93 protein-coding genes and 2 other annotated features (1 of these 95 running past the window's edge) are annotated in these 115,343 nt (G+C 44.4%); of the genes, 10 read left to right on the forward strand and 83 right to left on the reverse strand.

Annotated features, from left to right (window positions below; translation table 11 throughout):
- Positions 1-384: 384 nt before the first annotated feature.
- The 6 genes from ACFP56_RS18335 to ACFP56_RS18360 form a co-directional block, all read right to left on the reverse strand.
- Positions 385-1,581 (reverse strand): sugar ABC transporter permease, encoded by a 1,197-nt coding sequence (locus ACFP56_RS18335; protein ID WP_379237289.1) that lies wholly within the window; start codon positions 1,579-1,581, stop codon positions 385-387.
- On the reverse strand, positions 1,578-3,080 hold the full coding sequence (locus ACFP56_RS18340; RefSeq protein WP_379237772.1) for a xylose ABC transporter ATP-binding protein: 1,503 nt from the start codon (positions 3,078-3,080) through the stop codon (positions 1,578-1,580). Before ACFP56_RS18340 ends, ACFP56_RS18335 begins: the two co-directional genes overlap by 4 nt.
- Positions 3,081-3,143: 63 nt before the next feature.
- The gene (gene xylF, locus ACFP56_RS18345) at positions 3,144-4,211 is read right to left on the reverse strand and encodes a D-xylose ABC transporter substrate-binding protein (protein ID WP_379237291.1); all 1,068 of its coding nucleotides are present in this window, start codon (positions 4,209-4,211) and stop codon (positions 3,144-3,146) included.
- Between the two features lie 102 nt (positions 4,212-4,313).
- Entirely contained in the window at positions 4,314-5,864 is a 1,551-nt protein-coding gene (locus ACFP56_RS18350; protein ID WP_379237293.1) for a response regulator, read from the reverse strand.
- Positions 5,842-7,317, reverse strand: a complete 1,476-nt coding sequence (locus tag ACFP56_RS18355; protein WP_379237295.1) for a sensor histidine kinase — start codon at positions 7,315-7,317, stop codon at positions 5,842-5,844. Before ACFP56_RS18355 ends, ACFP56_RS18350 begins: the two co-directional genes overlap by 23 nt.
- 1 nt (position 7,318) lies before the next feature.
- A complete protein-coding gene (locus ACFP56_RS18360) occupies positions 7,319-8,308 on the reverse strand; it encodes a substrate-binding domain-containing protein (protein WP_379237297.1) in 990 nt (329 codons plus the stop codon).
- A gap of 243 nt (positions 8,309-8,551) precedes the next feature.
- Between ACFP56_RS18360 and glsA the strand changes: the two genes are divergently transcribed.
- On the forward strand, positions 8,552-9,517 hold the full coding sequence (gene glsA, locus ACFP56_RS18365; protein ID WP_379237299.1) for a glutaminase A: 966 nt from the start codon (positions 8,552-8,554) through the stop codon (positions 9,515-9,517).
- Positions 9,518-9,625: 108 nt separating this feature from the next.
- Here glsA and ACFP56_RS18370 read toward each other — a convergent pair whose 3' ends face one another.
- The 5 genes from ACFP56_RS18370 to ACFP56_RS18390 form a co-directional block, all read right to left on the reverse strand.
- A complete protein-coding gene (locus ACFP56_RS18370; protein ID WP_379237301.1) occupies positions 9,626-10,072 on the reverse strand; it encodes a hypothetical protein in 447 nt (148 codons plus the stop codon).
- 26 nt (positions 10,073-10,098) lie between these two features.
- Positions 10,099-11,964, reverse strand: coding sequence for an ABC transporter ATP-binding protein (locus ACFP56_RS18375; RefSeq protein ID WP_379237774.1), 1,866 nt, complete (start codon positions 11,962-11,964; stop codon positions 10,099-10,101).
- A gap of 23 nt (positions 11,965-11,987) precedes the next feature.
- Complete coding sequence (locus ACFP56_RS18380; RefSeq protein ID WP_379237303.1) at positions 11,988-13,754, reverse strand: ABC transporter ATP-binding protein; 1,767 nt, start codon at positions 13,752-13,754, stop codon at positions 11,988-11,990.
- A gap of 152 nt (positions 13,755-13,906) precedes the next feature.
- Positions 13,907-14,812, reverse strand: coding sequence for an ArsR/SmtB family transcription factor (locus tag ACFP56_RS18385; RefSeq protein WP_379237305.1), 906 nt, complete (start codon positions 14,810-14,812; stop codon positions 13,907-13,909).
- A gap of 91 nt (positions 14,813-14,903) precedes the next feature.
- Positions 14,904-16,277: a M14 family zinc carboxypeptidase gene (locus ACFP56_RS18390; protein WP_379237307.1), complete on the reverse strand. Its 1,374-nt coding sequence runs from the start codon at positions 16,275-16,277 to the stop codon at positions 14,904-14,906.
- 218 nt (positions 16,278-16,495) lie between these two features.
- On the opposite strand from ACFP56_RS18390, the gene ACFP56_RS18395 reads away from it, so the two are divergent.
- Complete coding sequence (locus ACFP56_RS18395; RefSeq protein ID WP_379237309.1) at positions 16,496-19,876, forward strand: choice-of-anchor I family protein; 3,381 nt, start codon at positions 16,496-16,498, stop codon at positions 19,874-19,876.
- A 77-nt stretch (positions 19,877-19,953) separates the two neighbouring features.
- Here the strand turns inward: ACFP56_RS18395 and ACFP56_RS18400 are convergent, their stop codons facing one another.
- From ACFP56_RS18400 to ACFP56_RS18435, 8 genes are all read right to left on the reverse strand, one after another.
- Positions 19,954-20,550, reverse strand: a complete 597-nt coding sequence (locus tag ACFP56_RS18400; protein WP_379237312.1) for a hypothetical protein — start codon at positions 20,548-20,550, stop codon at positions 19,954-19,956.
- Between the two features lie 102 nt (positions 20,551-20,652).
- Positions 20,653-21,510, reverse strand: coding sequence for a glycoside hydrolase family 43 protein (locus ACFP56_RS18405; protein ID WP_379237314.1), 858 nt, complete (start codon positions 21,508-21,510; stop codon positions 20,653-20,655).
- A 28-nt stretch (positions 21,511-21,538) separates the two neighbouring features.
- Positions 21,539-23,191, reverse strand: a complete 1,653-nt coding sequence (locus ACFP56_RS18410) for an MGH1-like glycoside hydrolase domain-containing protein (protein WP_379237316.1) — start codon at positions 23,189-23,191, stop codon at positions 21,539-21,541.
- 92 nt (positions 23,192-23,283) lie between these two features.
- Entirely contained in the window at positions 23,284-24,648 is a 1,365-nt protein-coding gene (locus ACFP56_RS18415; protein ID WP_379237318.1) for an ABC transporter substrate-binding protein, read from the reverse strand.
- Positions 24,649-24,766: 118 nt separating this feature from the next.
- Positions 24,767-25,606, reverse strand: a complete 840-nt coding sequence (locus ACFP56_RS18420) for a carbohydrate ABC transporter permease (RefSeq protein WP_379237320.1) — start codon at positions 25,604-25,606, stop codon at positions 24,767-24,769.
- A gap of 1 nt (position 25,607) precedes the next feature.
- Positions 25,608-26,522, reverse strand: a complete 915-nt coding sequence (locus tag ACFP56_RS18425) for a carbohydrate ABC transporter permease (protein WP_379237776.1) — start codon at positions 26,520-26,522, stop codon at positions 25,608-25,610.
- Positions 26,523-26,621: 99 nt separating this feature from the next.
- Complete coding sequence (locus ACFP56_RS18430) at positions 26,622-28,268, reverse strand: response regulator (RefSeq protein WP_379237323.1); 1,647 nt, start codon at positions 28,266-28,268, stop codon at positions 26,622-26,624.
- Positions 28,261-30,060 (reverse strand): sensor histidine kinase, encoded by a 1,800-nt coding sequence (locus ACFP56_RS18435; RefSeq protein ID WP_379237325.1) that lies wholly within the window; start codon positions 30,058-30,060, stop codon positions 28,261-28,263. The genes ACFP56_RS18430 and ACFP56_RS18435 overlap by 8 nt, the downstream gene beginning before the upstream one ends.
- Positions 30,061-30,250: 190 nt before the next feature.
- Between ACFP56_RS18435 and ACFP56_RS18440 the strand changes: the two genes are divergently transcribed.
- Positions 30,251-31,015 (forward strand): DUF975 family protein, encoded by a 765-nt coding sequence (locus tag ACFP56_RS18440; protein WP_379237327.1) that lies wholly within the window; start codon positions 30,251-30,253, stop codon positions 31,013-31,015.
- A gap of 144 nt (positions 31,016-31,159) precedes the next feature.
- Here ACFP56_RS18440 and ACFP56_RS18445 read toward each other — a convergent pair whose 3' ends face one another.
- Positions 31,160-31,423, reverse strand: coding sequence for a YfhJ family protein (locus ACFP56_RS18445; protein ID WP_379237329.1), 264 nt, complete (start codon positions 31,421-31,423; stop codon positions 31,160-31,162).
- Positions 31,424-31,625: 202 nt separating this feature from the next.
- Here ACFP56_RS18445 and ACFP56_RS18450 point away from each other — a divergent pair, with 202 nt between their 5' ends.
- The gene (locus ACFP56_RS18450) at positions 31,626-33,080 is read left to right on the forward strand and encodes a SpoVR family protein (RefSeq protein WP_379237331.1); all 1,455 of its coding nucleotides are present in this window, start codon (positions 31,626-31,628) and stop codon (positions 33,078-33,080) included.
- A 198-nt stretch (positions 33,081-33,278) separates the two neighbouring features.
- On the opposite strand, the gene ACFP56_RS18455 is transcribed toward ACFP56_RS18450, so the two are convergent.
- The 6 genes from ACFP56_RS18455 to ACFP56_RS18480 form a co-directional block, all read right to left on the reverse strand.
- Positions 33,279-34,322 carry a stalk domain-containing protein gene (locus tag ACFP56_RS18455; RefSeq protein WP_379237333.1) on the reverse strand — a complete coding sequence of 348 codons (1,044 nt, stop codon included), beginning with the start codon at positions 34,320-34,322 and terminating at the stop codon, positions 33,279-33,281.
- An 81-nt stretch (positions 34,323-34,403) separates the two neighbouring features.
- Complete coding sequence (locus tag ACFP56_RS18460) at positions 34,404-35,132, reverse strand: ABC transporter permease (RefSeq protein ID WP_379237778.1); 729 nt, start codon at positions 35,130-35,132, stop codon at positions 34,404-34,406.
- Complete coding sequence (locus tag ACFP56_RS18465) at positions 35,132-35,863, reverse strand: ABC transporter ATP-binding protein (protein ID WP_379237335.1); 732 nt, start codon at positions 35,861-35,863, stop codon at positions 35,132-35,134. Before ACFP56_RS18465 ends, ACFP56_RS18460 begins: the two co-directional genes overlap by 1 nt.
- A gap of 14 nt (positions 35,864-35,877) precedes the next feature.
- Positions 35,878-36,318, reverse strand: coding sequence for a helix-turn-helix domain-containing protein (locus tag ACFP56_RS18470; RefSeq protein ID WP_379237337.1), 441 nt, complete (start codon positions 36,316-36,318; stop codon positions 35,878-35,880).
- A gap of 270 nt (positions 36,319-36,588) precedes the next feature.
- Positions 36,589-37,452, reverse strand: coding sequence for an SDR family oxidoreductase (locus ACFP56_RS18475; RefSeq protein ID WP_379237339.1), 864 nt, complete (start codon positions 37,450-37,452; stop codon positions 36,589-36,591).
- Positions 37,453-37,543: 91 nt separating this feature from the next.
- Positions 37,544-37,960 carry an Rrf2 family transcriptional regulator gene (locus tag ACFP56_RS18480; protein ID WP_379237341.1) on the reverse strand — a complete coding sequence of 139 codons (417 nt, stop codon included), beginning with the start codon at positions 37,958-37,960 and terminating at the stop codon, positions 37,544-37,546.
- Between the two features lie 356 nt (positions 37,961-38,316).
- Between ACFP56_RS18480 and ACFP56_RS18485 the strand changes: the two genes are divergently transcribed.
- Entirely contained in the window at positions 38,317-39,108 is a 792-nt protein-coding gene (locus ACFP56_RS18485; RefSeq protein ID WP_379237343.1) for an IclR family transcriptional regulator, read from the forward strand.
- Positions 39,109-39,218: 110 nt separating this feature from the next.
- On the opposite strand, the gene ACFP56_RS18490 is transcribed toward ACFP56_RS18485, so the two are convergent.
- The 22 genes from ACFP56_RS18490 to ACFP56_RS18595 all read right to left on the reverse strand — a co-directional run bounded on the left by ACFP56_RS18490 (position 39,219) and on the right by ACFP56_RS18595 (position 66,396).
- Positions 39,219-40,451 carry a Zn-dependent hydrolase gene (locus ACFP56_RS18490; protein ID WP_379237780.1) on the reverse strand — a complete coding sequence of 411 codons (1,233 nt, stop codon included), beginning with the start codon at positions 40,449-40,451 and terminating at the stop codon, positions 39,219-39,221.
- A complete protein-coding gene (locus ACFP56_RS18495; protein WP_379237345.1) occupies positions 40,441-41,010 on the reverse strand; it encodes an L-2-amino-thiazoline-4-carboxylic acid hydrolase in 570 nt (189 codons plus the stop codon). Before ACFP56_RS18495 ends, ACFP56_RS18490 begins: the two co-directional genes overlap by 11 nt.
- A gap of 63 nt (positions 41,011-41,073) precedes the next feature.
- Complete coding sequence (locus ACFP56_RS18500; protein ID WP_379237347.1) at positions 41,074-41,802, reverse strand: ABC transporter ATP-binding protein; 729 nt, start codon at positions 41,800-41,802, stop codon at positions 41,074-41,076.
- Positions 41,803-41,804: 2 nt separating this feature from the next.
- On the reverse strand, positions 41,805-42,575 hold the full coding sequence (locus ACFP56_RS18505; protein ID WP_379237782.1) for an ABC transporter ATP-binding protein: 771 nt from the start codon (positions 42,573-42,575) through the stop codon (positions 41,805-41,807).
- Positions 42,575-43,534: a branched-chain amino acid ABC transporter permease gene (locus tag ACFP56_RS18510; RefSeq protein ID WP_379237349.1), complete on the reverse strand. Its 960-nt coding sequence runs from the start codon at positions 43,532-43,534 to the stop codon at positions 42,575-42,577. Before ACFP56_RS18510 ends, ACFP56_RS18505 begins: the two co-directional genes overlap by 1 nt.
- Positions 43,535-43,544: 10 nt before the next feature.
- Entirely contained in the window at positions 43,545-44,417 is an 873-nt protein-coding gene (locus ACFP56_RS18515; RefSeq protein WP_379237351.1) for a branched-chain amino acid ABC transporter permease, read from the reverse strand.
- A gap of 94 nt (positions 44,418-44,511) precedes the next feature.
- Complete coding sequence (locus ACFP56_RS18520; protein WP_379237353.1) at positions 44,512-45,639, reverse strand: ABC transporter substrate-binding protein; 1,128 nt, start codon at positions 45,637-45,639, stop codon at positions 44,512-44,514.
- A 245-nt stretch (positions 45,640-45,884) separates the two neighbouring features.
- On the reverse strand, positions 45,885-46,763 hold the full coding sequence (locus ACFP56_RS18525; RefSeq protein WP_379237355.1) for an ABC transporter permease: 879 nt from the start codon (positions 46,761-46,763) through the stop codon (positions 45,885-45,887).
- The gene (locus ACFP56_RS18530) at positions 46,763-47,683 is read right to left on the reverse strand and encodes an ABC transporter ATP-binding protein (RefSeq protein WP_379237357.1); all 921 of its coding nucleotides are present in this window, start codon (positions 47,681-47,683) and stop codon (positions 46,763-46,765) included. The genes ACFP56_RS18525 and ACFP56_RS18530 overlap by 1 nt, the downstream gene beginning before the upstream one ends.
- Before the next feature lie 6 nt (positions 47,684-47,689).
- Positions 47,690-48,100 (reverse strand): DUF3021 family protein, encoded by a 411-nt coding sequence (locus ACFP56_RS18535; RefSeq protein ID WP_379237359.1) that lies wholly within the window; start codon positions 48,098-48,100, stop codon positions 47,690-47,692.
- A gap of 4 nt (positions 48,101-48,104) precedes the next feature.
- A complete protein-coding gene (locus tag ACFP56_RS18540; RefSeq protein ID WP_379237361.1) occupies positions 48,105-48,560 on the reverse strand; it encodes a LytTR family DNA-binding domain-containing protein in 456 nt (151 codons plus the stop codon).
- A 1,213-nt stretch (positions 48,561-49,773) separates the two neighbouring features.
- Positions 49,774-52,452: an exo-rhamnogalacturonan lyase family protein gene (locus tag ACFP56_RS18545; protein WP_379237363.1), complete on the reverse strand. Its 2,679-nt coding sequence runs from the start codon at positions 52,450-52,452 to the stop codon at positions 49,774-49,776.
- On the reverse strand, positions 52,449-54,668 hold the full coding sequence (locus ACFP56_RS18550; protein ID WP_379237365.1) for a glycoside hydrolase family 88/105 protein: 2,220 nt from the start codon (positions 54,666-54,668) through the stop codon (positions 52,449-52,451). Before ACFP56_RS18550 ends, ACFP56_RS18545 begins: the two co-directional genes overlap by 4 nt.
- The gene (locus ACFP56_RS18555; RefSeq protein ID WP_379237367.1) at positions 54,669-55,940 is read right to left on the reverse strand and encodes a hypothetical protein; all 1,272 of its coding nucleotides are present in this window, start codon (positions 55,938-55,940) and stop codon (positions 54,669-54,671) included.
- A 124-nt stretch (positions 55,941-56,064) separates the two neighbouring features.
- The gene (locus tag ACFP56_RS18560) at positions 56,065-57,627 is read right to left on the reverse strand and encodes an extracellular solute-binding protein (protein WP_379237369.1); all 1,563 of its coding nucleotides are present in this window, start codon (positions 57,625-57,627) and stop codon (positions 56,065-56,067) included.
- 107 nt (positions 57,628-57,734) lie between these two features.
- The gene (locus ACFP56_RS18565; protein WP_379237371.1) at positions 57,735-58,619 is read right to left on the reverse strand and encodes a carbohydrate ABC transporter permease; all 885 of its coding nucleotides are present in this window, start codon (positions 58,617-58,619) and stop codon (positions 57,735-57,737) included.
- Between the two features lie 15 nt (positions 58,620-58,634).
- Positions 58,635-59,543, reverse strand: a complete 909-nt coding sequence (locus ACFP56_RS18570; RefSeq protein ID WP_379237373.1) for an ABC transporter permease — start codon at positions 59,541-59,543, stop codon at positions 58,635-58,637.
- 130 nt (positions 59,544-59,673) lie between these two features.
- The gene (locus ACFP56_RS18575) at positions 59,674-62,031 is read right to left on the reverse strand and encodes a helix-turn-helix domain-containing protein (protein WP_379237375.1); all 2,358 of its coding nucleotides are present in this window, start codon (positions 62,029-62,031) and stop codon (positions 59,674-59,676) included.
- 120 nt (positions 62,032-62,151) lie between these two features.
- The gene (locus ACFP56_RS18580) at positions 62,152-62,679 is read right to left on the reverse strand and encodes a hypothetical protein (protein ID WP_379237377.1); all 528 of its coding nucleotides are present in this window, start codon (positions 62,677-62,679) and stop codon (positions 62,152-62,154) included.
- Positions 62,680-62,876: 197 nt separating this feature from the next.
- The gene (gene leuA / locus ACFP56_RS18585; protein ID WP_379237379.1) at positions 62,877-64,541 is read right to left on the reverse strand and encodes a 2-isopropylmalate synthase; all 1,665 of its coding nucleotides are present in this window, start codon (positions 64,539-64,541) and stop codon (positions 62,877-62,879) included.
- Between the two features lie 66 nt (positions 64,542-64,607).
- Positions 64,608-64,845: a binding site (T-box leader), on the reverse strand.
- A gap of 195 nt (positions 64,846-65,040) precedes the next feature.
- On the reverse strand, positions 65,041-65,346 hold the full coding sequence (locus ACFP56_RS18590) for a hypothetical protein (protein ID WP_379237381.1): 306 nt from the start codon (positions 65,344-65,346) through the stop codon (positions 65,041-65,043).
- A gap of 228 nt (positions 65,347-65,574) precedes the next feature.
- Positions 65,575-66,396, reverse strand: a complete 822-nt coding sequence (locus ACFP56_RS18595) for a polysaccharide deacetylase family protein (protein WP_379237383.1) — start codon at positions 66,394-66,396, stop codon at positions 65,575-65,577.
- 170 nt (positions 66,397-66,566) lie between these two features.
- On the opposite strand from ACFP56_RS18595, the gene ACFP56_RS18600 reads away from it, so the two are divergent.
- Complete coding sequence (locus ACFP56_RS18600) at positions 66,567-67,454, forward strand: AraC family transcriptional regulator (protein WP_379237385.1); 888 nt, start codon at positions 66,567-66,569, stop codon at positions 67,452-67,454.
- A 120-nt stretch (positions 67,455-67,574) separates the two neighbouring features.
- A complete protein-coding gene (locus ACFP56_RS18605; protein ID WP_379237387.1) occupies positions 67,575-68,867 on the forward strand; it encodes a glycoside hydrolase family 27 protein in 1,293 nt (430 codons plus the stop codon).
- 601 nt (positions 68,868-69,468) lie between these two features.
- Here ACFP56_RS18605 and ACFP56_RS18610 read toward each other — a convergent pair.
- From ACFP56_RS18610 to ACFP56_RS18645, 8 genes are all read right to left on the reverse strand, one after another.
- Entirely contained in the window at positions 69,469-71,232 is a 1,764-nt protein-coding gene (locus tag ACFP56_RS18610) for a glycoside hydrolase family 2 protein (RefSeq protein WP_379237389.1), read from the reverse strand.
- Between the two features lie 28 nt (positions 71,233-71,260).
- Positions 71,261-73,714, reverse strand: coding sequence for a family 43 glycosylhydrolase (locus tag ACFP56_RS18615; RefSeq protein WP_379237391.1), 2,454 nt, complete (start codon positions 73,712-73,714; stop codon positions 71,261-71,263).
- A gap of 5 nt (positions 73,715-73,719) precedes the next feature.
- Positions 73,720-74,556 carry a carbohydrate ABC transporter permease gene (locus tag ACFP56_RS18620; protein ID WP_379237393.1) on the reverse strand — a complete coding sequence of 279 codons (837 nt, stop codon included), beginning with the start codon at positions 74,554-74,556 and terminating at the stop codon, positions 73,720-73,722.
- Between the two features lie 11 nt (positions 74,557-74,567).
- A complete protein-coding gene (locus ACFP56_RS18625) occupies positions 74,568-75,461 on the reverse strand; it encodes a carbohydrate ABC transporter permease (RefSeq protein WP_379237395.1) in 894 nt (297 codons plus the stop codon).
- Positions 75,462-75,540: 79 nt separating this feature from the next.
- The gene (locus tag ACFP56_RS18630; RefSeq protein WP_379237397.1) at positions 75,541-76,920 is read right to left on the reverse strand and encodes an ABC transporter substrate-binding protein; all 1,380 of its coding nucleotides are present in this window, start codon (positions 76,918-76,920) and stop codon (positions 75,541-75,543) included.
- Positions 76,921-77,011: 91 nt separating this feature from the next.
- Positions 77,012-78,091 (reverse strand): GntR family transcriptional regulator, encoded by a 1,080-nt coding sequence (locus ACFP56_RS18635; protein ID WP_379237399.1) that lies wholly within the window; start codon positions 78,089-78,091, stop codon positions 77,012-77,014.
- An 87-nt stretch (positions 78,092-78,178) separates the two neighbouring features.
- A complete protein-coding gene (locus tag ACFP56_RS18640; protein ID WP_379237401.1) occupies positions 78,179-79,258 on the reverse strand; it encodes a LacI family DNA-binding transcriptional regulator in 1,080 nt (359 codons plus the stop codon).
- A 141-nt stretch (positions 79,259-79,399) separates the two neighbouring features.
- Positions 79,400-81,295 carry a PrkA family serine protein kinase gene (locus ACFP56_RS18645; RefSeq protein WP_379237403.1) on the reverse strand — a complete coding sequence of 632 codons (1,896 nt, stop codon included), beginning with the start codon at positions 81,293-81,295 and terminating at the stop codon, positions 79,400-79,402.
- A 223-nt stretch (positions 81,296-81,518) separates the two neighbouring features.
- On the opposite strand from ACFP56_RS18645, the gene ACFP56_RS18650 reads away from it, so the two are divergent.
- Positions 81,519-82,223, forward strand: coding sequence for a DUF2161 family putative PD-(D/E)XK-type phosphodiesterase (locus tag ACFP56_RS18650; protein ID WP_379237405.1), 705 nt, complete (start codon positions 81,519-81,521; stop codon positions 82,221-82,223).
- Here ACFP56_RS18650 and ACFP56_RS18655 read toward each other — a convergent pair.
- The 3 genes from ACFP56_RS18655 to trmL form a co-directional block, all read right to left on the reverse strand.
- Positions 82,220-82,873, reverse strand: a complete 654-nt coding sequence (locus ACFP56_RS18655; RefSeq protein ID WP_379237407.1) for a hypothetical protein — start codon at positions 82,871-82,873, stop codon at positions 82,220-82,222. The genes ACFP56_RS18650 and ACFP56_RS18655 overlap by 4 nt on opposite strands.
- 372 nt (positions 82,874-83,245) lie before the next feature.
- Positions 83,246-83,497 (reverse strand): AbrB/MazE/SpoVT family DNA-binding domain-containing protein, encoded by a 252-nt coding sequence (locus ACFP56_RS18660; RefSeq protein WP_379237409.1) that lies wholly within the window; start codon positions 83,495-83,497, stop codon positions 83,246-83,248.
- Positions 83,498-83,614: 117 nt separating this feature from the next.
- Positions 83,615-84,079: a tRNA (uridine(34)/cytosine(34)/5-carboxymethylaminomethyluridine(34)-2'-O)-methyltransferase TrmL gene (gene trmL / locus ACFP56_RS18665; RefSeq protein ID WP_379237411.1), complete on the reverse strand. Its 465-nt coding sequence runs from the start codon at positions 84,077-84,079 to the stop codon at positions 83,615-83,617.
- Between the two features lie 134 nt (positions 84,080-84,213).
- On the opposite strand from trmL, the gene ACFP56_RS18670 reads away from it, so the two are divergent.
- The gene (locus ACFP56_RS18670; RefSeq protein WP_379237413.1) at positions 84,214-84,930 is read left to right on the forward strand and encodes a response regulator; all 717 of its coding nucleotides are present in this window, start codon (positions 84,214-84,216) and stop codon (positions 84,928-84,930) included.
- A gap of 57 nt (positions 84,931-84,987) precedes the next feature.
- Here ACFP56_RS18670 and serC read toward each other — a convergent pair whose 3' ends face one another.
- The 15 genes from serC to ACFP56_RS18745 all read right to left on the reverse strand — a co-directional run bounded on the left by serC (position 84,988) and on the right by ACFP56_RS18745 (position 104,514).
- Positions 84,988-86,079 (reverse strand): 3-phosphoserine/phosphohydroxythreonine transaminase, encoded by a 1,092-nt coding sequence (gene serC / locus ACFP56_RS18675; RefSeq protein WP_379237415.1) that lies wholly within the window; start codon positions 86,077-86,079, stop codon positions 84,988-84,990.
- Between the two features lie 269 nt (positions 86,080-86,348).
- Positions 86,349-87,773: a type I glutamate--ammonia ligase gene (gene glnA, locus ACFP56_RS18680; protein WP_379237417.1), complete on the reverse strand. Its 1,425-nt coding sequence runs from the start codon at positions 87,771-87,773 to the stop codon at positions 86,349-86,351.
- 681 nt (positions 87,774-88,454) lie between these two features.
- Positions 88,455-90,281 (reverse strand): ABC transporter ATP-binding protein, encoded by a 1,827-nt coding sequence (locus ACFP56_RS18685; RefSeq protein ID WP_379237419.1) that lies wholly within the window; start codon positions 90,279-90,281, stop codon positions 88,455-88,457.
- Positions 90,262-92,046: an ABC transporter ATP-binding protein gene (locus tag ACFP56_RS18690; protein WP_379237784.1), complete on the reverse strand. Its 1,785-nt coding sequence runs from the start codon at positions 92,044-92,046 to the stop codon at positions 90,262-90,264. The genes ACFP56_RS18685 and ACFP56_RS18690 overlap by 20 nt, the downstream gene beginning before the upstream one ends.
- A 510-nt stretch (positions 92,047-92,556) precedes the next feature.
- A complete protein-coding gene (locus ACFP56_RS18695; protein WP_379237421.1) occupies positions 92,557-92,898 on the reverse strand; it encodes a zinc ribbon domain-containing protein YjdM in 342 nt (113 codons plus the stop codon).
- 189 nt (positions 92,899-93,087) lie between these two features.
- Positions 93,088-94,065: an ABC transporter ATP-binding protein gene (locus ACFP56_RS18700; RefSeq protein WP_379237423.1), complete on the reverse strand. Its 978-nt coding sequence runs from the start codon at positions 94,063-94,065 to the stop codon at positions 93,088-93,090.
- 34 nt (positions 94,066-94,099) lie between these two features.
- Positions 94,100-94,882 carry an ABC transporter permease gene (locus tag ACFP56_RS18705; protein WP_379237425.1) on the reverse strand — a complete coding sequence of 261 codons (783 nt, stop codon included), beginning with the start codon at positions 94,880-94,882 and terminating at the stop codon, positions 94,100-94,102.
- Positions 94,879-95,688 carry an ABC transporter permease gene (locus ACFP56_RS18710; RefSeq protein ID WP_379237427.1) on the reverse strand — a complete coding sequence of 270 codons (810 nt, stop codon included), beginning with the start codon at positions 95,686-95,688 and terminating at the stop codon, positions 94,879-94,881. The genes ACFP56_RS18705 and ACFP56_RS18710 overlap by 4 nt, the downstream gene beginning before the upstream one ends.
- Positions 95,685-96,869, reverse strand: coding sequence for a serine hydrolase domain-containing protein (locus ACFP56_RS18715; protein WP_379237429.1), 1,185 nt, complete (start codon positions 96,867-96,869; stop codon positions 95,685-95,687). Before ACFP56_RS18715 ends, ACFP56_RS18710 begins: the two co-directional genes overlap by 4 nt.
- A 49-nt stretch (positions 96,870-96,918) precedes the next feature.
- Complete coding sequence (locus tag ACFP56_RS18720; protein ID WP_379237431.1) at positions 96,919-98,073, reverse strand: serine hydrolase domain-containing protein; 1,155 nt, start codon at positions 98,071-98,073, stop codon at positions 96,919-96,921.
- Between the two features lie 190 nt (positions 98,074-98,263).
- On the reverse strand, positions 98,264-99,325 hold the full coding sequence (gene aroF / locus ACFP56_RS18725; RefSeq protein ID WP_379237433.1) for a 3-deoxy-7-phosphoheptulonate synthase: 1,062 nt from the start codon (positions 99,323-99,325) through the stop codon (positions 98,264-98,266).
- Positions 99,326-99,554: 229 nt separating this feature from the next.
- Positions 99,555-100,526 (reverse strand): 4-hydroxy-3-methylbut-2-enyl diphosphate reductase, encoded by a 972-nt coding sequence (locus ACFP56_RS18730; protein WP_379237435.1) that lies wholly within the window; start codon positions 100,524-100,526, stop codon positions 99,555-99,557.
- 64 nt (positions 100,527-100,590) lie between these two features.
- Positions 100,591-102,060, reverse strand: coding sequence for a sensor histidine kinase (locus tag ACFP56_RS18735; protein WP_379237437.1), 1,470 nt, complete (start codon positions 102,058-102,060; stop codon positions 100,591-100,593).
- Between the two features lie 4 nt (positions 102,061-102,064).
- The gene (locus ACFP56_RS18740) at positions 102,065-102,757 is read right to left on the reverse strand and encodes a response regulator transcription factor (protein ID WP_379237439.1); all 693 of its coding nucleotides are present in this window, start codon (positions 102,755-102,757) and stop codon (positions 102,065-102,067) included.
- 74 nt (positions 102,758-102,831) lie between these two features.
- Positions 102,832-104,514, reverse strand: coding sequence for a S1C family serine protease (locus ACFP56_RS18745; protein WP_379237441.1), 1,683 nt, complete (start codon positions 104,512-104,514; stop codon positions 102,832-102,834).
- A gap of 569 nt (positions 104,515-105,083) precedes the next feature.
- On the opposite strand from ACFP56_RS18745, the gene ku reads away from it, so the two are divergent.
- Positions 105,084-105,917: a non-homologous end joining protein Ku gene (gene ku / locus ACFP56_RS18750; protein ID WP_379237443.1), complete on the forward strand. Its 834-nt coding sequence runs from the start codon at positions 105,084-105,086 to the stop codon at positions 105,915-105,917.
- Between the two features lie 98 nt (positions 105,918-106,015).
- On the opposite strand, the gene ACFP56_RS18755 is transcribed toward ku, so the two are convergent.
- The 9 genes from ACFP56_RS18755 to ytxC all read right to left on the reverse strand — a co-directional run.
- Positions 106,016-106,666, reverse strand: a complete 651-nt coding sequence (locus ACFP56_RS18755) for a response regulator (protein WP_379237445.1) — start codon at positions 106,664-106,666, stop codon at positions 106,016-106,018.
- A 1-nt stretch (position 106,667) separates the two neighbouring features.
- Entirely contained in the window at positions 106,668-107,705 is a 1,038-nt protein-coding gene (locus ACFP56_RS18760; protein WP_379237447.1) for a sensor histidine kinase, read from the reverse strand.
- Positions 107,706-107,707: 2 nt separating this feature from the next.
- Positions 107,708-108,490, reverse strand: coding sequence for a cell wall-active antibiotics response protein LiaF (gene liaF, locus ACFP56_RS18765; RefSeq protein WP_379237449.1), 783 nt, complete (start codon positions 108,488-108,490; stop codon positions 107,708-107,710).
- Positions 108,491-108,699: 209 nt separating this feature from the next.
- Positions 108,700-110,088 (reverse strand): methyl-accepting chemotaxis protein, encoded by a 1,389-nt coding sequence (locus ACFP56_RS18770; protein WP_379237451.1) that lies wholly within the window; start codon positions 110,086-110,088, stop codon positions 108,700-108,702.
- A 223-nt stretch (positions 110,089-110,311) separates the two neighbouring features.
- On the reverse strand, positions 110,312-110,482 hold the full coding sequence (locus ACFP56_RS18775; protein ID WP_379237453.1) for a hypothetical protein: 171 nt from the start codon (positions 110,480-110,482) through the stop codon (positions 110,312-110,314).
- 183 nt (positions 110,483-110,665) lie between these two features.
- Complete coding sequence (locus ACFP56_RS18780) at positions 110,666-111,985, reverse strand: uracil/xanthine transporter (RefSeq protein WP_379237455.1); 1,320 nt, start codon at positions 111,983-111,985, stop codon at positions 110,666-110,668.
- A 161-nt stretch (positions 111,986-112,146) separates the two neighbouring features.
- Positions 112,147-112,317, reverse strand: a complete 171-nt coding sequence (locus ACFP56_RS18785; protein WP_379237457.1) for a hypothetical protein — start codon at positions 112,315-112,317, stop codon at positions 112,147-112,149.
- 150 nt (positions 112,318-112,467) lie between these two features.
- Positions 112,468-114,405, reverse strand: coding sequence for a threonine--tRNA ligase (gene thrS / locus ACFP56_RS18790; protein WP_379237459.1), 1,938 nt, complete (start codon positions 114,403-114,405; stop codon positions 112,468-112,470).
- 92 nt (positions 114,406-114,497) lie between these two features.
- Positions 114,498-114,730, reverse strand: a binding site (T-box leader).
- A 108-nt stretch (positions 114,731-114,838) separates the two neighbouring features.
- Positions 114,839-115,343, reverse strand: the 3' portion of a protein-coding gene (gene ytxC, locus ACFP56_RS18795; protein WP_379237461.1) for a sporulation protein YtxC. 437 nt of this gene lie beyond the right edge of the window; 505 of the gene's 942 nt are visible here — the last part of the coding sequence; its start codon lies beyond the right edge, outside the window; the stop codon is at positions 114,839-114,841.

The raw sequence follows: 115,343 nt of genomic DNA on the forward strand, positions 1-115,343 counted from the left end.
CCCAACGGGGTTGAATGATTGATGGCAGTTCTTACTCGTTGTTCAGTTTTCAAGGAACAATGCCGTTCGTATCACTTTGTAACGCGAACGTTTTGTTTCGTGTGTCTCTCGCAATCTCTCGCGGCGACAACGAAATATATCTTATCACATTCATTCGTTCGATGCAAGCTTTTTTTTCAAAGTTTTTTTCGTTGTTATCGATCATAACTTCGATCATTTAGCTTGTCCCGCCAGCCCGTTTTCTCGGCCGGAATTAGATAATAACATAGATAATCACTGTTTGACAACCCCTTTATCAAAAAAAGTTTTCCCACACCACTTAACCTCTTGTTAAAGACCGTATATAGCTTAGCCTTACACACAAAACAAAACAAAGCCGCTTAATCAAGCAGCTTTGTTTTTACGATTTCTCGTATAAATATCAACGTATACGGCAAGTACGAGAATACTTCCTTTAACGATGTATTGCCAGAACGACTCCATATTCATTAAGCTCATTCCGTTATCAAGACTACTCATCACTAATGCGCCTATTAATGCCCCCATTATTGAGCCAGCTCCACCAATTAAGCTGGTGCCGCCTATAACACAAGCAGCAATAGCGTCAAGTTCATAGTTTTGACCTGCTGTCATCGTAGCTGCATTTAGCCTTGCAGTTAATACAAGTGCAGCAATAGCTGCCAGTGTGTTGCAAAGTACAAATACAAGCATGACACGACGCTTTATATTTATTCCAGACAATCTTGCCGCTTCCGGATTACCTCCAATTGCATAAACCTGTCTGCCAAACGTCGTATTTTTTGTGATAAACGTAAATATCAATGCAAGTACAACTACCATAAGAAAAGGCACTGGTATCCCTTTGTAGCTGTTCATTACTGCAACAAAGCCAAGTACAAGCACCCCAATTGTAATAACACGAAGGATGCTAAGCGGCATAGGCTCAACCGCAAATCCATACTGCTTACGAGATGCGCGCTTTCGGAAAACAAGCGCTGCAGCAATGAAAAGACCAATGATTCCTAAAATCCAGCCAATAAGATCAGTCGTGTAGGACTGCCCGATCGACTTTAGACCTGGAGACAACGGTGCGACGGTGACACTCCCAGTTGTACCAAAAAGCAGCCCGCGGAATACGAGCATGCCTCCCAACGTTACAATAAAGGCGGGAACTGCTTTATAAGCAATAATCCAGCCTTGAAGTACACCAATGCCTGCACCAATTGCAATGGCAACAATAATAACAGGCAGTGCAGGCCAATCATACCAAACGTTCAACATTGCAATAACGCCGCCGATGAATCCAACCAGCGAGCCAACCGACAGGTCAATATGACCCGCTACAATAACCAGCACCATACCAATTGCCAAAATAGACGTTACCGACATTTGTAAAAATAAATTCGATAAATTCGTTGGGGACAAAAAGCGCTCATGCAGCAAAGAAAACAATACCCATATCGCAATTAACGCACCAATCATCGTGTAGGCACGCGCATCGAATTTCAGCCAGTTCAGCCAGTTTCCTCTTTGTGGTGTCGGTTGCTCGGTTTCAATTTGTGTTGCTGGATTGCTCCTCATCCCGCTCTCCCTCCAGTCGCAGCGGTCATGATCACTTCCTGTGATGCTTGTTTCGCTTCAAATTCTCCCATATGTCTTCCTTCCGAAATTACCATAATGCGATGGCTCACACCGAGCAGCTCCGGCAGCTCTGACGAAACCATAATAATGGCAACCCCTTGCTGAATTAGCTCATTCATAATCATATAGATTTCGTATTTGGCACCAACATCTATGCCGCGAGTCGGTTCATCTAGAATCAAAAGCTTAGGCTTTGTCATTAGCCACTTGCCAATAACGACCTTCTGCTGATTGCCGCCGCTAAGCGTACCGACAATCGTTTCTACAGAATTGGCCTTAATACGCAACGACCTTATATATTCATTGCCAAAGTGGATCTCTTGATTAGGGTTGATGACACCGCCTGCCGAAATTTCCTTCAAGCTCGACAATGTAATGTTCGTTTTCACATCCATACCGAGCACTAGTCCATATTTTTTTCGATCCTCAGACACAAGCGCAATACCATGCTTGATGGCTTGCTCTGTACTCGTAATTCGAACAGGCTGACCATCCATCTCGATCCTACCTGTCACTGCTCCAGGATAGGAACCAAACAAGCTCATTACGAGCTCTGTCCTGCCAGCTCCCATCAAGCCTGCAATGCCTAGAATTTCACCTTCTCGAACCTCAAAGGAAATGCTGTCAATGACCTTACGATCAAGATCTGGATGTATGACAGTATAATCCGTGGCCCTCAGCACCACTTTTCCAGGCTTTGCTTCAATTCGTGGAAATAACTCCTTTAACTCTCTACCTACCATTAAGGAAATGACCTTTTCTTCAGTAATGTCGCGAATGTCATACGTCCCAATTGTTTTTCCATCACGAAGCACCGTAACCGAATCAGCAATACTGAATACTTCCTTCAGCTTGTGTGAAATATATATACAAGTTACACCTCTTGCCTTGAACTCGCGAAGAATGGAAAGCAGAATGTCTACCTCCTGCTCCGTCAGAGCAGCAGTTGGTTCATCCAAAATAAGAAAGGTAGCATTTTTAGACAGCGCTTTCGCAATTTCGATTTGCTGCTGCTTGCCAATCCCTAATGTTCCAGTTCTTGTTTCGGGGCTCACATCTGTAAGCCCTACTTCATGCAGCCAACGCTCACTTTCCTTAAATACCTTTTCCCAATTAATAATGCCAAAGCGAGCGATTTCCTTGCCTAGAAATAAATTTTCTGCAATGGATAGATCCTTGGCAAGGGCCAATTCCTGATAGATAATCGCTATCCCTGCCAGCTCAGCATCCTTAATCCCAGAAAAGCGTTTGATTTCACCATTTATCACGATATCACCTTCATACGTTCCAGCTGGATAAAGTCCGCTCAGAACCTTCATTAAGGTCGATTTCCCTGCTCCGTTTTCTCCGCAAAGTGCATGAATCTCGCCTTTCTTAACGGTAAAGGTAACATCGTCCAACGCTTTAACGCCGGGAAATTGCTTCGTTATGCCGCGCATCTCCAATGCTGTTGTCAAGTGCCTTCACCTCACATTGTGTATCGTCGGGCCATTATTGAGCAATTATTGAGCATTTTTATAAACTTCTTCCTTGGAATGGAAGCCATCTGCAATAATCGTCTCATCAATGTTATCCTTCGTAACCGCAATAGGATCAAGCAAAATGGAAGGAACATCAATCTTCCCATTGTGTACCGTTTTATCAGCACCTACATCCTCATTTTTAGCCAGCTTAATCGCTAGCTCAGCCGCAGTTTCGGCCAGTGACTTGATTGGTTTGTATACGGTCATCGTTTGAGTACCTTCAATAATACGTTGTGCCGCAGCTAGCTCTGCATCCTGACCTGATACTGGTATTTTCCCAGCCAATCCTTGTGCTGTAAGAGCTTGAATAGCACCGCCAGCCGTTCCATCATTAGCCGCTATAACCGCATCTATTTCATTGTTGTTGGCTGTTAACGCATTTTCCATATTAGAAAGTGCAGCAGCAGGGCTCCAATCCTTCGACCATTGATCATACACGATCTGAATATCTCCGCTGTCAATATAAGGCTGAAGCACATTCATCGCGCCTTTTTTGAACAAATGTGCATTGTTGTCTGCTTCTGAACCGCCGATGTATACGTACTTTCCTTTAGGAGCATGCTCGACAATCGCAGCTGCCTGCATCTCACCGACCCGTTCGTTATCAAAAGATACGTATAAATCAACATCTGAATTTTTTATCAGGCGGTCATAGGCCAGTACCTTGATCCCTGCTTCATGCGCCTTCTCAACAATTGCTGCTGTCGCCTCTGCATTATGAGGCACAACAACCAGCACATCTACCCCTTGAGAGATGAGCGATTCTGCTTGAGCAATTTGCTTCGCATCATCACTGTTAGCCGCTAGAACCTCCACCGTAGCACCCAAATTTTCTGCTGCCGCCTTAAATAAATCTCTATCCTTTTGCCAGCGCTCTTCCTGCAGCGTGTCCAAGGAAAAGCCAATTTTAATGCTGCCTTCTTTATTTGAATTGCCTTTGTTGTCTGACCCTCCGTTTGTTCCGCCCCCATTACTACATGCCGATAAAATAAGAAGTACAGCAAATAACAGTGCAAAACCCTTAATGCCTTGCTTTCTCATCTTCATCTCTCCTCTATAAGGAAATATCATTGAATCTTCTTCAGATTATCATGGAACTATATGGATGAATCGAATGAAAAGCAGTAATCTCTTGCAATGTGCTGTAAATTATTGCTGTACACCGTGCAGCACTTTACGATACTCCTTAGGTGACATGCCACATACCTTTTTGAACACCTTGCTAAAATAATTGGGGTCATTAAAACCAACCTCATAGGCAATTTCTTTTAGGCTATATGTAGGCAGACCAATCAGCTTCTTCGCCTTTTCAATTCGACATTCTGTTAAAAAATCAATATACCCCATGCCGAAATGCTCCTTGAAAAGCTTACTTATATAGAACGGACTGAGTCCGATTTCTTTGGAAATGAGTTCAAGCGACAATTCACGATGAGCATTTTCAATAATAAATGTTTTAATGCTATGCATCAGATCGGGCTGCAGCTTGGCTCGATAACGCTCTGTATCCTGCTTCATTCGCAGCAGCATTCGCTCCGATTCAATACGCAGCTCGTTGTAGGAATGAATTTGAAAAGGATAAAACGGCAGTTCAGTTTCTACGCCAAATTCGCTCAAGCCATAAAACAACCCCCACATTCCTTCCAGCATGTGCTGCTGCGCTTGATGCACGCTCATGCCAGCGGCTTCAAATTGGTCAATCAACGTCATAATTGACCTAATTACATCTTCCCATTTGCCTAATCTAAGCTGATCAAGCATGTTCTTTTCATGCTGCTTGCTCCACAGCTTGACGAGCCCCTTATCCCCCATTGCAACGATATCTTCATAGTAACCTGCCTCCGAGCCAGCTGCCGCTGCAAGCAGTGCTTCCTGATAGGAATGCCGAACCTGCTCCAGGCTGCTTCGAGGATTGCCTACTCCAATACTGAATGATGTGGCATGAGTATGGAGATCAGCAACCGTCATAAGCTCACGAATAATACAGGCTGCTTGAGCGCGAAACGAACGATTATGCTCGAGAAATCCGATGATCGGCAAGCATCCTCCTGACATCGCACCGACCCAGCCATTGCCCATCGCTCTAAATTTCAGCTTTACTGCAGCATACAGCCGATCAGGCAGCTGATGGGCCTGGATTCTTATGACAAGAACGAATACGTCTTGATTCCAGCTGAAGGTTTCTCCCAGCAAGCTGATCATTTCATCCAGATGAACCTCATGGACATGATCGAACAACAGCTGCGTGACAATATCCGCTTCAACGACAGGCATAATTTTATGCCAATTTGAACGTACAGCCTCCTGCCGCTCGCGCTCCTGCTTCTCCTGCTTGATCTGTTCCAGCACTCGTCCAACCGTTGCCTGAATCTCCGCAATTTTGCTAGGCTTTAGAATATAATCCTTCACCCCAAGCTGAATAGCCTGTCTTGCGTATTCGAACGTATCATAAGCAGTCACCATAATATAACGAATATACGGATGCTGTGCCGATATAAGCTCAATTGCTTCCAGCCCATTCATAATCGGCATTTTAATATCCATAATAATCAAGTCAGGCTTGAAAACCGGTACAAGCTCAACCGCCGCTTTACCATGCTTGGCGAGCTCTACCGTTACCTCAGGAAAGCCGCGCTGAATGATCGCACGCATGCCCTCGCGCTCCAATTGCTCATCATCAACGATCAGAATATTCAGCATTCTGTTCTCCTCCTCCTTTATTACTTTTTGGCAGCATAAGCTTCACATTTGTGCCTTGACCTGGCTTGCTCTCGATCTGAATAATATTCTCCTGGCCATAAAATAGACGAAGACGCTTCACTACATTGCCAAAACCAATGCCTGTAGAATGTCCGTCCTGCAAACGCCCCTGCTCATTTCCATCAAGCAGCTGCTCAATTCGAGCTTCGCTCATTCCTATCCCTTCATCCTTAATCTCCACCAATACATATTCATGCTTATCTTGAATAACTAGCGATATCGTTCCGCCATGCTCAAGCGGTTCTACCGCATGTATCACAGCGTTTTCAATAATAGGCTGCAGAGTCAGGCCAGGAAGCTGAACGTACAGGCAAGTGTCATCAATGTCCTCAACGTACCTTAAACGATCCGTAAATCTAGCACGCTGAATCGTCATATATTCGCGCAAAATCTTCACTTCTTCATAAAGCGTTACAGGTCGATCAAGCCGCTTAAGACTGTAACGCAGCAATCTCGCAACACTTGCAATGAGATCGCTCGTCTCCTCCAGCCCTTCCAAATATACCTTTTTGGATAGCGTATCGAGTGTATTGAATAGAAAATGGGGGTGAATTTGACTTTGTAGGCTGAGCAGCTGACTCTCTTGGAGCAGCAGCTTATTCGTTTGCAGCTCTCGCTCCAGCTGCGCCTTGTGCTGCGCTTCTGAGAACAGATTATTAATGTTGATTCGCATGCGATCGAATGTTTTAGCTAGAAAAGAGATTTCGTCGCTTCCTTCAATATCAATAGCCGTATCAAATCTTCCCCGCGACAACTCCCTCGCTGCTTGCGTTAATCGGTAAATAGGTCTCGTTATGCTATGCGAGAACAGATAAGTAAACAAAAGAAGAATGCAAGTAATCATCGCAATCATTGTAATACCGAGCTTATTTAATAGACCTGACTGCTTAATCATGCCGCGATAAAACTGATCGTACGTTTTCAACTCGTTGTCAAAGAGGGTGAGTGTCATTTCAGAGATGTAGGTGGATAAGCGTGCTGCATCTGAAAAATCATTAAGCGCTTCTTCCTTATTATTTTCATTAAGGAAGCGTATGGAGCGATCCGTGGCGTTCATCAGACTGTCAATGAGGTTATAGTAGTTCGTAATAACGAATACATTACCTTCATTCTTCAGGCTTACAATGTTATGCATTGCTTCTTGCAGCAGTCCTCGATCGTATTCAAGTACGGTCATATTGTCAACAGTAGGTGATTGAATATAGTTGTTAAGCGATGTAACTAGTTCACGACTTAAGGTGCTTGCTTCATTCATTTGTAAATAGCGCTGCAAAATATCATTGTATTGATGCTGCATTTTTTGATTGTAGTAGGTTAAGGCGACCCAGATGACAACCATGCTGCATACTACGACCGCTATAAGGGTGTAGATCTTTTTTTGTATCGTATTCATCTTATCGGCCCTCCGCTTTCAACAGACGGATATTCGTGAAATAGCCATTCGTATCTACGGGAAACACTTCCCGCTTCAACCATTGAACCATTTTTTCCACACTGATATAGCCCATCTCTTCAGGGGATTGCCTAATCATGCCGCTTAATTTCCCTTCCTCCAGCAGCATAATGCTTTCAGAACTGTCATCGAAGGAATACAAGTGATAATCTTGAAGTCTTGCTCTTTTCGATATTTCCTGTACCATTGCACTCGTATGATTCGCAGTTATTGATACAAATGCATCAAGCTGAGGCTCGCGGTTCATAATATCGTTCGTGGCTGCAATTACTTCTTCTCGAGTGTTGCCAGCAGTAACAAGTAACGGCTCGATATGAGGCTCCTTGTTAAGCTCGCTAATAATACCTGCAAGTCTTTTCTTCTGGAAGTCCTCCTCCTGGTCGGATAGCATCAGCACGACCTTCGCTGAATGGCCGCTTCCAATATCCGCGCGCAGCTGTACACCAAGCAGTTGACCCGCACGCTCATGATCGGAGCCTATATACGTTCGCCGTAAGCTTTTATTGATCGGGACATCGTTGGCTATCGTAAAAATCGGAATGCCATTGCCTGCTGCCTTTATCGTCGTGAGCTTATTAAACTCATCATGATCCAGCCCCTGCACAATAATGCCATCTACCTTGGAGGCTATCGCGATTTCCATTTTTCGCAAGAAATCCACCTGATTGGTGCCATAGCTGCCCCAAACCGACAGCTCAACTTCAAAATCATTGGCAGCGGCTTGTGCTCCCTTTTCAACGTCATTCCAAAACGGAGTATCCAGTTCCCGCGTAATGAGCACGAGACGGTAGATTGGTGTTTGTTCATGATTGAATTCATCTGGTGCCAAAAGGTCGTACCGGAAAATTTGAATCAAGCTTGAAATCGTAAAGCCAAACAGCACCGTACTGCATATAAAAAGAATAACAATGATGCTTTTTCTTTTTCTCAAAGAAAGCTCTCCTCCCGTTAAAACGCTTACATAAATTGATGATGCTGAATAGCTGCCAAGTTCACTTTGGCAATATGATGCTCCAACGCCTTCAAACATTTTCTATATAATTACAATTATTGTAATAGATCTCTTATGCTTGTCAATGATAGTGGTATTGTTTTGTGAATCGTTCTCAAACTTCAGCACACATTTCGATATACAAAAACTTCATGCTACAATAAAAGAAAAATTCAAGAAAGGATGTTGCCTATGAATGCTTTACCCACACTTCACGAACGTCTTCCTCGTCTAACTGAGCACCTTGAGCAATGGATCATAGAAAGCAAGAAGCAATGTCAACATGGAAAGGTTGCATCCTATATACCAGAGCTTGCAAAAGGAAATGCCAAGGCACTTGGGATTCACTTTATTGATGCGCACGGCAATGAAACAAGTGCTGGCGATACGGATACCGTGTTCACGCTGCAAAGTATTTCTAAAGTATTCACCTTGCTTCTTGCACTTATGGATAATGGAGAGGAGCTTGTATTTAACAAGGTTGGTATGGAGCCAACTGGCGATAGCTTTAACTCAATGCTGAAGCTGGAGCTAGTTCAGCCCGGTATTCCCTTCAATCCGTTAATTAACGCTGGTGCGATTGCCATATCCTCGCTTATTCATGGCTCGTCGCAAAGTGATAAGCTGGAGCGCGTGCTGAGGTTTTTCCGCATGCTGACAGGCAATGAAAACTTACAATATAATGAGACGGTGTTTGAGTCCGAGCTGCAATCTGCTGATCTGAATCGCTCAATGGCTTACTTTTTAAAGGATAACGGTGTTCTGGAGCAGTCGGTTGATGATGTGCTGGATATATACTTCCATCATTGCTCAATTGATGCGACATGCAAGGATCTAGCTAGAATGGGATTAACGCTCGCTAATAATGGCTATGATCCCATCCAACAAAAACAACTCATACCTAAACGCTACGTACAAATCGCCAAATCCTTTATGGTAACTTGCGGCATGTACAATGCGTCAGGCCAGTTTGCGATTCAAGTCGGCCTGCCTGCGAAAAGTGGTGTGTCAGGCGGCATATTGACCTTGATTCCCGGCACAATTGGCATTGGCGTTATTGGACCAGCCTTGAATAGCAAAGGAAACAGTATTGCAGGGGTGAATTTGCTGGAAAAGCTGTCCCAGCACTATGATTTAAGCATGTTTTAGAACGATCACACTGACGTATACTAGACTCTTCTCATATCAAAAACGGACGACTAGCATGCCGCTAGTCGTCCGTTGTCGTATGATATAATAGCCGTTTGATATATTAAGCTATTCCAATATAAGGGCCGTAATTTCGTCTATCATCTCTTGTGCCTTCTTATCTTTCCAATACCCCAGGCGATACACCGTGCCATTAATAAGTATTTCACCTGAGCCAAGATTCGAAATTGTGTTAGCTCCAGATCGTATATACAAGGAATCTCCTTTACCACTTATACTACTGTCACCGAAAAAGGTTCGCAAGCTACGGTGATACGTATAGCTGCTTATTACCTGTACGATTTCATCAAATTGTTCAGTATCAGGCTGAAGCTCTACATCCGTGTATTTCTTTCCACTAATAGTTCCACGTTCAGTAAATTGCCACCCTCCATGTTGAATATATAATTCCTCGTTTTCAGCAATTACATCGGAAAGTGATAACGGCCAATATAGGAATACACAACTAAAGAAAACTAACAACGAAATAAGGCTAACAAGTATTTTCTTTACCATCGAACCCTCCTAGTAAATGATCACACTTATGCCTCAAGCATTTGCTGGCCTAATACTAGCTTACGATAAAGACCTTCCTGCTTAGACAGCTGCTCGTGAGAGCCGATCTGACTGATCTTCCCCTTTTCGAGCACGATGATTTTATCGGCCTGCGTAATCGTATTGAGGCGATGGGCAATAACAAAGGAGGTTCTGCCATGCATAAGACGCTCCAACGCTTCTTGAATTTTAATTTCTGTTACGGTGTCAATACTACTCGTAGCTTCATCAAGGATTAATATCGCAGGATCGGCAATTAATGCTCTCGCGATTGCAATCAGCTGTTTTTGCCCTTGGCTGATTCCTCCACCGCCAAGTTTCAGCTCAGTATGATAGCCGTCCTTCAATCGCATAATAAACGAGTGAGCATTGGCAAGTCTGGCAGCCTCGTACACTTCATCATCTGTTGCTTCCAGTCGTCCATAACGAATATTATCCATGATCGAGCCCTCAAATAAAAACGGGTCCTGCAGTACAAATGCCATCTGTGCGCGCAAACTTTCACGCGTATAATCAGCGATATTTCGACCATCGATTCGGATTATACCGCTTGTCGGTTCATAGAAACGAGACAATAAGGAAATCAGCGTCGTTTTTCCCGCTCCAGTCGGACCAACAAAGGCAACCATCTCCCCTGCCTTGACCTCAAAGCTCGCTTGATGAATAATCGATTGGCCTTGCTCATATTGAAAGTCAACCTTCTCAAAGCTAACATCGCCAACAACAGATTTCAACTGCTTGGCATCCTTCTCATCTTGCACTTCAAGCGGCTCATCTAAAATTTGAAAGACGCGCTCAGCACCTGCAATCGCAGAGAGCAGCGTATTCCATTGATTCGCCAAATCATTAAGCGGACGGGTAAATTGACGAGAATACTCAGCAAATATAATAATAATTCCGACCGTAACGGCATCCGTCCAAATTGTAAGCAGAGCGCCGACCCCTACAATCATCGCAAAGCTTAAAGAGTTGAGTCCATTCATCAGCTTCGGGATAAAGCCTGATATTGCCTGAGCCCAGTAGCTGGACAAGCGAATTTTTTCATTGCGCTGTGTGAAGCCCTCGATAACTTCCTGTTCCTGAGCAAACGCTTTAATAATTTTCTGACCAGACAGCGTTTCTTCCACAAAGCCATTTAGAGAGCCTAAGCTTTTTTGCTGCATGCGAAACAGTCGACTTGTACGGCTCGAGATCCACTTCATTCCTAAAAACATTAACGGAATCACCATAAAGGTAAGCAGAGTCAGTATTGGGCTTAGACTTAGCATGACCACCACAATTCCTACAAGCGTTAACGTACTGGAGCAAATTTGAATAAATGAGCTGTTCATAGAAGCACTAATATTTTCGATATCGTTGCTGGCACGACTCATAAGATCACCTTGCTGACGCTTCGTAAAAAACGAAATTGGCAGCCTGTGAAACTGCGCAAATAAATCGGTACGCATTTTATACACCGTCTGCTGGGAAACTTGAATCATCCATATGTTTTGCAGCCAGGTTGAAAGTGCTTGACCTCCATAGACAATTGCTGTCAGCAGGAGCATGGCCATTAGTCCGTCCTTGGCATCCATAATATAATGATCGATCATATGTCCGATCATAAAAGGCCCGAGCAGAGACAAGCCTGTCGCAATGACGATCATGATAAGCACAGCAATTAAACGTCCACGATATGCGGTGAGATAGTTCCATATTCGTTTCAGTGTAGCTACGATTTGATCAGGACGCTTGACGCGTTCTGGCGCGCGACCTGGCGCTCCCCCTAATCCAAAGCCTTTTGGCTTTTCAGATCGGTCAAGCTCCTCCTTGGGCAGAAACTCATTCGGCTTTTCATAATAAAACGGCAGCATAACAAATTGCTTTAATCGCTGCATCAAGGTGCGGTCAGTTCGCGCTGTTTGTTGCTCATCCACTGTGCTTCACGCTCCTTTCCCCATTGCGACTGCACGATTTTTCGATAGAGCGAAGCATGCACCATGAGCTCATCATGAGATCCTTGCTTGATCACTCTTCCTTCATCTATAAGCAGAATTGAATCTGCTCTTACCGTCGTACTCATTTTTTGCGTAACAAGCAGCACCGTACATTGAAGCTGACCGATTGCATCCAGCAATCTGCGTTCTGTCTCTGCATCAAGCGCGCTCGTACAATCATCCAGCAGAAGAATAGATGGCTTGCGCACTAATGCACGCGCAATGCTAACACGCTGCTTTTGACCGCCCGACAAATTCACACCTTTTTGTCCGATCATTGTTTCATAACCTTGCGGCAGATCCATAATCGCCTCGTGAATTTGCGCCAGCTTGGCAGCTTCAATCACTTCATCCATTGTTGCTTCGAGCTTGCCCCAACGAATATTGTCAGCTACTGTACCTGTAAACAGCATTATTTCTTGCGGCACATAACCGATATTCATTCTTAACTGGTGGAGCGGATAGCTTTCTACTGGTTTATGATCAATGGTAATGACACCAACATCCGCATTGTACATTCGCGGTATAAGCTGCAATAGGCTTGATTTGCCTGAACCGGTCGCTCCCATAATCGCCATCATGCTTCCTGCCTTTACATGAAAGGAAATATCCGAAAGCGTATCCATATTTGATTCTGGGTAAGTAAAACCAACACCAGAAAAGCAAATATCTCCTTCGATATGTAGCTCTTCTTCCGGTTGCTCGGCATGATCCTGTTCCTGATCAGCCGTTTCAAACACTTCATCTACCCTTTGCATTGATGCTGATGCTCTGGCAACTGTATTAACAATCATCGCAATCATAGACAAGGCGCCCGTTATTCGCATTGCGTAGTTAACAATCGCCACAATTTCACCAACGGATACATTTGATCCGTTATTCAATAGATCGCGTGCTGCCCATAGCATCAATAAAATACAACCGTTAATTAATAAAAGCACCACTGGACTGGATAGCTCTGCCAGCACCATCGTTGCAACAGTCCGTGAACGCAGCTCGTTATTTTTATGTTGAAACTGGCTATTTTCATGACTCATTCGACCAAATACCCGAACTAGCCGCACACTCATCAAGCTTTGCTGCATCACCTTATTCACTTGATCAAGCATTTGCTGAACACGTCGGAATAAGCGATTGTTCCGAACCATAAGCCAGCCTAAGAATACAGCCAAAATCGGAAAAGCAATAACGAGATATAGCGCCAGTTGAACATTCAGCGCAAGCGCCATAATTAAGCTGCAAATAACAAGCAGCGGCGCGCGCAGCATAATGCGCATCCCCATAAATACAGCATTCTGCACCTGATTGACATCATTGCCGATACGCGTAAGAAGTGAAGCCTCTTGAAATTTGCCAAATGTATTCGTACTCATTTTCTGAATGGAGTCATACAGCTTCTGCCTAAGATCAAACCCAAAGTTCTGGCTTGCATAAGCGGAATAAAACGAGCTTAATATACCGACGCCAAATGCCAGCACTGTCGTACCGAGCAGTAAGCCCCCCCATACAAAAATACTGTTTGTCTGCCCTGCTATAATGCCCTCATCAATAACCTTGGACATCATAAATGGCTGTGCTACCTCAACGGCAAGCTCAATCAACATTAAACTGATCGCAAACAAAACGTAGCCTTTATATTTTGCTAAAAACCGTGAAAATGTCCGCAACAGCTCTCCCTCCTTCTATTGCTATTATAAGTCAAAACACGATGAAACTTGAATCTTTTTTTATATTTCTAAATATCTTAATATTAAAGTTTGTAATGAACAAAAAAGCGTGGAAAAGCAACCTCGATGCAATCCCCACGCTTGTCTTCTAACTATTCATAATAGGTACGAAACGAAATATCTCGGCTGTAGTTGCCAAAGCCTTTACCGAACAAGGTTAGCCCGCCAACATGCTGGGCTTCCTCCTTCACACCAAGTCTAAAGCTCCATACATGCTGATTCACATTAAGCTGCTGCAGGCTTACCTCGGAAATTTTCTGGCCGTCAATCCAGCTTCCCGTCTCATCCACGCGCAAAACCTTCAATAATCCGTATTGATTAACAGGGTCACCCCACCAGGAAGGAGAAAATCTGCCGCGCTCTTCCCCAAAATCACCAGGGCTAGTCCATATTCCTAACTCGGAATCATTAAGTTGAAAGAAAATATCAGACGGCCAGTTTTCATTGTAGCCTGGCGCCTCAGAGCCTAGCTCAAGCGATATTTCAATGGCAATAATCTTCTGCGAGGGAAGCAAATAATTCGGCACCTTATACTCGAGATAACCATGTCCCAGCCACAGTATGCCTGCATTGACCCGTTCAGGCGTGTAAAAATATCTCGGATCATCAAACTGCCCGATCACTCTCTCAGGTGTTGCTAGACCACAGGTAGGATGAATCTCAAATTCAGTATAATGCCCGATCGGAATCGTAACCTCGTGACATTTATAAGAGGAAGTAGTCTGGAATGGAAGCTCAATATGAATATCATGAACGGCAAGGGAACACATCTTATGAGTTCCGCCTTCTTTGCGTACCATCTTGGTAGCTACTAGCCCAGCTTTCTCCAGCTTCTTTACATGCATCGTAACAATCGCGCTGCTCAGCTTCAAGGCTGCAGCAAGCTGCTTGACGTTCATGGACTCGCTGGAAAGCAACCTGATCATTTCCAATCGAACCTCGCTTGCCAACGCTTCATAAAGAGGTAGCCACTTTTTATCTGTATTCGCCTCAATCATTGCCCATTATCCTTCCTAATCTAAATAAGCTGCGCTTACACTAGGTTCATCGTACATAAAAGCAGCTAACTTGTAAATAGCTTGTAAATGACTATACTTGAATCCACATCTCGCCTAGCCATGTATTGACCTTAGCCCAGTTCAAGGTTTGTTTCAAAATGACAATGCGTTGCGGCGATATTTCCCCTACCTTAGGCGCTCCTTCATTAGGAAAACGATAAAAAGCTGTTGCTTCTTTCAGTTCAATAGTAGTCTCTACTAGTGGCAGCTCCTCGTCAGGCAAATAAATATAGCGCTCGCCTGCCCACGTATCGATCAAAAACCAATGATCCCATTGCGCCTTTACTCTAATTGATTCCTGATTCAAACTGGTATAGGCGTAGCTTGTGCGGTTAGGCTGCTTGTACAGCTTCACTGGCTCTGTCAATTCAATCATACGCTCGACCTCGGTAAACTGCTGCTCCTGATCAGCTAACCATAGCTCATAGGCCGCCTTAGCTGCCCATACCATTACGTCACGATTGCGCCGCCATTCCTCCTCAAAGTGCTTTGTTGGCACAGGCGCCCCGCCATTGGAAGGCCCCATTTCCGGTGTGAACGCTGGTTTGCCGAATGTTTGAATAAACCAATCGGTATACCCTCCGCCAGAGGGATTCGCTACAGGCCTAACAAGTGAGTAGCCTGTTAATGAGGAAAGCTGTGTTGCAAGCTTACGGTCACGTTCAACATGCTGCGCAGGGGTATGAAAGTTCCAAAATATAATTCTTCCTGTAGAGTGATTCGATATGGCAAGCTGTGGGTTAATTTCATAGGTAAGCTTAAGGAGTGCTTGGTTCTCCTTTGTTTCCAGCGGCTTGCTTCCTTTATAGTTCATAGCGCTTGCTTTTGAGGCATTATTCATGATGTTTTTCCAGTCCGCAGGATATTGGCGATTAAGGTCAATGCCTTTAGCATTGGCTTTCCAGCTTTTGAAGTTCTCACTGCCTTTATTAAGAGCAAGCAGAGATGGATGCGCTTCCTTAGGAAACGCATCCAACCCCTTTTGTACGAGAGATACGCCATCTGGATTAACCATTGGCACAACCCATATCGTGACATGCTCTAGCAAATCAGCCAGATCGGACTCTTTGGCTTGTCGCAAAAGCAGGTCTTGAATCTGATTCATAACGATTGCTGTCGTGAAAAACTCACGCGCATGATGTGAAGCATTAATAAATAGCGCAGCGCTGCCTTTACCGATTTCTAGTGCATACAGCTCCCGCCCATATTCAGAGGTGCCAATGGTATGTAGCGTGACCAATTCTGGATAGGCTTTCTCTAAAGCTAGCAAATCTCGTTCCATCATTAAATATGTGTACTCTTTTTTCCCCTTAACAATATCCTCTGCCTTGGCACTTGCATTTGATGCTGCAAGCAGCCAAAGCCCTAAAACACATAACAGCACAAAAATAGAATTACGTCTCATCATCTTCTCCCAAATCTACTAGTAATATTTTCTATGAAATAAACAAATGAATAATAACATATTTTCATAGATTTAGGAGGAGATTGCGATTATTTTTGTACAAATTCTATCCTACGCATATACGCGATCTTTATAATTCCTTAATAATACGCTAACAATAGGCTGACAAAGGATCACTATAGTTAGTACGAAACCTATTATACGAAGGAGGTACATTCATGAACTTGAAAAAAGGATTAATCGCGATTGGAGTGTCACTCGCATTGCTGACAGGACAAGCATCAATCGCACCGATCCAGGCAGCGGACACTTCTGCACCTTGGCTCGCTTTTGCTGGGCAAGGCAGTCTGGAGGCAAAGCTCATTGCACGCTATACTAGCGGTGCGCCATTTGAAGCCGGCGGTACAGAGATTATTGCGTACGACCCGCTCCATAAGCAGATATATTCCGTAAATGGTGCGGAAAAGGCATTGGATATTGTTTCAATGGAGCTGCTGTCTAGTGATTCCAAGTCCCTCAAAAATTTGTCACTAACGAAGCGCATCTCTTTGGAGCAGCTAAGCAACAATCAGCTGGCTCTAAGTGACATCACAAGCGTTGCGATTCACCCATCCAATCAATATGTTGCAGTTGCAGCACCTGCTGATCCTGTAACCGATGCCGGATATGTTGTGTTTATTTCTCACGACGGAACGTACCTCAACCATGTACAGGTCGGCTCGCTGCCAGATATGGTGACATTCACGCCTAACGGCAAGCTAGCACTTGTTGCCAATGAGGGAGAACCGAATGCCGAATACACAGTTGATCCAGCCGGTTCTGTCAGCATGATCGATGTTTCTAATGGTGTACAGGCTCTGACAGATAATCACATTACAACTGCTGGCCTTGATAAGCTGGATGCAGCAGGCATTCGTATCGTGAAGCCGGGCGCAAGCTTTAGTGAGGATGCAGAGCCTGAGTACATTGTCGTAACTGATGACAGCAGCAAAGCATACGTTGCGCTTCAGGAAAACAATGCGATTGCTGTGCTTGATCTGAACACGAAGCAATTCACAAATGTGTATGATCTTGGCGTGATCGACCATTCTATTCCTGGTTTTGCGCTTGATGCTTCGGACAAAGACGGTGTTGCCAGCTTGAAAAACTGGCCTGTTCTGGGCATGTTTATGCCGGACGGTATGAGCACGTATACAGCGAATGGCAAAACGTACATTCTAACAGCGAACGAGGGCGATGCGAAGGATTATGACGGCTTCTCCGAAGAAGCTCGTGTTGCCGATATTGCAAACCGCCTTTCTTTGAATGCTGATAATTACAAAGGCTTCACACAAGCGCAGCTGGATGCAATGACTGAAAGCTTTAGCGCACCTGATCAGCTTGGCCGCCTAAAAACAACGACAAGCGTACAGCTTAACCGCGAAGGCAAGCAGGAAGCGATCTACTCCTATGGTACGCGTTCCTTCTCGATCTGGGATGCTGATACGATGGAGCTAGTATTTGACAGTGGCGATCAATTCGAGCGCATTACGAAGCTTGCTAATCCTGCTGCGTTCAACACGGACAATTCCGAAAACAGCTTTGATACGCGTTCTGATGATAAAGGCGTCGAGCCTGAGTCCGTCGTTGTCGGTCAGGTTGGCAGTAAAAACTATGCATTTATCGGTCTAGAGCGTGCGGGCGGAATTATGACCTATGATCTATCCAACCCTGCAGCACCGATCTTTGACATTTATTTCTCTTCACGCAGCTATGATCTTAATGAGGAAGTCCCATCAGGCGATGTCGGTCCTGAAGGATTAACGTTTGTTAAAGCTAACGATAGCCCAACTGACAACGCGCTTCTATTAGTAGCCAATGAGCTTAGCGGCACAATCTCTGTCTATGAATTAACGGAATCTAACAAAACTCGCGTGCAAATCATTGCAACAAACGATATTCATTCACGCGTGTATGAGGATGGCGGTATGGGTTATGCCAAAATTGCTGCGATCGTTGAGCAATATCGCGGCATGAATCCAAATACAATTGTACTAGATGCTGGCGACACGCTGCATGGGCAAACCTATGCTACGCTTGTAGAAGGCTCTAGTATTGTTGAGATTATGAATGAAATCGGCTACGATGCCTTGACGACAGGCAATCACGATTTCAACTACGGCTATAAGCATTTGCTTGAGCTGGGTAAGCAAGCTGAATTTTCAATTCTTGCTTCCAATGTGAAGTACGCCGCTGATGGATCGCTTGTATTTGATTCATATATTACTAAAGAGCTAGCTGGAATCAAACTTGGTATTTTCGGAACGGCTACACCTGAGACGGTATACAAAACTCACCCAGCCAATGTTGAAGGCATTCTGTTCACTGATCCTGCCCAAGCTGCTCAAAGCATGGTAGATGAGCTGAAAGAGGAAGTCGATGTCATCATTAACCTTGCGCACCTTGGTACTGACGGTTCTTCACTAGAGGCTAACCGTTCTGACATATTGGCTCACGAGGTAAACGGTATTGATGTATTGATCGATGGTCACAGCCACGAGCTTATCAACCGTACAATCAACAATACGCTGCTTGTACAATATGGTGAGTATGGCGAGCAAGTCGGAATTATTACTCTTGTTTTTGAAGATGGCAAATTAATTAGCAAGGAATCGCATTATATTACTGCTGACGATGCTGCGACAATACCTGCTGAACCGAAGGTGCAAGCTCTAATTGAAAATACAACAAAGGCTCAGCAAACGATTCTGGATCAAGTTATCGGAAAAACGTCTGTGAAGCTTGATGGTGAGCGCGAAGTCGTGCGTACAGGCGAATCGAACCTTGGCAACCTAATTACAGATGCAATGATCGCTGCAACTGGTGCTGACGTTGCACTTACGAACGGAGGCGGAATCCGAGCTTCAATCAATGAAGGAGATATTACGAAGGGCGACGTTATTACTGTACTTCCTTTCGGTAACTTCATCGTAACGATCGAAGTAACGGGTCAAGAGCTTAAGGACGCACTTGAGGTTGGCGCAGCTGGTTACCCATCAGCTCATGGCGCATTCTCACATGTATCTGGCATCACCTACAAAATCGATCCAGAAGCTGCTGCTGGACAACGTGTTCATAGCGTACAAGTCAACGGCAAGGCGCTTGATCTTAAGAAATCCTATACGCTTGCAACCAACGATTTCCTGGCAGCTGGCGGCGACCAATATGCGATGCTTGCAGACAACATAATTATCAACAACGCTGGAACACTTGATGAAGAGCTAATTAAATTCATTCAAGCACAAGGCACTGTATCACCAAAGGTTGAGCAGCGTATTGTTGTAGAAGCGAAATCCGCGAGCGGAAATCAGTCTGCTCCAAGCAGCAATCAAAACTCTGCAACAAAACCAGCTCAAAATACTGGGAGCTCTAACACCACTGGAAGCAAGCCTAGCGAGCAAGTGGTGAAGTCTACGACGTATACGGTTAAAAAAGGCGACACGCTTACGAAAATTGCAAGACAGTACAAAACAACATGGCAGAAGCTTCAACAAGCTAACAATCTTAAAAACCCGCATTTGATCTTCCCGGGACAAAAACTGATTATCCCTGCCGTATAAGCCAACAGACTTATACAACAACAATCCCAGCAGCGTATCGCTGCTGGGATTTCTATGTTTATTATAAGAAAACGAGTTCACTCTACAACGAAATGAATAGCAGTGTTCATATTATATTGCTCTATTGGATCCGATCCGTTAATAACAAAACTCGCACGAGCCGTGATCGTATATCTGCCCTCAGGAAGCTGACCTTCCATTAGCGCTTTGGCAAATGCTTTCTTGTCGGCATCCTCTTGTCCTGAAAGGCCTCCACTAACGCTGTAATCATATCTAACTGGCTCCTCACGGTATAACGGAGTGACAACGTATGGCTCCTCCATCACGCCTTGCAGCTCAACATCTCGCGTATGCTCGATCAAGTTAAAACCAACCGGATACATCGCATGTCCGATCTCCTTTACCTCCTGCTCGCCATTATAGACAAGCTCAGCATATACCTGTAGCTGCTCATCGACTTGATAACGGAGCTTATTCGTAACAAGCTTCAGCGCAAAGTCTCCCTCTGATGTCGTCGTGCTCGGTACAAGCTGGTCATCTGAGAAGCCAGCTTGGTTTTTAGGTTGCTGTGCACCATTTGGTTGTTGGATTGGGCCAGAATTGCTGCCCGTTTCTCCACCGCCACATGCTGAAAGCAGCAACAGCACGATTACCCCTACAACTAACTTTTTCATACCTCACTCCCCCTTAGCTGTCTCGTTACATACTAGACGAAAGGAACGTGCATCATGTTGCTTTATATGGTGCAGCATTCACTTGAGGCAAACTAGGTCTGGTTAAAGGGTAACTGGAATAAAACGTGCGCGTTCATTTGGCGTTTTGTTCGGTCTATGAAGGGCAAGCATGCGCTGGCCTTCAAAGGTATTAAAAAGCATTGCGTGTCCTCCATCATCTGTGTAGACGGGCTCCTTCTGCTGAATCCATGGTCCCATCACCTTTCCGCTTGCAGAAATCGCGATCCCCTGAGCATAGCGCTGATTAATAAAGCTTGCCCACAGCAAGCATAGCTCGCCAGCTTTATTTTTGAACATAAACGAGCCATCCGTCACATAAATCTTCTCAAAGTCAAATCGTTCATGCTTGAATGGCGTAGGCCATTCTGCTTCAGAAGCTCTAAATAGAAGCTGCGGCTCAGATACTGCTTTTCTTAGGTCATCACTAAGCTGAATAATGCACACCTCTCCATCTCCTACCTGCTGCCACTCATGGCAAAACACCATCCAAGGCACTCCGTCATCATCAACATACAACGAACCGTCCAGACAGCACCACTCCTGCGGTGTAACGACCCCGTCGCTATGCAGCTTGAAAGGACCATACAAGGATTCACTTTTTAGCACAGCCGTTCCTAGCAGATCATTCTCGCGGCGCCGAAACGTCGCAAACATATAGAATGAGCCCTTATATTCATATACCTCGGGAGCCCAAAAGTTCTTATCCGCGAAGAAGCCCTCGTAATTGCGAAACACCTCGAACGGTCCTTCCCAATCCTCCAAATTCGAGCTTACATACATCTCGAAGCCTTTACCTTCCTGCCAAATGTTTTTATCGGTAGAGCCGTACATATAATATTTTTTCTCCTTAGGACGAGGCACGATAAATGGATCACGAATTTGAATGTCTGATAGCTTCATCTGAATTATCTCCTTTGTATCTCCTTAATTAATAGGTTGGTGTTACTACTCCTGATTGATAGATGCATTGCACATTCCCGTTATTCCACAGCCATTCCTCATTACCGCTAATTGCTACATGCACGGTCTGGCCGTCATATTGTACCTCTCCACGAATCGTTCCGTACTGCATGCCGATTAGGCTTGCAAGCTCACCCTGATTGTTTAACACAGCGCGCAAGCCTGCGGGGAATGTCATCATCAGTTCTTTATCTCGCCAAATTTCGCAGCGCTCCTGCTCATTAACAAACTCATAATGATGTCCGTTCACATGGCGACGATATACGAGGTTACCCGTGATTGACTCACCATGATCTGCATCATAGGGCAGGACGCCAGTAAACCAGATCGTCTGATCTCTTGTCGGCATGATGCCAGACATCCGTTCAACGAAATCAAGCACGCAGAGAATGGACGGGGAATATACCTCGGTAAAGCCTTCCGCTCCAGTCCATGGACTAAGCGTTTGCGAAAATCGCTTAAATCGCGTCATCGCTGCGACAATTGGCTGAATGGTCCAGAGCTGCTCCACAAAGCGTTTATGATGCTCAAAAGCATGTGCTGCTCGAATAATCGCTAAAAAGTTGGTAGGTCCAGCCCAGCTGTTATAGCTTGTGTTTGGATCGAAGCGAGGGTCATCAAGAGCAATGGATGGGAATGGATATTTGGCGAAAAATTTGCGTGTATTCAATAAATATTTGCTTAGTATTCTGGCGAACATCTCATCATCGGCAACCTCGCATGCAAGCACACGAAGCAGCACATCAGATTGAATGCGTACAAACTGACCTTGACGATCTACGTCATAGAAGAAATCATCGGTTTTGTCAAAGCAATGTGTAAATAGAGCCTGTCTCGTCTGCTCTGCCTTAACACGCCAAACTTCCGCTTCCTCATGCTTGCCCAGCTCTTTTGCAATATTGGCCAAATATTTGCGCTGACAGTATACATTTGCTGTCAGATCGGGTGCTAGAAATGGAACAAGCGGAGAATGCGGATTACATTTTGCTGCGTCATTTAGATGCGGCGTATCTGCGACATGCCAAAAACGAGGCGATAGATCATGCCCAGTATCAAATGTGCTGAACGCCTCGATGCAGCCCGTTTGCCTAGTATTCCGATAGGTCATTAACCATTCATCATACTTTGCCATTGCTGCATACATCGTAGACAAAAAATGTTCGCTCCCGCCATTCAATTTATAATGATGCCATACGCAGCGCGCCAGCGGTGTGACAAGCTGAATTTGCCGATAATACGCACCATCCGCTGTTATTTTATAAGGTATTAATCCGTCTTCTCGTTGAAATTTGGCAAATCCCAGGTAGGTCTCCTCTGCAACCACTGGCAGAAATCTAGCCAAAAGCTCCGTGTTGATCGTGCCTGTGCTCTCAAGCCAGCAGCCATAGTAGATACCACCCTCATGTAAAATGGGATTAGCTGTTAGCGTAGGTTTAATACAATCCAGCAGCTTGGTAACAGCCTGCTTGTAAACATCGGTCAACGCTGTCGATTCCGCAGTAAAATATACATCGCCATTCTGCTTCCACTGCTTTAACAGAGGTGCATCCTTCTGCTCATTCGCTGGCTCTATATGTGCAGTAATATCAATGTGTTGAAGCTGCTCTCGTAATGGGTGCATGCTCTTCCCCTCCAATGATAATGGCGCTAAGCAAAGCAATCGGTAACCGATGCTTTGCTTAGCGCTTGCTGTTAAGTCAAGTCTAGTAATGGTTAATTTTGATTGATGTTGTTTGCAATAATCTCCTGAGCATCCTTGTAGAAGCTAGCTACAGCCTGCTCAACAGTTTTGCGTCCGAAGCCGATTTCCTGAATCGCTGTTTTAGTCATTTTTTCAAACTCTGCATTGCCTGGCAGATTATAGCTAATATTAAAAGGCTCGGTTTTCGTTGCTTCTGATACACGTGAAGTATAGTCATAGATGATCTTCTCTACACTGCCTGCTTGAGCTTCCAGCAGATCACGGTTTGCTGCTGTTACAGGAACACCGCGGTTGTTGCCAAGAATAAGAGCAGCATCCGGGTCATTAATGAAGAAAGAAATAAAGAGCGCAACTTCTTCAGGATGCTCCGTTTTCGCATAGCCAGAAATCCCTTGAGAAGATTCGAATACTACGCCAGTTCCCTTCGGTCCGCGAGGCAGCTGTACCATTAGCAGCTCATCTGTTGTTAAACTTTGCAGCGAAGTCAATTGATTCGAAGGTAGCAATGTCATTGCGACCTGACTTGTAACCATCAAGTTTTTCGCGATATCATCGTTTGGATTGGAGACGGCAAGCTCTGGCGTAACAACTCCTCCTTGGGCAGCCAGATCAGACCAGTAGTTGAACCATTGTAGAGCAATTGCTTCATCGAAGCCTATCTTCTGTTCAGCCATATCGAACAGCTGCTGTCCATGCTGCTTGAAGTAAATATCGAGTCCGTCATAGGTAAAATCATACGTACCATACACGCCATTTCCAAGCTTTTCGCTTATCTCAGTCGCAATTGCGGCATATTCCTCCCAATTCCAGCCATCTTGGGGAATAGGCATGCCTGCTTGCTCAAACATTGTTTTGTTAATTACGATCCCGCGAGCATTTGCCCCTGCTGAAATATGAACGAGCTCGCCATCAATCGTACCGTATTGAATCATTGCTTCATCCATGTCAGTCAGGTCAAGCTGATCCCCTACATAGTTATCTAACGGAAGAAGCACCTTTTTCAAAGCGTAGTCCACGACATTTCCACCTAGAAAGAAAATATCAGGCGCTGTTCCAGAGGCTAGCTGAGTGTTGATTTTATCCCAGTACCCTGAGGATGGAGCAAACTCTCCGATAATATCAATATGAGGGTATTTAGCTTCAAACAGGTCAATGACTTTATTCGTTATGTCTGCTCGTTCCTGATCGCCCCACCACATCATGCGCAGCTCTATGTTTTCAGGAGCGCCATCATTGTCGGTGCTGGAATTAGCGTTCGAAACATTTCCATTTGAAGATGATGAATTTGGTGAATTTGAATTTCCGTTACTGCTTGAACACGCAGCAATGAGTGACATAAGCAATACGATACTAACTAACAAGCTCCACTTTTTCATACTAAAGCTCCCCTTTAACTATGTTTTTTCTTCTCGTAAAAAGGATACCGCTTTCATACTTGGTTTTGAATTCTATAATTTCGGATAATGATCTATCATTTTTTCGGCTCATTTGTGCTTATTTGAATCCAGTTGTTGCAATCCCCTCTAGGAAATACTTCTGGAAAAACAAGAAAATGAGTGAGATTGGAATAAGCGATAACGCAGACATTGCCAGCAGCGCTCCCCAGTCAGAAGAACCTGATGGATCAAATAGCGCTCGAACGCCAAGCTGAACGGTAAACAGGTCAATTTTGCTGATATAGATCATTTGACTGAAGAAATCATCCCATGTCCAGATAAAGGTGAAGATTGCCGTTGTAATTAATGCAGGTACTAGCAGCGGGATCATCACGCGATAGTAGATGCCTTTCACATTACAGCCATCAATAATTGCACTTTCATCCAGCTCGCGCGGAATGCCACGAATAAACTGCACCATTAGCAGGATAAAGAAGGAATCTGTAGCCAGCCACTTCGGTACGATTAATGGAAAATACGTATTCAGCCAATTTAGTTCACTGAAAATAATGTATTGCGGAATTAACGTAACATGGTAAGGCAGCATAATGGTCACGATCATTAGCGTGAACCATAGCTTGCTAAGCGAAAACTTCAATCTTGCAAATGCGAAAGCCGCCAATGAGCACGTAATAATATTGCCGAGCACGCACAGGACGGAAATAAATGCGGAGTTAAGAAAGAACTTTCCGAATGCGGTACCTTGGAAACCCGCCCAGCCCTTGATGTAATTGTTGAACGTCCATTCCTTCGGCCATAATCCAGGCTCGCTAAAAATAAGATGGTTCGGCTTAAAGGAGCTGCTTACGAGCCATAGCACGGGATATAGCATAAACAAACCGAGAACGATAATGAATACATGACGCCATATATTCGAATGCACAATTGACTTCACCATATTATTTCCCTCCTTGATCGTCGCTGTAGAATACCCAGTACTTCTGCGTTGTAAAGACGATCGCTGTCAAGAAGCCAATGATTAAGAGCATAATCCATGCAAGCGCGGAAGCATAGCCCATATCAAAGAACGAGAAGCCCTTCAAGTACAGATACAAGGTATAGAACATCGTCGCGTCCAACGGTCCCCCCCTGCCATCGCCTATAACAAAGGCTGGTGTAAAGGCCTGGAAGGAGTTGATAATTCCCATCACAAGGTTGAAGAAGATTACAGGCGTTAGCAGCGGAAGTGTTATGTTGTAGAATTGACGAATTTTCCCTGCTCCGTCTATTGATGATGCTTCATAAAGCTCAGCAGGCACCTGCTTCAAGCCAGCAAGAAAGATGACCATCGCTGAGCCAAATTGCCAGATTGTCAGCGTAATAATGGTGTAAATGATATAGTCAGGATGAGAAATCCACGACGGACCTTTAATGCCAAACATGCCTAGAAAATCATTAACGACGCCATCTCCAGCAAATATTTGCCGCCATACGATCGCGATTGCAATGCTTCCGCCAAGAAGAGATGGCAAATAGTATACCGTGCGGTATATCCCCAATCCCCTCAAGCCCTTGTTCAAGATCATAGCAACAAGTAAGGCAAATATGAGCTTTAACGGCACAGAGAAAAATACATACTTAAAGGTGAGAAACAATGAATTTCGAAACGTTTCATCGTCCGTCAAGATCTTGACATAATTCCCTATGCCTATCCATGTCGGTGCATTGAGCAAATTATACTTAGTTAACGAAAAGTAAAGAGATGCAATCATTGGGCCAACGGTTAAGCAAAAAAAGCCTATCAGCCATGGTGTTAAAAACAAGTAGGCTGTTCGGTTATGCTCGCTGGCTAAGCTATTCCTAGTGCGTTTCATCTTCATCTGCGTTCCTCCTAGCGAAGTATATACCTCTATACTAAAAGGGAACGCAGAAAAGCTGAATTCTATTTTTTCGGTGTTTTGCTTTTGATTTTTTTAGATTGAACTATTATTGCTGTTTTGCAAGCGATATTCAGATGGTGCGATCTGAAAGCACTTTTTAAAGCGCGAGCTAAAATAGCTCGCGTTAGAAAAGCCTGTCAGCTCTGCAATATCGCTTAGTCCTAAATCTGTTGTTTCAAGCAGATGACAAGCTTGCTTCATACGCACATCTGACAAGTACTGGACGAAGGTTTTGCCGACCTTTGCCTTGAATAGCTCTGAAAAGTAGCTTGTATTATAGTTGAATTTTTCTGCGAGTGAAGGCAGTGAGATGTCATAGACGTAGTTCTGATCGATATATTGCAGCACCTCATGGAATATATCTTCACTGCTTTCCTGCTTCTTAGAGCCTTCCCGCTCCTGTAAGTACCGCTGAATATAAGAAAGCGCCTTGTCCACAGTCGTGAGCTTAAGCACTCGTTCAGGATTAAGCCAGATCGCGTCTGTAGGCGCAACTATCGTTTTGTGTTCCTGAAGCAAACGCTCGAGCGTAATGAGCACCTCGAACATTTGTCTTACAAAGTCTGTATTAGAGCGTGCAATCGCATCTGTTAATATTTTGCGAATGTATTGCAGCACGGAGTTCGGTTCATCCTTTTGCAGCAATCGCAGCAGCACCTCATCATCAAGCTTGCTAATTTGCCCATGCAGCACATTTGCCTGATGCAGCTCGCTATTGGACAGACTCCATTGCAGCAAAGCATCCATATACGCATGATACCACTGTGAAAACCCACAAACCTGTTTACTGATTCCAAGCACCAGTTCGAAGCCAAGATGCTGCTTAACCTCCTGTAGCATGGTTTCAATCATATGCTGCCGCTGGACTTGTCCATCACGACAAACGAGTGAGACCAGATTGGGGTAATTGCTGTCCTTGCATATTAATGCTTGCTCTGAATAATGCTCAACCAGCTCACGTGCAATCAATTCGAATGGCAGCTGAAACTGTTCAGCACTATGCTCCCCACTATGTGGTTTGCCTGCAACTGCATGGACAGCATTCCCTCCCTGCTGCTTGTTGCTCTCATCACTTGTTCCTGCTTCGTCTGTCATTAGCAAGTCATGCGAAGCTTTTAATCCAAATGTTACGACTTGTATCTTATCGGAATCCCACTCCTCCATTGCGATAAGTGGTGCCTTATTCAAAATAATTGGGGACAGGTCGCCCTTCAGCATATGAAGCGCAAAGTTTTCTCTTATCTCCATATACCAGCGCTGCTGTCGTCTGCTGGATTCAAGTGACGATATTCGTTCATGGCGCTCCTTCATAATAATATCCTTCAGCTGCAGAATGACTTGCTCCAGCTCATCCGGCATAACAGGCTTAAGCAAATACTCAATTGCACGGTGGCGAATTGCTGCCTTCGTATATTCAAAATCATCGTATCCCGTTAATACGATTGATTTAATAGATGGGTAATGCTGCTGTATATGGGAGAGCAGCGCAACGCCGTCCATAATTGGCATATTCATATCGGTAATGACAATATCAAAGGGCTGCTCTTCAAGCTTTTCAATCGCATCCGCTCCATGTATCGCTTCAGCAGCGATTTCGAATCCGAGCTGCTGCCAGTTGACTTTCAAGTGCAGTCCTTTACGAATTTCCAGCTCGTCATCCACAAGCAACACTTTAATCATGCTGTTCGTCCTCCTTTATCGGCACATACAAGCTTACTTCGGCTCCGCCAAATCGACTTGTCCCAATTTCGTAATAAAAGGCGTCTCCATATACGGCGTAGCATCGCAGTAAAACATTATGAAGACCGATTTGACGCTCCTTATCCTCATATTGCTGCGTTTGCATTTGCTTCATAATTTGATGGGTCAATTGATATTTCTGATCTGGTGTAAAGCCAGGTCCATTGTCACTAATCGAGATATGAAGATGATGCTCGCTGCGCGCAAGATCAATCGTGACCATAATCTGATCCCTATGCTGAGAACTGTATTGCACAGCATTTTCAATAATAGGCTGCATGATGAATTTAATAATGCGCAGATCTGCTATACCGTCTTCTATGTTTAATTCGATCGTTGAACGATTCTGATAACGAACACGAATGATATCCAAATAATGATTAATGTATCGCAGCTCCTCTCGCACATAGACAAACTCGTCGCTAATCTTTAAGGAATAACGCATCATATGTCCGAGTGAGAGTATCATATTTGAGGTTTCCTTGCCGCGATTTTGCAGAGCCAGGCTGCTGATCATTTCGAGCGTATTAAATAAAAAATGTGGGTTGATCTGCGTAATGAGTGCCTTGTATTCTGCCTTTTGCTTGAGCAGCGTCAGCTGGTATTCCTTAGATATATATTGCCGCAGCTGAGAGATCATGTTTTTGAACACATCGATAACAAAGGCAATCTCCGTTGTGCTTGACGTTTCATGTGCCATCCGATTTTCCGCTTGGTTAAAATCGCCGCGCTTCATATGCCTCATCGCTGCAACGAGCGAATTGAGCGGCTTCAGAATACCGTGTGAAAAGACAAGCGTTACAATGATGGAAACGAGAAGTAGAATCGATACGATAACAAATACCGTTTTTCTTAGCTTGTAGAGCTCTGAGTAAAGGTCCTTCTCGCTTACAATACCGACAAGCATCCACTTCGTCTTCGCCAATCGCTTGTAAACAATCATCTCCGTTTCACCGTCTTCATTTGTACGAAACAAGCGACCTTCACTTGCCTTAACCGACTTCAGCTCATCCAGATATGCATATCGATGTGCTTCAATTGTTTCCTTCTGACCTGATAGGAGCATTTGTCCGTTACGATCGATTAAGTAAATCTCTCCTGTTTCGCCGAGATGCAACCGTTCAAGCGGCTCCAGAAAATAAGATTCAGTTACACTTACCTTTAGAAGTGAATCAGCACCAGCTGGATTATAGGTGTCTAGCGGCATCGTCATACTAACCATCAAGTTGGTATTGCCCTTAACTAGCTCCACCCTATCATAGCTGGAAGGGATCCAGTATCGCTCCTGCGTCGTAATATCCACATACCACGGCTCGTCCGTAAAGCTATCATTGCGATTCATATAATTTTCACCACTGATCCATAGATTGGGCAGTCGATACACCGTCATATTGGCTAGTGGTGTGTAGCTGTTCGTCACCTGCGTCAAATACTCGCTCAACTCAATATTGGCAAGCATCTTCGCTCCACCTGTCGAATTTTCATCAAGATGAACCCGATCCCAGTTGTACAGCACATCACTGTTATAAACAAGCGAGGCTGAATCATATACCTGATTTTGCAGCAGCTCCACATAGGTCGCGTACTCCTGCATTTTCTCAAGTGCAGATTCTTCAATATAGCTGCTAATAATCGTTTTAGAGGAATTGAATAGAATGAACGCCATAACACTAAAGGACGCGACAATAAGAAAGATAAAAGTCACCAATAACTTGAATTTGAGGGATTTCATCGCCACAGCTCCTTATTCGAAACATTGTGTATACATAAAAGTAACATAGAGTAAAGCGCTTGCAAACTAGAAATGTAATGCTCATATAAATAAGCTATATCGAACCAGGGAGGTATTAAATGATCATTCCACTATATATTTAATGTGGCATATGTTGTAAAATTAGTTTCGGATGAAGGAGGAGATTAGTATGTGGACTCGTGCAGGGCTAAAGCAAAGAGCTAAAAATGTGCTAAGCACATCGTATTGGAAGGCATTTTTAGTTAGTATCATTCTGATGATCGTTGGAGGGGGTTATAGTCCGCCATCTTTCAACTATAATTATAACTCGACTCATAATTCCTATACAGGCAATGGTAGTGAGTCGTTTGGAGATTTCTTTGCTGTATTTCTCGGTATATTTATCGTTGCTTTTTTGGTAATCCTTGCTGTTACTCTGGCATTTCGAATTTTTCTTGGCTTTCCGCTAGAGGTCGGGTCAATGAAATACTTTAAGAGGGCTGCAGAGTATGAGGTTAATCTTAATCATTTAGGATATGGATTCAACAGGAATAGGTATTGGGATATTGTAAAGGCAATGTTTTGGAAAGGACTGCTTAATTTCTTATGGTATCTGCTTTTAATCATTCCGGGGATTATAAAGTATTATGCCTACAGCATGGTCCCGTTCATTTTGGCAGATAATCCGAATATAGGCTCCAAGCGTGCTGTGGAATTAAGCAATCAGATGACACGCGGACACAAATTCAATATTTTTGTGCTGGATCTAAGCTTTTTAGGCTGGATTCTATTAGGAACGCTCGCATGCTTTGTTGGCGTAATTTTCGTTGCGCCGTATATCAATGCTACGAAAGCCGAGCTCTACCTGGCTTTACGCCACGAAGCCTTACTTAAAGGAGAAACTTCGCTAGAGGAATTAAAATTAGCGCCACCACCGCCTATGCACTATACATAGACCGTTTATATTTCAATATACAATCTGCATTCATATAGTTATATAAATCAAGCATACGAGTGTCATTCATTGACGATCGTATGCTTGATTTGTTTTATGTTCAATTATTTAATCTTCCAATCATGCTGAAAGTGTTTTTTTCATTTATTCCTCGATCGGATCACTTAGCAAATCCGCATACTTCTTATTTTTTGCAATAAAAAGATGCAGCTTATCTCCGTAGCTAATTATTAATTGGCGAATTAGATTCTCGGTATAATCTGCGCCCTGAAAGGTATAACCAGCCTTGGCAGAGGTTGCTTCGTAATCACTCCATAATAGCTCTACCCACAACATGGCCTTCTCCTCTGACAGCTCTGGATTTTTCTCCATTAACAACTCCGTTAAACGTTTTATATTGTCTATCATCGTATACGCTCCTCGATTCGCATTCTATTGTATAGGCATTCATATAAAGGTCCATCATACTAAACTTTTAATGAATTTCCAAGTCACATTCGCACAAGCATGATGATGTAAGATCCACATATGCAACCTGATCCCCTACCTCATAACTTCCTTTATCCACTCATACATTAAAAGTAAGATAATCGGATAAGGAGGCTTCGCTATGGCAGCAGACGATATGAAGCAGCTGGAACGGGCTATTGCCGAGATTACAGAGGTTGCGCAGGGCTTTGGGCTGGATTTTTATGAAATGCGCTACGAAATCTGCCCTGCTGATATTATTTACACGTTCGGTGCTTACGGCATGCCGACGCGGTTTAGTCATTGGAGCTTCGGAAAAACCTTTCATAAGATGAAGATGCAATACGACTTTGGCTTAAGCAAAATCTACGAGCTCGTTATTAATTCCAATCCATGTTATGCGTTTTTGCTGGAAGGCAACTCGCTGATTCAAAATAAGCTCATTGTCGCGCACGTGCTGGCGCATTGCGACTTTTTCAAAAACAATGTGCGTTTTAGTCTCACGAACCGAGATATGGTCGAGAGCATGTCAGCGACCGCAGATCGTATTCATCAGTACGAAATGATTCATGGTACAGATACCGTCGAGAAATTTATCGATGCGATTCTTGCTATTCAAGAGCATGTTGATCCTACCATTATTAAGCCGTATCAGATGGATAAAAAACGATATATCGAAATGGCAACTCGCGAGAAGGAGCGTACGCCGCTGCAGCAGGAAATACCTTCTCCGTATGAGGAGCTATGGGCGCTTGATGAGGAAGCCAAGCAGGCTGAACGAGCAAAACGTGAGAAAGCACTGCAAGAAGCTAAGCGCTTCCCACCTCGCCCTGAAAAGGATCTTGTTTGGTTTATCGAGGAATACTCCCCCATCCTGGAGGATTGGCAGCGCGATATTCTAACGATGCTGCGGGATGAGATGCTCTACTTCTGGCCTCAGATCGAGACGAAGATCATGAACGAAGGCTGGGCTTCGTATTGGCATCAGCGGATTATTCGCGAGATGAATCTAACGAGCGAGGAAACAATCGAATTTGCCAAGCTGAACAGCTCTGTTGTCGTGCCATCTCGCCATAGCTTGAACCCTTATTATCTAGGCTTGAAAATTTTCGAGGATATCGAGAAGCGCTGGGATAACCCGACAGAGGAAGAACAGCGACGCTTTGGACGCAAGCCGGGTAAAGGACGGGAGAAAATGTTTGAGGTGCGTGAGCTCGATTCGGATCAATCTTTCCTGCGCAATTACTTAACGAAGCAGCTTGTTGATGAGCTCGATCTATATATCTTCGAGAAAAAAGGACCTGAATGGAAGGTTACAGATAAGTCGTGGGAAAACATTCGCGACCAGCTTGTATACTCGAAGGTCAATGGAGGCTTTCCTACCTTGCAGGTTGTTGACGGTAATTATTTGGGCAATGGCGAGCTGTATATCGAGCATCAATTTGAAGGCGATGAGCTGGATCTCAAATACGTGGAGCGTACGCTGCCGCATGTGCAAAGCCTATGGGGCAAAACGGTTCACCTGCAAACGGTAGTCGAAGGGAAGAAGATACTGTTTACTACGAGCAGTACAAAGACGACGAGGAAGTTTTTGTAGTGAATTTAAATTGCACTTCCATTTGTTGAATTTATCCGCCAAACAATTGGAGGTGCAACTTTTTTCGATTTATGTTAATATCGTAACACAGTAAATACTGAATCGAAACCTCAGTCAAAAACAATATACATAGACTTAAGAATATAACAAAAAAGCTCAACGTCATTAGCGACGTTGAGCCCCATTTGTATCAATACATTATTCACCCTGATAAACAACTTTCCATGCATGACCGATTGGAGGCAGGCTTTTTGTTAGTTCCGGACCATAATAAGCTAGCACCTTAGCACCCTGAACCAATTCATTGGCGTCAATGCTATTCCCTTCTACATCTACAATGACCGTATCGGCGCTAATTCTTAGAATGACTTCTTCTTGGGATACTTCACTCATCCCCATCCCTTTAACCACGATACTTTTATTGCCCTTATCATCCTCGCGAACCTCTTCAATTAAACCAGAAGTTCCTAGCATGTTCGCTTCATCAGCTGCTTCTAACACTGTAATTTCATAGGCATAGGTTTGTCCCGGTAAGCTCATCGTCATTGCCAGGCTATGCTTCACTTCGATTCTCATTCCTAAAGCAAGGTCATTAAAATCTACTTGCTCACCAGCACTATTCTTAATCACTGTTTTCTCATCGATATTCAGGATCGTGCCATCAATACCTGTTCCATTAATTTGAACGGATTTATACTTGTCATCGTTACGGATGCTCGTAATGACACCTTGCTGAGTCTCCATCTTTACATCCTCGTTTGTTGTTGTCGATATGTTCACTTGATTGCCTGCAGTTACGACTTGGCTGTGTAGTATTTCTTCAAAAAATACCGCTGGAACATATAACTTATTGGTCATTTTAACCGGGGAAGCACCTAGCGTAACATGCATTCTATTGTTAGTGTATTGGTCGACGTCAGTTTTGACTAAAGTCCAAATATTGGAGCCCTCCAAGGACACCTCTGCCGTTTGCTCAGCTTGATTCCATACCACGTTAAAGCCTAGCGCCTCTGATATTTCACGAAGTGGCACCATAACATGTTCGTCTTTATTCAAAAAACCCGGCGTTGTTATCACCTGGTCATTCACGAGCACGTTGTACGGACCAGTGATCACCTCTTGATCAGTAATCGGAGCGGATATCACTACTGCTTGCTCACTTGCATCTGCACTTACAACTGTTCCAGATGCCACCATTGAAGCGATTACTACCATTGCTGCATGTTTTGTTAGCTTATTCATATGTATGCCTCCTATTATGTCTGTTCACTTCATCATTATAAACGCCATTATAGGAGATAATGTTGCACGAACAAGCTAATCTTAAACCTTCATCTTCTTTCTAAACAATGACACGGCAATGATCACAATAACGACACCATACCCAAGCACCCACCAAATATGCGGAAACATTTCACTATATTCGCCTGCTGCAGCTGCCTTCCCCATATCAACAGCGTGAACAAATGGCAAGCTATAGGCTATCGTCTCAAATGCACCGCCAACAAGCTTCAAGTCAAACCAAATCCCGGACAACCACGCGGACAAATTCGTCAGCAGTGCACCACATACGGCTGAAGCAGCCTTTTCACTTAGCAACGTTCCGCATAGAAGACCAACTCCGATAAAGATTAATGATGCCGGAATAAGCATAAGGAGTGCAACAACTATCGCTACAGTAAGCTTCATCCCTAACAACAGCGCGACCGCATAACATACGATGCCTTGTGCAAGTGCAATCGGCAAAAGCGGCAGAGCATAGCCAAGTATATAATCCGATGCCTTCATCGGTGTTGTAAACAATCTTGTAAGAAATGAGCTCATTCGATCCTTCGCAATAAGCTGAGCAGAAAACAGGGACATGAACGAAAGCCCAAATATTGCAATACCGGGTGTCAATAGCTCAATATTGAACAGATCATTCGGAACATTGCGATTAATCGCAGACAGCAATAGCAGTAAAACGACCGGGAAGCCAACACCAAACACAATCGCCAGCGGATCACGAACAATTTCTTTGGCGGTACGAGAGCTGAATAAGATAGCCTTCATCACTGATCACCATCCTTTACCAGCTTAACAAATGCGTCCTCAAATGTTGTCATTCCTGCCTGCTCCTTTAATTGCGTCACAGTACCCGAAGCTTTAATCTGACCATCCTTCATGATGCATATTCGATCAGACAAGCTTTCCGCTTCCTCTAGATAATGCGTTGTTAATATGATTGTTGTTGTTTCCTTCAGCTTTTCGATTACTGCCCATAGCTCTCTTCTAGCAAGCACGTCTAACCCTAATGTCGGCTCATCCAAAAACAGCACCTTCGGATCGCTGATTAATGCCATCGCGATGCTTAACTTCCGCTTCCAGCCTCCAGACAACGTCTTGCTCCTTTGCTTCTCATAGGGCTTCAATGAAAACTGCTTGATCATTCGATCTGTTTTCTGCTTGATTGTCCGCTTGTCAAAGCCATATAGACCAGCTAGCAGCTCCAGATTTTCACGAACGGTTAAATTAGGAGCAACTGCCGTTTCCTGCGGCGACACGGCAATAAGTTTTTTCACCTGATCCGGCTCTGCAACAATACTTTTTCCAAGCAGCAACGCATCTCCACCCGTAGGGCTCGTGACACAGGACAACATATTAATCAGCGTCGTTTTACCTGCTCCATTCATGCCAAGCAAAGCAATAAGCTCGCCATCAGCTATTGTGAATGATACGTTATTGACGGCTTGTTTCGTCTCATAATGCTTCGATAATTCTTTAATTTCAATGGATGTTTTCATTAAATTTCTCCTTATTAACCTGAATCATCATCAAGCGGTGTTTTCACCAACGTGAAAAAGTTTGACATTTGCTCCTCGGGTACGATGGCCAGCCCTCTTTCTTCATCTCCAACAATAATAAGCGTATCGCCAGCATTCAGCCGAAATACATCACGTGCTTTTTTAGGGATCACGATTTGTCCACGCTCACCCATTTTTACAGTACCGAAAAAATGCTTGCCTTTAGGAGGCAATCCAATGCCAAGCTCTGAATCATCAAAATTCACCAAGTTATCCAGTGTTACCTGGAATAGCTTTGCCAAGGCGGTACAGCTCGATATGTCTGGAATGGACTCACCCTTTTCCCACTTCGCTACAGCTTGCCTGGACACATTAACATGCTCCGCAACTTGCTCTTGTGTAAGCTGATGCCTGATTCGCAAATGCTTTATGTTATCGCCAATCATATTTTTCATACCTCCTGATTTCATTATTGTTTATCTGTTAATAATCGTCTATCAATTAAACATTACAGCGGTGTTACGTTTAGTTGCGTGTTCATCCATTTTAATGCTAATTTCCAGCTCGAACAATCATAATGCAGCCTATTACAGCAATTTAATGCGCTGTATCCTGAATTCGTTCTGTTACATTCCATTGCATCGCCCATGCTCGGTGCACAGCAAAAACCCCTTACTTCACACAATGTGAAATAAGGGGCTGATTTATATTCTATAGCTACAGGTTTAAGAAATGCTACTTACAAGCTGGCTTATTGCTTCACGAATTGGTACGAGTGGACGACCGAGCAGCTTTTCAAAATCGTTGCTCTCCACATCCAGCGTACCTTCTCTAATGCCTTTTTGAATCTCCAGCAGGAATGGAACAACGAATTCCGGAACTCCTGCTTGCTTCATTATATCAGCATACGCCTGATCATCTACCTGTTGAACCGCTACTTGTCTTCCTAATACATCACTAAGCGCAGCTACAAATTGTTCTTGGGTCAAAGGCTGCCCAGACAGCTCATAGATCGTATTGTCATGACCATCACCAGTGAGAACCGCTGCTGCTGCCTCTGCATAGTCCTGTTGCAATGCCCAGCCTACTCTGCCATTTCCAGCAGATGTTACCCATGGCGCACCTGCAAGCACACCTTGAATGCTTGAAATTTCATTTTCCAAATACCAATTGTTGCGCAAAAAGGAGTATGGAATTCCCGTTTTTACAATTGCTTCTTCAGTCGCGCGATGAGTTGGTGCTAAAAAAATTTGACTGTCTGAGGCATTGGCAAGGCTCGTATATGCAATAAACTTCACGCCAGCTCGTTTGGCTGCTTCAACTGCATGACCATGCTGACGGATACGTGTCTCATTATCGCCATCGGCAGAGATTAACAGCAAACGGTCTACATCAGCAAAAGCTGCATCTAATGTTTCGGGGTGATCGAAATCTCCTTGACGAATCTCGACGCCTCTTGCTTGTAAGCCTTCAGCTTTTTCTGGGTTACGCACACTAACTGCTAACTGATTTGCAGGTACTGTCTTTAATAAGGTTTCGACGACTTTTGACCCTAATTTCCCTGTAGCGCCTGTTACTAATAATTTCATTCTTATTCCCTCCATATAGTTGTAATCGCTCTTGTTATAACAATTCCAGTTACAACGAGGCTATATAAAAAAGCTCATACATGACGAGCTTTTATACAAATTTTTCAAGAAGCTGCTCCAGTGTTGTCTGTTCAAGCCTCTGTTCCATCGCCCGCTGCGCTTCCTGCAGCTCATGCTGAAGGGCTTGTTCAATATTGCGCCCAACAATACATGCAATATTAGAATCCTCGTGCACGCGAAACAATTGGTTTTCCGCTGTCACATGAACAGCTCGATATATATGCAGCAATGTGATTTCACTTGGCGATTTTCGTAAAGTAGCTCCGCCTACACCCGCTCGAACGTCCACTAAACCAGCCTTTTTTAGCATCCCAATAATGCGTCGAATCACGACCGGATTCGTATTAACACTGCCTGCTATATAATCCCCTGTACATTCATTCGGCGTTACCGCGATAAGGCTGAGCGTGTGAATTGCGATTGAAAAGCGTGTACTGATCTGCTTCATGTGTATCACCACCGTTGTAACAATTATAGTTACAACATTTCAATTTGTCAAACATTAATCATGCTTGTCCAGCAACTTTTGCTTATTAACTTTTCCACTCCACCTACATAGTCGAACGTACCGCAGCCATCTAGGCTAGGACCACTTGCCCAGCTTCCTGTGTATGCGACAATCCGTGACATTGACCCATTTTTTTTCAAAAATCGTAATGTTATTTTGAAAAGTATACTGCATTTATATGATTAATAGGAATAAATTCGTTATAATAGAGGACAGACAGACGCCTGTTAGTTTTGATTACAGGAATACATTAACGATGATACGCAATGCTGGAATTCAAGCTGGAGGTTATAGTATTGAATAACAAAAATCCTCGCATGATTCAATCCGTTCAAAGAGCGTTAGACATTATTAACTGTTTCGACTCGCTGCACACACAGCTGTCACTTACAGAGATTAGTGAAAAATTAAAACTGAATATTAGTACTGTTCATGGATTAATCAACACATTAAGTGCTTATTCCTACATTGTTAAAAATCCAAACAATGGAAAATACCGTTTAGGACTTGAATTTATTCTTAAAGCGAATCTAGTTACACAGAGCCTTGATCTAAAGGAAATTGGACATAGCCATCTGATGAAGCTAACGACAACTCACAACGAAACCTCCCATCTCTATGTCTATCAGCAGGAGCAAATCTTCTGTGTTGATAAAGTAGAATCTCCAAACAACTACTTTATTATTAGCTCCAGAGCAGGCAGCAAGCTTCCGATGCATGCCTCTGCTTCTGGCAAAGTGTTTCTGGCTCATATGTCAGCTAGTGAGCTGAACTACTTTTTACAGGACTATACGTTCCTGCCCTTAACAGAAAAAACCATTACATCTGTTGAAGAATTGACTGCTCATATACAGCTCATTGTACGAAATGGGTACGGCGTTGAAAATGAGGAAATCGAGGAAAATGCATACAGCTTGGCTGCTCCAATTATGGATGCGCAAGGAAAGGTAGTCGCTACGATAAGTCTAATCGGCTCCATCAACCGAATGAAGGAAAAGGAAAACGATATATTAGAGGATCTGCTTGAGGCTGCACATGAAATCTCATCACAGCTCGGCTACAAATTAAAGCAATCCAATGCCCTATAACAAGAAAAGCTAGCTGCGTAAGAGGAGCTTGGGGCTGACCCCTTCCTTCTTACACAGCTAGCTTTTTCAATTATAAGCATTCTTCTGAGCGCAAAGCATTTCAAAGCCAATTACGATCTCTCTGCTAATTGCAGCAGTGTATGATACAGGATGCTTGTACCTGCCTCACAGTCCTCTTGACTGCTCCACTCCTTCGGATTATGACTGATGCCATCCTTCGAGCGTACAAAAATCATACCGACTGGACATAAACTGTGGAACTGCATGCCATCATGCCCAGCACCACTTACAAGCAACGGCAGTTTCGTTCCGGTCAACTGAGCAGCCTGCTCAATTGCCTGCATCACGATTGCAGAGCTCGGCACAGGCGGAACACGCTGCAAGAGCTCGATCTTGTATTCGATCTGCTGCTCCTTGCAAACCTGCTCCGTAAAGCTGCGGATACGCTGCTCCAGCCTATCGCGCTCCGCTTGATCAATATCACGCAGATCAAGGGAAAATTGCACCTCTCCAGGAATGATATTGACGCCACCAGGCAATACCTTCAGCTTTCCTACTGTTGCAACGGCATGCTTGAACTGTCGAGTTTCGCGATAAATAAAATCGAAGATAGACGTAGCCGCCTGCAGTGGATCTCTTCTCATATTCATCGGCGTAGCGCCAGCATGACCGGCTTCACCGAGAAGTGTGAACTGAAGCCATAACGGACCAGCGATTCCTGTAACGAGTCCGACTGGCTGATCAAGCTGCTCCAGCACCTTGCCCTGTTCGATGTGCAGCTCCACATATGCCTTAATGTCCTCGGGCTTTCTTGCAGCAAGCTCGATCTGCTTCGGATCAAGTCCAGCCTGCCTCATTGCCTCAGCAATTGATATCCCCTGCTCATCCTGGTAGGTTAAGTCCTCCTGCTTGAGCGTTCCGGCCAATGCACGACTTCCAATCATGCCGAACCCGAAACGTGAGCCTTCTTCATCTGAGAACGCAATGACCTCAATCGTATGCTTCGGCTGAATGCCCTGCTCATGCATCGACTGCACAGCTTCGATTGCCGACAGCACGCCTAGCGCACCATCGAATTTACCGCCTTGCGCGACAGTATCAATATGAGAGCCAGTTACGACTACAGGAGCGGATGGCTCCTGTCCCTCGTAGGAGCCAATCAAGTTGCCTGCCGCATCCTCGCGAACGATCATGCCCGCTTCTATCATATAACGTGAAACCTGTGCCTTTGCTTGACGCTCCAGCTCGGAGAAAGAGAAGCGCGTGATACCGCCGCTTTCATCCTCGCCGATCCTGCCAAGCTCCATCACTCTTGCCCACAAGCGTTCTCCATTAACGGTCATTGCTTGCATCACCAGCCTGCTTGCTTGCGTCAGCCAGTGCTTGATCTTGCTGCTCCTGCTCTGCTTTTTGCTTCATTTGGAATCGGAAATGGCAAGAGCCATCCTTCACCAAATATTTATCATGAACGACTTCAAAGTTTGGATTGTAGCCACGTGCGATAGAAGGGTCGATCATTTGGCAGTACAGAATACCATAGTCCTCCATTCCATCTGCTTTCCATGTATCACCGAACGGGCAGCGTGTGAAGGTTTGCTCAATTTCATTCGGTACGTACTCCGTCTCATATTCAAACAAGTCACTGCGTCCCATATCATAGTTTGGCAAATAATTCATAATATCATTCGGCTGACCATTTGCCGCCGCACGACGTGCAATATCACGACCACGCTCTTCACCAAATGTGCGTACACCCTCGCGAATGGCGTCAGCACCTTCTTCGCCGAATTTATCAACAACTGATTTGCTCAAATGCGCAAACAGCTTTGCCATAATTGTATACGGAGATGCCGGTTCCAAACTTTCATCGTGTTTAATTTTTTGTTCTTCTTGGTTAGCCATCTTTATCTCTCCCTTTTGGATAAATTGAGCACTTTCAGCGTTAAGCTTTCGCTTTTAATTAGCTTACGTGCTGATGCCCAGGTATACAGATTTCACTATATCGTTATTGCGTAAATTCTCCGCTCGATCCTCAACAACAATCGATCCTGTTTCCATTACATAGCCGCGATCCGCAGCTGAAAGCGCCATATTCGCATTTTGCTCCACGAGCAGGATCGAAACGCCATCCTTATTGATTGTTTTAATCGCTTGGAAGATTTCCTTCACGATAATCGGAGCCAGTCCCATTGAAGGCTCATCCAACAGCAATAGCTTCGGCCTTGCCATCAAGGCTCTTGCAATTGCGAGCATCTGCTGCTCGCCACCGCTCATCGTTCCTGCGAGCTGCTTTTTACGTTCTGCAAGTCTAGGAAACAGCTGAAACATGCTTTGCAGATCTTGTGCAATATTTTTTTTATCCTTGCGCACATAAGACCCTAGCATCATATTTTCCATGACCGTCAGATCTCCGAGCACACCGCGGCCTTCTGGAACCTGCGAGATGCCTGCCGCAACAATTTTATGCGGCTCCAGCTTTGTAATGTCTTTGCCTTCAAATTTAATGACGCCCTGATTATGCTTGTGCAGCCCTGATATGCTGTGCAGCGTTGACGTTTTGCCTGAGCCATTCGTACCAATTAATGCGACAATCTCTCCCTGCTTCACGTGCAGTGAAATTCCTTTTACAGCTTTAATCGCATCGTACGATACTGCCAGCTGCTCGATTTCCAATATGGATTGACTATGTGTCATTGCTAGTCAACCTCCCCGCCCAAATACGCCTGAATGACCTGGGGATCATTCTGAATCTCCTGTGGCGTACCTTCAGCAATTTTTTGTCCGTAATTCAACACAACAATGCGATCGGAAATTTCCATAATCATTTGAATGTCATGCTCAATGAGTAATATTTCGATATGATATTGCTTCGATAATTGCAGAATTTTTTTAATGAGCTCGCGTTTCTCGGATTGATTCATGCCCGCAGCAGGCTCATCAAGCAGCAGCAGCTCGCATCCCGTTGCAAGTGCGCGGGCAATTTCCAGCAGTCGCTGCTCGCCATAGGGCAAGCTTCCTGCAAGCTGCTCAGCCTTATCCGCAAGGCCAACCATCTCAAGCTTATCCATACATTCCTGAACGATTGTTTGACGTTTTTGCTGCATCGACTTGCTTGAAAAAATAGAGGCAAACACCGTTTCCTTATTCACCTCTTGATGCGCGACAAGTACATTTTCAAGTACGGTCATCGATTTCAGCAGCCGCGTATTTTGAAACGTACGAGCAATACCAAGATCAACACGCTTATATGGCTTGAGCTTGTTGATTTTTTGATTTTTATATAAAACCTGACCAGAGGTAGGCTGGTAAATGCCTGTCATAATGTTGAACAACGTCGTTTTGCCAGCTCCATTTGGTCCAATAATTGCTAATATTTCACCGCGTTTTACGGTCAAGTCCACCTGATTTAACGCGACCAGCCCACCGAATTTTACAGATACCTGCTGAAGCTCTAACACATTCTCCATCATTTACCTTCACCCTTCCGAGCCTTCCCATAGAAATTGAGCTTGCGATGCTTTTCGCCCCAAAATCCGGTCGGTTTAAAGATCATCATGAGTACAATAGCGAGACCGAGCAGCAGCATGCGATATTCACTCACATAGCGAAGCAGCTCTGGTGTGATGACAAGAATAGAAGCACCCAATATTGAGCCGGCCAGGTTGCCCGAGCCGCCTAGGATGACCATCGCCAATATATTTACAGAATCCATATATCTAAACGCATCTGGACTTACATACGAAATGTAAGCAGCCCAAAATGCACCTGCTATCCCTGCGAAAAATGCACCTATCGTAAAGGCCATAATTTTATACTTATTAGGACGAATGCCAATCGACTCTGCCAATCGCTCATCCTCGCGAATGGTGAGCATATTTAAACCAATTCCTGAATGCACGATACGATTAATCACAATATACGTAATAACAACGAGCACCAGGATCAAATAATAGAACTCAATTTTCCCGCTAAATGTAAAGCCAAACAGCTCTGGCGCTGGAATGCCAGGCAGTCCCATAGGACCACGCGTCACATCAATCCAGTTGACAAATATCAATCGAACAATTTCGCCAAAACCAAGTGTTACGATACCCAAGTAATCACCTCGCAGGCGAATAACGGGCGTCCCTAATAAAAAACCAAAAAAACCGGTTATAACTGCCGCAATCGGCAGGACAAGCCAAAAGGAAAGATTGTAATGAATCAATAACAATGCTGCGGTATAAGCGCCAATCCCGTAAAATGCAGCATGACCTAGCGCAAATTGACCGGCATAGCCGATTATTACGTTCAGACCCATCGACAGGATCGAGAACACCCCGATCATAATGACAACATGCAACCAAAAATCGCTCACCTGTCCAAGCAATAAAGGTAAAACCAATAAGAGTGCAGCGATTATGAATGTTAATACTGTTCGTTTCAAAGCTTATCACCTACACCTTATTGATTTCTTTTTTGCCCAATATGCCAGACGGACGAATTAACAGGACAATAATTAGTATCGCAAATGAGATTACACTTTTATATTGCGTAGAGATGTATGCACCAGACAGTGCTTCAACGAGCCCAAGCAGTACACCGCCAAGCATCGCACCAGGAATACTGCCGATGCCGCCAAGTACAGCTGCTGTAAATGCATTGATACCCGCCATATAGCCCATTGTAGGGTAGACGGCGTTATAATAAATGCCTACCATAATCCCTGCACATGCAGCCAATGCAGAACCAATCGCAAATGCCAGACTGATCATTCGATTCGTATTAATGCCTAACAGCGCGGCATTCGTCAAGCTGATCGAAGTAGCGCGCATCGCTGTACCAACCTTTGTTTTTTTCACGAACAGCTGCAAACCAATCATTAATATGCAGGAAAGCACCAATATTAAGATTTGGATTTCAGAAACGGTAACCGTACCTACGGTATACGTTTTTGAGCCGAACGTCGTTGGAAACGGACGCATTTCAGTCCCCCATATGAGCTGCGCCACACTAATTAAAAAGGTAGATACCCCCAGCGCACTAATCAGCGGAACGATGCGATCCGCCTTACGCAAAGGCCGATACGCCGTTCGCTCGATCGTAATCCCGATAACAGCCGTCACAATAGCTGAGAAGATAAACGCTACGTACAAAGGGACATGCAGCTCCTTCAAAAAAAACAAGCCCAAAAAGCTGCCTACCATATATATATCGCCATGTGCGAAGTTTACGATCTTCAATATCCCGTAAACCATCGTATAGCCTAATGCAATTAAGGCATAGATCATGCCGATTGTAAGTCCGTTCGTAATTTGCTGAAGTAGCATATAAACTCCTTTCCAAATCAAGAAGCAAGAAGCAGGATGATAGGCTCATCCCGCTTTGCTTTCACGATTTTCTATTCACTCGTTCGGTTTGAACCTACTCGAAAAGAACGAACTCTCCGTTTTCAATCTTTAATTTCGATGGAACGGTAACTACATCGCCATTTTCATCAAAGCTCAATACGCCTGTTGCACCTTCATAATCCTTCACCTGATCAAGGAATGTTTTGATGCTTTCACGATCAGCGCCTTGCTCTTTAATCGCTTCGATCACTAGCGAAGTAGCAACATAAGCGTAAGCAGCATACGTGTCAGGCTTGCTATTGTAGCTTGCTTGATATTGCTCTGCAAATTGTGTTGCTTTCTCATTGTCTCCGCCTGGATAGAAGAAGCCAATTAGCTTGAAGCCTTCAACAGACTCCTTGCCAAGCTCCAGCAATGCTTCAGAATACAAGCTGTCTACGCCGATAAAATCAACGTTAAGATCAAGCTTTTGTGCCTGCTGTGCAATCAAAGCTGCCTCGTTGTAGAAGCCGCCGATAAAAATTGCATCAGGCTGAGCTGCTTTAATTTTGGTTAAGATTGTGCTGAAATCTTTGTCGCCAGGGTTGTATGCCTCAGCTGCAGCAATTTCAATATTATTTTCAGCAGCAGATTGTTTATATACATCAAGCAAGCCGATTCCGAAATCAGATTGCTCATAGATCAATGCAACTTTACTGTAACCAAGCTCTTGAGACCAATCAGCCAAGTAGTCAGCCTGGAATGCATCCGTTGTAATAACACGGTAAGTGTAATCACCAGCATTCGTTACGCCAGGCGCACTGGATGAAGGAGAAATCTCAACAATTTTGTTTTTATTGTAAACAGGAGCAGTAGCCAATGTAGCTGAGCTGTTGAAATGACCGACAACTGCCAGAATGCTTTTGTCTGATACGAATTTGTTCGCAACGTTAACCGCTTCGTTGGAATCGCCTTTATCGTCCTCAACTACGATTTGAACCTGCTTGCCATCGATGCCGCCTGCTTCGTTAATTTGCGCAGCAGCAAGCTCTGCACCATTTTTGAATGCTTGTCCATATTGAGCTTGTGTTCCTGATATCGGAGCCGCAAGTCCAATACGAAGCGTATCGCTCTTACTTTCTGTACCGCTATTATTCGAACAAGCACTTAAAATCCCTAATAATAAAATTGCAATCAAACCAATAGATAATTTGCGTTTCATTTACTCCACCCCAATATTTTTATAAATTAATCCTATCAGAAAACTCTACTTTAATTATATGAGCTAATTTCAAAAAATCAACAACTTTTTTAATATAGTCAAAACCATTATGATAATATCATAACTGTGTTGTAATATATACAGTTTTTTATGTTTTAAAGCAAATAGACCTATGCGCAAGAAAGCACATAGGTCTATTCATGTTCGGTTTACAGTATTGCCAGCATCCGTTCAACTATAACCTTTCAATGCATTCTGTTCCGTCTAAATAAAACGATCGACAGGACTGCCAGCACAACAATAGTCACTGCAATGACCATGTAGCTGGTTGAAAGATTCAACATATTGCCATGTAGCTTATAGGTCACACCATACAACAGCTTATACTCCCCGGCTGCCTCAGCAGGGGCTCCCGCAAAAACTTCAGCTAATGACCGATCCATAAAGGCATTACGCAGCAAAAGTGTAGTGTGGCTAATCGGAAAGTACATAATGACATTTTGCGCAAAGCTCGGCAGTGCGCCAATCGGAACATAGACACCACATAGAAAACCTAGCAGTGTGCCAACTATTGTACTTAAGGTTGAGAACGCATTTAGTGTGTGAACAAACATGACAAGAACAACATTAAATAAGCTGGCGAGCAGAACTGATAGCAATATGATACCGACGACTTTGATAAAGGCGGTAAAGCTAAGCCATGCACCACCTGTTGCGACAATATAGATTTCGCAGCCGATGAGAGCAATAATTGAAAACACCGAGCCAATCATACATGCATTCAGCACATAGCCCATTTGAATCGTAGCACGGGAAACTGGTGCAGTTAAAAAATCAGCTCTCGCTTTTGTTTCGATATCTTTTATCGCAATACCGAATGCTGCAAGTGTTGTCGTGACAGCGATCATCGACAGCAGCCCAGCGATTAACCATTCATTTACCATCGTAATCATTTGCGGCGTAGCTTCTGTTAACTGGTTGATCGAATCCACCTGCATTTTTTGCAAAAAGAGCGCATACAGCACAATGACAATAATAACAGACAACAGCGAGAAGAAAACACTTGTTTTATCACGCCGAAACACCTTACTATTGCGTCCTACCAGGCTAAATAATGCTTCCATTATGCTGCACCGCCCTGTTCCATAATATGAATAAATACATCGTCCATCGTGCCTTTGATGACCTCAAATGAAGCGAGCAATGGCTCTGCTTGTTTTAAGAGTTCCAACGCATGAAGCGTCGACTCCACACGAACCGTGAATATCCCCTGCTTTTCCGAATAGGAAATGTTGTGCTGCATCAGCCACTGCTTTCCCTCGTCAGTATGATGGAATACAAGCTCCATCTGATCGTAGGCATATGCCGTTTTCAGCGCATCTGGTGTACCTTCAGCAACAATTTCGCCTTGCCTTAACACGACGACATGATGCGCCATCGCCGCTTCCTCCATATAATGCGTCGTTAAAAATACCGTCATATTCGTTTCGGCTTGCAGTTGTTTAATCGTCTGCCATACAAACTGTCGTGTTTGCGGATCAAGTCCTGTTGTCGGCTCATCTAAAAACAAGATCGCTGGTCGATGAATCAATGCTCTAGCAATATCAGCACGTCTTTTTTGTCCGCCAGATAATGTACCGTATTTTTTTTGTTCAATATCCTCCAAGCGCAGATAAGAGGAAACAAATTGATAATTTGTGGCTAGCTCCTTCTTTGATAACCCGTACATTTTTCCACGATGCCATATATTTTCTCGCACCGTTAACCGATCATCAAGCAAGCTTTGCTGAAACACAACTCCAATGGATTTGCGAATTTCTGCGTTGCCTTGACTTGCATCGAGCGTGTATCCGTTAATGTTTACCGTACCGCTTGATTTTTTAAGCAATGTGCATAAGATTTCGATTGTCGTTGATTTTCCCGCTCCATTCGCACCAAGAAAAGCAAACAACGATCCCTCCTCAACTGTAAATGATATCCCCTTTACCGCCTCGTGTTGGTTGTATTGCTTACGAAGCCCCTTGACCTGTATCGCAGCCTTCATCACACCCTACCCCTTTCTTTTTTTAATCGCATTATTAATTTGAGCGATATCTTTTTTTTGCAGGATGAACATCATACACCAGATCAAAATATATATAATCGCTTCGGATATGAGCACTTTTTGAAACCCAAAATGTTCAAACCAGCCGCCGAAATAGCCAGCAGTCAGCACACATAACGTAACCGCAGTTAAGTGGAGCAATAGCTGAAGCAGAAACGGCAAGCGTTCGATTTCAAATATAAAGGACAATGGCCCGAGCACCGCACCAAGAATAGCCGCTACTATAATTTGCTCAAGGAGTTCTTTTCCTGTCATGGTAGCAGTGGGATCAGTTATCACACTAAGCGTAACTAAAATATAGGAGCAACTAAGTGAAATAAGTATACTTATAACGATTGTCTGCAATAATTTCTTCATAACATTAATCCCTCCCGATCCCTAAATGACGTTTTAATTCCTTCAAATACTTGCGGCTGACGTGAATCGTGGCATCGTTATCCAGCAGCAATTGTGTCATCCCAATTTTGCCCATTTGAATTGAAGAAATTTTGTGTACATTAACTAACGTAGACTTGTTGACTCTAACAAAGTCCTTTGCCAATTGCTCTTCCAATTCATAGAGCTTGCGTTTCGATTCATACTCCTGCTCATCTGTCTGTAAAAATACTCGTGCATCCTCTGCATAGATCGAATAAATGTCCGTAATTTTTAGTAAATGAATTTCCTGCTGCAAGTAGCCGTCAAGCACCGTTGCATGCGACGTCTGTGATGCTTGCAGCAGCTTCATCATTCGTTCGATCTGTTCGTTGTATTCTTTGGCATGAATATGTACCTCTGTTTCTTCTATAGCATGGTTAACCGTTAATTGAATTTTCAAATGGAAGCCTCCTCGGTAATGTAAACTACCTTTTCTCATAAACAGAGAACACTGATCAGTTACTTATAATGTAGCATAGAAAAATTTAACGAAACGAATTATTTCAATAAGTGGTTAAATTTTATTGGTAAGAGGTTTATTTCGTGATGTGTCTTGCTGCCTTGCATCATCGAAGTGTAACGCAAAAAAAAGCATGAGCTCGGAAACGCTTACCGAGCTCATGCTTTTGAGATGATCCATCTATTCAATTTAGTTAGCTTTTTCGTCTGATACGAATAAACGGGGCCAATGCGATTAAAACTCCAACCAAGAAAAATGAAGTTCCATAAGTATGTAAGTGAAAGTCTGTCGCTGGAATGAAGAGGTTATCAAAAAATTTACGAATCCCCAAACCACCGTCGGGACTTCTAGCGGTAAAAGTATAAATCGTGTACGCCTCATACATAAGATACAATCCTAACGCTAATCCAATAAGCTTAAATATTAGTTTCAATGTCAACCTCCCTTCTTATAAATACCATGTTTTTCATATAATGTATACGTTTGGATTAATCTATTTGTTGCACTAACCAGTAGTTATTTACAGAGCCAAAAACATCGTAATCAAGTCTGCACTTAGTGTATCTTCAATAAAGATTCAACAAGCAGAGGCTTCCAAGAAGATTGGACGCTAGTAGATAATGAGGAACGCAACGTACGTTAGTTGGTACGTGAGAACCGGAATTATCGCTAGCATTCAATATTCGCCGCGAATAAGCTGCAACGCAATTACATCGTCATCAAGCCTCTGCTGATTGAATTTCATCTACAAAATAAAGATTCAATTGCAGAGGCTTCAGGACCAAGAAGATGGCACGATACTAGAAACTGAGAAGCGCAGCGTACGTTAGTTGGTACGTGAGCTAAAATGTTTTCGTAGAAAACATCCATCGGAAGCATTCCCTCTTCGCTAGCATTCAATATTCGATGTCGACTATGCTACAAAGCGTTACATCGTCATCAAGCCTCTGTTTATTGAATTTCATCTACAAAATAAAGATTCAATAAGCAGAGGCTTCAGGACCAAGAAGATTGGACGCTAGTAGATAATGAGGATCGTAACGTACGTTAGTAGGTACGTGAGAACCGGAATTATCGCTAGCGTTCAATATTCGCCGCGAATAAGCTGCAACGCAATTACATCGTCATCAAGCCTCTGCTGATTGAATTTCATCTACAAAAGGTGTCCAATGTATGCCTTGCACATAATAACATTCAACGACCACTGACTCGCTGTATTCGTCGTTAGTCCCGTTACCTCTTGAATGGGATAAGGATACTCCAGGCGGTCAACAGACTGAGGCTGGAGACGATCAAGCTGCCAGTGATTCGTAACATTGGTCAAAAAGCTCCACGCCTGCTTGCCTAATTCATCGTCCTCATAATACTCCGAAGCATACGCCATAATAAGGGTAGACAGCATCGGAATGGACCAGCGTTGACTATGTCCCGCAAATGCTTGATTCGATCGATTGCTCTTTTCTTCAGGTGACAAATTATAAAAGGCACCTAGCTCTGCAAGCATGTCACGCCACGTCTCATCCTCGAGCAGCTCTGCCAGCTCGAGCCAAACTTGCGGTCCGCCCATACATATCATCATATGATAATCATAATTTTCATGTCCCATATAGCTGAGTCTGCCTGTATCTGGATCGTAACCAAACGTTGGACCATCAAGCAGGCGATGTGGAGATTGCTTCAGTGATTCAATGCCTGCTTTAATTTTATTTACGTAATGCTCGCTTTCATGACGTTCCCATTGTACAAGCCAATTGGCACAGAAGGCAGACCAGTCTGGCCCGCTTCTTGCATGCGTTGCATGTTCATCCTTCGGAAAATAAGCGCGCATCGGATCCAATGTCACGGTTCTGTAGTCTGCATCCTTCACTTCGTCCATGATCTCGCCTATCCGCTCATCCGCTGTTAAATAATAATAGAAGCGATGCAACGTAGCCATGCCAATTCTCGCTTCCTTGCAGCCGCAGCCGTAATGCAGCACATTATGCCTTGAGCCTAGTCCTTGATAGGGTCCGAGATGATACAGATCTGTTTCACTTGTATGGCGCGTCATGGCCTCCGCCATATAAAACAAAGAAGGTTCGCCAGTTCTAAGAAACGAATACCAAAGCCACTTATTCGGAACAAGCTCGGTGTTCTGCCAGGCACAACCGCCAACGTCATATTTCCATGTATGCCGAACCGGATCATAGCTGTGCATGACATCACCATAATCCCAAAAGCCGTACCATTTGCGCTGCTCAATTTCTTGCAAATAAAACTTCCATATGCTTTCAAGCGCCTCCTCCATCTTGCGGTGTCCTTCTGTATGATAGTCAGGCAAGCTATAGCGTCCAAATACACCTGTCGCATGATAACGCTCCGGCTCACATATGAGAAGCGGCGTATACTCCAGTATTGCCGCCAGTTGCTCCAACTGCTCAAGATCAGGCGTTGATGCTGAAAGATGAAGCATGCAATCCGACGTATGAGCAATTCCATGCGGCGTGCTTCTCAGCTCATGCGCACCTTCATAGGAGGATAGCACATGCGTTGTCGTATCATAATGCCGCAAATCCATAGCAGCGGCTTCCGGACTCCATAGCCAAAGTGTTACCTCCGCTTGCTCACTGCCAAGCCCGCTTAGCTCGAAACCGCTTGGACTAAGCTTCCAAAAATGCTTAAGCCCTAATCCGATGCCGCCAGCCTCTGAGCCAACATACATTAGTCCTCTAGCTCTTGTTCCATAGATTGAACGTACCCATGCACACGCAGCGGATGTTCGCTTTTGTATGGTGTAGCTATCAGGGGTGAGCTGAACCAGCTTGTAATCGTTCCATATCGCCGCATCCTCAAGCAGCTGCTTGTATTGCTGCTCCTGCTCATCCTGCACATTCCAATCTACCTTCTTGCCCTGCAGCTGATCACGATACTTAGGTTCGATAAAACCTGGCAGCTTAAATGATATAAGTCCCTTGGCCGCCTCGCTAAACCAGCCCTGCTCGCCTGCAAAACGAATATGGCGATTGAACAGTTCCCCTTGCATCGGAACCTCAAAGCTGATGCCGATGCCAGCAATCGCATGCTGAGCCGGATCGCCATCAATGATTAGCGTGTGCTTTAGTCCAATCGTTGCTTGAGCATGATAAAATATGAGCCGTACGATAAAGGGCAGCAGATGCTCATCTTCTACTGCTTGATCTGCGCCTGAAGGTGAGGCAGCAGGCCTGTGCGCTCCTCGTATGACAATAACAGTGCGCAGCGATCCATAGCTCTCCACGCTCACTTGAGCTATGTGACTTGTATACGCCATGCGGTTGCCATCAGTACGGCCTGGCGCGTCTGACACGATGAGCTTAAGCTTGCCTGATTGAGCAATGGAGATATCCTTCGCTTGAGGAAATGCAAGCGAATCAATTAGAACCTCTCCACTTTTGCGAATACGGCTTATGATCGCGCCATTATCAACAGTGATGCCCGCGTCATCCTCTGTTACCTTTATCCCTTCCTGCTTGCCGGGAATTGCTTGGCTAGACGGAGCCGCCTTTCTAAGCACAAACCGCTCCTTGCCCGTATGTGCGAGCTGTGCGGCATGTGCCGTCCACTTTACACTGCCATCGGGCCAATATGCTGTTGGCCACGACTGGACAGGCAGCGACTCTCCTTGCTCACTTACCAGCTCTAATGCTTCATCTCGAGCCAGCTGACCGCGGTGCCACGGTACACCCCACGTCGTTCCGGTAACGAGACCTGATGCTTTATCGGCATCGAGCCACTTTAACGGAATACCCTGATCAATCTGCTGCACTTCCGTTTCCAGCTGCTCCACATTCTGATTCCGCTTCAGCCAGCTCATGAGCGCACCTCCTGATCATTTGCTGATTGCTGACGCAGCCACTTTTCCATCTGTCCCGTCTCTATCCCTGCAAGCATAATAATGCCAATGCCATGTGTATCATTCAGCCTTGGCATTAGATCATATTTATAATAGTAGGAATGATGCGCAAAGCCTGATCCGCGACATACGCCATATACATTCCCATCCTCATCAATCGCTCTTTGCATTAACCCCGTCCAAGCTTTGCGCACGCTGGAAATGTAAGGTGCTGCATTCTCATACCATCCTTGCTGAACACCAATAGCAAATGCATAAGCAAACATCGACGTGCAGGAGCTTTCCTCATACGATTCATGATCGTTAAGCACCTGATGCCATAATCCGCAACCATCCTGTAAGCCAAGATAGCCCTCGCTCAGCTCGCGAAACATATCAAGCAGCTCCTCTCGTCTTGGGTGACTTGCCTCGATATGGCGCAAAAGCTCAGCGAGCGAAAACAGCACCCAGCCATTGCCACGCCCCCAGTAGGCGCCATTCTGCGCATTGAACTTAAGATCATATACATGATGCATAATCCGAAGCGCTGGCTCGAACAAATACTTTTTATACTGCAGCAGCTGATGCGCAGCGTCATTGATATATCGCTCATCCCCTGTCATCAGGAAGTAGCGCACAAGAAATGGCACACTCATATACAGATCGTCGCACCACATCGTATCCTTCATAAAGTTGGTGCTTCCTTTAATCCGGTACAAGGTTCCATCGTCCAAGCGGCTTTGTTCATCGCTGATATAATGCGCAATCCGAGCCGCCAGCTCCTCTGCTCCATCGAGCGGCTGCAGGCTGTTCGCATACAGCATAGTTGCTCCGAACGAGCCGCAGTCATCCAGACTGTCCATACCAACGAGCTGATGGTTGATGCCAGGAGCACCGAATTGCTCGGCATCCCAATAAGCATAGTTATTGTAGGAGCTGCAGCATGCAATATGAGCATGCGCATACTGATGGGCTTCTTCATTTTCCAATCTAAGCAGGCCATACAGCGTAACGCCAAGCGGATAATTCCAGCGTCCAAAATGCGTGCGTTCAGCAAACGGGCGAACAAAGCTGTTCGGTGCATCCACCCGCCAGTAAGAAGCTCCACCCTCACACGGATGTAGCGCAGCCATGTTTTGCAGCTCAAGCGTCTTCTCGATGGAGAATGGCTCGGCATACGGCCCACTGTACAGCAATGAACCAGAGTAGCCTTCTACTTGAACAGGGAGCTGAGGTTCCAGCACGACTACTCCACCACGCGCTTCCTCCTCAAGCGAACGGAGTCGATCCCATCTAAAACCATGACCGTTCTGTTCAATCATCCACATGAACAAATCGTTCGTACCTTCTACTAGCTGCAACTCCAGCTCAAACGTACTCACTTCATTGCTTGACTCTGATATGTTGGCCTTATAGCTCATGCCATTGCAAATCAAAAGCAACTTCCCTTTGCACTGTCCTGACAAGCGATAACGCCCAGCCTGCTGTGCAATGACCGATGTCCAAGCGAGCATCGCCCGCCCTCTGCTTAAGCCGAAGATCCGCTCGCTTGCTAGCTGCAATAGCTCCTCTTCGTTCCATGTCATCCGTGGATACCAGCTAACTCGACTGTCCGAAGCCAGCAGGCTGCTAGCTGCATATTCAAGCCTGCGTTCAGCGATTGGAGAAGTATATAGTATCCCTTCGGCACCTTCCGCCTCACCAAAAGGTACGATGAAATGAAGCGGAAAGCCTTTGATCGAGCCTGATCCGAACTTGGCGCCGCAGCCAGTTCCTGTTTTCATAAACTGCCATACAAAGTGATTCCAACCAGCCTGAAGCTTTAAGCGAAACCAGCTTCTCCGTTCAGGAAACACCTCTTCTTCAATATTGGCTTGATAGGCAAGCTTGCCGTTAACAAATATCGTAACAGGTCCATAGCAGCTTAAACTAAAAGGCAGCTCTGTCTCCTCATCGCTCCACAGCTTCGCGCAGGCATAGATAAACTGCCCATTTTCCAGCTTGTCAAAGCGAATGCTCATATTCATATTGTAACGATATTCCAGATCACGCTTTAAACCATCAGTTGATGAAATTCTAAATGTATAGGGCTCCGCAGGCTGCGCTTCCATATAGCGACGAGCCATCGTCAGCAGCACTTCATGGTCCTGCTGCTCGAAACGGCTATAGCTGCTTCTCTTAAATTCACCACAAAACATCTAATATTCCCCTCCTGGGTACAAAGTCGAACGATACAATCGCTTTGTCTGCGCAATTGCTTTTCGTATTGTTTCCTGCTCTACCGTTCCAGCTGGTCTTTCATACCTGCCGTAAATTCTTGCTTCCTCATTCGTATAGATCACGACCTGCTCATATCCGCTTTGCACCAAATCGCCAAATACAGCATAGCCATCAAGATTGAATTGCGCCACGATGTTTAACTTTCCATCATAAATCGTTGGGTTAACGCCTCCGCCTCTCCGATAAGCAAGTATATAATCCACCTCCTTATCATCCCACTTGCTAATCGTATGAATAATCGTAAGCCAGCCCTTTGTCTGCCGATTCTCCTTCCACAGCTCCTGCCCATGCTGATCCAGCAAAAACATGCCGTCTCGACCCGATTGCTTTACATCGCCTCGTGTATCGCCGCGCTCAATCCGATCAAGCCCCGCAATCTGCAGTCCGGGCTCCTCTTCAATGAATCTTCCTAACGCAATATGCTGCGATTCGATCGAACCGTCATAGCGCCATAGCTCCTGTCCATGACGGTCATACATAACAGTCACGCTGCCGCCAATCACGATCTGCTGATCACCGCGACCAAGCACATCGCCAATCCATATGCAGTCTGCATGATCCTCCAGCGGCAAGGTCGACCACATCACATTGCCATCAGCATCAAGAACATCGTAGCCTGCAATCACTTCATCACGTCCATCACCATCGAGATCGAACGGATAAGGAAAATGTCCTGGATTGCCCTTGAAGGTCCATAGCAAATTCCACTGATCGTCCATTGCCCACAGTTGACGATAACGATCCTTAACGAGGATATCCTGCGGCGCCTCTGTTCCCCTCAGGTTACATATAATGATGCAGTCATGCGCTTCCTCAGACGGCAACGGCAATCTCCTTTTTATGCTGCCATCATGGCCTGCAAGCACAAGCAGCTCCTTATTCATCACGCACAGCACTTCATTGCTGCCATCCTGATCCCAATCGTAAATTTGTGCTGGGTAATCAGAGCCTGGCCCGCCAGCTGACTCGCTAGGCTCGCCGACCTGCCATAGCAATTGACCATCGATCGTATACGCTGTAAGTGCAATGACCTGATGCGGAACGTAGCGATCATCAATCCCGCCATCTGCCTGCACAAATAACAGCTCAAGCTGCCCATCACCATTCAAGTCGCCCAGCAGCACCTTACAGCGAGGCCCTGCAGCTCGTACGTCCAGCCTTGCCCATTCCACTACTTGCTGCTCATTCATCGTGTTCTCTCCTTTTTTCGAGTTGCATCCTATTCGTTATAGAGACAGGAAGAGGCCACACCATTTATCTGATCGACAAATGTGTCAGCCTTCCCCCGTTACTCAAGCTATTTAATTTGCAGCATTATTTAATGGCTTGATACAGCTCGTTGATTTCGGCAATGTAGTCATCACCGCCATTTTTTCTCCATAGCTCAATCGCAGCATCCAGCCCTGCATCGTCAATTTGTCCGACGATATACTGAATGCGTGCATCTGCAATAATATTGTCGAGCTGCTGACCAAGCTGTGCATATACTTCAGAAATAAGCGGCTCTGCTGGATTACCGACTACAATAGCTTCATTTGCTTTTTGGACATTGTTAATTTTCTCATTGATCGGTGTTTGCTCAATCGTTGGAGCATCCGGTCCAATGTACGTTAGCAGCTGATTCAAGCTCTCAATCTCTTTTAATAGTGCTGGATCATCGTTAATCGTTGATTTAATATAGCCATCAACCATCTCATAATGTCTGCCTTCTTCGCCACGCTCAAGCAGCAGCTGCATCTCAACATCGCTAAGCTGATCAACAAACTTCAACACACGCTTAAGCTCTTCCTCGGTTTTCACAGAGCTTTTAGAAATTGCCAGCATTCCGTTGTATCCGGATGTCGGCATATCGCGATGGCCTTTTGGTCCAACTGGCGCTTGGAATACATCTGTGTATGATGTATCGCGAGGCGCTTTTTCCTGCATCGCATTATCGAGACGACGCGAGTTGTCGGCAACGTCAACGAATACGCCAGCTTTACCATTGACGAATGGATCATTCCATACCGCTGAGTCCATAACTGCAAAATCCTCGTTCACCAAACCTTCTTCATACAGCTGACGGAAGAATTTCAATGCTTCGCGATATTCCGGGAACATGTGCGTAGGTTGAAGCTGACCATTTTCATCCTCGCCCCATTTGTTAGGTGCACCAAACCAAACCTGCATAATATCCCATGGACCGCTGTATTTTGAAACTACGATTCCATACGTATCGTCCTTGCCGTTTTGATCAGGATCATTTTCCTTAAACGCTTTCAACATATTGTAAAACTCATCAATAGTCGTTGGAGCAGACAGACCAAGATTGTTCATCCAGTCTACGTTAATCGTCACACCCATACGTCCAAGTACGCGCTCGCGATAGATACCATAAACTTTACCGTCAATTGACGTGTTGTTCAGCGTAACTTCATGGGCCATCGATAGATTCGGATAATCCTTCAAGTAAGGACCAACATCCCAGAAAGCGCCCGCTCTAGCCGCATTGATGAAGCTTGCAGAGTTGCGGTCAACAACCATCAGATGAGGAATCTCGCCAGATACTAATGTAATGTTCACTTTATCGGGATAAGAGCTGTTTGGAACAAATTGAATATTCACGTCCGTATTCGTATACTCTTCTAAAGCTTTAATAATGGGAGAACTGTCATCAGGCAGATCTGTGTTGAATGCAGGAATCATAATATTGAGCTTGAGCGGCTCCAGCTTCTCTTCAACCTCATTTTCGTTTGAGCCTTGAGATGGACTGGATGATGGTGTCATAGTTGGTGAAGTATTACCACCACTATTGGATGAGCAGGCCGAGATTAACATTACTGCAACCAAAACCATAACGAGCACCCAATGTTTGCCTTTATTTTTTTCTTTGTTCATGTACATGATCCTCCTTTTTATTGCATTCATTATATAGAAATCGCGATAACGCGAGATCTAACACTAATCCATGCTCATCTTCTTTCGTCTGCTAGATTCGATGTAAACTAGCCTTTAATGGAGCCGAGAAGAGCCCCCTTGGCAAAATGCTTTTGCAAAAACGGATAGACAAGCAAGATTGGCAGTGTGCCTACGATAATGACAGCCATCTTGACTGATTGATCCGGCGGGTTCACAAACTCTGGGTCAACATTATTCAAGTCTCCGATAGCCAGCTGAGATAGCATGACGATTTCACGCAGCATGACCTGCAACGGCCACTTGTTGTGATCGTTCAAGTACAAGAGAGCCGAGAAGAAATTGTTCCAGTGCCCTACCGCATAGAACAAGCCAAACGTTGCAATAATCGGCATGGACAAAGGGATAACAATTCTCCATAACACGCCGATATCGTTGCAGCCATCGATTCGTGCCGATTCCTCCAAACCTGCAGGAAGATTTTGAAAGAAATTTCGGATAACAATCAAGTTGAACGCGCTGATCGCACCTGGCAAAATAACAGCAGCGTAGGTATTAACCAGTCCAAGACCCTTTACAACGAGATAGCCAGGGATCATCCCGCCGCTAAACAGCATGGAGAAGATAACGAGGTTCATCACAAGATTTCTTCCCATCAAGCTTTTGCGTGAAAGCGCGTATGCCATCGTTAACGTAAAGAATAGATTGGTAATCGTGCCGATGATCGTAATATAGACCGAGATGCCCATGCTGCGAAACAGCGTGGAGGATGAAAATATATATTCGTAGGCAGACAACGATGGATCTCTCGGAAATAAGAAGAACGTCCGCTCTGATAGCTCCGCCTCGGTGGCAAATGAGCCTGCAATAATATAGACAAAGGGCAGCACCGTCACTGAGGCGAACAATATGAGAAATAAGTAGTTAAGCAAGTCGAATAGTCGTTCATGCCAGTTATCATGTTTACTAAACATCGTTTCACCCCTTCATCAATAGATGCCTTCCTGTCCGAAGCGTTTGGCTAACCAGTTGCTTCCGTAGATTAACACGATACCGACTAACGATTTGAATAGGCCAATCGCGGTACTGTAGCTGAAGGCTCCTTGCGTAATCCCAACAAAGTACACATACGTATCAAACACATCGGCAACCGTTCGGTTTAATGAGTTCGTCATTAGGAAGATCTGCTCAAAGCCAGTATCAAGGAAATTCCCTAGGCGCAAAATAAGCAGAATGACTATAACCGAGCTAATAGCAGGAAGTGTAATATGAATAAGTCGCTGGAAGCGTGAAGCTCCATCAACGATTGCGGCTTCATATTGCTCAATATCCACAGAGGCGAGCGCAGCCAAGAAAATGATCGTCCCCCAGCCGGTTTCCTTCCACATAATTTGCAATATAATCATTGGCCTGAACCAATCTGGATCGGCGAGGAAATTGATCTTTTTCCCTGTGAGGCTATATATAATTTCATTCACGATTCCGTCCTGTGTCGTTAGAAACACATATGTCATACTTGCGACAATAACCATTGAAATAAAATGAGGTACATAAATTAACGTTTGAATCCAGCGCTTGAACAGCATCAGCCTTACTTCATTCAGCAATAATGCGATAAGAATTGGCGCTGGGAAGAAAAAGACGAGATCATAAAATCCTAATATTAGCGTGTTGCGCAGTAAACGGAAGAAATCTGGATGTGCAAAGAAATTCTGAAAATGTGTAAATCCGATCCAATCACTTTTCCAAAACCCTAAAAAGGGCTGATAGTTTTGGAACGATATAAGTACTCCCCACATAGGGGCGTATTTAAAAACTAGAAAATAAAGCAATCCAGGCAACAGCAGCAAATACAAAAACTTATCCTTTTTCATTCTTGTGATCCAGGCAGCATTCATGTCGTTCCTCCTTCTCTCTCAAACTCTGGGCGGTGCAGATTCTCTATTTCTCCTCCGCTACAATCACAGTATTGGTCAGATCGATCAGCAGTTCAATTGCACATTTTTGCAAAAGAAAAAGCCTTGTATATCAAGGCTTTTCAGGTCCTGTTTCACTTTTTTGGGAGAGTATCACTTTTTTGGCTTCCCCCGTATTACCGCGATATTCGCTAGGTGTAACGCCTACATGCTTCTTAAAGATGCGATTAAAATATCTCTGCTGGTAACCGACCTCCTGCGCAATATCATTAATAAGCTTATCCGTGCTTCTTAACAGCTCCTTCGCTTTTTTAATGCGGATATCCGTCAAGTAATCTATAAAATTGACTCCGCTTGCCTGCTTGAACCATTTGCTTAATGTGTATGCGTTGACCCCCACCATCTCCGCACAATGATCGAGCGAAATATCGTCCTTGTAATGCTGGTGGATAAATGTAATGATCTGATTCATCATCCCTTTTTGCTGGGCATTAACTCGATGCTCCAGCTCATCGAGGTACGGTACGATAACAACATCTCTCATCCAGCGCACCAGCTTATTAGGATCACGAATTTGCGATAGTTGCCGGTACAGGTTTTCCCCATGGAACAGCTTGATTGGATTAATGCCAGATTGCAGCATCATATGCTGAATACTGCCAAGCAGTTGCAGCATGTTTTGCTGAGCATAATGCTCCTTTTGCAGACAGCCGGCGTCAATAAACTTTCTTAGCTGTTCCAGCACTAGCTCTCGGTCACCACTTCTCAGTGCTTGCAGAATCTCCAGCTCAATGTCAAAAGGGTAATCAATATCATCAAATGTAAATTCCTTGGGCAAATCGTCCATGCGAATTAGCTGATTTTGATTCAAAAACTGACGATAGCTTGCAGCACGCTCAATTTCCATGTACAGATTACGCACCTTGCGCAGCTCATCCGTCTTTCGGCTTATCGTAATCGTTACCTGAAGCCTTAACAGCTCATTGACTGCATTCGTATACTGCTCACAGAATTGCTGCAGCTGATTAGAATCCATTTCGGTTTCCTTCTCTTCAATTATAAATATTCCAATCGATAAATCATGAAAGTTAAGGGCATACCCCTGCTTAAATTGGGCAGCAACCATTTCCTGCGCCATATTGTACGCAGCAAAGGTCATTAACCGCTCATCGCTTGACGTCATCCGCTGATCAATGCGATGGAGCCCCGTTAAATAAATATGAACAAACGTATAATGATGCGCGCCAACCTCCCAGTGCAACGTTTGCATTCTGCGCTCTAGATCCTGCTCGGATAAATTGCCGATATGCCCCTGCAGCAGCTGCATTAGGAACGTATTGCGTAAAATCGGCATCGTCGCTTCAATCTTATGCTCCATCTCCGCGCTTTTCATCGAAATATTGAGCCAGTGCTCGCGTATCGTTTGGAATTCATTTTGTTTATGGCTAGAACGTCTTCGCTCCGGATCAATTTGATTCAACAGCTTTTGGATCGGCGAATACATTCTGTTAGAGACAACTACTGCCAGCAGCAGTGCTATGACCAAGCTTAATGTACTGATCCACAGCAATGATTTGGAGAAGGTGATTACGGGAGAAGTTATCAGCGTCATTGGCGATGCCGATACATAAATCCATTCATCTGCCAAACGCTTGAATACACCAAAGGATACCGAATAGCTTTCCTTCCCGTAATCATATATAAATTGACCAGTTAATTGATCGCTCGTTTTAATTTGTTCGATCAGCATCTCCTGCAAAGGATGCAGCTCATCACTGTCCGCCAGCATGATCTCATAATTTTTATCCAGCAAAAACGTCGTCCCCTCATTGTAGGGCGTCATCGTTTTCAGCAGGTTCATCAGCTTTTCCTTGTCCAGCTTGACAAGCAGCACACCAAACGGGACCGGACTTTCTCCTGGTATTTTATGAATGAGCATTAAGCTATTCATCCCTGCATGCGAATCGCGCTCCCAATACATGCGCTTGGGCTGCTGCAATATATTGTTGTACATATCGATCGTTGTTTTGTCGTACACATTATAAAATTCTGTCTTAAATTGGATGGGCTGCTCCTGATCAATATATAGTTCTACGTGATTAATCAATGAGTGAGAGCCTTCCAGCACAACTAGAGATTTCGTGACATCCCACGTTTCTTGAAAATAGTACACAAAATCAAGTGACTTGAGCCGATAGCCAAAGGTTGGATTAAATGCCCAGTTCGACAGCCCCAGCTCCAGATAACTGAACTGGTCATCAATGTTCTGTACACGCTCATTCATCTGTTCATAATGAAGATCGCTAATATCGTCTTTTAGCTGATGAGTGGCGAAGTGATACACCAGCAAACCAATCATAAATCCTGGAATGCTCGCTGCCAGCAATATATAGACTAGGCTGCTTCGATAAAAAACACCTTTGCGATGGCCGTCTGATTTAGACCATAGTGCTTTTACACTTGAAATCATGTTCTTCGACCTCTTTCAAATGTTGGTTGACTTGCATATATCTGTTTATGAACTAAATGTATGCGTTTTCAAAAATAATTGCAAGGAAAGTTTTATAGCAGACCAGACGTTACCAGTCGGTTATTGACTATCCCAGCTGCTGGAGGCCAGCTCATCGACGAGAACAGCTGCTTTTTCCATAAAAGCATCCCAATCATTGCTGATAGTTGTTCGCAATTTTAAATGAGCAGTCGTCAAAGCTGCATGTAGATCGTTTGCCTGCCTTATCGCACTTTCATCCCATGTCGCCGTTGAATACGTACGATGATTAGGCAAGCTGCGCAAGTATCGAGCTAATGCTTGCAGCGTTCTATAATCCACTTGAGACATCGCGATATGGGGAGGATGGTAGCTCTGTAATCCATATTCAAGAGCTACAAGTACTTTTTGCAGCTGGTTGGATACAATTTGCGGCTCATCCCAGCCGTTTTTCTGCTGATGCTCAATAACACCTTGCAGCTCTACTAGCGGCCCTTGCACTTGTGTAATAAAAAACTGCTGTCCGTGCCACTGCTTCGATATGAGCTGTAAAGCAAGAAGCGTTGCAAGCACGACAACAATCGTCCCAAGCAATCTGCCTTTCCATTTGCGCAGACGATCTTGCTTCATGTTCGTCCTTGCATCCACGCTTCCACCCCTTTCAGCATTTCTTGCTCTCACCTTGTAAACCTCTAGTCTATTCTCGCTAGCACTCATTCATGTGTGCTCAACCTCAACAAAAAAGCTTGGACGAACAACTCCTTATTCTAGTCCAGCTAGTTACACTAAGAAGTTATTCATCCAAGCCATGATTCAAATGTGTGTGGTTACTGATCAGCCATCATTTTGTTAATGGCACTGAACAAGCCTTTAACAGATGAGGTCATAATATCTGGATCGATACCGCAGCCCCAATACGTCACACCTTGCGGCGACTGAATCCCAATATATGAAACCGCCTGTGACTTGGAGCCAACCTCTAGCGCATGCTCCGTATACGTCAGGTTGGAGAAGCTGATCTGTAGATTGCTTTGCAATGCATCAATAATGGCATCAAGTCGACCATTGCCATTGCCTGAGAAGTCTTTTACTATCTCATTTATACGCACCTTGACGATCGTTTGATAGTCGTCATTATGTGTAAAGCTATAGGAAACGAACTCAATTGGCGTTTTAATATTAACGTATTCTTCCATGAAGATTTGATGAATTTCATCTGTTGAAATTTCCTTGTTCATGCGATCAGACACATTCTTCACCGCATATCCTAAATGCTCGCGCATTTTTGCTGGAAGATCCAGTCCGAACTTTTGCTGCAATAGATAAGCAACGCCGCCTTTGCCGGACTGACTGTTAATACGGATAATATCGCCTTCATACTGTCGACCAATATCCAGTGGATCAATCGGTAGATATGGTACGGACCAGTGTTCACGCTCTGCTTCCTCACGCCACTTCATGCCTTTCGCAATTGCATCCTGATGAGAACCCGAAAAGGCTGTGAACACAAGCTCGCCTGCATACGGATGGCGCTCGCTTACCTTCATTTTTGTTAGCTTTTCATAAGCGGCTACAATCTCAGGCAAGTTCTCGAAGTTAAGACCAGGATCTACACCATGAGAGTACATATTCAATGCAAGCGTAATAATATCAACATTACCTGTACGCTCACCGTTACCTAAAAGCGTTCCTTCAACACGCTGTCCACCAGCTAATATACCAAGCTCCGCATCTGCTACACCAGTACCACGGTCGTTATGTGGATGCAGGGACACAATAACGCTGTCGCGATACTTTAGATTGTCGCTTACGTATTCAATTTGGCTAGCGTACACATGAGGCATCGACATTTGAACCGTTGAAGGCAGGTTAATAATAACTTTATTATCTTCTGTCGGCTGCCATACATCCAAAACAGCATTACAAATTTCTAATGCAAAGTCTACCTCTGTACCGGTAAATGATTCTGGTGAATATTGAAATTGGAAATTGCCCTCTGTTTCTTGGGCACACTGCTTCAATAGCTTCGCACCAGATACAGCAATCTCGACGATTTCCTCTTTAGATTTTCTGAATACTTGCTCACGCTGTGCAACAGAAGTGGAGTTATACAGATGAACGACTGCTTTTTTAGCACCCTTTAACGACTCAAATGTTTTTCGAATAATATGCTCACGAGATTGAGTAAGTACTTGGATTGTCACATCGTCAGGAATCATGTCCTGCTCGATCAATGTGCGCAGAAACGTAAACTCTGTTTCAGATGCTGCCGGAAATCCTACCTCGATTTCCTTAAAACCAAGCTTGACAAGCAGCTGGAAAAACTCGATCTTTTCCTCTAGATTCATAGGAACAACAAGCGCTTGGTTGCCGTCACGCAAATCAACACTACACCAAATCGGTGCTTCTGTAATATTTTCCTTCTGTGTCCATTTCAAACTGCTTACAGGAGGCATAAAATAACCCTTCGTATACTTCTGATAATTTTTCATGCTCATGACCTTCCTTCACTCAACAAATTTGATAGTATGGAAAACAAAAAAAGCCCTTCATCTCGATCTAGAGACGAAAGACTTGTATCTTACGCGGTACCACTCCAGTTCACGCCAATAAAACGTGCCCTTAACGGATCAATAAATGATCCTCCTCATGATAACGGTTAGGCTCCGGCTTCACCTACTACAGTTCAGTGAGCAACTCCAAGGCGAGTTCAGCAGTTCTTCACAGCTGCTTTGCACCAACCAGCAGCTCTCTGAGTGTTTCAAACCACTTACTATTCCTTCTCAACGTATTTTAATATTAGTTAGTATCTTAATACAAACGCAACTGCTTATCAAGTAGCATTTGAAAAAAAATATTAATAAATGTATATTAACCCCATTGTTATGTCATCATTCATGGGAAGTTGGTCCGTTCAATATGTAAAATGTCGGGAACAAAAATCCCAATGAGCGCTCATGCTCATTGGGACCTTTAATCATTCAACCTGCCTCAACTGTTCAAAGACATTAATGCGCTGCCGAATATGAGCGCAAATAATATCATCAATATAATATATAAAACAATGACGATACATGCCATAATAAGTGAAGCCTTGAAATAATTGGCCTTGGAAGGATTGCTGTTGCCGCCGAATGCATAGACGAATATCATCACAATGTTGACAATTGGAATAATCATAATGAGCATTGTAATGAGCCATTCCTTAACTGAAACAATGGGCGCAACAGAAGCAGCACCTGGATAAGGAGCTTGAGCATAATTACCTTGTGCTGCTTGAGGAGTGTTATTTTCCACCAAAAATCACGACCTTTCATAAATTGTGAACGTTTTGTGAAAAAACAATTTATGCACAAATTCAATGTATTCGGCATCTGATTCATTTATTCCAAAGCAATTCAATTGAGGAACGTTTTGAACAAGCACAAAAGCATGATCACAACAAAAAACAGCCTGCGCGCATCCATAAATGATTGCCGAGCAGACTGTTTTTTGTTCACTTATTCGACTTGCTTGGGCCTTACCCTAGTATTGCTCTATAATTTTTTTAATAAGTGCATCTCCATCCATAGCCGACAGACCTGCGTTAACACGGTAGTACAATCCGTCACCACCGCGCTCATTTAAGCCAGGGCGAATCGTAAAGGCATGATTAATGCCGATTTCCTTCATCACCTCTAGCAGTTCATCGCTGAACGCACCGTACGGAAAAGCCAAAATATTGTCCTGCTCGCCAAGCTCTTGTACAAGCAGCTCATGCGCCTTTACTAAATCCTCGCGTACACGAGCCTTGTACTCATCAGAGGTTTCACCCTCCAGATAGTTGGCTAGCATCGGAACTCGCTTGTCACCTTGATCAATCATTTTATGTGAATCATAGGTATGGTTGTAAAAGCTCATGCCGTTGGCCTTCATCTCACGCATTTGATCCCATGTCATATGCGGCAAATGCTTAGGGTTGTGCACCTCGGAGGATTTGACTACGATAAAATTGGTAGCCGGAAATTGATACTGCTGTAAAATCGGATAAGCGATCTCGTAGAAATCAAGATAACCGTCATCAAATGTTATCAAGACAGATTTCTCTGGCAAGTCTATCTTGCCTTCCATATAATCTACATATTGCTCCATCGAAATTACGTTAAAATCATTTTCATAAAGTGCATTCATCTGATCGTCAAAAACTTCTGGATTAATAATTGAGGGATTGCCGCTATAACCAAAATCATGATACATAAGTACAACAACACCTTTTGGTTTATGCGCTGTCATCCCGAATATAGCAACTATACTAATGGCAATTACTGCTAGAAAGCTAATCGCTATGAAAAAAGATTTCCGAAACAAGAATTTCACTCCATTTCTTAATTATCACTCATATTTCTCATTATTTATCTTAACGTAATCTCAGACGGTTGTCCCATAGTAAATGTTTCAATATATAAAATATAAGTGAAATATGAACAATGTCGCATTCCATAACGTGTAGCAGACTATTTCATAAGGAGAGTGCACCCATGAACAATCAATTGGCCAGGGAGACATACGGATTTCGCTTCAACAGCTCCAATCTGCTCCATTTGCCATTATGCCATTTATTCGCAGTTGGTCATGACGTCATCAGATCAAGCGATTACCGCTGGCACGGGCTTGAGCGAAACGATGGGCCGCTTCTGCTGTTTCAATATACTATTAGCGGACAAGGCGTACTGGAGCTGAATGGAGAGACAATCAACATCGTGCCCTCAACTGCCTTTCTTGTTGAAATCCCAAGCGATCATTGCTATTACTTTGATCACCAGAATGAAAGCTGGCAATTTCTATTTATACTCGTCAGACCACATACCATAATGCCAATGTGGAATGACATTATTGAGCAAATTGGCAGAGTACCTGTCATTCCGTTAAACAGTCAACCGATTCACATGCTGAAGCAGCTTTTCACCGCTGCACAGCAAGGAGTAATTATTGACCCTTATACTGCCTCCAGCTATGTCTATTCCTTCTTTATGGCTTTAAAGCAGTTTTCCGATAGCAATCCTGTACCATCAGCCATACCCGCTTCTATCACACAGGCTCTGCAGTGGATAGATGAGCATTATGCCCATATGATCGGTCAAGAGCAGCTTGCTGAGTTAGTTGGCTTGTCCAAGTATCATTTTTTGCGCAGCTTCACGAAGCATGTCGGGCTAACCCCAAATGAATACGTAAATCGAAAGCGAATAGAAAAGTCGCTTGAGCTGCTGCTTGCAACCGATCTCTCCTTAGATCAGATTGCACAGACTGTTGGCTACTCCAGCGCCAGCTATTACATTCGAATGTTTCGCAAGCTGATTGGACAAACGCCTGCTACCTTTCGTTCTAGCAAGCATCAGCTTCCCTACAAGCGTTTATTTTTCGATTGATTCACTTTTTATAACAGCAATTTTGTACTATTGATTGGGTATATTTATTATAGTCATCGCTGCCACCCGTTCAGTAATATTAAGCTAAAACAATAGAACTGTACATGGAGGGGATTTTATATGGATCATCGTTTATTTGCACCAACACCACCTATGGGCTGGAATAGCTGGGACTGCTACGGCGCCGCAGTAACGGAAGCGGAAATTCGCGGTAATGCTGACTATATGGCGCAGCATCTGCTGCCTTATGGCTGGGACACCGTTGTTGTCGATATTCAATGGAGCGAGCCTGGAGCCGTTTCGTCGCATTATCGTCCCTTCGTGCCGCTTGAAATGGATGAGCATTCCCGCTTAATGCCCGCAGTCAATCGTTTTCCATCTGCTGCTAATGGAGCAGGCTTTAAGCCGCTTGCCGATTATGTGCACAGTCTCGGGCTAAAATTCGGAATACATATTATGCGTGGAATTCCAAGGCAGGCCGTGCATCAGAATACGGCTATATTAGGCAGCTCGCAGCGTGCGCGCGACATCGCATCTACAAACTCGATTTGCCCATGGAATACGGATATGTATGGCGTTGATGCAAGAAAGGAAGGCGCACAGCAGTATTACAATTCACTTTTTGAGCTGTATGCTTCCTGGGGCGTTGACTTTATTAAAGTGGATGATATTGCCGCTTCTCGTCTATACGATGCCCATTTGCCAGAAATCGAGTTGATTCAAAACGCGATTCAACACTGCAAGCGCCCTATGGTGCTAAGTCTTTCACCTGGACCTGCACCACTAGAGCATGCTGGTTTCTTTACAACACACGCCAATATGTGGCGTATGACGGATGACTTCTGGGATCATTGGCACTTGCTGCTCGATATGTTTGATCGCTGCGAAAAATGGCAGGGAAAATCAGGAAACGGCTGCTGGCCAGACTGTGACATGCTACCGCTCGGTCATATCGGTATTCGATCGGTTGACGGAGGCGGGGCTGATCGCTGGACCCGATTCACGAAGGATGAGCAAGTGACGATGATGACGCTATGGTGCATCTTCCGCTCACCTTTATTTTTCGGTGGTGAGCTTAGAGACAACGATGAGTGGACGCTAAGTCTCTTGACGAATCAAGCGCTTATCTATATGCATCAAACCTCCTCTAATGCACGCCTGCTTCGTCGGAAGGGCCATGAAATTATATGGACTGCTGACGGTCATGACGGCTCGCGTTATGTCGCGTTCTTCAATGTTGGAGAAGCTGAAGCATCCGCTACGCTTAAGTTAAGCGAATACGGCTGGAGCGAAGAAGCCTTCAACAACGTGCTGAACATTTGGAGTGGAGAAACATTGGCCGTAAGTGACGAGCTGTCAGTTCCATCTATAGCCCCGCATGGTGCTGTACTGCTGAAGCTTCAAGCTAGATAGAAACAGAGCGATTAGATGACTAACCTTAAAGGAGCAAGCGCTGAGTAAAACTATCGTGCTTGCTCCTTTTGCTTCATTCCTCTACCGACATAATCGAGAATGTATGGGTGATGAATGCAACAGCATATTCAAACATCCGTCATTAAACCTTCACTTCTATGTGATTTTATAGCTCTATCGAGTCATGTGCATTAATCGTTGATCAGGCTATCCTAGAAGCAGCTTAGTGAACTTGCGATCTTGGAAAGGAGAGCTGTCAACATGATATTGCCAATTGTACTGTTCGGATGCTTTATCGGCTCATTAGCTGCGCTCATTATTGCAGGTGTGCATGTCATTAAAGAGGACGAAAAGTCTACGCCGCATTAAAAAGGGCTGTACCTGCGCAACATAATGCGATATTCGAGTCGTCCTGGATACTTAACCGACAACCACATAAATGCGCTGCTGTCATAAGCAATAAAGGCGGAGTTTGAGTGTTATCACTCAAGCTCCGCCTTTGATTTTACTATAATGGATTCAACTAGCTGTTAAGTTGCTCAGCTGTTAAAGCGACGCAACCGCCTTGCTGAAGCATCTTGTCTTGCCCTTGTCGTCTATTCTACTTTCTTAAATTAATCGCCTTAACTGCTTCAAGCGGCAGCTTAGGCTCCCTATTTTCCTTAAGCAAACCATTCACTTCCTGCTGTACATCGGTAATTTGCGTATAACAATAGCCAGAGATATACGGCGTTTGCTTAATTGCATTGGTAATGCGATCATAACGATCCAGGAACTGCCGCTCCGTTGCTACCTGATTGCCATAGCCCCAGCCTTTTTCATCGGTAAAGGCGATGCCGCCATACTCGCTAACGATAACAGGCTGCCCCTTGTACTCATAGCCTTGCGCGAAAGCGAATTTGTGTCCATTAAAGCTGATCTTGTTAGACAGCACCGCTTCTTTGTCACTGTAGCGCTCAGCAAAGCTTTCTCCGTTCTCCTCATAGTCATGCAGCGTAATAATATCTGAAACCGTATGCTCCCAGCCATCATTGACAATGACCGGTCTAGTATCATCAATTGCTTTCGTCAAATGATAAATTCCTTCTGTAAATTGCTGCTGCTTGCGGCTCGTCAAAATATTGGCAATGCCCCACGATTCATTAAATGGCACCCACGTTACGATACATGGATGGTTGTAATGCTGCTCGACGATTTCAAGCCACTGCTCGGTAAACCTCGTTACTGCACGTTCATTAAACTGATACGTGGACGCCATCTCCGACCATAGCAAAACGCCTTTGCGGTCACACCAATACATGTAACGCGGGTCTTCAACCTTCTGATGCTTGCGCACGCCGTTAAAGCCCATTTCCAGCGTTTTATCGATATCCTCGATTAGCGCCTGCTCGGAAGGCGGCGTAAGATGTGTGTCCGTCCAATAGCCTTGATCGAGAATCAAGCGCTGCTCAATCGGCACATTGTTCAGCAGCACGTTTCCTTCATAGGTAGAGATTTTACGCATGCCGAAATACGAATAGACATGATCAAGCACTGTATCGCCATGGCGCAATATAATCTCTACATCATACAAATTGGGGTGCTGCGGATGCCACAACGCAACCTGCCATTCGCCAGCCTGCGGGCTTGACAGCTCATACGAATGCGACAGCTCTTCTTCTACAACATGCGTGCATTGACGGACGAGCTTGCCATTCAGCCAAATCTTTGCTGTGAGCTGCAAGCTATTCGGTTCATAATGCTCCGAGCCTTGAACATAGTAATCAAATGTAATCGTGCTCGTATCAATGTCTGGCGTCATCCGAACCTTTTCTACATAAGCTGACTCTACAAACTCAAGCCAAACCGATTGCCATATCCCCGTCGTCTGCACATACCAGCAGCCAAAGTTGTCGTTAATCCAGCGCTGCTTGCCGCGTGGCTGCGTTCTGGACAAGCTATCTTCAACCTGCACAGCGACAACATTTTCGCCATCTGATGCAAGATAATTGGTAATATCGAAGGAAAAAGCTGCGTAGCCGCCCTCATGCGTACCTGCCTGCACACCGTTAATCCACACAGTTGCCTTGTAATCTACAGCTTGAAAATGCATGATTACATGCTGCTGACGATGCTGCTGTGGTACGGTAAAGCTGCGCTCATACCAAACACAGGTATGATGCTCCTCTTCTCCAATACCGCTAGCCTTTGTTTCATACGTAAACGGAACGTTAATTTTGCGGGCATCAGGCAATGCCTTGTGCCACTCTTCAGCTACGCCTTGCTTATTATCATCAAACCGAAAGTTCCACTCACCGTCCAAGCTTAGCCATGCGTCTCTCACAAATTGCGGCCTTGGGTATCCTGCGATGTATTTATGTTCCATTTTGTCCACCTCGTTATAATTTTGAATGTTAGTCAATCGATTGAATCGACATATCTGTAAGCTCTATGCTTCTAGCAAATTGTGAGCGCAGACCAACCTTGCCTACCATAAATGCATATGGATCCGTGTAAGTTAGAACCTTATCATCATCCACATACACCGTTATCGTCTCAGCCACCGCCTCCACTCTCAAGATGATATTTTCATTCGTCGGCAGCTTGATTTTTTCTGCGTGAACCATGACAGAATCATAATTAAGCTTGTATAGCTCCAGCTTCGTGGGCGTAACCGCAACATAATAGCCGCTCAAGGCATCGGCAACCTGATGCGGAAAATCTGATTCATTCGTTACGCGCAGCAGAATCCCGGCATTGCCTGAGGCATCGTCGCCCAGCCTTACTTTCGTTTCTATGCTGTAATCGCTCCAGCGTGTGCTTCCTCCATACAGCTTGACGTCCTGCTGATTATTGGAGCTGCTGTACCAGCCTTCCTGGAATGTCCAGTCGCCGTGCACATCCTCAGACGTAGAGCTTTCGAGCAGATTCTCAATATGGAAAGATGAAGAATCAACTGCATCAAAGCTCATATTAGACCATAACACACTGCCCTTAATTGCTCGCACAATGATCGTATGGAAACCCTGCTCCAACTGGATTGTGCCAAGCCGCGTCTTCTTCCAAGCTTCGGCTTCATCATTCGCCTCCCGGTCAGAACGCGACAGCTTGTAGCGATTGCTATGCTTATCATCAACGAGAAGCTCCAGCTCAGCATCGCTTTGTTCAGAATTACTCATGATGGAGATTGCATATTCCCCTGACTCAGCCACATTAATCGCATAGCGAACCCAGTCTTTACTGTTCTGAAGCAGGAGCGCATAATCTCCTTGTCCTGTCTTTTCGATTGCTACACCGTCTGCCTTGCGAATTGGTGCATGCTCATTTTGGCTTGACGTATAAAACCCTCTGTTTTCACCTTGCAAATAATGAACCGCCTCTATTGTGCCAGGTATTGGCTTTGGCACATCATAGTCGCTCGAACCAGCTGCGGTGTTGGAAAATGCCGTATACTGCAAGCTTGGCGTCAACTGCTCATAACGGTAGCCAATAGCTCCGCCACTACCTGATGCATCAAGCTTAAGCTGCTGAAGTCCATCCCAATACAGCTCCAAGCCTTGCTCGTGCTGAACCAGGCGCAAGGTATGCAAAGCGCTTAAGTCCATGCCAGGAAGTACATCCAAAACGGCATGCTCTATCGCAGCACCATTGTTGACGCGAATGAACTTTAGCTGCTGCTCATGTGGCAACAGCACAACAGCATCATATTGATCTGGAGCCTTATAATTGAACAAAAATTCCAGCTGGCCCTGTTCGCTTGATTGCTCAATCGCAACGTTGTATTCCGCAGTAAAAAACGGAGCCGTCTCCTGCACGCTCACGATTTTCCCGCCTTGTTCATCCCTCTCACTGCGCCACAGCTGCTCATCCACCTGCTGATCCAAGTGCGCTGCCAGCTCAGGCATTCGAGGTGCAGACTGCTCCACATTCGTCGGGCCAAGCAGATCCATTTTACTTCCGTTAAATACGAGACGGTCGATATTCATCGAACGTACGGGAGGACCTTCTGCTGAGCTCCCCAGCAAGTTATGATAAACCAAGAAATAGGAATCGAGGTCTGGTCCAAGCACGGTAGAGCTATGACCCAGTCCATAAAAATCGCCCTCGGTACGAAGTGCTATCGGGTTATGCTGCGGCATCGTATATGGACCAAGCGGTGAATGATCCGATACCGCATAATGAATACGATAGCCTTTGCTGAACACATGGTTGCCTGTTAACGTCATATAGTACAGACCGTTGCGCTTAATAATCATTGAGCCCTCTGTCCAGTGCCCAAGAAATGTACCCTCAATCACTTGACCTAAGCCAAATTCAGTCGGCGAGCTCATCGGAACACCAACAATACCTGTTGTCCCTGCATGTGTAAAATACCAGGAGCCGTCATCATCGATGAACACCGAGCCATCAATACTCATGCCCAAATTGTCTGTCACTCGTTGAAACGGCCCTGCTGGAGAGGTGCTTTCATACACATAATGACCATTGCCAGCAGGAGACGTGTACATATAAAATTTGCCGTTCCAATATACTACCTCAGGCGCGTAGGCCCCTGTCGATTCAGCATCATCAGCCACTAGCCCAACATAACGCCAGTCCAGCAGGTTGTCGGACGTCCACGCCTTGACTCCTATGCGATGATCCTTCGTGCTTACATATAAGTAATATTGGCCGTTATGCCTGAGTATAAAGGGATCTCCATTGCCGTAATCCTCCCATTCCTCTTCTAAAGCAGGAAAAGGATTCGTATACGTAACGGTTTCAAACTCCATAGGTAGCACCTCCAGTTGTTCTAGCTTTGCACATCCCGCCATCATCACGACTGCGCCTGCCAAAAGCCACAACATTAATGCTCGATATGATCGCATTACCATCATCCTTTAATTCCGCTAATCGCTAGAGATTCTATAAAGTAGCGCTGGCAGAAAAAGAACACGAGAATGACAGGAATCATGGCAATAATGGCAGCAGCCATAATAATCGGATAATTGGATTGACCAATGTACATAGCTTGCATCGAAGCAATCAGCACTTGAATCGTCTGCTTCTCTGGCGTATGCAAATAAATAAGCGGGCCGAGGAAATCATTCCATATCCCCATAAAGCCTAGCGCAGCCTGTGCAGCAAGCGCTGGCTTCATGACAGGCATCGCAATCGTCCAGAAAATGCGCGGGAAGCTACAGCCGTCTATTTTTGCTGCTTCGATCAAATCATTCGGCAGCGCACTTGATATAAACTGACGTATAAAAAAGATCACAACAATATTGCCGAACAGCCCGGGAACAATTAACGGCAGCAGCGTATCGACCCAATTCAACCAGGAAAATCCGATAAACTGCGGAATCATCACGACAGAATAAGGAATCATCATCGTACCGAGCAGCCCGAGGAACAATACGCCCTTCAATGGGAACTCGAATTTGCCAAACGCATAAGCGCTCATCGCAGATATAAGCAAACCAACTGTCAATACAATTGCGACAATGATCAGGCTGTTCATAAAACCCTTCAGCAAAGGCGCCTGCTGCCAAACATCTATATAATTGCTATAGGTGATCGGGTCAGGTATCCATTTGGGCGGTATTTCAAATATATTGCGCTGTGATTTCAACGAAGTCGAGATCGTCCATATAAAAGGCGCGATCATAAAAACCAACCCGGAAAGAAGCAGCAGCAACGCCCAGTAATCAGCTAATTTTTTATACTTCATCTCCACACCCCTTAGTCTTGATATACCCAGCGATCAGCAAGCTTGAATTGAATGAGCGTAACGAAGAATATCAGTAGGCCTAGCATCCAAGCAACTGCACTGGCGAAGCCCATGTTGAAATATTTGAAAGCATGCTGGAAGATATAATAAACCACCGTTGCTCCGCTATATTCCGGACCGCCATCAACCGCGAGCACGTAAATTTGACTAAAGGATTGGAAAGCGCCAATAACGCCCATAACGACTACAAAAAAATGAATAGGTGTCAGCAAGGGCAGCGTAATTCTGGAAAACTTCTGCCATCCATTGGCACCGTCGATTTCGGCTGCTTCATAATAGGTGGACGACACCGATTGCAGCCCTGCCAAATACAGCACCATATTTCCGCCAATTCCACCCCATAGTCCAATTAAAATGAGTGAAGGCTTTACCCAAGCTGCATCTCCAAGCCAGTTAGGTCCTGCAATGCCAAACCAGTTCCATAGCATTTGATTCAGCAGGCCATAATCCTGATTAAGAATCCATTGCCATAGCAAGGAAACGGCTATAATAGGAGAGATAACCGGCAAATAATACATCGTTCTCAAGAAGGAAATCCCTCTTATAGAACGATTCATTAAAATCGCCAGCAACAATGACAAAATCATGCCAAGCGGAATCCCGATCATTAGGTAAATGGTATTGTACAGCGATTTTATAACTTTTTCGTCTTTAAACAGCTCTACGTAATTGTCCAGTCCTACCCATGTCGGGCTGCTAATCATATCCCATCTTTGAAAACTGATATAGACAGAAAATAGCATTGGCGTCAGTCCAAAAATAAGAAAGCCTAAAACTGGAGGAGCTACAAATAAATAAAGCCAGGCAAGCTCTTTTCTGCGATATCCGGTCAGCTTCATGTCCAAATCGTCTCACCTCACTACAACATTTTGTACGAAAAAAGGAGTGCCAGTGAGCGAACCACTGCCACTCCTTGTTGTCGCGTTACTTATTGAATTTATCGTACAGCTCCTGCATTTTAGGTTGAATATCTGCCGTAAATTGCTGAGCTGTCACTTCACCGTTCCATACGCGGCTTGCTTGCTGCCAGAACAAGTCAATCCATTGTGTGTCCTTGGAGAAGGCTGGCACATCCGGACGACCATAATCCTCGATAATGTCTAAAAATACTTGACGGCTGGCAGGTGCTTTGTCTGCTTCAAGAAACTCTCCCTTCGCCATATCAATCAGATTCGGTACTGCCTGACCCAGCTCATAGTTTTGACGCTGACCATACTCATCAAGTGATAAAAACGCTGCCAAATCAAATGCTTCTTGTGGATGATTCGATTTGTTGGAAACAGCGAAGCCCATTGATCCTAACCAGGTTGCTGTTTCTCCTGTTGCCGGGCTCGCTGGCCAAGCTGCAACATCCCACTCGAAAGGAAGCTCCCAGAACGCCGGTTGATCCCAAGGTCCCATTGCAAACATCGCAAGCTGTCCGTTCAAGAAACGTGTATAGCCATTCATCGATTGCTCTGCCTCGACATTAGGGCTGACTTTGTGTACCAGTGTCAAATCGGCAACGAATTGCATCGCTTCATAAAACGCTGGCTCATGGACAAGCACCTCACCTGTCTCGTAATCGATAAAGTTACCACCATTAGCCCATACAGCCGACTCAAGCGTATACGCTGCAACACCGTACTGCTCTGGTTTTCCATCTCCATTTTGATCAATGGTCAGCTGTTTAGCTGCAGCGAGCATATCATCCCATGTCCACTCACCCGCAGCTGCAGGTGGCGGCGCAATGCCTTGCTCATCAAACAACGTCTTGTTATACACAAACGACCACGGGCCGACATCCTTAGGCAAACCATATAGATCGCCAGAGCCGACCTTTTCACCATTGTAGCGATAACGATCGAGTGCAGGCTTCCAGACATTATCCTGTTCAAATAATTCAGTTCCGTCCAAATATGACTGCAGGTTCAAAATCGTACCCGCTTCAGCAAATCGATAAAATTCTGAACCCCCAACATAAAATACATCCGGTGCTTTGCCCGAGCTGATTAACGTTGTCAGCTTTTGCGAATATTCTCCTGGAGGAACAGACGTATATTTCACAGTGACGTGCGGGTACTTGTCTTCGAAGGAAGCGATCAGCTTTTCAAAAATGCTCTTTTCATTCGGATTTCCATGTCCCATAAACTCGATCGTTACTGGTTCCTTGTCAGAGCCAGTGTCAGATGGCTGATTAGTGGACGTGTTTCCGTTATTGCTGTTTGCAGACTGTTTGCTTGAATTACCGTTCCCTCCACATGCAGATAACACCAACATCATTGCCAGCAGCAGCATTGCAGACCATTTTAATCTCTTCTTCAAAATAATCCCCTCTTCTCTTTTATTTTGAAAGCGCTTTATAAAAAGAATAATATATATTAATATAAATTTATATATTAAATTCAGTATAAAATTAACTGCTCCATACTAAAGTAACGGGAACAATCATTCGCAGTGCTTCATATTTCCCTTGGATTTGTTCCAGCAGCAGCTCCATCGTAATTCTGCACATTTCCTCCTCATCTTGCCGAATATAAGATACGCCCGGCAGGTCTGGCGGATCGAACGTTACAATCTCCAACTCACTCGGAATGCGTTTTCCCAATCGATGCGCAGCTTGATACGTATAATGGCACAGCTCAGTATTAGCAGTAAACACCGCCGTAATATGAGGATGATCGATGAGAAACTGCTCGATCAACTGCTCTGCCTGACCGGAAACGATTTTTTCCAGAGGCAGCAAGCACCATACATTTTTATCAATCGATTGACCACGCTCCAGATAGGCTTGCTCGAAGCCTTGCGCACGCTCATCGGTAACCGAATTTGTAATTTCAGGTGAAATAAACGCAATCGAATGATGCCCCTTGTCAAGCAGCAGCGAAACGGCCTCTCTTGTCCCCGCTACATTGTCAGAGCTTACACTGTATGTTTTCACTTCCTTCAAAAAGCGGTCGATCAACACAAGTGGAAACCGATCAAGCGACAAGCGCAAAATGGAATCGTTGTACATTTCATTTTCAACAGGAAAAATAATGATACCGTCCACTCCTTGCCGTAAAAAAGAGGCAATCACCGATGACTCCTCCTCCTGTGACTCTCGCGTTATTCGCACTAGCAGCTCAAAGCCATGCTGCGAGGCATATTTTTCGATATAATCCAAAAATCTCTGATCGACCTTCGTCTTCATCGTCGGCAATACAAGGCCAATTCTGCCACACTTGGCGTGCAGAATATTCCAGCCCTGTACCTGCTGCTCGGTCAAAGCCTCTCCTGTACGTTTTGCGACGAATGTTCCTTTTCCTTGAACTCTAATAAGCAAACCTTCCTCCATTAGCCCAATTAATGCGTTCTTGCTCGTAATCTGACTGACGCGATAGGTTTCCGACAGCTCCTTTTCAGAAGGAATGCGATCTCCTTCACGCAGTCTGCCGATTGCAATCAATCGTCGAATATCATTTTGGATTTGCTTGTATAGAGGCAAACTCTTCATTGCTGCAACACAACCTTCTTATACTTAGTATATTAAATATATGTTTATAGTATATTTATATACTAATTGAACAAATAAAAAAAGAGATCATAGGATCTCTTTTTCAAAACGTTCTGGTTCAAGTTCGAAATATGATACGTCGATGAATTCACGCCTTGGCTCATATTTGCCTGCCAGCTGCTCCGTCAACAGGCTGACGGCTGTTCGACACACCTCATCCTCCTGCTGCCTGACATAAGCGAAAACGTGCTCCACGTCGTCAAATGTGCTGTGAATGATATGGGTTTGCCCTGCTTCGTGCAGTGCTCTTCGAACAACCTCCGCTAGATAAGCATTGACTGTAAAGACCGCAGTAATATGCGGATGCTCCTGTAAAAACTGCTTCACTTTCCCCGGACTGTTGCCTGATTCAATCTCCTGCAGGCTCAGCATGCACCATAGTGATTTGTCGATCGACAGCCCATAGTCTACAAATGCTTGCTCATAGCCCTTGGCACGCTCATCTGTAGCTGTATTCGTAATTTCCGGACTAATGTAGGCTATCTGCTTATGCCCTCGCTCAAGCAGCTTTGTTATTGCCGTATGTACACCGCCCATATTGTTGGAGCTTACGCTGTATGCTTTAATTTCTTTCAAATACCGATCGATCAGCACCATCGGATAACGATCAAGCGACAGTCGCAAGATCGCATCACTGTAGCTTTCCTGCTCGACAGGAAAAATAATAAAGCCTCTCACTCCGCTATTGCGAAAGCGCTCGATTGCCTTGCTTTCTTCAAACGCAGACTCTCGTGAAATGCTAACTAAAATATTAAGCTCGGCTTGACGGCAATAGTTCTCAATGCCATCGAGCAGCCGTTGATCAATCCTCGTTTTCATTGATGGCAAAATAAGCGCTACTGCATCAAGTGTTGACTTGTCCTGCTTGTAGCTGTCTACAATAACGGTAGGATGTGTGTCCTTAACAAATGTGCCTTTGCCGCGCAAACGCTCAACATACCCTTCTGCTGCAAGCAAATTCAAAGCTTGCTTTGACGTAATTTGGCTGACTCCATAGCGCTGCGCCAATTCCTTCTCCGTTGCGATCAGCTCGCCTGGCTGCAATTTTCCTTCTTGTATTTGAGCAATAATATCCTGCTTAATACGCAAATACAATGCCTCGACCATCAGTAAACCCTCTTCTCATCCAATATATAGTATATTAATTATATCTTAATTTATCGACTTGCGGTACTCTTGGCTGGAACTGATGAAGGTTAGAGGCTGACAAAAAAACGGAGCTTGAGTGCAATCAAGCTCCGCCTTCTATTAGCGATTCAGCAAGCTTCCTACATAACGCAGCAGCTCATTGGCACAAGTCGAGCAATAGCCATGCTCATCAATGAGTCGTGCCGATACTTCATTGATCCGCTTCAACTGATTTTCATCAGGAGTCTTTGTTGAGGTTGTAATTTTAACAATGTCTTTCAAGTCTGCGAACAGCTTTTTCTCGACTGCCTCACGCAGTCGTTCATGACTTGTAAAATCGAACTTCTTCCCTTTTCGAGAATAGGAGGATATACGAATCAATATTTCCTCGCGGAACGCTTTTTTCGCATTTTCGCTAATGCCGATTTGCTCTTCAATAGAGCGCATTAACCGCTCGTCTGGGTCCATCTCCTCGCCAGTTAGAGGATCTTTTATTTTTGCCCAATTGCAATACGCTTCGATATTGTCCAAGTAATTTTCAAATAACGTTTTGGCTGATTCTTCAAATGAATAGACAAATGCCTTTTGCACTTCTTTCTTCGCCAAATCATCGTATTCCTTGCGCGCAATGGAAATAAAATTCAGATAACGCTCGCGTTCCTCTTTCGTAATCGACGGATGCTGATCGAGCCCATCCTTTAGAGCGCGCAGTACGTCTAGCGCATTGATGCAATCCATATCGCCTTTTATTAACGCACTTGAAATGCGATTGATGACATATCTTGGGTCAATGCCTGACATGCCCTCCTCCACATACTCATTTTGCATTTCCTTCAAGTCCGCATCCTTAAAGCCCTCAACCTCCTGGCCATCATACATGCGCATTTTCTTCACAAGATCCATGCCTTGCTTCTTTGTTTCTTTTAGTCGTGTCAGAATGGAGAAGATCGCTGCAGCACGCAAAGCATGAGGCGCAATATGGACATGCTTCATATCACTTTGCTCAATAAGCTTGCTGTAAATTTTCTCTTCTTCCGTTACGTTCAAGTTGTACGGTATTGGCATTACGATCATACGCGATTGAAGCGCCTCATTTTTCTTGTTGCTAATAAAGGCTTTGTATTCCGTTTCATTCGTATGTGCAATAATCATTTCATCCGCAGAAATGAGCGCAAATCTCCCTGCTTTAAAATTGCCTTCTTGCGTTAAGGATAGCAAGTTCCAAAGAAATTTCTCATCGCATTTCAACATCTCCTGGAACTCCATAATCCCGCGATTTGCCTTGTTGAGCTCGCCATCAAAGCGATAGGCTCGCGGATCAGATTCCGAGCCATATTCCGTTATGGTTGAAAAATCAATGCTTCCTGTCAGGTCTGCAATATCCTGCGACTTCGGATCGGAAGGACTGAACGTACCGATCCCGATTCGATTATCCTCAGATATAAACACCCGCTCTACACGTACATCTTCAATTTTCCCATCATACTGCTCCTTCAGCCGCATTTGACAGCTCGGGCACAAGTTGCCCTCAATACGCACCCCAAGCGTCTCCTCAACCTCTCTCCGCAGCTCCTGAGGGATCAAATGAAGCGGTTCCTCGTGCATCGGACAGCCTTCAATCGCATATACCGCTCCTTTCCGCGTACGCGAAAAGCTTTCCAAGCCTCGCTTTAGCATCGTAACAAGTGTTGATTTACCGCCGCTTACTGGCCCCATAAGCAGTAATATACGCTTGCGCACATCCAAACGTTTTGCAGCGGAGTGGAAATATTCCTCTACCAGCTTCTCAATTGCTCGATCAAGTCCAAATATTTCTTCCTCAAAAAATTTATACTTTTTAACTCCATTTTCTACCTCTACTCCGTGCGATTCGATCATCTCATAAACTCTTGCATGTGCTGTCATGGCTGGAGAGACATCGCTTTTAAGCAGCTCCACATATTCCTTAAAAGTGCCTGACCAGGCTAATCGTTCGCTTTCTGCCTGATATTCCGATATGCGTTTGAATATATCCATCCTTTGCCTCCTCCCAATCACATTAGACGCGATTCCTCCTAATATCTCCGCCCCGAGAGATTGCATAGCTTAAAGAGCGCTACATTCTGGACTATGTTTAAAGTGTATGCTTGTTACAAGTGGATATTGCCCATTTTTTTCGAGAAAACACGCTTCATTTCTCTCTTACTAGACAAGCTTTGCTATAATAAATAAATATGAATGTAACGGTGGTGAACGAAAGTTGGCAATTGAAAAAGAGGAGCAGCTGTATGCCCCCATCAAACGTTTTTTTCATGCCAAGGGCTATGAAGTAAAGGGTGAGGTTAATCATTGCGATCTGGTCGGCGTACATCAGCAAACCGGTGAAGTTATTGTTGTAGAAATGAAAAAGACGTTCAACCTCGCCTTGCTGCTGCAAGGTGTAGAACGCCTCAGATTAGGTGCTACGGTGTATCTGGCAGTTGAGCGAAATCGAAAAAAATCAGGTGCAGTCAACCAGCGATATACGGATTTGGCAGAGCTGTGCCGAAGATTAGGGATTGGATTGCTAACGGTAACGTTCTATGCAACGAAGGCTCCTGTCGTAGAGCTGCTCTGCATGCCTGGTGATGATCCGGTGCGCGGCAATAGACCAAGCAAGGCAAGACGGCTTCTGTATGAGTTTAAGGAGCGAAGCGGCGATTACAATGCTGGCGGCAGCTATGCACGCAAGCTCGTGACAGCCTATCGAGAGCGCGCGTTACGCTGTGCGCATGCAATGGATCAGCTGGAGCATGCATCACCCGCTCAGCTCGTTAAACTAACAGGCATTCGCAATGTCGGAAATATATTGCGTGATAATCACTATAACTGGTTTATAAAAAAGAACCGTGGTGTATATGCATTAACAGATGAAGGGCGACAGGCGCTTCAGGAATATGAATCCGTCATCGCTGGTTGGACCTAATTTCTGCCTGTGAAATCACCGATCAACTCATCCAATTCAGCAATTAGCGTTGTAAGCTGGTCGTCATTTAACCCGTCAACGAACAGCTCAAGCTGTGGCTGCTGGTTTGATGCTGCTGCAATTCGGTCTGCGTGAAGCAGTTGATAGTGCAAACCGCTCTTGTTAATTGCTCTAACGATCAAGCTTCCCGGCAATGAGCTTGGTAGATCCAGCAGTACTGCTGAACGGTGCTGACGCAGCTTACCTGACAAATGCTTGCTTTTGTCACAGGCATCCTGCAGCGCTCGATAAGCTCCCGAGCGAAGTTCACGCGTTCGCATACTGTGGTCCTCGGTGCTTTGTCTTACAGTTTGTTCAGGTTGAGATCTAGATTCTGCAGCTCGTTCCTTGTCTTTACTCTTGCTGCGAGCTGCTGTCGAATCCAATGTACTAGGCTCTGCAGCCTTGGGCGCTTGGTGCTCGGCTGTATGCTGCTGCACTGTGCTGCTTGCAGTAGTAGTGTCGGCTTCCTGTTGATTAGCCTTTTTCGGTGCTGCTATCGCCTTTGAGGCAGCTGCACGCTTCCGTGAAACAGATGACGCTTTGTTCGACTTTCCCTGGCTTGCTCGCTTGCCTCGTTTTTTGTTTCTCTGTGGCTTTTTCGGCATCATTACCACCATCCTTCCTACTATACTCATATCCCAAATCCGGGTAATATGTTCTTACTTTTTGAAGTTTTCTTTTTGGGATACCTTGGTTATAATAGGGTTAGGTTATGGAGGTGTGAAACAATGACATTTTGGATTGTGATGACCGTTCTCGTTTTATTTCTAACCGCTATATTGACAAGCTCATATAATGAGGATAAAACAAGCGGACTGTAAGCCTTCAGATCGAGTCGCTCAGCAGCCTCTTAGGTACTGGGCGGCTCACTATTTTGTTTGTTACATATAGGCAACAGCAAAACAATCATGCAAGGTATGCTCGTAAAAAAGCCGCGTTTTCTCTTTTTGAGAATACGCGGCTTTTTTTAATGAAATGTATTATGCTTGTTTCAATTGATCCATCTCGGTCATGCAAACATCACATACATATCTTTCCTTGAATTCTGCAACTTCTTCCATAGAACCACAGAATACACATTTTGGGCGATAACGCTCCAAAATAATATGATCTCCTTGTACGAAAATCTCTACTGGATCTCCTTCGTTCATCAAATAACGTTTACGGAGTGATTTAGGTAGTACAATACGTCCTAGTTGATCGACTTTTCTTACCACACCTGCTGGTTTCATTATGTCACCTCTCTTTGTCTGTCTAATTTAGCAAGTATATGTGCGAGAGACACTTTTACTTATTCGACAAAATCATACAAAATCCTGCAAGAACGTAAAAATCCGTTTAAATGTTTTTTATTTCAAATCTGGAAATTCATTCTGTCTAAGCGCCTCGTACAATACCGCACATACCGAATTTGATAAATTCAAGGATCGAACTGCATCCGTCATCGGCATTTTGATGCAAGTATCCAAATTGCTGTAGATCAACTCTTCTGGAAGTCCTTTCGTTTCTTTTCCAAAAACAAGGAAATCCCCATCCTTGTATGCGAAATCGGAATAATACTTTTTCCCTTTCGTGCTGGCGAAGTAATACGTTGCATCAGGGTATTTGTGCTGCAGCTCGGCAAACGAGTCATGATATTCAATCGTAACGGAATGCCAGTAGTCAAGACCAGCACGTTTCAGCTGCTTATCATCCGTACTGAAGCCAAGTGGACGGACTAGATGCAAATGAGCCCCCGTCGCTGCACATGTACGAGCAATATTGCCCGTATTGGCAGGTATCTCAGGTTCTACCAATACAATGTGAAAAGCCATTTCTAATCTCCTATCATGTTCATATTCTCTTTACAAACGTTTCGTTTTTTACATGAACTTTACAGAACGTTAATTCGTAGCATAATGTTCTCCTTCATAATAAAGGCAACGATTGGAATAAAGGAGTGCTACCCATGCAAAAAAAAATCTTGATCGTGGATGATGAGCCTTCAATCTCCAAATTAATTGAATTCAACTTAAAGCTGGCAGGCTTTGAAGTCATGTGCGTAGAAGATGGAGAGGCTGTGTTTCAATCCCTAAGAAGTTTTCGGCCTGATCTGATTATTCTGGATCTCATGTTGCCAAAAATGAACGGAATCGAAGTATGCCGCATCTTGCGCAATCAAAACAATGCCGTACCGATTATTATGCTAACTGCCCTTCACGATGTAGCAGACAAAATAAATGGTCTCGACAATGGTGCTGATGATTACATGACAAAGCCATTCAGTCCTCAAGAATTGATCTCGCGCATTACCGCTATTTTCCGAAGATTGGATGCTCTTCCAGGCGCAATTAAAGAAGAGCAATACAGAATCGGTCAACTTCTTATTTTAGCAGATCAGCGTCAAGTTTTCCTTAATAATGAGCAAATTGATCTGACTCCTAAAGAATTTGAGCTGTTGTTGTTCTTGAGCAAGCATGAAGGGAAAGTACTTAGTCGGCAACAACTGCTGCATGGCGTTTGGGATTATCACTTTTTGGGTGACACACGTATCGTCGATGTTCATATTAGCCATCTACGCGATAAAATCGAACGCAATGCACGCAACCCGGAATATATTACAACGATTCGCAACGTCGGCTACAAGCTTCAGCATCCACGCGTTAATGCAAGCTCCATCAGTTAAGCCATCCCCAATAAAAGACCGCTTTTCTCATTATACTCGAGAAAAGCGGTCTCTTTATTAAGAATTGCGCTGTTGGAATTCTTTCATGAATTGAGCAAGTGCCGCGCAGCTTTCCAGCGGTACCGCATTATACGTAGAAGCGCGAAGTCCGCCAACATCACGATGACCTTTCAAGCCAACGAATCCAGCTGCCTCAGATTCTTTAATGAATTTTTTCTCCAGCTCTTCATCCTTATCCTTGATGCGGAAAGTAATGTTCATCGTTGAACGATCTTCTTGGTTTGCACAACCAACATAGAAGCCATTGCTTTCATCGATGACATTATAGATAAGTGCTGTTTTTTCTAGATTGTACTGCTCAAGTGCTGCTAATCCGCCTTTTCCTTTGATCCACTTTAACACAAGGCCAACCATATATACCGCAAAGGATGGCGGTGTATTGTACAAGGAATTCGCTTTAGCATGGGTATCGTAACGCAGCATAGCTGGAATCGTTTTAGGACTTTCAGCAATCAAATCTTCACGAACAATAACGACCGTTACACCAGAAGGACCAAGGTTCTTTTGTGCGCCTGCATAAATCATGCCGAATTTGCTAACATCGATTGGACGACTTAAAATATCACTGGACATATCCGCAATTAACGGTGCATTGGCAAACTCAGGGAAAGTCTTGTACTGTACGCCACCGATTGTCTCATTCGATGTAAGATGTACATAAGCTGCATTTTCAGGAACAACGATCTCTGAAGCTTTAGGCGTACGCATATAGCTGTCTTCTTTGGTAGATGCTGCGACAACCGCTTCGCCAATTACCTTAGCTTCTTTTATCGCTTTACCTGCCCATGCGCCTGTATCGATGTATGCACCGGCTTTGCCTTCGGATAGAAAGTTCATAGGAATCATTGCGAATTGTGTGCTTGCTCCGCCCTGTAAAAACAAAATCTTATAGTTGTCAGGAATATTCATTAGCTCACGCAACAAGTCCTGAGCTTCTTGGTTCACCTTTTCATACGTGGCGCTGCGATGTGACATCTCCATCAATGCCATACCCGCACCCTCATAATCGATGAACTGAGCTTGTGCCTGCTCTAGCACTTCCAAAGGAATTGCAGCAGGACCAGCATTGAAATTATAAGCACGTGTCATTAACTTTCATCCTTTCTGTTTACCCATCATCAATATATTAAACTATATCAACTTTGCTAGATTACATCAAGTATAAACGTTCGCTTATCACGAAAAAATCGAACAAAAAATGTTGTCATTCTAAAAAACATTCGGATTTTACCATCGATTCTGTCCTAATCATTCGTTATAAAGACGTACAAGCCTTATTTTGTGAAACCATTCACAAAAATGTAATAAAAGAGCGCTGACCCTTGTGAGATCAGCGCTCTTAAGATCAATGCTTAAGATTAAACATTGAAGTATAGGTTGAATTCATGTGGATGAATACGGATTGCAACTTGTTTTGCTTCGCTGCGTTTGAATGCGATATAGTTCGCGATGAAGTCCTCAGAGAATACGCCGTTTTCTGTCAAGAATGCGGAATCAGACTCAAGTGCATCAAGCGCCTCTTCAAGAGAGCCTGGTACGCTGCGGATTTCTTTCTTCTCATCTTCAGGAAGCTCATAGATGTTTTTATCGAATGGACCATAACCAAGTGCAACTGGGTCAAGACCTTTCTTAATACCATCAAGACCTGCAAGAAGCATTGCTGCGAATGCTAGGTAAGGGTTAGCAGTAGAGTCCGGAGTACGGAACTCGATGCGGCAGCCTTTTGGAGATACTGCTGCAATTGGAATACGAACTGCTGCAGAACGGTTACCTTTAGAGAATACCAAGTTAACTGGAGCTTCGTAGCCTGGAACTAGACGTTTGAAGGAGTTAGTACTTGGGTTAGTCAACGCGATAAGTGCTGGTGCATGGTATAGAATACCTGCGATGTAGCTCATTGCAAGCTTGCTTAGGTTACCGTACGCGCCTTTTTCATAGAACAATGGAGTGTCTCCATCGAAGATAGAGCTGTGTACGTGCATACCGCTACCGTTGTCGCCAAATAGTGGCTTCGGCATAAATGTAGCAACTTTGCCCCATTGTTTTGCAACGTTTTGTACAATATATTTGTATTTGATTAGGTTGTCACCTGTTTTAGTTAGAGTATCGAAACGGAAGTTGATTTCCGCTTGGCCAGCTGTAGCAACCTCATGGTGATGACGCTCAACCTTTAGACCTGATTCTTCCATGATACGAACCATTTCAGAACGGATATCTTGTTGGGAATCAATTGGAGCTACTGGCACATAACCGCCTTTAACGCCAACTTTGAAGCCAAGGTTGCCGCCTTCTTCTTTGCGGCCTGTGTTCCAAGCAGCTTCTTCAGAATCTACAGAGTAGAAAGATGAATTCATGTTGTTTTCGAAACGAACATCATCAAAAATGAAGAACTCGGATTCAGGAGCAAAAAATGCTGCAGTACCTACGCCAGATTTTTGCAAAAATTCTTCAGCCTTTTGAGCAATACTACGTGGGTCACGATCATAGCGCTCTCCTGCAGGAGTGAAAATGTTACACATGATGTTAAGTGTAGGATGTAGAGTAAATGGATCTACGAATGCAGACTCAGGATCTGGCATCATTACCATATCGGATTCTTCAATGCCACGGAAACCAGGAATAGAAGATCCGTCAAATGCTACACCTGCTTCAAATGTTTCTTCGCTTACTTCACTTACAGGCAATGTGATGTGGTGAACGCCACCGTTAAGGCCGATAAAGCGAAAATCTACAAACATAATGTTGTTTTCTTCAATTGTTTTGAAAACTTGTTCAACTGACATAAAAAAAATCCTCCATTTCCGAACAATAAGATGTAAAATTTGAATAATGTTCAACTTCTCGTTTAACTTATGATGTAATTATAAAACTCCTAAAATCTATCGTCAATACTCATGTAAGGTATTTTTTGCGCACATGTTAGGTTTTTTCACAAACCTAACATGAACAGAAAAACCTTATATTATCAAGGGTTTTCGTCACTTTTCGAGCAATGTAAGCGTTATATTCTATTCCATTTTCCACAAAAAATATGTGGAAAAGTACAAACGAAAACGCTTCATCAGAATCCAAACAATGACAATTATGGTGCAGTATATCGTCCTATCCATTGCAGTTGCAACCTAAGTACAGCAAAACAAGCCAAATTCTCCGCTAAAGATTGATATAATGTTAGGTTTACTTTAATTTTTTCCTGCAAGCAATGGAGCCCCAAACGCTTTACAAACGTATAGTGTGTAGCAGTGTGATTATTATATAAAGCAGGACTCACTCTAGCCATAGCTCAAATGAGGCAATTAACGCAGAACACTTATCTAAAACGAGATAGAAACAACTCTCATTTAAATGCAAAAGTCCCGAATGCTTTACGGAATGTAAAGCATTCGGGACTTTATTCAAACCTCTGTCAAATCAAATCACAACAACCAAATCAACGTATGGTGCAACCATCTAATGATCGCCAGTTATGACATGGCAATAGGCTGTGCCTTGCCTTGGGAGTAATCCGTCATTTCCTTATAGTAGCCGTTTTGCTTTAACAGCTGTTCGTGTGTGCCCTGCTCTACAATTTCACCTTTGCTCATTACAATGATCTGATCTGCGCCAATTATAGTCGACAAACGATGCGCGATTACGATCGTCGTTCTTCCCTTGGACACATAATCTAGCGCACGGTTAATAAGCTGCTCGGTTTGCGAATCCAAATTAGCCGTTGCTTCATCCAATATTAAAATGCGCGGCTGGAATACGAGAATGCGGGCAAATGAGATTAGTTGTCTCTCTCCTGCCGACAAGCCGCTTCCTTTCTCGGACAAGCGGGAATCGTAGCCGTCTGGCATTCGTTCAATAACAAGATCAGCACCAATAAAGCGACAAGCCTCTATTACCTGCTCGCGTGTGATTGTCTGATCAAACAACCGCACATTGTCAAGCACACTGCCTGTAAACAAATACGGCTCCTGCTGGACAAGTCCCACTACGCGATGCAGCTGTGCTTGCGGCAGTTCCTTAATCGAAATACCGTCAATCGTAACCGTTCCCTTCTGCACATCGTAAAAACGACACAACAAACTTATCAAAGAACTTTTACCCGCTCCCGTCGTCCCAACGACGCCAATCATTTGTCCAGCTTGAATATGCAAGTCAAGCTTCTTTATAACCGGCTCGCCTTCCTTATAAGCAAAGGTGACGTTGCGGAATTCAACCTCTCCACGAATTTGCGCTGGCAGCTTTTTCGTCTGTGGTGCATCTTGGACCTCAGGCTCAATCGAAAGCAAATTCCATATACGCTGAATTGCGACGTTGGCTGATTGGAGTGTATTCCATTGCTGCGTAATCGTATTAATCGGTTGGAAGAACAAGCGAATGTACGTTATAAAAGCGTAAAGCACGCCAAATGCCAGGTCGGTATCGAGCACTGCCCGACCGCCAAACCAGACTATAAAAGCGATAGCTAGATTGTTCAGTACCTCAAACGTTCTGTTGAATAGAACATTCGTCCGAATTTCACGCAAATTAGCTTTAAAGTAAGACTCATTCTTCTCACTGAACTGTCTACTCTGTTCCTTTTGCTGGTAAAATACTTGAATTAAAGGCATTCCAGCTAAGTTTTCTGCAGTGAAGGCAACTAAGCGTGAAAGTCGAGTTCTCGCCAGCTGATACGTCTTTCTCATATACGAACGAAAAGCGATCGCAATAACCGCAATGATCGGCAATAGGATTAAGCTATACAGCGTCAGCGTGACATCTAGCTGGAACATCATGACCAATATAAAAATGAGCGTGAAGCCGTCCCTTACAATACTTAGTACAACCTGATGGAAAAACTGGTTGATCGCCTCGGTATCACTCGAAACATGTGTAATCAGACTACCGCTAGGTACACGATCAAAATAAGACATCGACAGCTTGGAAATATGATCGAACAATCGTTTTCTAATGCTTGCTACAATGCTTTGCCCTGCCTTCTGCAGCAAATTGTTTTGAAAATACGTAAACAACAAGCTGGTAACGGATAGTATCAGATAAAGTCCTCCGATTAGCAGCAAGCTTCGAAAATCTGTTTTGCCGACCATCAGATGATCATCAATCGCCAGCTTCAGCAAATAAGGCTGCAGCAGCTCGCCGCTAATTGCAATCAATGTACAGATAATAAATGCAGCAAACGTTTTTTTATGTTCCAGCATATAGCCTGATAATACACGGAAGCTTGAAGAATATTTCTGCTTCGGCTGCGGCTCATTGAGATCAGCCTTCTGGTCCGCTTGCCAATTATGAATTGCTTGTGCCATTATTGTGCGTCCCCTCCTCCTGCAGCTCATACAGCTTGCGATACAGCCCTTCCTCGCGAATAAGCTGCTTATGCGTGCCTTGCTGAATAATACTGCCTTGATCAAGCACAATAATATGATCCGCCTGCTTAAGCGCACTAACTCGGTTCGCAATGATAATCGTTGTGAGCCCTTTTCGCAGCTTCGTAATATTGCTTAAAATTTCTGCTTCTGTAATCGCATCTACTGCACTAACGCTATCATCCAGTATAAGAATCGGGGCATCCTTCACCATTCCTCTGGCAAGGCTGGTTCGTTGACGCTGTCCGCCAGATAGCGTTACGCCACGCTCGCCAAGCTGCGTATCGAATTGATCAGGAAATGCCATAATATTGTCGTAGATGCGTGCTTGCTGAGCGGCATCAACCACCTTCTCATTATCCATCGAACGATCAGAGAATGCGATATTGTCGCGAATCGTTGTGCTGAATAAAAAACCATCCTGCGGCACGTAGCCAATGCTTTCTCTAAGATTGGACAGCTTAAGCTCGCGTATATCGTATTTGCCATATCGAATCGAATGCTCTGGTGCGTCGTACAATCGCAGCAGCAGCTTCATTAGTGTCGTTTTGCCACTCCCCGTCCGTCCAATGATCCCGAATGTTGTTCCCTGTTTAATCGTTAGCGATATATTATTCAGCGCCAGGCGCTGCTCATGCTCTTGCTTGCTCCCTTCCTCTGTAGGGTAGCTAAAGGAAAGATTGCGCAGCTCAATATCAATGTCATGGGGATCAAGCTCCTTCGCGTCCTTCGCTTCCGCGATATCTCGCTTCTGCTTCAGCAGATCATTTAACCGCTCCAGACTTGCTCTTGCCCGCTGTACGACATTAATGACATTGCCAAGCTGCTGTAGTGGATTCATCAACATTCGAATATAAAGCGTTAGCGCAACAAAGTTTCCAAGCGTAATCGTTCCTTGAATCGTCAAGTAGCCCCCATATACCATGGCCACAATAAGCGACAGCGAGCCCAGAAACGGAATCGTTGCTTGAAACAGCGACGATATGCGTACCAGGCGCAGCTGTCGATCTCGAATTTCATCTACTGTAGCGCCGAAGCGCTCGTTCATAATTGGCTCTACTGCAAATTTTTTCGTCACGCGTATTCCTGCAAACTGCTCCTCAGCAGAAGCTGTCATCGCGCTGAGCGCTTCTTGTACCTTAAGCGAGCGCCGCTTGATCTTCGGTCCAATCCATACGACAATCATCGGAATGAGCAGGAGCGGCATGATGCAGATCAAGACAAGATGCAACGGCACATTGGTCGCAAGCAACATAACAAATGTTGATATGAGCAGCAGCGAGGAGCTTGCCGTCTGATTGACGCCCATCGAAATCGATTCACGCACCGCGGTCACATCATTCATAAAGTAGCTCAGCAGCTTGCCGACACCATTTTTTGAGTGAAAGCGCTCACTAAGCTCAAGAAAATGATGGTACAGACGTCTTCGATTCATAAATTCAAAATATCTGCCTGTGTACATCACGAGATACTGTGCAATGCCCCCAAGCACCGTAAAGCCGACACCGATAGCCAGCAGCTCCCAACCTGATCGCCATACCCCATCCCACGTCAGCAAGCCAAGCTGCAGTGAATCCGTAAAATCTCCCAGCACGCGGGGAAATTGAACATGAATCAAGTTGGCAATGCCGTGCAGCATAATTGAAATCACGTAAGCAATCCAGGTCTTTTGGAAAAACTGCGCTAATATTTTAGGGGAATCCAAATTCACATCACTTCCTAGTTTGTTTTTGACTGCATTATACTTAATCAATCCTAAGTACCAATGTGCAGGAGCGAAGCTATTTGTATACGAATGAATTCAACCTTCATTTTAAGTAGACAACAATAAGATGCTAATATTAAATCTCGAGCTCCTGGCAACAAAAGCAATTCTGCACGAGTGTAATGAATGATTCGATCATCTGGCGAACTGAAAGCTTAACCCTTGTTGGCACACATGTGCTCGTTCTCTCATGACTTAGTGAAGCAGTATAATCGATTCCCTCCTTTCCACTCCACTTCAATGCAATTGATTCACAAGATAATGAAAACCGTTTCACTTTGTGCAGTTGCTTCATTCATTTCATTATATTCCTTCGCTGCCGCATCTAGCCAATCCTGCGCATAAAAACGAAATAATCAAAGATTAATGACGAAGAGAGGTTCTCAGTTGTCATTGCCTATGACAACTGAGAACCTCCTCCTACAACTAAAAATGCTCACTTGAGTTCGATCAAGCTTTTTTAACAAATTCACTTTTCAGCTTCATCGCACCGAAACCATCGATTTTGCAATCAATATTATGATCGCCTTCAATTAGTCGTATATTTTTCACTTTTGTCCCGATTTTCAATACAGAAGAGCTACCTTTGACTTTCAGGTCTTTAATAATCGTTACCGCATCTCCGTCCTGCAGAATATGACCGTTGGCATCTTTAACAATACGTCCCTCTTCGGCAGACTGCTCGGAGCCTGGCGTCCACTCGTGAGCACATTCAGGACATACAAGCAAGGTTCCGTCTTCATACGTGTACGACGAGCTGCACGCTGGACAATTTGGCAAATGTGACGACATTATAACTCCCCATTCCTATATAATGACATAACCATTCCGTATAAATGATCATATAAGCTCCTATCGTAACCGAAGCTTCAAGCTTTTGTCAAAATCTCTCAGCCTATCAATAGCAGAAAAGTGTGTGTGCCATACATCAAAACAAGACCTATGCTCAACGGCATAGGTCTTGAACTTACATCACGAACCTTATACAGAGGATTCCACGTACAACTGCTTCATAACGGCCTCAATGGGCAACGCTTCAATGGACATATCAATAATACCGTACGTTTCGTTAAAATTTGATATAAACGGCTTAAGCGCGAGCACGTCTGTATCGATCTCCAGTTCAAGCTCTAGCGGGCCTATTCGCTCCAACAAGCGCAAACCGTTCGGCAGCATTGCAGGTACAGCTTGCTCCGTAGTCATTCGCACCTTTTTCTTGCTGCCCAGACGGTTTCTGAGACCACTTAGACTATCATCCACTACGATTTGTCCATGATTGATGACCATTACCCGTTCAGCCAGCATCTCAACATCCTCGAGATCGTGCGTCGTCAAAATAAATGTAACCTTCCGTTGATTCATGCTGCGAATGAAATGACGTATATTTTCCTTGGCTATCATATCTAGGCCAATCGTTGGCTCGTCCAAAAATACAAGCTCTGGCCTATGCAGCATCGCCATAATAAATTCACACTTCATTCGTTCACCAAGAGACAGCTGGCGCGTCGGTTTACGCATAACATCACCGACCTTTAGCAAATCCACCAATTCATCCAGCGTTTCATTGTATTCCTTATCAGGAATATCATAAATGGCCTTGTTCATATAAAATGCATCTGACGGCGGAATATCCCATATAAGCTGTGACTTCTGTCCAAATACAGCGCCGATTTTCCTTACATACTCCCTGCGCTGCTTCCATGGCGTGTATCCAAGACTGCTAACCTCACCTGCTGATGGATGGAGAACGCCCGTCAGCATTTTCAAAGTTGTTGACTTCCCGGCACCGTTAGGACCTAAAAAGGCAACCATTTCTCCTTGCTCAATGGTAAAGGAGAGATCGTCCACTGCCGTTATTTCCTTCATCGGCCGATGTACAAGCGTTTTTATCACTTCTCGCAGCGTATGACCGCGTTCATAAATGCTGTACGTCTTGCTTAAATGCTTTACTTCTATCATGCATACACCGCCTTTTCCCATAAGCTCGCAATGCTTATCCGCCTGCGCTCGTATAATTTTTAAGCATGCGATTCCAAAACACGATCCCTGCAAGCAGCAAAACTGCAGCAGATGCAAGAGCCCAAAGCGAGCCCCAGCCTTCCCTGCCCAAAAGAGCAGAAGCCGGCACGAATGCGATCAAGCCAATCGGTAGTACGAAAGTGAGCACGTTCTGCAACGTTTTGGAGAAAATCGTACCAGGGTACATTCCAAAGCCAGATATCGCGTCAAATATATCAAATACTCGGCTGCTCCCTACCCAACGAAACAAAATACCGGATAAAAATAGCGACATAGAACAAAGAATTGCAATCGAAGCTAAAAACAGCAAGCTGAACTGCAGCCATGCTGACCAGTCAGGAGCAGCTATTGCACTTAGTGCATAGGCAAGCAAGACCGAGCCGCTGACAAGTCTGCCAAAATCATCCGGATCAAATCCAACCAGCATGGACATGAGCATCACTGGACGAGGCCTCAATAACAGCAAGTCAAAGGTGCCCTCCCGTACATGCGACAGCGTCGTGCCAACCATACCGAAAAAGAACGGAAACGCAATGCCTTTCGCCAGTACAAAAATGGCTTGAACGAGCAATGCCTCATGCAGATTCCAGCCTGGAAAGGAAGCACCAGAGCGATAAACGAGCAGCGTAATGAGCGGAACAACCAAATCACCAATAATTAATAACACAACACTCAATGCAAAATGGCTGCGGTAAGCCATTTGCTCAGCCAGCTTGACACGCATGACGGACGCCCAACACGCGATTATCTGCCTCATACGCCCACCCCCGTAAACCGCTTTAGAGCGGCATGATACAGCAGGAGTGTTACGCATCCAGTCAGAACTACTGCTATCGCTTGGAGACCGACTGCCTGTGCTAGAGACAGCGAAATGCCTGCAAGCTCATAATCGCCAATAAATACCCGTGTCGGCAAATAGGTAATAAATTGAAACGGCAGAAAAAACAATATTTTCTGCACGACCTCTGGAAAGAAGGACAGAGGCAAAAACACGCCAGCACATATATCCTTTAACAGCAAAAATACGCGGCGAACCCCTTCTGCCCGAACAATCCAAAATGCCGTTAAGCCTACGCAATAATTGATAAAAAAACTCATCATAAAGCTCAGCAAAATCGACGCGGTCGCCCAGCCTGGAGCAGCTGGCATTAAATCAACCTGAAACAAAAAAATAAATAGCAGCAGAACCGGTAGCACCTCTACGCCAAGCGCAAGTGAACGATGTCCAATTTTTTGGGCTAGTGCAAATAGCCAATGAGGCAGCGGTCTCAGTGCAAACGTGACAAATTTTCCACTTCGCACAAGCATTTGCAAGTTCCAATCTGCAAAATCAAACGTTACGTAATGAATGAGTGTTGCGACTCCGTAGTACGTGAGCATTTGAGCAAAGGTCAAGCCATTAATGATATCCTTACCTTCGAACATCGCTTGCCATATAAAGACCTGTACAAGAAATAGTACAGGTCCAACAAACAGCGATGCTAACATATGTGAGCGAAAAGCCGCCCACTCCTTATACGTGACAAATCCGATTGCCCGTATGATGGCAAATTGCTGTCTCAACGCCAACCCGCTCCTATAATATTTTGCGTTCCAATCATCGACTCAGGACACCAGTCTGTATTAGATGGAACGAAAAACAGAATGACTGCATTTCGCACGTGATCCATCAAAAGCATGCAACGTCCTGCTCCTTCATGTCCGTACGTGTTCTCATTAATCCATTCTCCTGAATGAATGAGCAGTGGGCCAAGGCCATAGGTTTTGTCCTTTATGTTGCCTCCCCAGCTGTAAGCATGAATCCCTTTCTCAAGCACATTTCCGGTCATCTTTTCGATTGATTTCCGGGATAAAATCCGAACGCCGTTCCATGTTCCACCATTCAGAAACATTTGTCCAAAACGATATAAATCGCCTATTGTGGAATAAAGCCCTCCCCCAGCACGTGGTGCTGTGTATGAACCGAGTTTGCTATCCAGACGCTGCGCTTCGAATTCGTTGATGATACATACTTCAGATTGCAGATGTTCTGGCACCTCAAAAAAAGTTCGTTTCAATCCTAGAGGCTCCACGATATGGTCCATAACATACTGCTCATAACGCTTTCCGCTTGCGCGCGCAATAATTTCACCGAGCACCGTGTAGCCTGCCGAAGAGTAATTCCAAGCTTCTCCCGGCTGTGAAAGCGGCTTTCCAGCAAGCAAGGCACGAAGCCAGGCAGTTTTGCGCTGCTTTTCCAGCTCTGCTTCATCTGTTACAGCATGCGGTCCCTCGGTCTCGGGCTGATAAGCAAACAAGACAGAGCCCCAGCCTATAGGATACGGCTCCAAGTAATAGAAGGGATCAGCTGCAATGCCAGACGTATGAGTCAACAAGTGCATAATCGTTATTTTTTCGTACATGGGGTTTTTAAATTCTTCTATCCAATCGGCAACAGACTGTCTGAGAAACAACGTTCCCTGCTCTACAAGCTGAAAAATGGCTACTGCCGTAAACAGCTTCGTGACGGATGCTATTCTACGAATCGAATCCAATTGCAGCATGGAATCTGGTTGATCATAGCGAAGCTTGCCAAAGGCCCCTTGTGCAAAAACCTTGCCTTCTCTAGACAATAGGTAGGACGCGCATTGAATTTTGTCTGACGCAATTAGATGCTCAAAGTGTCTCTCCAAGTGCAGCACTGTTTTCTCTTCATATCCTGCCTCTTCACAGCTAACGCGCTGCGGCTCTATTGAAATCGTCATGAAAATCCCTCCAATTATTAGCAAATAAACGCTATAGGATCTCTAGTAGCTATAGCAAGCCAGACCAAACGATAGCACGCGGCGTAACGACGGATTCATGCATGTAGCCAATAGGAGATGGCACGAAAAATACAAACACGAGCTGCTCAACAGGATCAACAAACATCCCACAATGACCGAAGCCTTCATGCGAGAACGTTCCCTTGGAGCACAAATCAAAATGCTCAAGTTGCCAGCCGAGTCCGTAAGGATAATTATCGTTATGGTTGCCCCAGCCACGGTGAGTAATATTGTGCAGATGATTGGACGTCAGTAATTCAACAGCACGAGAAGATAATATTCTGTTGCCTTCATACTCGCCTCGGTTAAGCATCATTTGTCCAAATTTCCACAAATCCTCTAATGTAGAGTACAGACCGTTTCCTGCTTTAGGAGCAGCATCCTGCGCCGCAGCTTGCGGTTCATAGATTTGTTCCTCCTCCCAGCTATTCGTCGCACATACTTCATCTTGAAAAACTTTCGGCACGTCAAAGAAGCTCTTATTCATGTCTAGCGGCTGCAATATTTCCTCTTGTATGTATTGCTCATACGGCTTGCCTGATACCTTTGCGATAATGTCGCCTAACAATGCATAAGCGCTTGTGGAATAGATCCATTCCTTGCCTGGCATACGCTGCAAAGGTCCTGCCAATATAGCTTTTTTCCAGTTCATATTGCTGTCCTGCTTGCTTATTTCAGAGGCCATCCATTCAAACCACGGAAGACTATACGGCTCATTATAAAAGCCCGGATCGCCTCGTAAACCGGAGGTATGCGTAAGTAGATGAAAGATTGTTATTGCTCGATGCTTATCTGTATTCATTTCATCCAGTATGCTGCTAGCCGACTGATGAAGATAGATAAGCCCTTTGTCTATCAGCTGGGCAATAGCTACAGATGTAAACGCTTTAGTAATCGAGTACGTTTTACGTATCGACTCTGGCAGCAGGTCTTGACTGTCTCTCGCAGGACGCAGTTTGCCTAGTGAATTACGGGCTATGATTTGTCCATTTCTTGAAATCAAGTAACTGGCTCCTTGCAATTTTCCTTGATCAATTAGATTCTCATAATGTCGATTCAATGCGATCAGCTTTTGCCCGTCATAACCAACCTGCTCTGGATTGACGTCTACCTGCCCTTCATGGAATGCAACAATGTTCTGCATACTATCGCCCCCTTAAACCGTTATAAAAATGGAATTACTTAGCAAGTATATGTAATTTCATCCAATCTGTCTACATGATTATTTATTGTTGCTAGTTACTGTAATCCATAAAAAAGCTGCTGCATATTGATCCAGAGGAAGGATCTGCATGCAGCAGCATAGAAAATACATTATTTGAAATTATACTCTACTAAATCTTCCATTCTCTAAATTCCTCCGCAGGTGCTTTAGGCGTATTAAACTCCTTGCCTACAATTGGAGCCAGTTTCTCCAGATCTTTAAGCAGTGCAGCAAACTGATCCGGGAATAGCGACTGTACGCCGTCTCCTGTCATGGAGTTGTCTGGGTCAGTATGCATTTCGATAATTAAGCCGTTTGCTCCTGCTGCAAGCGATGCTTTAGACATTGGCTCTACCAGCTCTCTGCGACCCGTACCGTGACTTGGGTCAGAAATAACAGGCAGATGGCTAAGCGATTGCAGCACTGGAATAGCGGATAGATCAAGCGTATTGCGCGTGTACGTTTCGAAAGTTCGAATTCCTCGCTCGCATAACATCACGTTAGGATTGCCGCCGGCAAGAATGTACTCTGCCGCATTCAAGAACTCATCATACGTAGAACTAAACCCGCGCTTCAGCAATACAGGCGTTCGAATCGTTCCAAGCTTGCGCAGCAAATCAAAGTTTTGCATATTGCGAGTGCCAACCTGCAAGATGTCAGCATATTCTGCACATACATCTACATATTCTGGCGTCATTACTTCTGTAATAGTAAGAAGACCATGCTTCTTGCCCGCTTCAGCCATCATTACAAGACCTTCTACACCAACACCCTGGAAGCTGTATGGACCAGTTCTCGGCTTGAACGCACCGCCGCGCAGTACTTGACCGCCTGCAGCTTTTACAAGTCGGGCAATTTCATCAATTTGCTCCGGACTTTCCACTGCACATGGTCCGCCCATTACCACGACATTGCTGCCGCCAATCTTTACGCCTTTTATATCAATAATCGTATCGTCTGGATGAAAATCACGGCTTGCCAGCTTGTAGGATTTGGAAATTTTAATAACATTCTCTACACCTTGCATCGACTTCAGCTGCTCGCCAAGCTGCGGGTCTGCTTGACCGATAATGCCAATAACGGTACGATCCGTACCTTTTGATACATGCGCCTGCATTCCTTTGCGTTCGATAAATGCAACAATATCATTCAATCTTTCTTCCGCTACATTATTTTTCGTAATGACGATCATATGAATTCTCTCCCTTGTTTGTGTGGTCTGCCTCAGCTTCAGCCTCGGCTCTATTGGATTATGTGTTGTATCAACATTTTACTTTCTCGCTTTTATGCTTATACGCTTCGACGCTTTTATGCTTTTATCTGATAAAGTAATCATACTTTCTTTCTCTTGTTCTGTCAACCCAAAACAGCTAGCTGCATACAAAAAAAGAGCCCATTTTGAATGGACTCGTTTTACAAGATTATTGCTTTATTTTAATTTTCGGTAAGATTTTAGTCATATTTACAGAACGAACAATTGGCCACGTAGACGGATCATTATGATCATACTGTGTCAAATAATCAATGACTTCCTTCGTCAAAGCAGTTGGCGTGGAAGCTCCTGAAGTAACTGCTACACGGTCAATCCCTTCCAGCCATTCCTGCTTCATCTCAGACAAATCAGCAATGCGATACGCTTTAACACCTGCAATCTGCTCAGACACTTGAGCCAGGCGGTTGGAGTTATTGCTTCGTGGATCACCTACGACAATACAGAGCTGTGCTTCACCTGCTTGAGATGCTACAGCCTCCTGACGCACCTGAGTAGCTAGACAGATTTCATTGTGAACCTCTGCGTGAGGGAACTTTTCCTTTAGCTTCTCAATAATGTGGCGAATATCCCATTGTGACATCGTTGTCTGATTCGTAATAAGAAGTGGCACATCGCTGCTGAAGCTTAGCCCTTCAATTTCGTCTTCCTTCTCAATCAAGTGAACCATATGAGGCGCAACACCGATTGCTCCCTCAGGCTCAGGATGTCCCTTTTTGCCAATGTAAATCGTATGATAGCCTTCGGCGCTTTTATCACGGATCAAATCATGCGTTTTAGTAACGTCTGGACAAGTTGCATCTACAACCGTCAGCCCTTTTTCGCGTGCCTTTTTACGTACCTCAGGCGATACGCCGTGTGCGGTGAAAATAACTGTGCCCGTTTCAATCTGATCTAATATTTCAAGTCGATTTGGCCCGTCCAGCGTAATGACGCCTTCTGTTTCGAATGCTTCTGTAACATGTGCATTATGAACGATCATTCCAAGAATATATATCGGTTTAGGCAAGTTTTGATTTTTTGCCGTTTGCAGAGCAAGCACCATAGCATCAACGACACCATAGCAATAGCCGCGCGGAGATATTTTAACGATTTCCAATCTTTGCACCCACTCTCTATACATTGCTTCTCTCTCAAACAGCCTGCTGCTAGAGACTGCTTCTATCTATTATAGTCGATTGAAGCTATTAGTTAAAGTCTATAGGCAGCCAGATTGTAAATGTAGAGCCTTTTCCTTCCTCCGTCGTAACCTCCACGCTACCTTGATGCTCATCAATAATCCACTTGGCAATCGCAAGTCCTAACCCTGTTCCAGCCGTTACACCGCGTGATTCATCAGCACGATAGAAGCGATCAAAAATATGTGGCACCTGCTCAGGATTAATGCCAAGCCCGGTATCGCTAATAATCCATGCCATAAAATCATCCTTACGCTCCGCCTTCAATGTAACCGAGCCTTCAGGCGTATACTTAAATCCATTTTCTATAAAAATAAACAGCAGCTGCTGCAAGTAGTCTTCATTGCCTTGAACGAATATTCCTTCCAGTGCACTAAGGTCACCAACCTCCCAGCTTGCCTGGCGCGGCAGCAGCTGTGCGCGCCGTACAACAGCTTCCGTTAACGCATAGACATCCACTGCTTCCTTCTCCATGACATACCCGGCATCAGCACGAGCGAGCGCCAGCAAGTCATTGACCAGCGTAGACATTCGCTTCGCTTCTGCCGAAATATCGGTCATCGCTTCCTGTGACAGCAAGAAGTGATCCTGATGAAACGGGATGATGCTGTTTGACGCCTCGACCAGCTGCGCCTGATTTTTCGTTTGCGACCACATTTTCTCTAGCAAATCAATATTGCCGCGAATCGTAGTGAGCGGTGTTCTCAGCTCATGAGAAGCATCTGATACGAAGCGGCGCTGGGCTTTATAGGCTTCGTCAAGCTCATTATAAGCCTTCTCCAGTCGTGACAGCATCAGATTAAGGGTATCAACCAACGTGCCAATCTCATCTTTTACAGGAGGATCAGGTATGCGAACACTTAGATCTGAACCGCGCTCAATGCTGCGTGTAGCATCAATTACTTTTTCTAATGGACGGAGTGCCTGTCGCGCGATAAGCATGCCAATGGAAAAGGCAATCAGCACCGCCAATATTGAAGCAATCAGCAAACTGTTCAGCAATCCATCGAGAAACTGCTCCTCATTATACGGAATCGCTCCTACCTGAAGCAGACCAACGAGTTCATCGTCAATGACAAGCGGGCGCTGATACGTAATCATATTATATTTTTTCGAACCGATAACTACCTGCGTCTCCACAAAGCCGCGTTGCGGATAGGCCGCTGCTGCGGGATAGGGAATATACAGATCCTGCTCAATCAAGTTCGTGGATCTACGAATAAGTCCATTGCTGTAATTGACAAGCTGAACATACATATCCTTCCCTTCAATACGTGACTGGCGATCCAGATTAAGATCAAGCGTATTGAAAAACGTCGTACCTACAATGCCTAGCTTGTCGCTTTGTGAGCGAACCTCTTCCTTTAGCTCGTTATACGTATTCCAGCTTATCGAGAAGTATACAACGCCTCCAAAAATCAGCAGTGCGCCAGCCAGCATTGCTGAATACCAAAGCGTTAGTCTTAATCGTAGTGACAATACCCTAACCCGCCTCTCCTTTAAGCACATAACCAGTGCCTCGCACGGTTACAATAATTCGCCGCAATCCGCCTTCTTCCAGTTTTTGACGCAGCATCGCAATATATACTTCCAACACATTAGATTCTCCGCTAAAATCATAGCCCCATATTTTTTCCATAATCGTATCGCGAGTCAGCACCCGTTTAGGGTTCTGCATAAATAATAGCAGCAGCTCATATTCCTTCGAGGTAAGCTCAATGCGGCGACCTGCACGCACCGCTTCTCTTGCATCAAGATCCAGCACCAAATCCTCGAACGTCAACACGCTTTCCTGCTTTTCTGCCCGATCGACCTTGCGACGAAACAGCGCTCTTGCACGAGCCAGCAGCTCCTCAAGCGCAAACGGCTTAACGAGATAATCATCCGCACCCAGATCAAGCCCTTTTACCCGATCCGAAATCTCATCCTTTGCCGTTAGCATCAGAATCGGCACTTGACTACCGCTCTCTCTAATTCGTCTGCATACCTCCATTCCGTCTATATATGGCATCATTACATCCAAAATAACTAGATCAGGCTCCTTCTGCATAAAGCTTTTCAAGCCATCTGCTCCATTGTTGGCAATAGCAACCTCATAGCCCTCAAATGCAAGCGAGCGTCTCAGCATCGACGTAATGCGATCATCGTCATCAACGACCAGTATGCTCTGTCTCATTTCCACTCCTCCTCCTTATGTACGATCAAACAAGAACGCAGAGATCACTCTCTGCGCTCCTTGTTAAGCTATCTTTAGTTTAAGTCAAATTGATTCTTATCGCCAATCTCAATTGGCAGCTTCACGGTTTGCCCGCTGCGGATAACGGTAAACTCAACCACCTCGCCAACCTCTCGGGCTTGAATGGCACTTACAACCTCGTTCATATTTTTCATCTTTTTGCCGTCAACCTCAGTAATGACGTCGTATTGCTTCAAATCGCCCTTATACGCAGGCGTATTGTAGTAAATGCTGCGAACTAAAGCACCTTCTGTGCTGCTAAGACCAAGCTGCTGAGCAAGACTTTCATTCAGATCCTGTAGATCGGCACCGATAAATGGTGCAGGTTTTACCGGAATTGGCTCATTGTTTTTCAATGAATCAAGCACTTCACTAATCGTAGAAGTTGGTATTGCGAACCCTATCCCTTGTGCGGTTGAGCTCACCGCAGTATTAATACCGATGACCTCACCATTCATGTTAAGCAGTGGGCCACCAGAGTTACCAGGGTTAATGGAAGCATCGGTTTGCAGCAGGTTTTTGTAATTGCGAGTCCCGTCTGTATCCGATATATCAATCGGGCGCTCCTTCGCACTAATGACGCCTACTGTCAAAGTATGGTCAAAGCCGTACGGGTTACCGATTGCAACTACCCAGTCACCGATTTTCGTGCTTTCCGAGTTGCCGAGCGGCAACGTTGGGAACGACTCATTGTGTTCTACTTTTAATACAGCAAGATCGAGATCAAAGCTCGAGCCGAGCAATGTCGCAACAAACGGCTCGTCATAGCCTTCGACGATAACGCGAATTTCATCTGCATCTGAAACGACGTGCTGGTTCGTTAAAATGTATCCCGTAGGGTCAAAGAAGAAGCCCGTTCCCATGCCAGATTGTCTAAGCTCCGAGGAACCGCCCTGTCCCTCCATACCAGGTATGTTGTCGCCGAAAAATTGTCTAAAGAATGGATCATTAAACAATGGATTCGAGCTTCCTCGTGAAGCTTTCGAGTACGTTTCGATTTTAACAACTGCAGGACTTGCCGTGCTGAACAAATCTGCAATATTATCAGGTCGATCCATCATCAAGGCGCTAGATGTCGTCGTTCCGCTGCTTGTATTTCCACCGCCAGCATTTTTCGTACCGCTGTTATAGCTAACGCCCTGCGAAACTACCGCATCCTTTGTAAACCAGTTTTGCACATCTGCTGTGTACATGAGAAGGCCTACCGCAACAACACCGGCCATAAAGGAAAGAAACATCTTTCCGAATCCACCGGAGTTTTTTTTCTGCTTGCCCCCCTCCAGTGAGTGACCGCCGCCGCTGGACGTCGTAAAAGGACGATACTGCGGCTGGGCTGGCTGGGCACTCGGCTGCTGGGATACTGAATGATAAAAGCTGCCATTGTCGCTAGTATGGCGGTTATATGTCGTTGCCTGCTCGTGTCTCGTCGGCTGTACTGCCTGCATCGGACGCGTATTTCCATAAGAATAATAGGTTGGACCTTGTGGTCTGCTGTCATTGCTGCCAGATGACTCAATGCTCTGTTCCTCTATGGGAGAAAATTCGGCATCTTCAACAGATGATGCTTGGGACTGATTGTAGCCATAGCTATCAGAACGATAAGTGTCTCGATCTCCTCCCTTGTCATCTTGCTGCTCAGGCTGTTGTTTGTTTAAGGATTGATCGTCTTTATCAAATGGATCGTTTCCGTTATTCATAGAATAACTCCTCCTATCTATGTGACACATTTATCTTGTATTGGATATCTCTATCTTGCACAAACTACCTTAAAACAAACTTAAAAAAAGGTGAAAAATAAATAAAATCAGCAATGAAAACACCTTTATTATAAAGCATTTTATCATATTAGCTGTCTAAATATGATCGAATTAATTGTAGTTTGAGAACTTGTGAGCATAATAAAAGTCACTGCAACATGAAGCAGCGACTTAAATAAAAATTGAACGAATTCGTTTTTTTCAACCTAGCTCATACATTACTGAACGCTAGACTCACCCACAGTAAATACATAATTATATACACCAAGTGCAATCCATAGAAAGATAAAAACACCAAGTAACCAATATATGCCTCTCTTTTTCATTATGACCCCCCCAACAATTGTTAAATCACCAATCACATTATAGTATAAATCCCATTAATTAGGAACTGTTGGTTTGTTTATTCACATTCATTACGCTTTAATCGCCAATAGATAAATGTACATGTCTACTTTTAATGTTTTGATACCAACTTGGACATATTAAGAAAAAAAGGAGGCGGTAAGATGCATACGGTATGGAAAGGTGCGATCAGCTTTGGACTGGTGCATGTGCCGGTCAAAATGCATGCAGCTACAGAAGATAAGGATATTCATTTTAGACAGCTGCACAAAGAATGCAAAATGCCGATTAGCTACGAAAAAAAATGTCCGCATTGCGATAAAGAGGTAAAAGCCGAGGATATTGTGAAGGGCTTCGAATATGAAAAGGATAAATTCGTTATTGTCAATCAGGAAGAGCTGGAGGCTATTAAACCAGAATCGGCAAGAACAATTAAAATTCTTGATTTTGTTGATCTGAAGGAAATTGATCCTATCTATTTTGAAAAGCCTTATTACTTATCTCCAGATATGGCGGGTTCAGATGCGTACAGTCTGTTAATGGAAGCAATCAAGCAAACAGGCAAAATTGGCATTGCCAAAATCAATATACGAAGCAAGAGCAGTCTGGCAGCCATTCGTGTCGTAGACAACTGCCTCTGTCTGGAGACGATGCATTTTCCAGATGAGATTCGCGCAATTAATCAGGTTCCGAACTTGCCACAGCAAACGTCCGTCAGTGATAAGGAATTGGAAATGGCCAAAATGCTGGTAGAGCAATTAAGCGAGGAATTTGACCCAACCAAATATACCGATGATTACCGAATTGCCCTGTATGAATTGATTGAATCGAAAATCACTGGCGAAAGTGTCGATATCGTAAGCACACCAGCAGCAGCCAAAACAAATGTGATCGATCTAATGGCTGCGTTAAAAGCAAGCATCGAAGCAACTAAACCAGAGCCTCCTGCTGCACCAAAACGCAAGCGCAGAACTAAAAAGACAGAAGAAGTATCATAATGATGCAGCTACTGCTCTGCAATCTGTCAATCGCTCCAACGCAAACAAAGCCCTTCACAAATGAGGGGCTTTACTTAATCTTGTCATATAACTAGCAGTTATTTATTTGCCCAGCCTTTGCGATGAGCAAGTACAGCCAGCTGTGTTCGATCCTCCAGCTCGCATTTCATGAGTAGATTGCTCACATGCGTTTTCACCGTTTTGATGCTAATATGCAGCTCATCAGCTATTTCTTTGTTCGATAGCCCGTCAGCAACTAGCAGCAGCACCTCTCGCTCGCGCTCCGTAAAGCTTTCGTCCCCTTGCTGCGTGCGCTGAACACGCAAACCGCGTGTCAACGACTGTGAAACCTCGGCAGACATAACTGGCATTCCTTTTAGAGCACCCTTAATTGCAAAAATGAGCTCTTCCGCAGATACTGTCTTCAGTACATAGCTGACCGCACCCGCTTCAATGGACTGATACACCTTATCGTCCTCAAGAAAGCTTGTTAGCATTACAATTTTTAATTGCGGAAATTTTGCACTAATCGCCTTTGTCGCCTCAATGCCATTCATAACCGGCATCATCAAGTCCATTAATATAAGATCCGGCAGCTGCTCACAGCCCTGTAAAAAACGAAGCGCCTCTTCCCCATTGCCCGCTTCGGCTACTACACGAAAGGACGGCTCAAGCATTAAATACGTTTTTAATCCCAATCGTACCATATCATGATCATCTACGATCATAATGTTTGTTATTTGATCCATGCTATAGCTTCGGCTCCTTCTCTATTAATTTCGGAATCGTCACTTTTACGATCGTGCCACGGCCTTCCTTACTAATAATTTCAGTGCTGCCGCTTAGCTTTTGTGCGCGCTCCTGCATCGTTGATAGACCATATGATTTGCGAGTCAGCGCCTCCTGCTTAAATCCTTTGCCATCATCCTCTAACGTTACAATGACACGATGCTCTGTTTCATACAATGTTAGCTGACAGCTCGTGCATTGTGCATGCTTGACGACGTTAGCCATTGCCTCCTGAATAATGAGAAACAGCTGATGCTCCTTTGCATCTGTAAGATCAGATTGAATACGATAATCCAATCTGCCTTGAATGTTGTTTTGTCTACAGTAATCGGGATACCAATAATTCAACGCCTCGGATAGACTCCGATTTTCCAGCTCCATTGGACGCAAATGTGCAATAAATTTTCGCATCTGCTGCTGAGCATTGCTCGACATTGTGACGAGCTGCTTCATAACCTCTTTTGCATGCTCAGGATTCAGCTCTTGAAGCTTTTGCAAAGATGAGGCACTCATATGGATTGCAAAAAGCTGCTGGCTTACACTATCATGCAAGTCCCGAGCGAGCCTTTTTCTCTCCTCGAAAACAGCAGTTTCTACGCTGGCTGCCTCTTGCAGTACCTTTGCCTCACCTAGCACCTGGATATAGGCGAGCTTCTGCTCTGTCTGCTCTAAAAAATCATTAAACTGCCGATACCATTCCCCGTAAGGATCATCTTCATCATACTGCACGCGTGCAGAATAGTCACCGTTATAAACATTTTTCACGGTATATTCCAGCTTTTCAAGCGCTGCACGTTCATTTCGCACAAGCAGCTTTACAAGCATCGCGCTCACAATAATCGATAGAAACAATACAAGAATGATCAGTGAAAACCAATTGACAAGCGGTTCGAGTAGCGCATAGACCGTTACAGCAAATACAGCTGTAAGCACACCGACCATAATCGAATGGATGTTCAATCCTAAACTCCCAATAAACTGCTTGCTGTTTTTGCTCATGATTAACCTACCCTTTTCACCTTGGCATCTCCGATAAAGGTAGATACTGTAATCATAATTCTACGCTCACACTCGTGATAGTGCGGAGTGCTCATTTCAGAAGAACGCATGATGCCTGATTCATGCTGATCCATTAACTTCGTATCACCTATAAATGCATTCATTTGAACCGAAACACCCAGTGTTACATCATTCGGAATAAAAATCTTCACATCGCCAATAAAAGCATGTATCTGAATTCTTGTTTCGCCAACCGGGATATGTGCTTTTGACAAATCGATCTTCATATCACCTATAAAAGCAGATAAATTCATTGGTCTTAGCTCCCAATGCTGTTTGCCATAATGCAGATCACCGATGAAAACAGAACGATTAATCGTCTCATAATCATTGTAGCTGTTTTTTGGGTTAGAGCCTGCTTCCGAAGAACCGTACGCATACGTAGTTCCGTTCTCGTTAGCTGCTGATGAACCATACGTATAGCTTGTATTAGAGTTGTCTTCAAACTTCTCAGGTTTTACTGAAGAGAATGGTTCGTCCATTGGCGGTGGTGGCGGCGGTGCCATATCTGGTTCATAATGATCCCATTTTTGCTCCTGCGTATTATTTGTGCTGGAGGAACGAATCATTTGAATACCATACATGATAACTGCACCACCTAGAAGAATAAGAATCAGCTTGCCCAGACTAATGCCGGTAAAGCCAAGCTGCTTGCTAACAAACCAGCCACCAATTGCGATAACTAGTATAGCTACTCCATACTTATCTAAAAAAGATCGTTTCATGTTCATAACTTCCTTTCTATAGCACGTTATATACAAAGTATAGCGGAGCAGACAATTTCCTATAAGCGTCGAGAGATTGAAGTTATCTCAGTCTAGAGACCGAGAAAAAAAGATCAATGCCCCATCGCGGAGCATTGATCCCTTAACCTGCTGTTTATCTCACAATACAAGTCATTACGTTTTATTCTCGAATCAGCCATTCTGGCAAGCTAATTTTTAATCGTTAAATCAATGCCAAGCACACCGACAATGACATTCTCCTCATTATAAATGGGAACAGATAGCGTCTGGCACAGCTGCTTGGTAATAGCAGAAACATAGTAGCTTGATTTGAAGCTGTCGCCACTCCTTGCACGCTGCCACCATTCTCTATTTTTAGCATTGAGCAAGCCAGCATCCGGAATGGATACAATAAAGGAGCCATCCGCATAATTGGACCATATCGCTTCTACTTCAGACTGCTTGTTAAGCAATGCTTTCAATTCCTCGCGATGAATCGATGGATCGAGTGATCTGATGGCTCGAGTTTGAGCTGCTGCCGTTAACCACGACATAATCGCTTCCGTGCTCGAATTGGTCACTTTGGATACGACATCGATTTCAACTAATGAAATTGCCTTTTTCAGATCATTCGACGCTTTACCCATATTGCTGCGAATGCGATCCAGCTTGGTGATCTGGTTGCGCTGGCTCTCATTCATGTTCACTGTATCCTGAACTGCTGTTAACGTTTCATTAACATACTCAACCGCTTCCTGCAAACGCTCGGTAACGTACGCGGTTTGCTCTGTTTGATTCGCGCTCGATTCCTTCATCTCATTAACAAGCTGATCAACCTCTACAATTCGCTCGGTAATCAAGTCCATACGCTCACGGTTCATACCCATTTCTTCCACGCTGCGCTCTACGGTAGAGCGCTCTTGCTCAACGGCATCGGTTACTAGCTTGACGCCTCGTTCAATTTGCGTGACCAGCTCTGTTGATTGCTTGACCGTATCATTGCTTTGATCTGCAAGACGTCGAATCTCTTGTGCGACAACGGCAAAGCCGCGTCCGTATTCTCCTGCATGTGCAGCTTCAATAGAAGCATTCAAGGCAAGCAGGGACGTTTGCGATACAATTTGCTGAATGAGATTATTCATTTCATATATTTTAGATGTTTGTTCTATTAAGTGCTCAATCTGTTTTGTCATTTCCAAGTTGTTTTGCTTTAAATGCTTCATCAGTTGTTCCGTTTCCGTCAATGACTGCTGCATTTCAAGCGTCACTTGCTTTGTACCGGCACTTTGTTCGGTCAAATGCATCGAGGCGCTGCTGATTTGGTCTGAAGCAGCAGTCACTTCTTGAAGAGAAGAGAAGGCTTCATTAATTTTGCTTGTTGCCTGCATGCTGCAGTTCGTTAGAGTCTGCTCCTGCTGCTGGGTTTGATCCGCGATAGTGCTTAGTTGCACCATTGTTTGATCAACTTCATCTACTGCTGCGACAAGCTGGTCGGAGATTACGATTGATTCATTGTATAGGCCTTTCATTTGATCAACGTAGCGTGAACTTTCCTGCGCCGTCTCACGTTTTTTCGCTGATGAAAATACGCTTATCATATGTGATCTTCCCCTCCACTCCTTGTTATATACAGGAATTATATATAAAACTATAGCATTAGAAAAGGGGAATACAAGCTTTTTTCGTTACATTTATGTTATTATTTCTGCCTTGCTTTTTCTGTTGCATATAAGCCTTCAACCCTTTCTTATCGTCAAGCTAAAAAAGCAACACTGCTCGCAGCATTGCTTTTAGCCATGTGGACAGAATCGCTTCATGGATTTATAATGCATATTCACGCAGCAGCTGTTCCGTCGTCAGCTCTTGCTTTTCCTTTTCTGCAATTCCTTGATCAGCCCAGCAGTCTCGGCATTTCTCCTCTGTATCACATTGATACGCGTTCTCGCAATGAAAGCAAAAGGTCAATAGATTTTTCGTTACATCCGTTGTCATGTCAACCACCTCATTTCTTTATATCTTTATTGTAGCAGTGCCTTATCGGTTGGTATGTGATTTTTTTCACTAATCAAAACACAAGCATGCTTTATTTAACTAAACGAACATACAAGACCACATCATAATAGCCTCTTCATCATTAGTCGCATCCCGATGATGAAGAGGCCGTAGCTATTCAGCTTAATTCTGAACTTCCTTATTGGTTTTTCCATCAGGCTGATCCCATTTCATCGTTAACTCCATAACAATAGAAAGCAACACACCCATCATGAAGCCATTGCTTATGAGAGGCTGAATGAGTGATGGCAAGCTGGTAAACAATAAGGGATCCGCCATCATTATACTTACGCCAAGCAATACTGGCGCAGCAATTCGATGTACCGTAACTGAATTAAAGCTATAATCGCGCACGCTTTTCAACGCAGTGCCAAACAGCTGCATGTAAGCGACAAACAATACTGCATTGCCTACTGTTATCGGAAGCTGTGCAAGTAATATCGCCAGTGACGGAATAACGCCAAGTAGTGCGATCATAGCGCCACCATATAAAAAAGGCTTCTTGTCGTAAATCTGTGTGCTTTCAAGGAAACCTATTGCTGATGCAAAAGGAGCATAAGCGACTAAGCCGAATAATGAACCGACAACGCTGTACAATCCAGTCAACAATAAGGAATTACGATATCGACTCTGTTGTGGCTTGTCATTATAAATAGCGGAGGCAGCCTGAATGGCTGCAAACGTATTGCTCATATTAAGCAAGCATGCAACAAAGGTCATGATGACAATTCCAAGCTCTAGATTTGGCTGACCAAGTGGAAAGAGCAGCAATCCTCCCGCTCCTGCCATGTTTTCCGCTTCAATGACCCCTGCTCCAGAGAACAGCAGCGAATAAATAGGCCATCCGACTATTATTCCGATGAGCAATGAAAAATTGCTAATCAGTTTATTTCCCTTCACTTTCAAAAATGCTACAAAAATGGCTACCGCAACTGAAAAGGCCGTAATGCCAATATGCATAGCGCCATCATTAGCTACACCTATCATGCCGTCAAAAAATATAACAGCTAACTGAAGCGAGAGCAGCAATAGAAACACATTCATCACCATCGGCTTAAAAAGCTTATGCACGAGTGGAACTGCCCCAAACACCGCTAGCAGCACCGTCACCACACCTGCAAGCAGCATGCCCGTTGCAATGCCGCCACCAACCTCAGTAAGCGTTAATCCAAGACTTTGAGCTGAAGCCGCTAATGTTAACATCATTCCCCATATGATGCCTGATGGTCCTTCAAGCAGCGGATAACGGTGTCCTATCCATCCTTGCAGTATACAAGCAGCTCCTGTTACGATTAAGGATGTGCGCAAGATTGATACAACTTCTCCTGTGGACAGTTCGAATGCTGCTCCAATCGAGACTGGAACAACGACCACATTTACAAAAATAAAAAACATCCATTGAATCGCTGCAAAAATGGTGACGTTGCGACTACTTTGATTCATACTCATCTCTCCCTGTACCTTAACCCTTAACGTTAATATGTAATGCCAATTCTCCTATCTTACCATATGTTGAAAACTTGTCCATCCGAACGAAAAAAGGCGACCAGCCTCTGAATTATCAAAGGATGATCGCCCTTCCAGCTAGCCACGCTAAGTACAAATTAACGTTGGTTGTTGTTATTGTTGTTGTTTTCCAAGTTGTTGTTATTGTTGTTGTTTTGTTGTTGGTTGTTGTTGTTATTGTTGTTCAAGTTGTTGTTATTGTTGTTGTTTTGCTGTTGGTTGTTGTTATTGTTGTTGTTTTCCAAGTTGTTGTTGTTGCGTTTAGTCATCGTAATCACCTCCGAAGCTTAGTATGGTTTTTTTTCGTGTTACTATTCATTCTTTTAACAATTAAGTTTGCGGTGATTATATGCATAAAAATAAAAGGCTAACGATGAACGTCCTAAAGACGCCATCATTAGCCTCGAGTGTTAAAAAGATTATTGTGCTTTTGTTGCAATATCCTTCTGAACAAGTGCTATAAAATCAGCAATCGGCATTGAGCCTATGTCGCCTTCTCCGCGCTTGCGAACAGATACGGAGCCTGTGCTCTGCTCATTTTCACCAACAACGAGCATATAAGGTGCTTTTTCAAGCTGGGCTTCACGAATTTTATAACCAAGCTTCTCGTTGCGAAGATCGCTTTCTGAGCGAATACCCGCATCAAGCAGCTGCTCATTGATTTGAGTCGCATACTCATCGAATGCAGTAGATACAGGAATTACCTTAGCTTGAACTGGAGACAGCCAAAGCGGCAACGCACCTGCAAAGTTCTCAATCAAATAAGCTGTCATACGCTCCATTGTACTAATAATTCCGCGATGAATAACGACTGGACGATGCTTTTTCCCGTCTTCTCCAATATATTCTAGCTCAAAGCGCTCTGGAAGAAGGAAGTCAAGCTGTGCAGTAGACAATGTCTCTTCTTTGCCAAGCGCTGTCTTAATTTGCACATCCAGCTTCGGACCATAGAAAGCTGCTTCACCTTCCGCCTCGAAGAATGGAAGACCAAGCTCCTCAACAACTTCGCGCAGCATACGTTGCGACATTTCCCACATTTGATCGTTTTGGAAGTATTTTTCAGTGTCCTGAGGATCGCGATACGACAGACGGAAGCGATATTCCTTAATGCCGAAGTCTTCGTACACTTTGCGAATCAAGTTAATAACGCGAGCAAACTCTTCCTTGATTTGATCTGGACGACAGAAAATGTGTGCGTCATTCAAAGTCATGGCACGAACGCGATGCAGACCAGTTAAAGCACCAGACATTTCATAGCGATGCATCGTACCCATCTCTGCAATACGAACTGGCAGGTCGCGATAAGAGCGCATATCACTCTTATATACCATCATGTGATGCGGACAGTTCATTGGACGAAGCACGAGTTCCTCATTGTCCATTTGCATAAGCGGGAACATGTCCTCATTGTAATGATCCCAGTGGCCAGAAATTTTATATAGCTCTACATTGGCAAGTACAGGCGTATAAACGTGCTCGTAGCCTAAACGCTCCTCCAAGTCCACAATATAACGCTCCATTGTACGGCGTACCTTTGAACCGTTAGGAAGCCATAGCGGCAAGCCTTGACCAACCTCTTTACTGAATGTAAACATTTTAAGCTCTTTGCCAAGCTTGCGGTGGTCACGCTTTTTCGCTTCCTCAAGGAAATGCAGATGCTCATCAAGCTGCGCTTTTTTCGGGAATGCAGTTCCGTAAATACGCTGAAGCATTTTATTTTTAGAGTCTCCACGCCAGTATGCGCCAGCAACATTTAGCAGCTTGAACGCTTTGATACGTCCAGTGCTAGGCAAGTGCGGTCCGCGACATAGATCGAAAAACTCGCCTTGGTCATACATCGTAATGACAGAATCCTCTGGCAGGTCGTTAATAAGCTCCAGCTTCAAATGATCATTAATGTCTGTATAGATCGCTAGTGCTTCCTCGCGAGATACCTCACGGCGGCGAATAGGAAGATTCTCACCAATAATGCGATTCATTTCTTTCTCTATTTTTACAAGGTCTTCAGGAGTCAGTGATTGCTCCATATCAATGTCGTAGTAAAATCCATCTTCAATGACCGGACCGATGCCAAGCTTCACGTCGGCATCCTTGTATAGGCGTTTAATCGCCTGTGCCATTAAGTGAGCAGTACTATGACGATATACTTCAAGTCCGTCCGCACTTTCTACAGTAACGATTTCTACTGCGGCATCGGCTTCGATTGGCGTGTAAACATCAACCACCTTGCCATTTACTTTGCCCGCAATTGCATTTTTTTTCAAGCCAGAGCTGATGGATGCTGCGATATCCTCAGTTGTAACGCCGGCTTCATATTGACGTACGGCGCCATCTGGGAAAGTGATGTTAATACTCATTTTTTGTTCCTCCTGCAATAGTTTTATACTAAGCTTAAGTAAGCTTAGTCAAGCGTGACAAGCAAAAGCTGGACGCAAAAAAGCACACGTCCCAAAGGGACGAGTGCTTGTCATCTCGTGGTTCCACCCTACTTCAACTACAAAAATTGCAGTCCTCGTACGATCTTATAACGGAGATACCCGGTACTGCTTAGTTTGCTCACGCAGTTCAGCAGTACAGCTTAGAAGTGGTACAGCTACGTGCATCTTGGAAGGAACTTTCAGCCTAGATTCCTCTCTCTGAGCCAGTGCGATCATAGTTGCATGTCTTCCTCATTGCTATTGAAGCATATCGGATAAGAGTTAAACTCTTATTATATTCAACATTATAAAAGGATTGCCAAAGTGCGTCAAGCCCAAGCATTGCTCTTTTAACTATTGGCATATCCATCCTCTATTGAAACGGTAGTAATTCATCATGCTTATGCCTGCACATCGGACACGTGTTGCATATTTGAGCACGGTCTCCAAAGATCGCTTTTACAGATCGTACAACCTGATAATCCTCATGCCTTGTATGCACGATAATCTTTTGCGGAGATGCAGATATAAGTGAACTAATCACTATATCTTCAATATTTATTTCGGTCTCAAGCATCTCTGCAACGATTCGATCATGCTCATGCTTGATTTCTAATGGCTTCATATGCTCATCGCATAATATGAAACTGCTTCCTTGCTCCTGTACCAGATGTACGAGCTCAGTCCGAGTTTCTTGAAGCTGAACAAAGTAACGCAACAGTGTCATAAACTCTTCATATTGCTGATCCAAAATATACTCATCAATGGCATATTCAATAACTTCCTTCAATTCTTGCTTGTAGCTGTGCATCCGAAATGCCATGTAGCCTGAAAAATCCAGCTCCGTATATTCCTCTAGATACGGGATGAGCTCTTCT

The organism is Paenibacillus septentrionalis (assembly GCF_042659865.1).
GTDB lineage: Bacteria > Bacillota > Bacilli > Paenibacillales > Paenibacillaceae > Pristimantibacillus > Pristimantibacillus septentrionalis.

Bases quoted from the DNA above. Each gene is read 5' to 3' on its own strand.
- ACFP56_RS18555 (WP_379237367.1), bottom strand. From the start codon at position 55,940: ATGAATGAGCAGCAAGTAGTGGAATGGGCAAGGCTGGACGTACGAGCT.
- xylF (WP_379237291.1), bottom strand. From the start codon at position 4,211: ATGAAGATGAGAAAGCAAGGCATTAAGGGTTTTGCACTGTTATTTGCT.
- ACFP56_RS18470 (WP_379237337.1), bottom strand. From the start codon at position 36,318: ATGAAAAATATGATTGGCGATAACATAAAGCATTTGCGAATCAGGCAT.
- ACFP56_RS18670 (WP_379237413.1), top strand. From the start codon at position 84,214: ATGCAAAAAAAAATCTTGATCGTGGATGATGAGCCTTCAATCTCCAAA.
- ACFP56_RS18645 (WP_379237403.1), bottom strand. From the start codon at position 81,295: ATGGATATATTCAAACGCATATCGGAATATCAGGCAGAAAGCGAACGA.
- ku (WP_379237443.1), top strand. From the start codon at position 105,084: ATGCATACGGTATGGAAAGGTGCGATCAGCTTTGGACTGGTGCATGTG.
- ACFP56_RS18745 (WP_379237441.1), bottom strand. From the start codon at position 104,514: ATGAATAACGGAAACGATCCATTTGATAAAGACGATCAATCCTTAAAC.
- glsA (WP_379237299.1), top strand. From the start codon at position 8,552: ATGTTGCCTATGAATGCTTTACCCACACTTCACGAACGTCTTCCTCGT.
- ACFP56_RS18465 (WP_379237335.1), bottom strand. From the start codon at position 35,863: ATGAAAACATCCATTGAAATTAAAGAATTATCGAAGCATTATGAGACG.
- ACFP56_RS18580 (WP_379237377.1), bottom strand. From the start codon at position 62,679: ATGAAGCAAGATCGTCTGCGCAAATGGAAAGGCAGATTGCTTGGGACG.
- ACFP56_RS18385 (WP_379237305.1), bottom strand. From the start codon at position 14,812: ATGATTGAGGCGAATACAGATAAAAAGTGGCTACCTCTTTATGAAGCG.
- ACFP56_RS18350 (WP_379237293.1), bottom strand. From the start codon at position 5,864: ATGCTGAATATTCTGATCGTTGATGATGAGCAATTGGAGCGCGAGGGC.
- ACFP56_RS18640 (WP_379237401.1), bottom strand. From the start codon at position 79,258: ATGGTCGAGGCATTGTATTTGCGTATTAAGCAGGATATTATTGCTCAA.
- ACFP56_RS18515 (WP_379237351.1), bottom strand. From the start codon at position 44,417: ATGCTACTTCAGCAAATTACGAACGGACTTACAATCGGCATGATCTAT.
- ACFP56_RS18340 (WP_379237772.1), bottom strand. From the start codon at position 3,080: ATGCGCGGCATAACGAAGCAATTTCCCGGCGTTAAAGCGTTGGACGAT.
- ACFP56_RS18720 (WP_379237431.1), bottom strand. From the start codon at position 98,073: ATGCAGAACATTGTTGCATTCCATGAAGGGCAGGTAGACGTCAATCCA.
- ACFP56_RS18400 (WP_379237312.1), bottom strand. From the start codon at position 20,550: ATGAAAAAGTTAGTTGTAGGGGTAATCGTGCTGTTGCTGCTTTCAGCA.
- ACFP56_RS18395 (WP_379237309.1), top strand. From the start codon at position 16,496: ATGAACTTGAAAAAAGGATTAATCGCGATTGGAGTGTCACTCGCATTG.
- ACFP56_RS18355 (WP_379237295.1), bottom strand. From the start codon at position 7,317: ATGAATACGATACAAAAAAAGATCTACACCCTTATAGCGGTCGTAGTA.
- ACFP56_RS18430 (WP_379237323.1), bottom strand. From the start codon at position 28,268: ATGATTAAAGTGTTGCTTGTGGATGACGAGCTGGAAATTCGTAAAGGA.
- ACFP56_RS18730 (WP_379237435.1), bottom strand. From the start codon at position 100,526: ATGTATAGAGAGTGGGTGCAAAGATTGGAAATCGTTAAAATATCTCCG.
- ACFP56_RS18450 (WP_379237331.1), top strand. From the start codon at position 31,626: ATGGCAGCAGACGATATGAAGCAGCTGGAACGGGCTATTGCCGAGATT.
- ACFP56_RS18575 (WP_379237375.1), bottom strand. From the start codon at position 62,031: ATGATTTCAAGTGTAAAAGCACTATGGTCTAAATCAGACGGCCATCGC.
- ACFP56_RS18705 (WP_379237425.1), bottom strand. From the start codon at position 94,882: ATGAGGCAGATAATCGCGTGTTGGGCGTCCGTCATGCGTGTCAAGCTG.
- ACFP56_RS18760 (WP_379237447.1), bottom strand. From the start codon at position 107,705: ATGAGCAAAAACAGCAAGCAGTTTATTGGGAGTTTAGGATTGAACATC.
- liaF (WP_379237449.1), bottom strand. From the start codon at position 108,490: ATGAAACGATCTTTTTTAGATAAGTATGGAGTAGCTATACTAGTTATC.
- ACFP56_RS18480 (WP_379237341.1), bottom strand. From the start codon at position 37,960: ATGAAGCAGATCAGTACACGCTTTTCAATCGCAATTCACACGCTCAGC.
- ACFP56_RS18490 (WP_379237780.1), bottom strand. From the start codon at position 40,451: ATGACCGTTAATGGAGAACGCTTGTGGGCAAGAGTGATGGAGCTTGGC.
- ACFP56_RS18565 (WP_379237371.1), bottom strand. From the start codon at position 58,619: ATGTTTAGTAAACATGATAACTGGCATGAACGACTATTCGACTTGCTT.
- ACFP56_RS18500 (WP_379237347.1), bottom strand. From the start codon at position 41,802: ATGACACATAGTCAATCCATATTGGAAATCGAGCAGCTGGCAGTATCG.
- ACFP56_RS18570 (WP_379237373.1), bottom strand. From the start codon at position 59,543: ATGAATGCTGCCTGGATCACAAGAATGAAAAAGGATAAGTTTTTGTAT.
- ACFP56_RS18415 (WP_379237318.1), bottom strand. From the start codon at position 24,648: ATGAAAAAGTGGAGCTTGTTAGTTAGTATCGTATTGCTTATGTCACTC.
- ACFP56_RS18545 (WP_379237363.1), bottom strand. From the start codon at position 52,452: ATGAGCTGGCTGAAGCGGAATCAGAATGTGGAGCAGCTGGAAACGGAA.
- ACFP56_RS18370 (WP_379237301.1), bottom strand. From the start codon at position 10,072: ATGGTAAAGAAAATACTTGTTAGCCTTATTTCGTTGTTAGTTTTCTTT.
- ACFP56_RS18390 (WP_379237307.1), bottom strand. From the start codon at position 16,277: ATGAGACGTAATTCTATTTTTGTGCTGTTATGTGTTTTAGGGCTTTGG.
- ACFP56_RS18420 (WP_379237320.1), bottom strand. From the start codon at position 25,606: ATGGTGAAGTCAATTGTGCATTCGAATATATGGCGTCATGTATTCATT.
- ACFP56_RS18620 (WP_379237393.1), bottom strand. From the start codon at position 74,556: ATGAAGTATAAAAAATTAGCTGATTACTGGGCGTTGCTGCTGCTTCTT.
- leuA (WP_379237379.1), bottom strand. From the start codon at position 64,541: ATGAAAAATTATCAGAAGTATACGAAGGGTTATTTTATGCCTCCTGTA.
- ACFP56_RS18660 (WP_379237409.1), bottom strand. From the start codon at position 83,497: ATGAAACCAGCAGGTGTGGTAAGAAAAGTCGATCAACTAGGACGTATT.
- ACFP56_RS18655 (WP_379237407.1), bottom strand. From the start codon at position 82,873: ATGATGCCGAAAAAGCCACAGAGAAACAAAAAACGAGGCAAGCGAGCA.
- ACFP56_RS18775 (WP_379237453.1), bottom strand. From the start codon at position 110,482: ATGACAACGGATGTAACGAAAAATCTATTGACCTTTTGCTTTCATTGC.
- ACFP56_RS18700 (WP_379237423.1), bottom strand. From the start codon at position 94,065: ATGATAGAAGTAAAGCATTTAAGCAAGACGTACAGCATTTATGAACGC.
- ACFP56_RS18610 (WP_379237389.1), bottom strand. From the start codon at position 71,232: ATGGAACATAAATACATCGCAGGATACCCAAGGCCGCAATTTGTGAGA.
- ACFP56_RS18615 (WP_379237391.1), bottom strand. From the start codon at position 73,714: ATGCGATCATATCGAGCATTAATGTTGTGGCTTTTGGCAGGCGCAGTC.
- ACFP56_RS18755 (WP_379237445.1), bottom strand. From the start codon at position 106,666: ATGGATCAAATAACAAACATTATGATCGTAGATGATCATGATATGGTA.
- ACFP56_RS18425 (WP_379237776.1), bottom strand. From the start codon at position 26,522: ATGAAACGCACTAGGAATAGCTTAGCCAGCGAGCATAACCGAACAGCC.
- ACFP56_RS18440 (WP_379237327.1), top strand. From the start codon at position 30,251: ATGTGGACTCGTGCAGGGCTAAAGCAAAGAGCTAAAAATGTGCTAAGC.
- ACFP56_RS18475 (WP_379237339.1), bottom strand. From the start codon at position 37,452: ATGAAATTATTAGTAACAGGCGCTACAGGGAAATTAGGGTCAAAAGTC.
- ACFP56_RS18410 (WP_379237316.1), bottom strand. From the start codon at position 23,191: ATGCACCCATTACGAGAGCAGCTTCAACACATTGATATTACTGCACAT.
- ACFP56_RS18770 (WP_379237451.1), bottom strand. From the start codon at position 110,088: ATGATAAGCGTATTTTCATCAGCGAAAAAACGTGAGACGGCGCAGGAA.
- thrS (WP_379237459.1), bottom strand. From the start codon at position 114,405: ATGAGTATTAACATCACTTTCCCAGATGGCGCCGTACGTCAATATGAA.
- ACFP56_RS18530 (WP_379237357.1), bottom strand. From the start codon at position 47,683: ATGAAGGCTGCGATACAGGTCAAGGGGCTTCGTAAGCAATACAACCAA.
- ACFP56_RS18780 (WP_379237455.1), bottom strand. From the start codon at position 111,985: ATGAATCAAAGTAGTCGCAACGTCACCATTTTTGCAGCGATTCAATGG.
- ACFP56_RS18560 (WP_379237369.1), bottom strand. From the start codon at position 57,627: ATGAACAAAGAAAAAAATAAAGGCAAACATTGGGTGCTCGTTATGGTT.
- ACFP56_RS18605 (WP_379237387.1), top strand. From the start codon at position 67,575: ATGGATCATCGTTTATTTGCACCAACACCACCTATGGGCTGGAATAGC.
- ACFP56_RS18695 (WP_379237421.1), bottom strand. From the start codon at position 92,898: ATGTCGTCACATTTGCCAAATTGTCCAGCGTGCAGCTCGTCGTACACG.
- ACFP56_RS18740 (WP_379237439.1), bottom strand. From the start codon at position 102,757: ATGAGACAGAGCATACTGGTCGTTGATGACGATGATCGCATTACGTCG.
- ACFP56_RS18520 (WP_379237353.1), bottom strand. From the start codon at position 45,639: ATGAAACGCAAATTATCTATTGGTTTGATTGCAATTTTATTATTAGGG.
- trmL (WP_379237411.1), bottom strand. From the start codon at position 84,079: ATGGCTTTTCACATTGTATTGGTAGAACCTGAGATACCTGCCAATACG.
- ACFP56_RS18445 (WP_379237329.1), bottom strand. From the start codon at position 31,423: ATGATAGACAATATAAAACGTTTAACGGAGTTGTTAATGGAGAAAAAT.
- serC (WP_379237415.1), bottom strand. From the start codon at position 86,079: ATGACACGTGCTTATAATTTCAATGCTGGTCCTGCTGCAATTCCTTTG.
- ACFP56_RS18550 (WP_379237365.1), bottom strand. From the start codon at position 54,668: ATGTTTTGTGGTGAATTTAAGAGAAGCAGCTATAGCCGTTTCGAGCAG.
- ACFP56_RS18785 (WP_379237457.1), bottom strand. From the start codon at position 112,317: ATGACTAAACGCAACAACAACAACTTGGAAAACAACAACAATAACAAC.
- ACFP56_RS18525 (WP_379237355.1), bottom strand. From the start codon at position 46,763: ATGGAAGCATTATTTAGCCTGGTAGGACGCAATAGTAAGGTGTTTCGG.
- ACFP56_RS18685 (WP_379237419.1), bottom strand. From the start codon at position 90,281: ATGGCACAAGCAATTCATAATTGGCAAGCGGACCAGAAGGCTGATCTC.
- ACFP56_RS18600 (WP_379237385.1), top strand. From the start codon at position 66,567: ATGAACAATCAATTGGCCAGGGAGACATACGGATTTCGCTTCAACAGC.
- ACFP56_RS18495 (WP_379237345.1), bottom strand. From the start codon at position 41,010: ATGGCTAACCAAGAAGAACAAAAAATTAAACACGATGAAAGTTTGGAA.
- aroF (WP_379237433.1), bottom strand. From the start codon at position 99,325: ATGATCGTCATTACGAAAAATAATGTAGCGGAAGAAAGATTGAATGAT.
- ACFP56_RS18505 (WP_379237782.1), bottom strand. From the start codon at position 42,575: ATGGAGAATGTGTTAGAGCTTCAGCAGGTATCTGTAAAATTCGGTGGG.
- ACFP56_RS18375 (WP_379237774.1), bottom strand. From the start codon at position 11,964: ATGCTGCCGTTTTATTATGAAAAGCCGAATGAGTTTCTGCCCAAGGAG.
- ACFP56_RS18635 (WP_379237399.1), bottom strand. From the start codon at position 78,091: ATGAAGAGTTTGCCTCTATACAAGCAAATCCAAAATGATATTCGACGA.
- ACFP56_RS18460 (WP_379237778.1), bottom strand. From the start codon at position 35,132: ATGAAGGCTATCTTATTCAGCTCTCGTACCGCCAAAGAAATTGTTCGT.
- glnA (WP_379237417.1), bottom strand. From the start codon at position 87,773: ATGTCAGTTGAACAAGTTTTCAAAACAATTGAAGAAAACAACATTATG.
- ACFP56_RS18435 (WP_379237325.1), bottom strand. From the start codon at position 30,060: ATGAAATCCCTCAAATTCAAGTTATTGGTGACTTTTATCTTTCTTATT.
- ACFP56_RS18715 (WP_379237429.1), bottom strand. From the start codon at position 96,869: ATGACGATTTCAATAGAGCCGCAGCGCGTTAGCTGTGAAGAGGCAGGA.
- ACFP56_RS18405 (WP_379237314.1), bottom strand. From the start codon at position 21,510: ATGAAGCTATCAGACATTCAAATTCGTGATCCATTTATCGTGCCTCGT.
- ACFP56_RS18455 (WP_379237333.1), bottom strand. From the start codon at position 34,322: ATGAATAAGCTAACAAAACATGCAGCAATGGTAGTAATCGCTTCAATG.
- ACFP56_RS18535 (WP_379237359.1), bottom strand. From the start codon at position 48,100: ATGAAGAAATTATTGCAGACAATCGTTATAAGTATACTTATTTCACTT.
- ACFP56_RS18335 (WP_379237289.1), bottom strand. From the start codon at position 1,581: ATGAGGAGCAATCCAGCAACACAAATTGAAACCGAGCAACCGACACCA.